Below are 115,343 nucleotides of genomic sequence, written 5' to 3' on the forward strand. Positions count from 1 at the left end.
TTAGTACGAGAGGACCGGGTTGGACGAACCTCTGGTGTTCCGGTTGTCACGCCAGTGGCACTGCCGGGTAGCTACGTTCGGAAGAGATAACCGCTGAAAGCATCTAAGCGGGAAACTTGCCTCAAGATGAGATCTCACTGGAGCCTTGAGCTCCCTAAAGGGTCGTCGAAGACTACGACGTTGATAGGCAGGGTGTGTAAGCGTTGTGAGGCGTTGAGCTAACCTGTACTAATGGCCCGTGAGGCTTGACCATATAACACCCAAGCAATCTAAATACGATTGGCCGAAAATGTGTGAACGTACCGCCTTAAAGCTTCTATCACAAATCTGAATTGGGCTAGCTTACCCTAGCCGTACCGAATTGCTTGACGACCATAGAGCTTTGGAACCACCTGATCCCATCCCGAACTCAGTAGTGAAACAAAGCATCGCCGATGGTAGTGTGGGGTTTCCCCATGTGAGAGTAGGTCATCGTCAAGCGCTTAACATCGAAAAGCCCCTCAATGAGGGGCTTTTTGTTTTATGCACGAAAAATTTGCGTAGCTTGCATGCCGATATGGTGATGTTTGGGGGTAGAATGATCCCTAAACTTTTTTGATGACTGAACCATGACCGATCCGCAAAACGAGCATGATGCAGAGCGCACAACCCACTTTGGTTATCAAAGTGTCCCAGAAAGCCTCAAAGCCCAAAAGGTGGCGGAGGTGTTCCATTCTGTAGCCGCTAAGTATGACTTGATGAATGACTTGATGTCGGGAGGCATTCATCGTCTATGGAAGCGTTTTACCATAGAGCTTTCAGGTGCACGCCCTGGGAATCGGATTTTGGATATTGCAGGGGGTACTGGTGACTTATCCCGACAGTTTTCCAAAATCGTGGGGGATGCTGGAGAGGTTGTTCTAGCGGACATTAATGCTTCCATGCTGAAGGTTGGCCGTGATCGTTTGTTGGATCAGGGAATCGCGCGCAATATCCGTTTTGTACAAGCTGATGCAGAAAAGCTTCCGTTTCCGGATAACCATTTTGATGTAGTCACTATCGCTTTTGGCTTGCGTAATGTGACTCATAAAGAAGCGGCATTAGAGTCCATGTTTCGGGTTTTGAAGCCCGGCGGCCGCGTTTTGGTTTTAGAGTTCTCAAAGCCAACCACTGCTTTATTGTCTAAAGTATACGACAGTTACTCGTTCAAAATTTTGCCTTTGATGGGAAAACTGATTACCCAAGATGCCGATAGCTACCGCTATTTGGCAGAGTCTATCCGCATGCATCCAGATCAGGAAACCTTAAAAGGGATGATTACTAATGCGGGTTTTGAGCGTGTGACCTATCACAATATGACCGGTGGGATTGTGGCATTGCACCGGGGTGTCAAACCCTGATCGTCTTGGGCCAATTAAAGTGCGTCGGGTGCCTACCCGCTTTACTGGTTTGGATACTACGCTCACCTCATTGCACTGATCCGTGAATCTGACTCATGATGAAGCTGTTTGCTGCTGCCCACCGCTTGTTGCGTATTTTTTTCATCCTTATTCGCTATCGTCTGGATGATTTAATTTTCGATTTGCCGATGCCCTTTTGGTTACGCTCTATGGGCTATTTATTACCTTGGCGTTGGCTGCCACGTCATAAATCTACCCACTCCCGTGGTGCCCGTTTGCGTTTGGCTTTGGAAGGGTTAGGGCCAATTTTCATCAAGTTTGGCCAGATTTTATCAACACGGCGTGATTTATTACCTACTGACATAGCCGATGAGTTGGCCTTATTACAGGATAAGGTTCCTCCTTTTGAGTCTGAGCGCGCCGTTGCCTTGGTAGAACAGCAACTTGATGCAAAAGTTGGGGATATTTTTGCTTGGTTCGACACTAAACCATTAGCTTCAGCTTCGGTTGCTCAGGTTCATGCCGCCCGTCTGCACACAGGGGAAGAGGTTGTTGTTAAGGTGATCCGGCCTGGCCTCAAATCCATTATCGATCAAGACTTGGCTTGGCTGTATTTGTTGGCACGAATAGCAGAAGCGGCCTCCAGTGAAGCGCGTCGTCTACATCTAGTAGAAGTAGTGGATGATTATGCTAAGACCATCCATGATGAGCTGGATTTGCTACGAGAAGCTGCAAACTCCAGCCAACTTCGACGTAATTTTGAGCACTCAGAGTTGCTGTACGTTCCGCAGGTATACTGGGATTATTGTCGGCCGCAAGTCTTGGTTATGGAGCGTATTTACGGCATTCCCGTTACCGACTTATCAGCCTTAGCCGCTCAAAATACCGACATGCGCCTTTTAGCTGAGCGCGGCGTTGAGATTTTCTTCACTCAGGTATTTCGGGATAGCTTTTTCCATGCAGACATGCACCCCGGTAATATTTTTGTTAGCACCCAAACGCCCCATGCACCGCAGTACATTGCTATTGATTGCGGCATTGTAGGTAGTTTGACTCCTGAGGATCAGGATTATTTAGCCCGCAATCTGATTGCATTTTTTAAGCGGGACTATCGCAAAGTGGCTCAGTTGCATATTGATTCGGGCTGGATTCCAGCAGAAACCAAGGTGAATGAGTTTGAGGCGGCTATTCGTACCGTTTGTGAGCCTATTTTTGAAAAGCCGTTAAAAGATATTTCCTTTGGCCAGCTTCTGTTGCGCTTATTCCAAGTAGCGCGCCGATTTAATATGGAAGTTCAGCCACAGTTGGTGTTATTGCAAAAAACGCTACTTAATATTGAGGGCTTAGGCCGTCAGCTTTATCCAGAGTTGGATTTATGGCGTACAGGACGGCCTTATTTGGAGCGCTGGATGTGTGAGCGTATGGGCCCTAAACACTTAGTCAATACGCTGCAAGTACAGTTGGAGCAAGTGCCTAGAGTCGCTGGTATGGCGCGTTCTCTACTGGAGCACTTGGCCCGCAATGCGGCTGAGCAGGGTCGCCCGGCACATCGAGTTCAACCAAGGTCTTCAGCTTTACTGTCTTGGGTTGGTATTTTGTTGTTAATTGGTGGCAGTATGCAGGCTAGCCTGTACTTAGAAGCTGCCCAATTGTTTTCGCTAACGGCTTGGTCTAGTTGGTTAATGCTGGGTGCTGGCTTGTGTATTCTCGTCGGTCGTCGTTGATAAAGGGCATGCCATGACTTGGTTAGATGAAGTTAAGTGGACGGCTGAGGGCTTAGTGCCTGCAATTGCTCAGGATCATGCAACCGGCCAAGTGCTGATGATGGCTTGGATGAGTCGCGAGTCTTTAGCCCTAAGCCTTGAAGAAGGCCGAGCTATTTACTGGTCGCGTTCTCGTAAAGCACTGTGGCGCAAAGGGGAAGAATCAGGCCACGTGCAAAAGCTAGTCGAGGTGCGCCTTGATTGCGATGCAGATGTATTACTGCTGCGGGTAGAACAACTAGGTGGCATTGCCTGTCATACAGGGCGTCAAAGTTGTTTTTATCGCGTATATGCGGATGGGCAGTGGAAAACCGTCGATCCGGTCATCAAAGATTCGCAGGATATTTACAATGGGCAGCGCTCATGAATGATACCTTAGACCGTCTGGCTGCTGTGTTAGAGGCGCGTAAGCAAGCGGCTCCCGATAGCTCCTATGTGGCTAGTTTGTACCATAAGGGTTTGAACAAAATTCTGGAAAAAGTGGGTGAAGAATCCATTGAGACAATTCTGGCTGCTAAAGATGCAGCCCAGAGCGGGGATTGCAAGGATGTAATCTACGAAACCGCAGACCTGTGGTTTCACTCTCTCGTGATGCTGTCTGCGTTGGGGCAACATCCTCAAGCAGTGTTGGATGAGTTGGATCGGCGGTTTGGTTTGTCGGGGCACGCAGAAAAGGCTGCGCGTTCTCAGTCCTGAATCTTATGTGTGGAGGTGACTATTATGGGTGTAGGTGGCATCAGTATTTGGCAACTCCTGATTATTTTATTAATTGTGGTGATGCTTTTTGGCACTAAACGTCTGAAAAGTTTGGGTAGTGATCTTGGGGATGCCATCAAAGGCTTTCGTAAATCCCTAAATACTGAGGAAGAGCAATCGCCTGCCGCGGTCGATAAGCGTCCTCAGACCTTGGAAGCTGAGGTCTCTAAAACCACTACGCATGACTCAGTTAAGAAAGGCTGAGTTCTATGTTTGAGATCGGCTTTGGTGAGTTGCTGCTGGTGGCCTTGGTGGCTTTATTGGTGCTAGGCCCTGAGCGATTACCCGTGGCTGCGCGTATGGCTGGGCTGTGGATCGGTCGTTTGCGCCGCAGTTTTCAAAGCATCAAGGCTGAGGTAGAGCGAGAAATCGGTGCGGACGAAATTCGCCGACAGTTACACAATGAGCGTATTTTAGAGCTCGAACAGGAGATGAATAAGACCCTTAGGGAGCCCGTCTCTATAAGTCCGCCGAGTCCTCCTGTACAGCCTTTCCAACAAGGCGATCTGTCTAAACCCGATTCTCATAAGCCAGAGTCATGAGTATTTCATCCAAGTCCGAGCATGATCAGGAAATGCCCTTGGTAGCGCATTTAGTGGAACTGCGCTCCCGTATTTTAAGGGCTTTGTTAGTTATTTTATTGATCTTTATTGCGCTGATGCCCTTCGCGCAGGATCTCTATACGTGGGTGTCTGCTCCGCTTCGGGCTTATTTGCCAGAGGGGGCTACGATGATCGCAACGGGGGTAGCTTCGCCTTTTTTAGCGCCCTTTAAGCTCACCCTGATGCTGTCTTTATTTTTAGCGGTTCCCGTGATTTTGCATCAAGTCTGGGGCTTTATTGCGCCGGGTTTGTATCAGTCCGAGAAGCGCATTGCTATCCCGTTGCTGATTTCTAGCATTCTGTTGTTTTACATTGGAATGGCCTTTGCGTTTTATGTCGTATTTCCCATCATGTTTGGTTTTTTTGCCAGTGTGACTCCAGATGGCGTGGCCATGATGACGGACATTGGCCAGTACCTAGACTTTATTCTGACACTGTTTTTTGCGTTTGGAGTCGCCTTTGAGGTACCAGTAGCTACCTTTTTGATGGTCTGGATCGGAATTTTAGATCTACAGACTCTGCGTGATAGTCGCCCCTATGTGATTGTGGGATGTTTTGTAGTCGGTATGTTACTGACTCCACCGGATGTTTTTTCTCAGACCCTATTAGCTATCCCTATGTGGATGTTGTTTGAGGTTGGCATCTTTGCTGCTGCTTTGGTGTGCCGTTCTGCGAAACACCCTCAGAATCTACCCTCTGAACACCTATGAATCTGCTGTTATTGATGCCCTCTGATTTGTTGGGGGCTGATCGTGCTTTAGTGCGTGATCCTCGGCAACTGAAACACCTGCATGAGGTACATCGAGCTGCCCAAGGCGATTGGCTGCGGATCGGAGTATCGAATGGTTTGATGGGGCGTGGACAGCTTGTGCGTTTGGAGGCAGAGGAAGCTGAATTGGTTGTGACGTTGGATCAACCGCCCCCTCCTAAGTTGCCTGTCACACTACTATTGGCTTTGCCTCGTCCTAAAATGCTACGTCGTGTGTTGCAGACGGTAGCCAGTATGGGAGTATCCCGCCTAGTATTGCTCAATAGCCAGCGTGTGGAGAAAAGCTTTTGGCAAACACCTTTTTTGGCTCCCGAGGCAGTACAGGAGCAATTGCTGCTGGGATTAGAGCAGGCTTGTGATACCCGGTTGCCCGAAGTTCAAATTGAGCCGCGTTTTAAGCCCTTTGTAGAGGATCGCGTGCCAGCCTTAGTGCAAGATACCTTAGGTCTAGTGGCTCATCCGGGAAATTATCCAAGCTGTCCTTGGGGCTTAGATTTAAACCAAAAGATAACTCTAGCCATAGGGCCAGAAGGCGGCTGGATTCCCTACGAGGTCACCAAATTGCAGGAGGTTGGTTTACAGCCGGTGCAATTGGGCGCTCGTATTTTGCGGGTAGAAACCGCAGTTGCTGCGCTATTAGCCCGCCTTTTTAGTGGCTAGGACTTAGAGTCTGATGCTCTAAGGGGCGTTGGCTGAGTGGCGTAGCGGTTTCTTGTAAGGCTTTTAGTTGCCGTGCAATTAAAGCCAATTGCCCGTACAGCAGCCGTGACAGATCCTCTTTGGCACTGTCGGCAGCTAACTCTAAACGTATGGCTAAAGCCTCTTCATTCAAAGCCAGCTCACTGGGATTTTGATGCTGGCGTAAGGCTTGGGCTAATACCTCTAAACCTTGGGTTAGGTGTTGTTTGGCTTCGTTGAGCAACTCATCATCCGTCTGTTCCGGTAGGCTTTGCCGATGGGCCCCAAGTCCAGATAGGTAATTCAGTAAAGTGTGGGAGTTACTGAGAAAGCGTAAGCCCGCCTCAGCATCACGGCAGAAGGGTTCAGGTTCCAGCAACATATTGGACAGCGTACTAGACAGCGCTGACTCGGCATTATGGGCGTTGCGGCGTGCTAACCGATAGGCCAGATCGTCGCGTTGACCACTGCGGTACTGATCCATAATTTGCTGTAGGTAGGCGCTGTTATTGCTCAGCACATTAGCGGCCATTTGGTTTAAACGACGGCCCTGCCAATCGGGCAGAATTAAAAATACCGCCCCTACTGCAATCAGACAGCCTAACAGCGTATCAAACAGACGCGGGAGAATGAGAGCATATCCATTTCCTACCTGATTGAAGCACAGCAACACCAGCAAGGTGATGGCTGCCGTCGCTAGGGTGTAATGGCTACCTCGGGTACTGAAGAAAATCACCCCCGCCCCCACAGCAAATAACACTTGAGTCTGTTGTGCTGGAAAGAGGGTGAACAAAATCCAACCGGCGATCAATCCAATCAAAGTCCCCAAAATCCGTTGTACGAGTTTAGTTCGTGTGGCTCCATAGTTGGGTTGGCACACAAAAACCGTAGTCAGCAAAATCCAATACCCCTGTTCGGGGTGAATGGCATGCAGCATCACGTAGCCGCACACCAAAGCCACCGTCATGCGCAACGCGTGGCGAAACAGTAGGGAGGTCGGTGTCACCTGAGCCACTAATCGCTCCCAAGCTTGGCTGAGTGATTGAGGCTGATGGTTGAGTAAGGTGTAGTCAGAGGGTAAATCTTGGGTTTCTGGGTTGTTGGCGTGGGCCAGCTTATCTTGCACACGCTCCAGATTGTTTGCTAGAGCCTGCAAGGAACGTAATAGACCGCGCCATTCCGGGTGTTCCTGCTGACGTAAAAAAGCTAAAGAAGTGCGTAACTCATCCATCGCTTGTGGGTTTTCGCTGCTGTAGCGAAAAGGTTCACGCATCAAGATGGCACTGGCCAGTCCAAAACAGGCTTTGGATTGCAGCTTGATCAACCGATGACAACGAAAGAGCACATCACTGTGGAAAAATGCCTTAGTCAGTGCCTGATAAGGATAGTGCGATGAGCTGACGCGCTCATGTAGATCTTGAGCGAGAAAATACAGGCGCAGGTAATGGTTAATCACGCGGTCGGAGCGTGCTTGGTGTAAGCGGTGCAATAAAATTTCCCGCGCTGCATTCATGGCGGCCACTACTTGAGCACTTTGGCGTGCTAGGTCTAGGCTACGGGCCTCCATATTCATGGGATAGCGTGGTTCAAACAAAGAGGCTTTAAGGCGGAAGTAACGCCCCAATTCCCGATAGACGCGGGCTAAGGCTTGTTCTACCGGTTGATGGACGAATAAAGCACTCCAAATAACCGAAAGGGCTCCATACCAAGCCGCTCCCAGCACTAAAAGGATGGGCTCATGCCAGAAGTCGGGTGATTCACCGCCGCGCTGATCCACGGTAATCATGCTGTAGATCGACAAAATCAGGGTGGCTGAGGCAATGGTTGCATAACGCTCCCCCAAGGCTCCGAGCATGACCAACGCAAAAGCCGATCCTGCCAAACCCAGCGCAAATAATAAGGGATAGGGGAAGAGTATCTCGACGGCAATGGCGGCAATGCCAAAGCAGATTAGAGTAACCAACAGAGCCTGTAGGCGACCTCGCCAACTGTCATCGGTTTCGGATAGAGCGCTGGCAGTAATGCCTAAAAATAGAGGGATGACTAGATCAAACTGGTTAAAAAACCAGCAAATCCCCATTGTGGTCGATAAAGCGACGAATACTCTTAGGCTGTAGCTAAACTTCTCCAAAGCCCAGAGGCGGCGCAGGGATTGGGTAAAGGTGAGTGTGGATAGGTCAGACATTCGGTAGCTCAACAGTGATCGTTAGAATGATGGAGCAAGTGTTCGATACGCTGATCTTTGTGATGCCAAAGTTGGTTGACCCAGTCTTGAACCTGTTGGCGAAACTTCGGGTCATTAGGATAGTCACCCTCATACAGCCAAGGTTCTAAGGGACGATACTCTATATCTACAATAACCTTAGATACCTGACCACTGAGTAGTTGCCAAAACCTTGGAGCTGATCCTTGTGGGTAAACGATCGTCATATCCAATACCCCTGCTAGCCTTGGCCCCAAGCTTGCCAGTACTAGAGCAATTCCTCCGGCTTTAGGTTTGAGTAAGTGCTGATAGGGTGACTGTTGTTGTTGCCATTTACTGAGGGTAAAGCGCGTGCCTTCTAAGTAGTTGACGATACTTACCGACTGGTTTTTAAAGCGTTCGCACGCTTTTTGGGTCAGTTCTAAGTCTCGGCCTTGTAGATGTGGATGGCGAGCTAAGGTTTGCTTGGAATAGCGCTTCATAAAGGGGTAATCCAGCGCCCAAAAAGCTAAACCTAAAAAAGGAATCCAAATCAACTCTTGTTTTAGGAAGAATTTGAAAAAAGGCACCTTGCCGGTAGTGGCATGCAACAGCGCGGGAATATCCACCCAAGACTGATGGTTGCACAGGATCAAATAAGAGCGATCTCGCCGTAAGCCTGTGGGGATGCGTACATCCCATTGGGTGGGAGTCATGAGCGAAAATAAAAACCGCGTCACCTTGGCCCAGGATTCAGCCAAGACATTAATGCCTTGAGTACAGAGGCGGTGGCTCACAGGCCAAGGAATGAGTTTGAATACGGCCAATATTAATAAAGGAAGGATTAATAAGACCGTATTAATTACCAGCAAACTCAGTAGGGATAGCCCAGTCAGTAAAGGACGTACTGGCATGATGGATGAAGCCTTTATTCAATTTATTTTTATTCTAGCGGTTTATGGTGCTGGATTTTTAAAAGGCATTGCTTGATTTCACAAAACCTTGTTTTTTATAAGCCAAGGCACAGATATTTCAGCTCCAGATAGTCCTCAATGCCGTATTTGGAGCCCTCTCGGCCTAAGCCTGAGGATTTGATCCCGCCAAAAGGCGCTACTTCGGTGGAGATCAGGCCTGTGTTAATACCTACCATGCCATATTCCAGCGCTTCCGAGACTCTAAACACGCGGCCTAGGTCGCGGGCGTAGAAGTAAGAGGCCAATCCAAACTCGGTGGCGTTGGCTTTCTCGATCACTTCTTCCTCGGTGTGGAAGCGGAACAGCGGTGCTAAGGGGCCAAAGGTTTCTTCGCGGGCCACTCGGGCACTATCAGGAACATCGACCAGCAGGGTAGGCTCAAAATAGCGGCTTCCTTTGGCGTGGGGATGGCCACCACATACTAAGCGCGCGCCCTGAGCCAGCGCATCGGCGATGTGCTCCTGTACTTTGGCTACGGCGCGCTCATCAATCAGTGGCCCGATTTCAGTATTAGGATCTAATCCATCACCTACTCGAAGTTTGGCTACCGCTGCCTGAAATTTTTCCGCAAAAGCTTCGTACACAGCGTCCTGTACATAGATTCGATTCACACAGACGCAGGTTTGCCCGGCGTTGCGGTACTTGGAGCTGAGGGCTCCTTTTACCGCTTCGTCTAAATTGGCATCGTCAAATACGATGAAGGGAGCGTTGCCACCCAGCTCTAGGGACACTTTTTTAATCTGAGGGGCGCTTTGCTCCAACAGCTTGGCCCCAATTTCGGTGGAGCCGGTAAAGGACAGTTTGCGTACTTTGGGATTAGTGCTGAGTTCGGCACCAATTTCACTGGCTGAGCCGGTAATCACATTGAGCACACCGGCCGGAATGCCCGCTTCTTCAGCCAGTACCATCAGCGCCAAAGCCGAAAAGGGGGTTTGGCTGGCGGGTTTGATGATCATGGTGCAACCGGCAGCCAATGCAGGCCCGGCTTTGCGGGTGATCATGGCGGAGGGGAAGTTCCACGGAGTGATAGCAGCGGTCACGCCGATGGGTTGCTTGATGACCAGAATGCGCTTGTCGGCTTGATGGGCCGGTATGGTATCTCCGTAAATACGCTTGGCTTCTTCGGCAAACCACTCAATAAAAGAGGCGGCATAGGCGATTTCACCCCGCGACTCAACTAAGGGTTTGCCTTGCTCCAAGGTCATTAACTGGGCGAGGTGCTCTTGGTGTTGCAAGATCAGCTCAAACCAGCGCCGCAGTTTGGCTGAGCGCTCTTTGGCGGTCAGGGCCCGCCAAGCCGGTAGCGCGCGCTGAGCCGCTTCTACGGCACGGCGGGTTTCGGCGGTGCCCATTTTAGGCACCTGACCTAAGATAGCGCCGGTGGCCGGATTATCCACATTGATGCTTTGACCGCTGTCCGCTGCTATCCACTGACCATCAAGGTAAGCCTGCTGACGAAACAATGGGTTTTGAGCAATAGACATAGGTTTCTCCTTGAGGCCGTTGGGCGAGGGGATCAATCAAGAGGTTCAGTCCATAGCTGGAGCGTCAGGCGACTCCGGCCATCGGGTGCTAACTTTAGGCTGTCTTCCAAAACATTAGCCGTTTCGATGCACAGCATACGTTGCCAAGCATCATCCGCAAATTGGGATAAGCGTTTGGCCTTGTCGACCCAAGGGTTCCAGACGATGGCCGACTCTGAACCTTCGGCCTTGAGGCAAATTTGGCGACCCCATAAAGGATCTTGGATGCGTAGTAGGGGGGGGGTATGCAGATAAATGCGGTCGGTTTCGCCCTGAATCGACAGATCACCCTGTTGTTGGCGCTCTTCCCAACCCTCTAAGGTTTCGAGGTAACGGCATCCGCTTAAGCCCTGAATACTGATTTGGCGAATATCGCTCACGGCTAAATAGGTATGTAAAGCTTGGCTTAAGCAGGCAGGACGATCGCTGAGGTTATGGTTTTCCAAGGTAATGCTCAGGCGATCACTCAGGCTGATGCTGAGTTTGGGCTGAACTGCGTGGGGCCAGTGCGGGAGCTCCTTGGTGCTAAGACTAAAATTTAGACAAATCTGGTTAGCCTCACTGATTAAGTCATCCAGTTGCCAAGGCAGGCTGCGCGCTAACCCATGCGCGGGGGCTTGGGTGGGTTGCAGGTACATGGCCTGTATGGGCGTTGGATTGCGGGCTAAATCGCCAAACCAAGGCCAACATAAAGGAATTCCCCCTCGAACAGATTGGCCGATCTGGAAGCTGGCCTGTTCACTGAGCCAAATAATGGGCGGTTCATCGGTTCGCTGGTAGCTGAGAATTTGAGCGCCTTGTTCGGCTACCAATAGTTCAGCATCCGCACTGCGGATACGCCAGCAAGCCAGTGCTCCTAGGTGGCAGCGTTCTAGGTGCCAAGCGGTTTGGGGGACAGACTCAGACACAGGAATTCTCCTAAATAACACACCCTAAAATGCAAGGGTATTTGCTTGCTGTTTGCGCCGCCAACTGGCCAATCGCTGTTCTAGTTGAGCTAAGTTTTCAATGCCTCGTGATTGAGCCTGTTTAAACAAAATTAAGGCAATTTCGGCGGTGACTAGGGCATCAGCGCTAGCATGGTGGCGTTGATGGACGTTGAGACCAAAATATTTAACCCAATCATCCAACCCCGCTTTATCCAGCTTGGCATCGGGGTTGAGCATCGGGGCTATTTCAGCCACGTCAAAAAAGGGATGCGTCAAGCGATAACCTAGGGTTTTACGCAAAGCACGTTCTAACATCTGCTGATCAAAACGGGCGTGATAAGCCAAGAATGGGCTATTGCCCACAAACTCCATTAAAGACAGCAAAGCTTTAATGGGATCCTCACCCGCAGCAAGGGCACTGGGGGCGATACCGTGGATGAGTACGCTTTCAGTGACCTTGGTGATATTGCGGTATAGGGTGCGTTCAAACAGTTGATTGAAAGGGATAGCCCCTTGGTCAATGACCACCGCCCCAATAGAAATCACCAGATCACGTCTGAGGTCAAAGCCTGTGGTTTCTAAATCCAACACCACCAGCCGTTGTTGTGCCAAGGAATGAATATCTAAAGCCTCTGGGGAGAGCAATTTCCCCAAACGGTATAGATACTCAGGTTCTAACTCGGGTTTACGAAAGAACCAGCTCATACTACAGGTGATAGCGTAAAGCGAGGCTGGCTTGTAAACGCTGAGCCTGGCGGAAGGATTCACGCAAAATCCGACGATCCAAGTGGTTTAGGGTATCGGGATCGAGGCGGTTGGAATAGGGTTTGCCCTCTCGAGCTTGCTGTTGATGATGTTGCATACGAGTCTGCTGAATAAATTGATAGGCTTCTTTATAGGCCGAACCGTCTTTAGCTTCAATCACACCGGCATCAATCAATTGTCGTAGACGCTCTAAAGTGTTGGTAGTGGCAATGCCATTGGCCAGTGATAGTAAGCGTGCGCCATCCACAAAGGGGGTCAACCCCTGCTCTTTGATGTCTAGGGTTGGGATCTTATCGTTGCCTTTGCGGGATACGACAAAATCCCGGAACCGTCCGATGGGTGGGCGATGGCGCAGAGCATTTTCAGCCATCAAGCGCTGGAATAAGCTAGCCTGTTCGATGAGATCCAATAATTCGTTGCGCAGTTGCTCATAGCCGCTGATTGGCCCCCATACTGGGCGCAGATCAAAGAAAATCGAGCTGCCCAATAGGTGCTCTGGGGTTGACTCAAAAACAAAGGATTGGAAGCGTTTTAGCCATTCGATGCGCGATAGGCACAGGTCTGGATTTCCGGCCATGATGTTGCCTTTGCACAGCGCAAAACCACATTGAGCTAGGTATTGGTTGATGCGTTGGGCAACGGGCAGTAGTAAGGTACGGACGCGCTGCGCCTCGGCGGGGTTGTCGGCCTCAAATAAAATGCCGTTATCTTGGTCGGTGTACAGCGTTTGCTCGCAACGCCCTTCGCTACCAAAGCACAGCCAAGTGAAGGGAATCCCCGGATCGCCCACTTCCTCTAAAGTCAGCTCAATCACCCGGGAGACAGTATGGTCGTTGAGCAAGGTGATGATGTGGGAAATTTGGGTAGAGGAAGCTCCGTGGGCCAGCATGTTGTCCACCAACTGGCAGATGCGGCGGCGCAGTCCCACTAGGGATTCGATGCGCTCGGCATGACGGATGGTCTGCGCTAAATGCACCAGATCCACCCGTTGCAAGGAGAACAGATCCCGCTCCGACACCACGCCTTTTAATTGGCCATTTTCCACTACGCACACATGGGTAATGTGGTGTTCGGTCATGGCGATGGCGGCATCAAAGGCACTGGCTTCTGGGGAGAGCGAAAACGCCTGTTGGGTGGAGGCTTGTCCAATGGGCTTGATCAGATTATCTACCCCTGAGGCAATCACTTGGCGTAAATCCCGCAGGGTAAAAATGCCCAAGGGATGCTGGTCGTTGTCCACCACTACAATGCTGCCGATATTGTGCTCATTCATCAGGCCCACAGCTTCATTCAGCGGCAAAGCAGGCAGGCAAGAAACGGGCTGGTGCAGCGCTAATTCGCCAAGCCGTGCCTCTAACGAATACTGTTCGCCCAGACTTTCGGCAGCGCGCCGTTGTACCTGTAGGTTGACCTGTTCCAGTAGGCTGCTGACTCCGCGAATGGCGAAATCCCGAAACGGGGACGAGAGCGACAGCAGTTTGACAAAGGAGGCCTTATCTAAGACCAAGCAGAAGGTGTCTTCAGCCGCCACATGGGTGGTACGGGTGGCGCGCTCCCCCACCAATGCTGCCATCGGAAAGCATTCACCCACCGTCAAATCGAAAGCCGGTTCTGCCTGCTCACGGGTGGCCTGTAAGCGTTCTCCGTAAACACGTCCTTGTTTGATAATAAAGAAGTGTTCGACCACTCCGTCTTGAGGGCTGAGCAGGGTTTCGCCGCTGCTGTAAAAACGCAACTGGCAGTTTTCCACCAGAAAAACCAGATGCGCTGCTTCCATCTGGTTAAAGGGGGGAAATTTTTGTAAAAACTCCATTAGCCCCTGAATATTTTGCAAAACGGCGGTCTTGCCCGCCTTGGCGAACGCATCAGCTTTGCCCATGGCCATGACTTCCAAGTGGTTGTTTTTTAATAGTCTCTGGCGTGCCTTGTGAGCGCCCATTGGACGTAAGTCTAGACCGATCTGTCCATTTACGGACTTGGCTTAGGGCAGTAAAGCATAGCCTTTGATGTCGCACTATAGCGGCTGGTTGCTTCCACAATAGAGGCAAGAGTTGATTCCAGAGCAGGGCAGCAGCTTAGGAAGCTTTTCTCTACAATCGTTCTTTTCTATCGTACTCTGAACCTGCGGTACTGCCATGATTGCCATTGAACATCTGAGTAAAACCTATGCTTCCGGGCATCCGGCGCTTAAATCCATCAACCTCAATATTCGGCGTGGGGAGATTTTTGCTCTTTTGGGGCCGAATGGAGCGGGTAAAACTACCCTCATCAGTATTATTTGTGGCCTTGTAAACCCAGGGGCTGGGCGTGTTCTGGTCGATGGCTACGATATAGTGCAAGACTATCGGGCGGCGCGTACCTGTATTGGGCTGGTGCCGCAAGAGCTATACAGTGAAAGCTTTGAAACCGTCTGGGCCACCATTCGTTTTAGTCGAGGATTATTCGGTAAAGCCCCTGACGATGCCTATTTAGAAAAGCTGTTGCGGGATCTTTCGCTATGGGACAAAAAGGATGCGCGCATTCTGGACTTATCCGGCGGCATGAAGCGGCGGGTGATGATTGCCAAAGCCTTGTCCCACGAGCCCAGTGTACTTTTTTTGGATGAACCTACCGCCGGTGTGGATGTGGAGCTACGGCGTGATATGTGGGACATGGTGCGGGCGCTGCGTGATCGGGGTGTGACCGTTATTTTGACCACCCACTACATCGAAGAGGCCGAGGAAATGGCCGATCGCATTGGCGTGATTCGTCAGGGTGAAATCATTCTGGTGGAAGAAAAAGATCGACTGATGCGCCAATTGGGTAAAAAGCAATTGATGGTGCAATTGCAACACCCCTTGCTTGAGCCACCGCCTGAGCTACAGGTGTACGCGCTGGAATATTCAACCGATGGGCAGACCCTGACCTATACCTTTGACGGCCACCAAGAGCACAACGGTATGGCGGAATTACTGCGACAACTGGTCGAGTTGGGTATTGATTTTAAGGATGTGCAAACCCGTCAGAGCTCTTTAGAAGAAATTTTCGTCAATCTGGTAAAGGCGCACCCTTAATGAATTTTTATGCCGTTCGAGCCATTTATCTGTTCGAGTTACAGCGCGCTTGGCGCACTCTACTGCAAACCATTGCCACTCCGGTGATCTCCACCTCACTGTATTTTGTGGTCTTCGGCTCCGCCATAGGCTCTAGCATGGCTGAGGTGCAGGGGGTTAGCTATGCCGCCTTTATCGTACCGGGTCTGATCATGATGATGCTGTTGACCGAGAGCACGGCTAACGCTTCCTTTGGCATCTATATGCCGCGCTATTCCGGCGCGATTTATGAGGTGTTATCCGCTCCAGTATCGGCCCTTGAGATTTTACTGGGCTATGTGGGGGCTGCCGCTTCTAAATCCATCGTTTTGGGCTTGTTGATTCTGCTTACGGCGCGTTTATTCGTGGACTATCAGATTGCTCACCCGATTTGGATGGGCGTGTTTTTAGTATTAACCGCCGTCACCTTCAGCCTGATGGGTTTTATTATCGGTTTATGGGCCGATGGTTGGGAAAAACTGCAAATCGTCCCCGCGCTGATTATCACGCCTTTGGCATTTTTGGGCGGCAGTTTTTATTCCATCGAAATGCTGCCTCCAATCTGGCAAAAGATCGCCTTGCTTAATCCGGTGGTGTACCTGATCAGCGGATTCCGTTGGAGTTTTTACGGGATTTCTGATGTGAATCCGCTGATCAGCTTGGGCATGACCCTCGTCTTTTTAGCGATCTGCTCCTTGATTGTGCGTTGGATTTTCAAGACCGGCTATCGGCTGAAAAACTAAAGGTTTAGCGTTTGATCCCTTGGCTGGTGCGAGGTTTGCGCGCAGGGGAGTTGGGGCTGGTTTGAGGTTTGCTCTCTTCGATTAACCAATCCAGCCGCCAACCGCCTTGGCTTTGTGCCAATTGAGTGGCCAGCCAAGGTAATAGCTCTGCCAGTTCCTCCTCCAAGCCCCAAGGCGGATTGCTGATGATTAAACCGGAGCCGTTTAAGCGTTCAGCGTTGTCGGTGGGATGGATCCAGAGTTCAGCCCGCAGCAGTTTAGGCGCTGTGCTTTGGCCGAGGTCTTGATAAAAACGCTTGAGCTGCGCTTCGGCTTTGATGGGGTACCAAATCACCACTAGGCTTTGGCGCACCCGTGCAATGGCTTCGTTCAGGGCTTGTACGCAGCGCGTCAGCTCGTCAGCTTGCTCAAAGGGTGGGTCAATCAGCAGCAGCACGCGCTTTTCGGCCACGGGCAATAGGGCGCGTGGCAGATGCCAGCCCTCTCCGCGATGCACCGCGACGCGCTCATCCTGACGCATATTTTCTTTCAGTAACGCACCGTCTTCAGGGTGCTTTTCGTTCAGATACAGGCGATCTTGCGGGCGGGATAAGTAGCGCGCCAATTCCGGGGAGCCGGGATAGTAGCGTAGTTGCTCCGGGGTATTTAGGGCTTGGATGCAGTCTAAATACTCATTGAGTAATGCGGGACGTTCAGGCGCATCCCAAATACGGCCAATCCCTTGTTGCCATTCTCCCGTGCGGGTGGCTTGGCTGGCCGTGAGGTCATAAAGCCCCACACCGGCATGGCTATCTAAGTAGGCATAGGGCGCTTCTTTACGGGTGAGTAGGGTTAATATTCGGGCTAATACCAGATGTTTGAACACATCTGCATGGTTGCCTGCGTGAAAGGCATGACGATAATTCAAAAGCTTACTCCGTATCGGTGTGGAGGAAGGGGGAGCCGTCAGTATTTAGGACTTGCTGACGCAATAGGCTCAGTAAAGGCTCTAGGGCGGGATTGGGGGGCAGATCCTTACGATGCACTAATAAGGTGGGGGTTTGGGCCAGATCCCTATCAATAGGTAGCCAATCCACCAAAGCGGATCGTGGATGACGTTCTTTAAGGCTGGCCGGAAGCAAGCCGACACCCATGCCAGCGGCGACGCTGGCGAAAATGGTTTCTACGGAGCCATAGCTTTGGCGAACCGCTACCGGAGCGGCCTGACGCTCGGCCCAGCGCTCTAAACGCTCTCGGTAGTGACAGCCTGCTGGAAAACCCAGCAGCGTCAGCGGGGTAGCTAATACCTGTTCGAGGCGGTATCCCTTGGGGATGACCAACTCTAGGCGCTCACGCCAGATGACTTCGACACATAACTGGGGATGTTCATAAGGCCCGCCGATTAAGGCTGCATCCAGTCGCTCCTCCAGTACCTCGCCTAATAACCAGCGGCTGGTACCGGTAATCAGGTTCAGGCTAATCTGAGGGGCATGGCGATGAAAGTCAGCCAGTAATTCTGGCAAACGTACCGCTGCACAAGTTTCCATTGAGCCTAAGCGCAAAGTTCCTGCCCAAACATCCTGACGCACACTGTGCCAGGCCCGTTGGCAGAGTTGCTCTAACTGTTGAGCATGGGGCAATAGGCGCTCACCAGCTAAGGTTAAACCCAATTGACGGGCTTGGCGCTGAAACAAAGGCGTGCCCAATTGTTGCTCTAACTGACGCAAGCGGGCGGAAACGTTGGAAGGCACACAATGCAGCTGCCGTGCCGCTGCACTGAGAGAGCCTGTACGGCTAACTGCTAAAAAATAGTGCAAGAGCTGTGGATTCAAGCGTTGCCAGACGGACATAGTTCATCACTTTTAGTGAAAGACTGCTGCATTATTTTTCACTATGAGTAGTAGTGATACAAGGGTTAAGGTGGTGCGAACAACAACATCCACCGCCTGTGTAGGTGCATACCCATGCCAAGGATTTCACCCGTACAAACCGCATTGGCTTTGCTTGCAGGAAGCTTGGCCTTGATTGTGGTGCATTCTTTAGGGCGTTTTGCCTTCACGCCTTTGCTGCCCCACTTTTTAAACGATGGTCTGCTGACTCTTGAGCAAGGAGCTCGGCTGGCGACTTGGAACTATGTGGGGTATCTATTTGGAGCGCTGTCGGCTTTGATCTTGCACGCCCCAGAGCGTCAGCGAGTCGCCTTGCCGGTTGCGCTGTGCCTGAATGCTTTAATCACACTGGCTCAAGGATTTACGGATTCTTACGTTCTGTTGTGGGCTTTGCGTCTGCTCAACGGCTTAACTAACGGTTTAGTATTTGTCTTGGCCCCCGCTTTGGTGCTGGAGTGGCTAAATCGTCATCAGCAGGCGCGTTTAAGTGGCTTAGTTTATTTAGGATTTGCCTTTGGTTTGCTCGTCTCTAATGTGTTGGCCAATGCGTTGGACGAGCAGGTGCAAGGAGCCCAACGTTGGTGGCCGATGGCCGCTTTGGCCCTGCCCTTAGCGGTAATTAGTGCGCTGTTATTGGCACGTTTGGAGACAGCGCCGCAAAAAGCCCAGCATTCAACCTCAGCAGTGCGTAGCCCATTATTTGATCGAGCCAGTACGCCCTTATTTATTGCCTATGCTGGAGCGGGTTTAGGCTACATCTTACCCATGACGTTTCTACCTACTTTGGCTCAGCAACAGCTCCCAGCCGGTGATCCTTTGGTAGGCTCCATTTGGTATTGGACGGCTTTGGCGTGCATGGGCGGTATTTTGCTTTGGAATTACCTTAGCAGCCGTTGGGGGGATCGTTCTACTTTATGCGCAACCTATGCTGTACAAGCGGTGGGAGCTGTAGCCCCTTTGGTATGGCCGGGTAGTTTGGGCATTAGCCTGTGCGCGCTGTTGGTGGGTAGCAGTTTTGTGGGCAGTGTATTTCTCACTCAACGTTTGGCCCGCAACCTTCAACCCCATCAAGGGCCACGTTTATCCGCCGCTTTAATTGCTTTATACGGCGTAGCCCAACTGTTGGGGCCTTGGTTAGCTGAGTTATGGCTGTCCTTGGGGGGGACTTTGACGCAGAGCTTTGCTTTAGGTGCTGGTGCTTTGTTGTGGGCTTGGTTTTTCTCTTGGCTGACACCCAGCCAACCTTCTCAGGAGCTTATAAAATGCCCTACGTAAATATCCGTATTACACGCGAAGGTGTAACGCCTGAGCAAAAGCGACAGCTCATTGAAGGGGCGACCCAGCTTTTGGCGGATGTATTGGGTAAAAATCCTGCAACGACCTTTGTGATTATTGATGAAGTAGATACCGATAATTGGGGCATTGCCGGGATTCCCGTTACTGAGCGCAGGCTTAAAGAGCGAGCATCACAACAGGATAAATAAATCTTGACAGCTTAAGGCTGGGTAAGAATAATGCGCGCCTGCGATGGCTACGTAGCTCAGTTGGTTAGAGCACGGCATTCATAATGCTGGGGTCCGGGGTTCAAGTCCCTGCGTAGCCACCATGTTCATGCTTCGGAATGCTTCCACATGACTCCGAAGCCACAAAGCAGGCCGCTTATTGCGGCATTTGTTGTCTCTGCATGTTTTTACATGCTTCCATATATTCCCGCCTTATTAGTATGCTTTCGAGTATGTGATCCAAACATACCCAAGTGAGGCATACCATTCGTGAAGCGCTCCGAGATTAAGAGCCGCCCCCTACGCGACACTGTTTTAAACAGCCTAGAACCTGAATCCATTGTTTACCGCGTCCTTGACGGCAAAAAACTTTACCTTAAGGTGAACCCTAGAGGCACTAAATCGTGGGAGTTTCGCTATACCAAGCCAGATGGCAAAACCTCATGGCTAGGGCTAGGAGGGTATCCAGCCGTTAGCGCATCCCAAGCCCGAAAGAAAGCCGCTGTTATTCGGAATGACATAGCCGAGGGTATAGACCCCTTGGCCGCCAAGCGTGCCCGTAAACAATCCCGAATCGAGACAACGAACAATACCTTTGAGGTATTAGCCCGCGAATGGCATGCAGCCAAGGCTAAAAGCTGGTCTGAAGGCACAGCCACTAGGATCATGGGAGCCTTAGCGCTGCATGTGTTTCCCGTCTTTGGCAAACGCCCCTATATCGAAATAACCTCTATGGAGTGGATGGAGTTCCTTCATGCCTTGGAGAAAAAAGGCATCATCGAGCAAACCAAGCGCATAAGGGCCATGTGTCGTGATATTTACGACCTAGCGCGGGTTACAGGGCGCATCCAGTACAACCCTGTAGAAGGGCTGCATAAGTACCTCACCACCAAGCCTGCTGAAAGCTTTGCTCATGTGCCAGCCAGTGAGCTGCCCGCGTTATTAAGAGCTATCCGAAGCTATGCAACCCATGACGTATCCATAGGCTTGCAACTGCTCTCCATGCTGGCGTGTCGCCCTTCTGAACTCAGAGAGGCGCGTTGGTCTGAGTTTGACTTAGAGTCCGCCCTTTGGACTGTCCCCGCTGAACGCATGAAACGGCGTAGGGAGCACCTAATACCACTACCCCGCCAAGCGGTTGATCTATTGCGCCAGCTACAGTTCTTCACAGGCTATGGCCCACTCTTATTCCCCAGCAAAAGCAGCATGGCTAAACCCCGCTCCGATACCGTGTTCTTAATGGCTTTGCGTCGCCTTGGTTATGAAGGCCGCCAGACAGGACACGGCTTTAGGCATATCGCCTCAACCCTTCTTAATGAACATGGGTTTGATGAAAACCACATTGAGGCCCAGCTATCCCACGTTAAAGAAGGCGTGGCGGGTGTGTACAACAAAGCCCAATACCTGAGCCAACGCCGCGAAATGATGCAGTGGTACGCGGACTATTTAGACAAGCTGGCTACTGGCAATGTAGTGGAGATGAAGCGGGCATGACTCTAAGTGATGAAGACAAAAATAAGATTCATCGACTTTTTTGCGCCGCCATCAGCAAGGAGTATCGCACCAGAGGACGACATATTAGGTTTTATGACTGGATATTTACCCACAATACCCATTGGGGAGAAGCCATTTCAGAGATTTTAGAAGAAGGAGCTCGGCCCTGTTCGCCAGAGGTCAAAGAAGCGCTTGATAACCTTAAATCAGCGCTTCATAAAGCGAAGACTCAACTAAAAGCAGTAGCTCATAGCTACCCACATATTTATGCAGGCATTACACAGACCAGCACCAGCACCATTCACAGACAAATGCCAATTACTGAACCTTCAACCGCATTAGAGCCCATAGAGGAGATTGGTTTAGTCATTCAGGGCGTTTGTTTTGAGCAGCACATACTAAACCGAAGAACACAAGGGAAACACGCTATCTATGAAGCGCTTATAGAGCTTTGGGAGTTAGTAACTCATGAGAGTATTAAAACCAGCCCTAATAGCCGCCTTGTTCAGATGCTACAAATAGCTACAGGTGATGGCCGAGAATCTATTTCAAAACATCTAAAGCGGAAAAAGGAAAAGGGGGGACAAAAAGCGCCAAAAACTTAAAAAAGTGTCCCTCACTACCCATTGCTATTGTGTAGAGAATAGGGAGCCTCACTAATACGGAGGCACTCAAATGCACCCAGCTCCTACCCCAAGCAAAGCTTTAATCCGCCAGCCTGCCTTGTGCAATTGGCTAGACCTCAGCCGCTCAGGATTGGACAAGCTACGCAAGAAAGACCCGACTTTTCCCAAACCGTTAAAGGATGGGGATAGCCGCCAAGCCGCTGCTTTTTATGTGGTGGCTGAAGTGGAGGCATGGCTACAAGCCAAGATTGCTAAACGTGATGAGGCTGCCTAATGCAGCCCCCAAAGAAAAAGGCCGTTCCTGTGGCGGGAACAGCCTTCAAAGACGGCCCTGTTAGAGCAGGGCTAAACGCTAAGCACTGTAAAGGAGTGCCTATGAATCTTACTTACAGCACTATATCGGAGTGCCAAATGAATCTTACCTGCTCTACCCCCACTAAGCCCAGCCCCCTAGGGCTAAAAACCCACATTCAAAGGGGCTAAATCATGGATCTTCAAAATCACCACTTAACTGTGGCGGGCGAAGCCTTGCCGAATATCGAGCCAGTAGCCCGCTGTTTGCTGGGCGAATCTAACGCCAATCTGAGCAAAAGGGACGAACTGCGCTATGGCACGAATGGTTCCCTATCGGTTGATCTGGAAAAAAATACCTACTTTGACCATGAGGCTGGAACAGGCGGCGGCGTGCTGGATTTGATTAAGCGCGAGACCGGATTGGCTACCCGTGCCGAGCAATTTGAGTGGCTGGAAAAAAATAACTTGCTGACATCAAGTCCTGCAAGTCCTAAAGTCCTGCAAATTGATCAAAAAACAGTCAATAAAGGGGGGCAAACCCTACAAATAGTAACCGTCTACCCGTACACCGATGAAAACGGAACCACTTTGTATGAAGTAGTACGCCTTGAGCCTAAAGGCTTTAGGCAGCGCAAACCCGACGGCAAGGGCGGTTATGAGTGGTCGGTAAAAGGAGTTCGGCAAGTTCCCTTCCACTTACCTCAATTGCTGGCGGCTTGTTCTGATGACTACCTCTATATAGTAGAGGGCGAAAAGGACGTGCTTCGTCTTGAGTCCCTTGGCTTGGTGGCTACCACTAATGCAGGAGGCGCGGGTAAGTGGCCTAAAGAGCTAACCCCACACTTTAGAGGACGCAAGGTCATCATCTTGCCGGATAACGACGAGTCAGGCCGTAACCATGCGGACAGGGTTCGGGGAGCTTTGGCAGGCGTAGCGGCTGAGGTTAGCGTCCTTAACTTACCGAATCTACCCCTTAAAGGCGACGTTTCGGACTGGCTAGACGCGGGCGGAACCCTTGAGCAACTCAGGGAGCTGGCCGAACAAGCCCCTGTACTCTCTTTTGAGTCCGCTAGCCCGTCCGTACAGGGCGATGAGAAAGAACGTAAAGAAACCTTTGCCGAAATCATTATCAAGTTTGTTCTATCGGAATTTGAGCCATTCCACGACACAAACAAAGAGCCCTATCTAAGACACAAGGATACAGGCGTGGTATGGCGTTTAACGTCGCGTCAATTTAGAAACTATCTGGCCGCTTTACTGTATCGGGCCACTGAACGCTCATTCAGTGAACAGCCCATCACTGAGGCGCTGGGTACATTGAGCGCCATAGCTCAGTACGAGAGCGATCAGAAAGCGGTACATATTCGCACCGCAGGAGAGGGCGGAACCTATTACTTAGACCTTGGGCAGCAAGGCAACAGTCGAGCCGTCAAGGTTAGCGCTGGCCGCTGGGAAGTTACTGATGCGCCCGCTATGTTCTTCCGGCCTGAACCTATGCAGTTAATTCCTACGCCGGTTCGTGGTGGCAGCATTGAAGGCTTATGGCGGATTGCCAATGTTCCTGAAGGCTCTCGATTGCTGGTGCTGGCATGGTTGGTAGAGTGCTTGCGGCCTGATACGCCGTTCCCTATTTTGGAGCTATTGGGCGAACATGGCAGCGCTAAAAGCTCCACTCAAACCGCATTACGTCGCTTGATTGATCCTAATGCTTGCGACCTTCGAGCCGCTCCTAAAACGGTCGAAGATATTTATGTCTGTGCCGCAGTAAGCGGGATTCTTAGCTATGAAAACGTGAGCCACTTGCCCGCGCCCATGCAAGACGGTTTATGTATCGTGGCTACTGGGGGCGGCATGGCCAAGCGCAAGCTGTACACCGATGCCGACGAAAGCGTGATTAGTGTTAAGCGCCCCATTGTGTTGAACGGGATTAGTGCAGCAGTAACGGCTCAGGATTTGGTAGACCGCTGCCTCACGATAGAAATGCCCGTGATTAAGGAGCGACTGGAAGCCGATAAGCTGGTTAATCAGCTTGAAGAGCAGCGTCCCGCCTTACTGGGGGCTCTGCTGGATATTGCTGCTAAAGCCTTGGCTTTGCTACCCAGCCAATCGCTACCCCCTGAACAGCGTCCGCGCTTGCTGGAGTTTGCCTTGTTGGGCATGGCTGTGGCCCAAGCCGCTGGCCAACAGCCGGAGGACTTTTTGGCAGAGTTTAACGCCAGCCGCCAAGAAAGTTTGGCCCGCACTATTGATGCCAGTCCCGTAGCTACAGCGGTTATGGAATACCTTGAGGCCAATCCGCGCGGTATGACGGCTAGCGTTAAAGAGATTATGGCCACACTTGACCGCTACAAGCCCCTTGGGAGTGACGCATGGCCCAGAACAGCTAAGGGCATGGGCGATTCCTTGCGACGTGCTGCCCCTGCGCTTCGCCAATTGGGAATGGAATGCTCATGCTTGGGGAAAATTGGCGGGGCGGTGAAATGGTCAATCAAAAAAAAATAACTTGCCGGTGCAAAGTCCTGCAAGTCCTGAAGTCCTGCTTTTTGATCAAAAAACAACCAAACAGCAGGACATTAGGACATTCAGGACTTCATCTCCTGAAGTAATTTTTTCCAATCCGCTGAAAAACGATACTGAGGTCTTTTAAGTGACTGCCCTTACCCAACTCATCGGTAAGGGCTTCGAGGTAGGTGCTGATGGGGACAAAATCCTTATCAGCCCAGCCAAGAACCTAACCGACGATATACGCCAATGGATTCGTGACCATCGTTCTGAGCTACTGGCCGAACTCCAACGCCCCAAAATGCGCCCCCATGCCTTGCTGGTGCGTGTTTCTAATCTGCTGGGCTGCTCAGGTGACTACCTGCTGAAACATGGGTTTCTTGAGCCCTGTGACTTGGAGGAGCAAGCCGCCACTGATCCTTGGGTGCTGGCTGAGGGGATACGCCGCGATCCAAGGTGGTAATTTCTGGGTACCCTAAAAAGGCAGCACGGGCACGGTATGTTTACGGTAATGTTTTTCTGACTTTCTGGGTGCCCTAAAAAGGGAGCCCTAAACCTAAAACCTTATAGGAAAGGGGGGCAAGCTAAAACCGAGGCCAAGGCCAAAGCTGCCCAAAAGAATGGCAAACGGGGTGGACGACCTAGAAAGGTTGTTTTATAGGTAGCTCTATGAGCAAAGAGGATTGATCCATGACAGTAAGTTATGACAGTGATTTTTACGGCTGGACACAAGAACAGGCCGATTTATTGCGCTCTGGACGTTTAACCGAGCTAGACATCCAAAACTTGTTAGAGGAAATAGAAGCAATGGGGCGTAGTGCGGAAAATGAGCTTGAATCACGCCTTCAAGTTTTATTTATGCACCTACTTAAATGGGAGTATCAGCCCAGTCGTCGGGGTAAAAGTTGGCAACTAACCATTGAAGAACAGCGGCGTAAAATTGAGCGGCGTTTGAATAAAAGCCCAAGCTTAAAGCACAAGTTGCCCGATATTATTGATGATGCCTATGGTGATGCGGTTATTGCAGCCGAGCGGGAGACGGGCTTAGAGCGCAGTGTTTTCCCCACTAATTGCCCTTGGAGTCTTGAGGAGGCACTGAATAAAGCCTTGCCTTAATATCTGAGTGAGTTAAGTACGGGGGGCATATAGCCCCCTTTTCTTTTGGGCCTGTTAAATCACCAACGGCGGCAAGCCTTTAACGATTTTCAAGGTTTCAAGGCTGACGGTGATAACGCGCTGGAACAGCTCCAAGGGGTACTTGGGGTTGTTCATAGTTTCGGTGGCCCAGTCATTAGCATCGTTGACGATGCCGCTGTCCTTATCGGTTTTAACGCATTGGCGCTCGACCACCCAATCCAAGGCCGGTTTGCCGTTCACTACATACTCATACGCCTCTAGGGGAATGCCGGTTAGGGTGATATGGGCGTTATAGATGAGGGTGGTCAGGTCTTTGTCCTTACCGTTTTTGCCGTACTTCATTTTTTCTACCCGATAGTGTTCGGGTTTGGTGGGATTGCCCACGAGTGTGACGGGGTACGGCTCCACCGTTTCATAGTTCAGATGCCAGTGGGCAAGGGCGCGGCCTGCTTTGCTGAAGGCCCAAAAGTCGCTGGCGGATTTAACGCAGGGAATACGGGGCAGCTCTTTACTCAGGTTATCGGCGTAGCGTTCCCGATAGTCGGGGGAATGCAGCAGGCCATAGACGTAATAAAACAGGTCTTCCTTGGTGAGGGTTTCCCCTGCATAGGCCGCTTGGAAGTGGGCCAGCCCTTCATCGGTGATGGCATCGCGGCGGGTATAGCGCGGCTCTGTGGGGGCTTCGCTAAAAAGGTCGTCGGTATCAGGGCTGGGGGTTTCGGTGTCGTAGAGGTAGAGGGGGAAGCATTGGGAGTCCCCATTACAGTGTAAGTCAGGAATTACTTTAGAAATTAAGGCAATAAAGCCTTTACCTTGATACTTCGCATCGGTTTGGATTACTAAGTTTTCTGCTCTTGCATCGGGAAAAATGCGCGGCATCTGGTAAACGCAATTATTAAAGTGTTGATTAAAATACATCCAGCTTTTAGTAAATGGACGGTACAAAGAAAAAACAATGCCCTCCATACTAAATTTACGGAAGTTTCCTCTGGATAAGTCTTGCTTCACTTCTCGTGTCCAACTTATATTTTTTGAGTCAAAATCCAAAAATGAATCTATCTCTGGTCGTAGAGTTTTAGTTAAGCCTTCGCATGCTAATTTATAGCGATTTACTTCAGTGTTATAAAATTCGATCATTTTACTGACCGTTTTTATTAAAGACCCCTTTGAGCTGTTATATACCCAAGCATCTCGATTTGTTTTAACTCCATTTGAAAAATTCTCGAACAGTGATGCTTCCTCACCTCGTTTATTTCCAAGCACCATAAACTTGCTAAAACTATCGTCCCGCTGTTTTAGCCAATCACCATGCTGATCGGGGGTAATGGCTTGCCAGCCTTGGGCCTCGGTAATACCGGCCACGTTAATCAATTGGCTAATACGTTCTAACTTGTCCTCACGGCTTAAATAGTCGCCAATATCGTGGAAGTACACTTGCCCTTGGTGTGCGGCATCGGGATTTTTCACCAAGAGGGAAATGGCAATTGGGGCACGGCTGCCACTGCCAAAGATTTTGCCGCCTTCTTTGCGCGATTGTTCGCCACTGGTGCGCTGATTACCGCGTAAATGGAAGATATAGAGGCTGGAAAACTCCTCCACCAAGCATTGGCGCAAACCATCGGCGGTATTGGCTTCAATAAATCCGGCATTGGTAACAAAGCCAATAATGCCGCTGTCCCCGATGCGATCACTGGCCCAACGAATAGCGCGGATGTAACTGTCATAAAGTGCGTTTTTAAGTGTGGCTTTAGAGCGTGCGGCATAGGTAGAGCGGATGCGTTCATCCAAATGGGGATAGGCCACGTTCTGGTTATTGTCATTGGCGCTGTCTTGTCCGGCTGAGTACGGCGGGTTGCCAATAATCACCCGTATATCCAATTCTTTCTGGCGTTTGCGGCGGGCGCTGTTATCGGCCAGTAGTGCGTCTACCATGTCCTCATGCTCATGGAGCTGGAAGGTGTCGGTTAGGCAGATGCCTTTAAAGGGTTGGTAGGGCTGTTGGGTCAGGTCGTGGTAGACCGCTTCAATGTTAATGGCGGCAATGTAGTAAGCCAGCAACACCAGTTCATTGGCGTGGATTTCGTGTTGGTATTTGTGGGCCAACTGCTCAGGGGCAATCAAGCCGCTTTGCAGTAAGCGGGTAATAAAGGTTCCTGTCCCTGTGAAGGGGTCAATAATGTGTACGCCCTCACTGCCCAAGGTTTGGTTGAACTCGGTTTTGAGCAAGTGGGCCACGCTGTGGAGGATAAAGTCCACCACTTCCACAGGGGTGTAAACGATGCCAAGGCGCTCGGTCATTTTCGGGAAGGCGTTGCGGAAGAACTTGTCGTACAGCTCCACCACGATCTTTTGTTTACCCGCCGCGCTGTCAATGCCTTGTGCCCTGAGTTTTACGCTGTCGTAGAAGCTTTGCAGGGTGTCGGCTTCTTTTTCTAAGTGCTGCTCTTGGAGTATATCCAGCACCTTTTGCATGGCTTTGGACATGGGGTTTTGGCTGGCAAAGCTGTAGCCCTCAAACAGCGCCTCAAATACGGGTTGGGTGATGAGGTGCTGGGCCAGCATTTCCACAATATCGCGGTCGGTGATGCTGTCGTTTAGGTCGTCGCGTAGCTCTTGGGCAAAGGCGTTAAAGGCCGCCTGTTCGCGGGTTTTGCTGGGGTCGTCCAGTAGGGCTTGGATGCGGTCAATATGAGTACGGGCAATTTTGGCAATGTCATTGGCCCAGTCTTCCCAGTGGTGGCGGTTGCCGCACTTTTCCACCAGCTTGGCGTAAATGGCCCGTTCAAATTCGCCAATTTCAAATTCGATTTCGTGCTGTTCGGGTTGTTGAGGCTTGGGCTGTGCTGTACCAATGCTGTGGCCACCGCGTCCGGCTTTGCCGTTGCTGGTTTTGCCTTTGCTGCTACGGGATTTTTTCTGCACTTTGTCGGTAATGGCGACCACTTCCATTTTTTTGGGGTCGTGGCCGGTGAGGTCGATTTTATTGACCATCGCGTCAAAGCGGTCATCGTGGGAGCGTAGGGCTTGCAGCACTTGCCAGACCACGCCATAGACCTTGTTATCGTTCAGCGCCTCGTGGGGTTCCACACCGGCTGGAATGACCACTGGCAAAATCACATAGCCGCGCTTTTTGTTGGGGGCGTTCCGCATCACGCGCCCGACCGATTGCACCACGTCCACTTGGGAGTTACGCGGGGTTAAAAACAGCACAGCATCCAAGGCCGGTACGTCCACCCCTTCGGATAAGCAACGCACGTTGCTCAGAATACGGCAGGTTTGCTCAGGGGTTTCGGCTTTCAGCCATGCCAGCTTTTCCTCTTTTTGGCTGGCATTCATGCTGCCGTCTACGTGCTCGGCCTCACAGGTTAAGCGGGCGCTGTCGTCTAGGGGCTCGGTTTCCTGATAAGCCTCTACCACCGCTTGGAACATTCCGGCAATGGTCTTGGAGCTGACTTTGTGGGTCTTGCTGTTGCCTTTGTTGGGCTCAATGACTTGGCAGAAGGCTACCGCCCGCTTCATGGCTTGGTGGTCGTCGGCTAGGTTTTCAGTCAGCCCCTGCTTGGCCAAGGCTTTCCAACAGCCGACGATCTTGGCGGCATCGTCTACTTTGAGTTGGTTGCTGTCGTCGGTGAGTAGCCCTTGCAAGCGCCGATTAACGTGGGCCTCTTCTACGGCCAAGACGATGACTTTGTAATCCACCAACAGGCCGCGCTTAACCGCCTCGGAGAAGGTGATGGTGAACAGCTCTTTTCCGTAGAGCTGTGGATCATCCATTGAGCACAGGGTGACTTTATCTTTATCCGCGCTGGCTTTGGCCACTTCGCCATAGATGCGTGGGGTGGCGGTCATATACAGCCGCTTGCGGGCACGGATAAAAGCGGCATCGTGGACTTTGACAAAGCTGCTTTCGGTTTCATCCTCAAAGGTTGCGCCGGTGGTGCGGTGGGCTTCGTCGCAGATAATCAGGTCAAAGTCTGCTAAGTCATACTCAAGCTGGGCGCGGCTAATCACCTCAATGGAGTGGTAGGTGCTAAAGACCACCGTCATGTGGCTGCTGTCGTGGCGTTGGTTGGCTTGCTGGGCCAGATGGCGTGGCTCAGTGGTGGCGGGGTAGCGCAATTCATGGATAAAGGTTTGCACCACCTCCTCATCCTTTTTGCGCTTTTTGCCCACGTCACTGTCGGAACACACGGCAAAGCTGTGCAACGGGATGGCGCTTTCTTGCGTCCACTCAGTCAAGGTTTGGGACAGTAAGGACAGGCTGGGCACTAAGAACAGTACCCGCCCCCCAGCACCGGCCAGCTTTTCGGCAATCTTGAGGCCAGTAAAGGTTTTACCCGTACCGCAGGCCATGATGAGCTTGCCTCGGTCAGCTCCACCAGCCAAGCCCGCAGCCACCGAGTTAATGGCATTGATCTGGTGGTCACGCGGCTGCTTTTTGGGCTTAGTGACTACCGGCTGGTTAGGTTGGTAGCGGCTCCAGTCAATCTGGCTGGCTTCGAGGTCGTGTAGGTCAATTTTGGTAACGGGTGGCTGTTGGTCGCGTAGGGCTTCGTCCGCGTGTTCACTCCACCGGCTGGTGGTGGTGACAATCACCCGATGACTAAAGGGCTTTTTGCCCGATGCGGTAAAGAAGCTATCAATGTCCTTTTTCTGTACCCGATAGTCCGGCGCGTAGCATTTGCATTGGATGGCGTGGACTTCACCTGTGTGGGTTTGGGCCACCAGATCAATGCCGGTATCCCGTTTGTCTAGCTTTTGCTCATCGGCCCACGCACCGTATAGCCAGACCTTGGCGTATAAATCCACATAGCTGGCTTCATGGCGTAGGTAGGTAGCAATCAGCTCCTCAAAGTAGGTGCCTTTTTCACGCTCGGTTTGGGCGGCTTGGCGGTAGGTATCGAGGAGACGACTGAGGGCTGACATGGGGAGGCATTCCTAGCTAGGGAGCAAAGGGGGGAATAGTAGCGACCAGCCTATGACGAGGTAAGCCCTGAGCCAGTACCTAGTACCAGCACAAGAAATTCCCAAGGCCAACAAGAAGGAACCGCTCTTTAAGGCAATCCAAGCGGATGCCATGCGTTTAAAGGCTGAAGGGCTGACTCAAAGGGAAATAGCCCAGCGGCTAGGCTGTGCTCAGTCGGTAGTGAGCAAGGCTTTAAGGTAAATTACGGCTCATGAGGCAATATGACGCATCTGAAGCAAGTTAAGAGGCTATGCTGCAATCCAATGGCTTAAATTCTGTATGCTATTTGGTATATTTGAAAATAACATATTAGACTTTTATCATTTAAATCATATAGTTAGAAGTCTTGTTCAAATGACTGCGTACCACCAAGAAATTCAAAGGGTTAGCGAAAGCTGGCCCTTTTTCGTTTCTGGTCGTTGACCACGAATTGACCAAAAGTTGACTACGTTGCCTGCATCTGGGCGATAGGTGAAAAGCGCAATGCACTCACCAAGTGGTCGGGTGATAAATGGGCATAGCGCATGGTCATTTTGATATCTCCATGCCCCAATATTCGCTGTAAGGTCAAAATATCCCCGCCTGCCATCATGAAGTGACTGGCGAAGGTATGCCGCAAAATATGGGTAAGCTGTCCCGGTGTTTTAAACTCACAACGCTCATAGGCTGATCGAAAAGCGGCCTTACAAGACATGAACAAGCGTCCGTTTCCGGGGTTGCCATACTCTTGGATTACTTGCAGTACTTCAGGGGATATCGGTACAGAACGGCTACGGCTGTTTTTGGTGTGATGAAAATGCACCTTGCCTGCAAAGACCGCAGAGCGCTGTAGACTCTCTGCTTCTGACCATCGGCAACCCGTTGAAGCACAGATTAACGCCACTGGATAGCAATGACGGTTTGTGCTGTTTTTGCATTCGTCCAGTAACTGCTTTACTTCGCCCAGTGATAGGAAGGTCAACTCTGTTTGATCGGTTTTGATCTGGCGAACACTGGCTAGAGGGTTGTTACCCTGCCAAGCCCCTAGGCGAATCAGTTCAGAAAAGACAGCAGATAGATAGCGCTGCTCATGGTTGACGGTATGCACCGAGACCGACTCTAAGCGCTTTGTACGGTAACGCGACCAAGCGAGGGTGTCGAACTGGCTGGCTAAAGGATCGCCCAACCGCTCTGCAATGGCTAAGGTACGAGATAGTCTAAACCGCTCATCTTTGAGTGTTGCACCGTGTAGCTGATGCCATAGCTTAATCAGATCAGAAAGCCGGTCATCCAGTGGACGGCCCGTGTGCCCCATCTGTGCCAGATAATCTTGCTCATAACGTACTGCGGCTGACTTAGTGAGAAAGCCATGCTTCCGAATACGCTGGCCTGAATAATAAAAATCTGCGGCCCAGCCTTTACCATGCCGTCTCACCGTCATATAGCAAACCCACGTTTTAGATAACGATCCGACAGCAAACGGCTGATATGGCGTTCTAAATCGCGCGCGCTGACCCCTTTAGCTTCGTAATGCTCCTCAATCACTGTCCAGAACGGCAGGGTTTTAGCGGCGCGGATAGCCTTTTTTGCTGAAAGGCGCTCCCGTGCGACCAAGGAAACGAACTGACCTAAAAACATTTCACAGGACTTACCCGAAAAGCCCTGAGCCGTTTTGTAGTAGCGCCGGTACTCTATATTGTCCAGCAGTGGTGCAGACTCCACTTGAACCCGGACATCCTCAGTAATCAGTGTCCAAAAGGGATCAAATACACCGGGACGAGATAACAAACGGAAAGCACCACAGGCATAGCGCCATAGGCCGTCTAAATGGGGGCAGAGGTCAGCATAGGTACGGGTATTGATAATCTCGCCAGTCTCGTAGTTTTTAGAGCCGTCTGCAAATTGCTGTACTACGGAATGATGAAAGCGAAACTCAAAGCGCCATACAGTTTCAGCGGGATTAAAGAACAGGTCTTCCTCATCAAAATTGCGAGCCCCCCAGACTGAATGCCAATAATCTCCCTTATCGGTCGCCCGTGCTTGTTTGGATTTGTTGTAGATGCAAAGTTGCAGACCGGAAGCACTGCCAAAGGTAAAAGTTTCACCGCGACCGTACACACTGACATGAGAGTCTAAACACAAGGACTCAATCCCCTGAAACTCCCGTGTTTGCCGTGCTCTACAGTGCATATGGGCCACCAGATCAGCCGAAGGCTTCCAGCCCTGAACATCCAATGCTAAATGTACGGCGGCCTGATTAACCTCAACACATTGCAATGCCTCGGCTGCAAAGGCATCCATCTGTTGCTGTAGGTCGGCAGGATCAACCCGATCTAAGGCATGAGGAGAGACTTCAATCTTCAAATGCGGGCCAATCACATCGGCGGAAACATTGAAGTTTTTTAGCAGCAGAATGAAACCTAATTGAGCATTTTGCAGCCGGTATTGATAGCCAGAATCCCGTGATACCCGACCCGGTGACCATTCAAAACCCGCAAATTCCACAGGCTCTGTGGACTCAAACAAGGCCAACACTTCAGGACGAAGCAGACCCCGATACAACTGGCGCACGGTATCCACCGCACAGCGCAATAAACGCACATCGGATAAATCAGTAAACACGGGTTTAGAGGGATCAAAGAACAATCGACCTTTAGCCGATGGTTGAAAATCACCATCCTCGGTTAAGTGCATACGTTGCTGATGAACTGCCTTTTTCATCTATTTACCCATTACTCTGCAATACTCTGGTTTTGAACCGTCTATTCTCAGAAGTGTTACAGGGACTTCTGATGAGCACCCTCACTCGCACCGGGGCCGCCGTTCATTGCGCTACGCTGATTGCCGGCGGCCCCGGTGTTCGTTACTGGATCAATAACTTTGGTCACTGCACCTCGCCCCGACCAAGGAGTCACACGCTCCCCATCCAAGTCGCAATACACATCCACTTGAATGCTGTTGATCCATTGGCACTGCTCAAAAGGGATGATCCGAGTGCGCCCGGTGTCAGAAATTAAAATGACCTGATTGGTAACGTCTGATTGATCTCGCAAGAGATAGCCCCCCACACGCCATACAGCGGACATGGTGACTTGAGGCTCAGGCTTAGGGATGACTTCCGCTATAGCTCGTTGCATGGGAGCAGCTTGTGTAGGTGGCGGAGCTTGGGGAGGGGGTTCAGGTTTGGGTTTAGCGGCTACGGGCTGTTGAACCGTTGGGGGCGAAAAGAACTGTGAAACCCCACGCACCCCGAAAAAGCCCCCAAAAACTACAATGCCAATCAACGCCCACAATCCCCATGACTTAAGAATAGAGGCGCGACCATCAGCAGTAGATTCATCACCAACAGCCCCACTTTGTGACTGTGTAGCCGATTGATAGTAGCGGTACACCTCAGCCCTAAACTTGCCTGCTGTTTGCCGAGTCAATGCCGCTTGCGAGGGACGCGGGCCAGTAACAGCGCCCCGATAAATATCGACACGGAATAGCTTCTTAGACTTCTTAACCATCCTGTAGGTTGTTTCGACCAACTGGCGAACCCAGGAAGCGATCTGAGCAAGATCCTGAGTAACAAGAACGACCCGCATGGAACGGCCCTGCTTATCAACTCGATGTCGGTGCTCAGCCAGCAAAGCCTTATCTGTCAGCAATGCTTCAGAAGCTTTCATGCCGTTAGGCCAACGCCGCCAAAGTTCATCCAGTACGAGCACACAACCTGAAGGAGCCAATTCAGCTAAGTCAGGCCGTTCAAACCAATCTTCTGGCAATTGCTCAACCGTACCGCCGAAATCCATCAAGAGTGCATCAATATCAAGGGGGATATTGGTAACAACGTGCCGGTTCTGTTTCAAAGACGGGATGATGACGTGCTCCACCACCCCGTAGCTTTTGCCATGCCCCGGTAGACCTGTGTAAGCATCAATAGCCATAGGTCACCCGATAATTGGAATACGACGAATTACGAAGCGAAGTAAATAAGCACTTAAAACCATGCTTATTCCTTCTTTTATTTGAAGCGCTTGAGCGAAAAAAACGACCCCTTCCGGAATATTAGAAAAGGCATAAGAGGCTTTATCGAAAAAATCCGGAACAGGTAATTGGTTAAAAAACCAAATTATTCCATTAGCAATCCAATCAAAAACATAAAGTGGTAAAAGCCAGAGCATCAAGTAAATCTCACCAACAGCCCTGTCAATAAAATCAAGCACTAACTTAAGTATATCTATAATTATCTGCATTTTTATATCTCCTTACGCAGACAATAAAACTCTTATTGCAAGGAAGGCCCATGCAGCAAGCATTACTAAAGACAAAATGGGTTCTATTTGTGCCCACAAGTCGCAGTGAGCATCAAAAACAATATCTGTATTAAATAGAGATATTGTCTGTATGGGACAAACTCCACCACTTGGAAAGCTAATATCACCTACAGCAGTCGCTATAGGGGATTCTAAAATCCCTAAATAAAGTTGATTAAAAACATCCCCATAAGAAACTGGGGAATCATCATCTGACACAAAGTGAGGGGTATAAACGCATTCATCACCTATACAGCCTGAAAGCTGCTCTGTGTTTTCGCCTTCACCGTTACCTGAGCCCGTACCATCACCAGTGCCGGAACCTTCACCGCTTCCTGTTCCATCACCAGAACCACCAGAGCTGCCACCCCCAGAACTGCCCCCACCGCTGGAGCCACCGCCCGAGTTATCACTAGGATCAGGGTTTTCTGAGCCGCCTGTGCTGGGAGGTGTGTAATCGGGATTAGGAGTACAGCTATAGGCACCATTAGTCACTGTGCATGTATAGGGTAAAGGCGGAGCATCTGAGGGACATGCGGGCTTTCCTTCTACGCCGCACTCAGCGCCAGAGTCTGGAGCTGGATCGCCACTTTCTTGGCTAGGAGCAGGCTCCCCCGTATAAGTGGCGTTGGCATAGCACGTAGAGGTTGTGCCGTCCGGGTTATCAATACAGTTCATAACATCATCGCCTGAACTGCCGAATGTAGCGGTACAGCCGTTTTGAGTTACGGATGAAGGAGGAGAAAGAATTTCATTTTTAGGTAGAGTGATAGTGTAATTAAAGGTAGTGCCTGAATAAGCGGAGCAAATGTTGTTGTTTTCATTTGTATCAGAAGGGTTATTTACACATTGCCCCGTCTTTAAATCACGAGTCTGATTAGAAGAACAAGGAACAGCACAGCCAAAACCCTGAGCAATAAGCTCTTGACCCTCGGGACAAGAAAGAGAACCACATTGAACATATCCAACATGGCCAGCGGAATCAGTAGAGCACGAAAAACGGACAGAAGTAGAGTTTGGAAAAATATCAAAAACTGGATAAACACCAGGCCAACTCGAACCGTACGCCGCCGAACAAGCTGCATAAGCAGAAGAAGTACCGGAATAACAAGAAACTGCAAAAGAAAACTCTGAATAAAAACACAGCACTAAAATTAAATAAATAAATCTCCGCATAATTTAAAACCTCGAAAAAGCCGCATAAGCACAAGCGGCACCGATAACGAAAAAGGCAAAGTACCAGAGCTGTTCCATACGACTTTTCCAAAACTAAAAATGGAGAAGGGCTGATATTCAGCCCTTCGATTTAGTACTTAGTGTGGTTTAACGCCGTAAGAAAGCTAAGACGATGCTAGCCCCTTTAATAGCTGCATATACCGCAGCTAACAGCGCGGCCACTGCTAACACCGCTGTAATAATCGTGTCTAATTCGACAGCAGAAGTTAATGACGAAAAGTCTGCTCCAGCGGCGAAAGCTTGGATGCCGAACAGAGATAAAAATAAAGCCACAAAAAGAACAAAGAATTTTTGCATAAATACCTCAACCACGTTTAATAAAGTCAAGAAGGGCTTTTGCACCGAGAGCAACAACGAGTACAGAGCCCACTAAAGAAAATCCGATTCCAAACATCTGGCCTAAAATTAAAGGGTCAAGTTGTGTGAAATCGAACTGCTCAGGTAACTGGAAAAGCATCCAATCACTAGAACACTGGGGAGAACCGTAATTAGAGGTTAGTTCTCCATTACAGGCTAAGAGGTACATTGCTAAAGTCCAAGATAAAGGCTATCTGCAAAGCCTGTTATATAGCCCGAAGCAAAACCTAAAGCGGCAATAAAAAAGTAGCCATACATAGTAAATTCCAAATTTAGATAAGCCGATCCCGAGGCAAGTTATTGCCGCTTTAATTAAGTTGGTTAGTTAATTAAGCAGGTTTATTGGGTAAGTCGCTGGACAGAGGTTTTCCAGTTACTGGCGTAGTTGGTTTAGGTTGAAGTAAACGTGCCGAAACAACTACAGGTTGAGTTTTCTTACCACCGGCATCATCCAAGTAGTAAGTGACTTCAAGACGAGGCTCTTCAATACCCAGCTTTTTAGATTCGGCTTCAATTAACTTCAAGTCGTCAAAAGCCTGTGGATCGACTTTAAGCATGGAGACTTTGAACCAGCAGACGTTTTTCTCATCTTCTGGAGCTGGACGGCGTTTAGCAAACAAGGTGATGTAGTCGCGGTTATCGACCGTAGCGCGAATAACACCGGCCACAGACATAGCTTGGGTTACGAGATCATCTTCAGTGTAACGAGACATAGCATTTTTCCTTCAGTTGTCGGCGCGTGCCGTTTGTTTCCCTACCGATTCAGTCAGTAGGCGGTATCTACTAAAACCAAGGGCTCTGCCCTTGTTATCCCGCTCTTGACTGAAGAGCAGAATTAAAAATTCTGCCCTTCAGCCAATCTCATTTAAGGGAACAATCTGGTCAGGGCATCCAGCGGCTAGCCATTGAGCAATCACAATGCCGCCTAAGTTCCAAGAGTCAGTACCCCGCATTGCAGCCTCTTTTTGTAGGGCAAGAACGACTGAGGTAGGGGCAAACATATAAAAACGCTTAACTTTGTCCTCAAGATCAGACTTTCTTGGGGGCAGTGTCGGTATATCAAGCATCACTATCTCCTTGCCGCTGGGCGGCTTGACCAGCCGGGGCGCTTAACTCGCAGGCTCGTAGCGCCCCGGCTGGTTGGAATAAAACGCCTCCCAGCGGCTGGGAGTCCTGTGTTCAAAACAGGTAAAGCCAAGCTGTATGCGGCAGGTAGAGGAAACCACCCGCACCACTCCATTAACTGGAGCTATAACAACCGAAAATATGGACACTTTGGCAGGACGGCAATAAAGGCAATTTGAGCGACTGAGAGGCTGGATTGGTTGGCCTTTAGCCCAACACACAGAGCAGTCACAGCCATCTGTATGAACTGGGTTATTCATCGGAGTAATCACCCGTGCAAAACACTGACTTGCCTCGGTCTAAATCACGACGAATACGGTGCAGGTTGATGACCCGACGGCGGCCAATTTTGCAGTTAGGCACGGTGTTGCTTTCAATCCAGCCGCGTACCACGTCCTGAGAAACGTCCAGCATCTGGGCAAAGACTTCAGGGGAGCAAAATGGAGAATCCCGAAAATCCGAGACTTTCTCATCCAAACCTTGCACTGAAATCCCCACTATCCCAGACTGTTGCATAAATGGCCCTTAAATCGCTTTCAAAAAATTTGTTCAAACTATTTGAAAGCAAGTATAGCCAGTCAATATTCTTGTTCAAACTATTTGAATGGCATTTGTTATACAAAATGAGCACATTAAACGACAGAGTTAGAACCATTGCTTATTTAGCCGGAATGGATCGCCTAGTCAGAGAAACATCTATCGGTACAAACCGATGGAGAACTGTGCTCTACAACAAAGATGTAAGAATCAGCACAGAAGAGTTAGAAGAGCTTGGAAAGCTATTTCCAAGATATAGATGGTGGATTGTTAGCGGGGAGGTTGCCCCAGAAATTGGCCAAACCAGCCCAGATTACGATGAAGCCAACCGAAACTTGGGCAATCAAAACGCGGGATAGACGTTACTAAGAAAGCAGCCGAACGCTGGTTTACCCAACGGAAGAAGGATGCATAGGGAAGGTGTATATGGGTGTAGATAGAAGCTATGCACGGAGGGAGCGCAAGAGCTCTTACTTCATAAGTTTCATTGTTATGGGGGTTGTGGCTATTTCTGTATGGGTAGGATTCGTCTACATCATGCCGAAGGTTATGGTGGATCAAATCCAAAAAATTTTACCTCCAGCACCTTCCCCAGCGACCAGCCAAGTGCAAAGACAGGGTTACAACCGCCCTAACGTACCACCGACTGTAGATAGCCCAATTCGTCTACCTACCCCAGAAGAGCTGGATGCTCAAGGTCGGCAAGTGGTTTTCAATAGCCAAAATTACCAACCTAATGCCAATGTAAATATTATCCCGTCACCACAGACTCAGTTTGTTGCGTCACGAACTCAGGCAGCACCGCAACCAAAGAAGAGTGGTATCACCAAAAAATCAGCTCCTTGGCACTGGATCGGCGCTGATGGGGATTTGGTACCGGGCTCAGGTGAGTTGTTCACTTGGCTAGAAATTGAAGGGCATATTGACTACAGCACGGTATGCCAGAATTACAAGCAAGGTTCCTTTGTGTACCGTGATTGCCGTAAGGGAGCCAAGCAGTCTTTTGCGCGTATGTGCAAACAGGGAACACAACCGGCTTGCCATGCTGCAAACAACTATATGCCGTAGACCAAAATAGCCATTTTTTGTGGGGTAGTCTGTTTTAGTCTGGTATCACACCTGCTAAAAGCCGCATTTTATGCGGGAGTGTGCAATAGTCTGTAGTAGGTCAGATTATTCATAATGCTGGGGTCCGGGGTTCAAGTCCCTGCGTAGCGAAAGCTAGCCCTTTTTTATTTCCGGTGCTAATCAAGATTGCTTAGCCCGCGTTGTGTTGCTGAGCAGCAATCGCTGTAAGTTGTTCACTCTTGGACAGACCCTCCACCAAACCTGTGATATAGCCTGCAGCAAAACAGAGCACGGCGATAAATAGATAGCGGTGCATACAAAGTCCCAAATTTAGGTAAGCCGATAGCAAGGCAAGCCAGTGCTGCTTTGCTTGAGTGTGGGGAAAACGAGGCAGGTTTATTTGAAGTCAGAGGCGTTCTGTGCCCTAGCTTCAATATCCCGCTTTAAAGGGGACCAGCTCGGTTATCCGTCGGAATAATCTCCTTGACAGAACACCGATTTGCCTTGATCCAAATCGCGCCGAATCCGATGTAAATTGATTACTCGCCGTCGACCGATTTTGCAGTTAGGCACGGTATCGCTTTCAATCCAGCCGCGAACCACGTCAGAAGATACGTCCAGCATCTGGGCAAAGACTTCAGGGGAACAGAAAGGAGAGTCTCGAAAATCTGAGACTTTCTCAGGCATCCCTTGCACTGAAATCCTCACTACTCCAGACTGTTCCATAAAAACCCCAAGCTAAATTTAATTGGTAATATTTAATAATCTTTATTTACCAATAATACATGCTAGGTATAAATCAACTAGCAATATATGCCAATTTTTTATATGGGTTTGGAATGATACAAGAGAGAATATTGATTATATGGGAATATAAAGGACTGACAGCTAAGAAATTGGAAGAATTTAGCGGCATTGATCGAGAAAAATGGTATGCGTTAAAGCAGAAAAAAAGACGAGTCAATGAAGACGATATAAACGCAATCGTAAAGATGTTCCCTAACTACGCATTATGGTTAGTGAGTGGAACGATAGGGCCCGAGTGTGGCCAAACCAGCCCTGATTACGATAAAGCTAATCGGGAATTGGGCAGTCAAAACGCGGGATAGCACTGACTAAAAGAGTTGCTGAACGCTGGTTTACCCAACGGAAGGGAGAGGCTTAAAAGGATGTCGTTGTATGCAAGTAGGGAAGATGCTCCACGCAGGATGCGAAAAGAGTCCCATAGTGCTTATTTAATCAGTTTTGTGGTGATGGGGTTGGTGGCCATTTTGGGATGGGCTGCATTCACCTTTCTGGTTCCAAAGCTCATGGTCAACTCGTTGCAGAATGGGTTTACAACTAAAAGCGCTCAACCCTTACCCTATGATCAGCCAGTGCTGAGAGCGAAAGAGCACAGCTCTAGTAGCTCAGTTCAACCCGCTATAGAGCAGCGTTCAACCCGCCCACCCGCTCCGCATGAGTTAGATGTTCAGGGTCGGCAGGTAGTGTTCAACGGTCAGAATTATCAGCCCAACTCCAACATTAATCTTATTCAGTCGTCACCGACTCAATATGCTGTTGCTCGCGCTCAGGCGACACAATCTCAAAGGCGTTCAATAAAGAGATCAGCAAAGTGGGTGTGGGAAAGTGCCGGTAAAAAAGTAGACGGAAGTTTTAGTTGGCTAGAAACTAATGAGCAGATTGATTACAGCACCGTTTGTCAAAACTATACCCAAGGCTCCCTGATCTATCGCGATTGCCGCAAGGGTGCTAAGCAGTCCTTTGCCCGTATGTGTAAACAGGGAAAGCGCTTAGCCTGCCATGCTGAAAATAACTATATGCCGTGAATAGGATGCCGTGAATAGGTTGAGTCCTCACCTACCCTGTTGAATTTCCTGCTGAATACCCGAAAAACTCCGAACCCAAGGCGTATCTGTGCGCAGAGCAGCGGGTAGATTGCGTATGGCGGCTTGGGCTGCTTGTTGGCTACTAAAGCTGCCATAGGTAAGCACGTAGAATTTCTGCCCTTGTTGCTGTTTAACAAAGTATCGGTATTGCTGCCCTTGTTGCAGCAGCGTTTGAATATTCTGTTCTGAGCGACTGGCTACGAGCTGTATCGTGTAATGGCTGGCAGATTGGGTTAAGTACCACTGATTGGCATTTGTTACACCCGAGGTCGCTTTACTGCTTGAAGTTGTGGAGGCGGGAGGAGCAACAGGCTTAGGCGTAGCGGGGGATTTGGTTTTTAAAGCATGTTCCGTTTCCCCACCTGCGGCTGCGGCTAAAGGATCGCGGACGATAGGTTCACCCTCTGCCACCTGAGGCAGTGGGAGCCGCTGGCCATTACCGTTGATGTCGATGGGGGCATCTGGGTTGAGTTCTGGCTGCTTTTCAGGCGTGGGCTGGGATTCTGATTGAGTTAAAGAGCCAATCCAAGGGATTTCTTTAACCCAAAACAGTGCTGCTAAGGTTATTCCTAGGATGGTCAGTGCTAACGCATGAATCCAAGGTAAAGTGCGGCGAGGTGGGTTAGAAGAGGCTTGAGGGGTATCGTATAAACCCTCGGTTAACTCTTCACGGGCGATTTGGTTGATCGCCCCCGGCCAGCCTGCCGAAGCCTGATGGATATAGTCAATTTGCTCATCAGTGAAGCAGCTTAGATCACCACCCGCCAGTGCCAGGCGCTGGCTAAGGTAGGCTCTAGTTTGGGCTAAATCATAGGGATGCAGCTCTAAAATCTGGTACAGCGACTGATCTTTGATCAGGCTTTTTAAGCGAGTAACCAGTCGCGATTCGGCAAATAAAAATACCCGTAAGGCACTCGGCTGTGAGCCTAAAGCTAATTGCTGAAGGCTTATGAGCTCTGAGTCTTTGAGTTGATGGGCATCATCTACCATTAAATAAGTAACACGCCCTTGCTGAGCATGGCGTTCTACATGGGTCAAGATCAGTTCGAGTGTGCAGGGGTAGCCGTTTAGGATTTGCCCGATTTGTTCCAGTAAGGGCCGAGTATCTTGGCTGGCGTTAATGACTAAGCTTTGGGTGCTTTGTTTGTTGCTGGTAGCCACTAGAGCTTGGCGCAGCAAAGTTTTGCCACTGCCTTTAGGCCCAACGATGATTTGTAAGCTTTGAGCACTTGGGCGCTGTAGTTGTTCCAGCACCTCCTTACGGCGGGCTAAAAAGAACCTTAACCCTGATACGCGCTCCGCAAAGGGGTCTTGTGTAAAGCCATAGTACTCAAGATAGGCATCATCAACCGGCGCACGAGCCATGCTAGTCCTTTATTCAGCCTTGGGTGTAAGGGGCGTTGAGGGTGTCATTTAAGGCCGCTGGCGCATAATCTGCAGTAACGATGGCCTCCCCAAGGGCTTGGAGTAACACCAAACGCAGTTGGCCGTCCAATACCTTTTTATCCAACGCCATATGCTGCATAAAGTCAGCAGCGGTCATTTGGACAGGTGGTACTACGGGAAGTTGTGCTGCCTGTAATAAATGAATGGCCCGTTGTTGATCGGCAGCACTAATCCAACCTAAACGCTGGGATAGGTCTAAAGCCATGACTGTTCCGGCCGCAACGGCTTCACCGTGCAGCCATTGTCCGTAGCCCATGTGGGTTTCGATGGCGTGGCCAAAGGTATGCCCTAGGTTAAGAGTGGCTCTAACACCTGACTCTTTTTCATCGGCTCCCACAATGCGTGCTTTGGCAGCGCAAGAGCGATAAATAGCCTCCGTGAGTGCTTGGTTATCTAAAGACAGCAGGGCACTCATGTTGCGCTCTAGCCAATCTAAAAACGGAGCATCGCAGATCAGGCCGTATTTAATCACCTCGGCCAATCCGGCGGAGAGTTCACGCGGGGGCAGGGTGTTGAGGGTTTTGGTATCAATCAACACGGCTTGAGGCTGATAAAAAGCCCCAATCATGTTTTTGCCCAGAGGATGATTGATGCCGGTTTTTCCACCGACAGAAGAATCCACCTGCGACAGTAAGGTGGTTGGAATCTGGATGAAATCCACTCCGCGTTGATAGCAAGCGGCCGCAAATCCGGTCATATCCCCAATCACACCACCGCCTAACGCAATCAGCGTAGTGCGCCGATCGTGGCGCTGTTCCAGCAATGCATCAAAAATAAGCTGTAGGGTTTGCCAGTTTTTGTGGGCCTCACCGTCCGGCAGGATGATGGGGGTGGTCTTGAAGTCTTTCAGGCTATTCAGCAGCGGCTGTAGATACAGAGGGGCGACGGTTTCGTTGGTGACGACGGCTACTTGTCGGCCTCGAATATAAGGGGTCAGCCAGTCTGCTTGCCCGAGGAGGTCTGCACCAATGTGAATGGGATAACTGCGTTCGCCAAGCTCAACCTGAAGAGACTTCATGGAAATGGGGTCACCGGATTATAGGGAGGTAGTTGGCTAGGATAGCGCAGGTGAATGCGCGTGTTCAGTGCTATCCAAAGCTTTAAGGCGATCTAATATTTCTGTGACCAGTAGACGCGGTGGGCGTTCGTCGGTTTCTATCACGATGTGGGCAATAGAACGGTATAGAGGGTCACGGATACGCATCAGGTCGGTCAGTACCTTACGGGGGTTTGCCTGTTGCAGTAAGGGGCGGTTACGGTCGCGGGCGGTACGTTCTAACTGCTGTTCGACCGAAGTACAGAGGTACACAATGCGCCCGCCCGCCTGTAAAGCTTGGCGGTTATCCTCACGCAGCACTGAACCGCCTCCGGTGGCAAGCACGAGGCCATCTTGCTGACAGAGTTCTACCAGCACAGCGTGCTCGCGCTCACGAAAGCCTGCCTCTCCTTCGACGTCAAAAATCCAAGGAATGTTGGCTCCTGCTTTGGCTTCAATTTCCTTATCTGAATCCCGAAAGGTCAGGTGTAATTCCTTGGCCAGCAGCCGCCCGATAGTACTCTTACCGGCTCCCATTGGGCCTACAAGAATGGTGTTACGCACGAAATCAGGGTCTCACAGCAAGGGCTTGTTGGTTAAGGATGCGTGGTGTTAAGAATATCAGCAACTCTTCTTTGGCATCCCGGATTACTTCTCGGCGGAATAAGCGGCCAATGTAGGGTAAATCGCCCAGAAAGGGTACTTTATCCACAGTTTTTTGCTGAGTATTGGAAAAAATTCCACCAATAACAATGGTTTCTCCATCATTAATCAATACCTTGGCATTCAGTTCATTGGTGTCTATAGGCGGTACGCCGTTTAGAACATTGGAGTAATCCGGTGCATCTTTATTCACCTTGACCTCCATAATGACTCGGTTATCAGGGGTGATTTGCGGCGTTACCTCTAAAGATAAGGCCGCCTCTTTGAACGAGGTGGAGGTTGCACCGCTGGAGCTGGCTTCTTGATAAGGAATTTCTGAGCCTCTTAAGATTTTGGCCGTTTCTTTATCAGCGGTCATGACTTTGGGTTGGGAGACAATCTCGCCATTACCCGTAGATTCCATAGCCGAAAGTTCCAAATCAAGCACCGTGTTGTTGGTGATAAAGCTAATGGCCAAGCTAGAAGTTGCTCCTGATGCGCCTAAATCAACGAAAGTCCCCACTTCTTCTGAGTTGCCGCCGATGTATTCGCGCCCCAGTCCGCCTTCAAAGGTATAATTTTTACTGCCGATACTCGCTCCACGCCAGTTGGCTCCGATGGATTTATCAAACCCAACGGTCGCTTCCACAATCCGCGCTTCAATCATCACTTGACGCACGGGGATATCAAGCTGGGATACAATACGTCTTAGTTCATCCAAACGCTCTTGAGTTTGGTAAGCAATGATGTTGTTGGTTCGATCATCGACCGCAATAGAGCCGCGCTCATCAGAAGAGGCATTATTAGTGCCCCCCATTTTGTTCACCGACTGTTGGAATAGCTTGGCAATATCAGCCGCTTTAGCGTAATTCACCTGTACTACTTCGCGCCGCATGGGGGCCAGTTCGGCCAATTGGCGTTGGGTTTCCAGCTCTTGGCGTTCTCGGTCGGCAATTTCAGCGGCGGGGGCCACTAACAGCACATTACCCACTTGGCGTTTATCCAAGCCTTTGGTTTTCAAAATAAGCTCTAGGGCTTGATCCCAAGGGACGTTTTGCAGCCTTAGGGTGATGTTGCCCTGTACGGTATCACTGGCCACCAAATTCAATTTAGTGAAGTCAGCGATCAGTTGCAGTACGGCCCGTACTTCAATGTCCTGGAAGTTTAGGGACAGTTTGTCGCCGCTGTACAACGAGCGCTCGACCTTTTGTTTTTCCATTTGCGCCTGAGTCAGAGGGCGCACGCTGATGGTTACCTTATCGTCGGCCTGAAACGAGAGGTACTCATAGTTGCCCGTAGCCTCAATGCTGAAGTTGACGGTAGAACCACTGGCTGTTGCATCAACGAATTTAACTGGCGTGGCAAAGTCCTGCACATCTAAGCGGGCGCGCAGTGGGTCTGGTAAGCTGGCTTTGTCAAAGGAGACTAGGATTTTACCGCCTTGCTCCTCTACCCTTGGGGTCATGTCATCGTCGGAGAGGGTGATGATAAGGTTGCCGGCTCCATCTTCAGCACGTCGGAAGTCGACATTTTTGATTTGTCTTCCAGATGTATGGGCTGAGGAAGCCGTGGGGCTGTAGGCTGAGTTGGCCACTGGACTAAAGGTTTGACTGGCGCTCGGTGTAGCGCTTTGGCGTTCACCCAATAGGATAAATAAGGCGTTTCCGGCGACTCGCGTGGTGTACGGCGTTAAGCGGTTGAGGTTAATGATCAGGCGCGTTCTACCTTCGGACTCCACCAAGGTTAGGTTACGCGCATTGCCTACCCCTATATCTTTAAGGTTGGTGCCCAATTTGTTGGAAACCCCGACCAAATCCAAGGCAATGCGCGCCGGTTGGTCAATGGAATAGCCTTTAGGTGGTTTAAGCATGGGGGCATCAAGCGTTAATTTAAGCTCAATACGATCGCCGGGTAAGGCCGTAACATCCAGTGCAGTTAGGTTGGCAGCCCAGAGACTAGGGGTGAGCAAGAGCATCAAGAGAGCAAGCAGGGCAGAGCGCAGGTGACGGTCATTCATGGTGGGCTATCTGCATGGGAGTCTGGAAGGGTTGAAGAGGTTTAGGGGCGTTGTCTGAGAAGAAGTACTTGCGGGCGCTCCGCCCAAGCTCCTTCACCGTCAGGAACAATTTCAATCACCTCTAGGCGGTCATTTTGGATATCAACGACACGTCCATAATTACGTCCAATGTAGTCACCTTTTTGCACCGGATGGACACCGCCTGCTCCTCGGAGCAGGGCGTACTGCGTCTGTTGATTGGATAGCGTGCCCACCATGACAAAATCGTCAATATTAAAACCTTCCAAAAAACTCTTAGGCCGTTTGTCGTCAGGAACGATGCTGCGGTTGACCGTTTTACGCGGGGTTACCTCTTCCTCCGCCACGGTTTGGAAGGGACTGCGTAGGGATGAGGCGGTGTAACTAAAGGACTCATAGGCGCTAAAGGTGGGTAGAGGTTCAATCTTGCCCTTGGGTTTCGCCCGAACCTCCTGCATGTATTGCTGTAGATCCGCTAAAGGATCCGATTGATCGCAGCCACACAACAGCAGAACAACCAGCACAAGGCTTGATCTGAGATGGATCACCGGCCGCTCCTTGGTGGATTGTTGGGTTTAGTGTCTGTTTGAGTGCTGCCTTGATCGTTGTAACGGTAGGTCTTAGCCAAAATACTTAAGCGCAGTTTGGAGCTTGCGGTATTTTGTGCCGCCGGTTTTAGTTCAAAATCGTGCAAGGTCACAATGCGCTGCATACTGGTGACATTGCTAACAAAGGTAGCGAGATCGTGGTAATCGCCGAGCACTTTAACTTGGATGGGGAGTTCAATATAAAACTGATCTTTGCGTTCTGGCTGGAGTTTAATCTCTTCAAACTCAAGGCCACTCTCCACTCCGAGGCGAGTCATGTCTTCCAGTAGCGCAGGCACTTCGGTTTCGCGGGGTAGCTGGTGCAGCAGCTCGTTGAAGCGCTGTTCCAACTCGGTTAATTGCTGGCGATAGGCTTCTAAATTCGCTACTTGAAAGCTTTTACTGGCAAATTGCGTTTTCAGCCCCGGCTCTTGGGACTGGGTTTGCTCCAGTTTTGTTTCTAAATCAGTGATATGCAGGTTGTAGCCTGCAAAGGCGGTGAGAATAAACAGGATAAGACAAGCCGCCACCTTAATAGGGGTAGGCCAGACCCCCAGATTGTTTATATCTAGGTCTGAAATATCCATATTACGTAGGGTATTCAGGGACTCAGCTAGGCTCATATTTTCCTTCTTTAAACCCAGAGTGTTACTGAACTGAGAGCTGGTATGAATCTTCAGAGCTACTTGAGGAGGCCTCTGGTGGAGGCTGCACCTGTTGTACAGTCAGGCGAAATTGGCTGCCTTGCCGACCATTTTTTAGGTTAATGGCCTTTACTTCGGTGAGGTTAGGAGCACTGAGCCATGCCGAGGCATCTAGGTTGCGCATCAGACTAGACACCCGCGCATTAGATTCGGCAATCCCTGTTAAAGATAGGGTATTTCCGGTCATCTTGGACTCGGTAAAGTGCACCCCATCGGGCAACGTCCGAATAAGCTGATCAAAGATGTGTCCTGCGATGGGACGGCGAACCTGTAGGTCTTGAATGATCTTGATGCGCTCCAGATATTGCTGGCGGCGTTTTTGCAGCTCGTTGAACTCTTTGATCTGTTTATCGAGTAGAGCTATTTGTGTGCGCAGTAGGTTATTGCGCGCCTCTTGCTGCTCAATGGCCCAGTTAAAATATTGGTCGGCCAAGACGATTAACCCGATACCCAAGGCTAGACTACTTCCTAGAGCGGCTAAAAATCGGCGCTTACGTTGTTCTCGTCGCTGCTCACGCCAAGGAAGAAGGTTTATTTGCACCACGTTAGTCAAAACTCCGCATAGCCAAACCACAGGCAATCAACAGCGCAGGGGCATCGCTGGCAAGCATTCCCGCATTGATTCTTTTATTGAGTGCCATATTTGCAAAGGGATTGGCGACTAGGGTTCGAGTACCAATGCGCTGCTGTATCAGATGATCTAAGTCGGGGATAGCTGCTGTACCGCCAGCGAGTAGGATGCAATCCAGATCACCAAAGGGGCTGGAGGCGAAGAAGAACTGTAAGGATCGAGAAACTTGTTGCACGAGGGCTTCCTTAAAAGGTTGCAGCACTTCCGTGTAGTAGTCTTCGGGGAGCCCCCCTTGTTTTTTGGCTAATCCCGCTTGCGCCCAACTGAGCCCATAGCGCCGTTGGATTTCCTCGGTGAGTTGCAGGCCACCGAATAGCTGCTCTCGATTGTAAACCGTTCGACCATTATGAAGTACGCTTAGGGTCGTCATGGTAGCACCGATATCCACAATGGCCACCGTCAGGTTGCCGCGCCCCGGAGTTTGAACCAGTTGCGGCTCTAACAACTGGTAGGCGCGCTCTAAAGCGTAAGCTTCGACATCAACAATTTTGGCTTTAAGTCCACCCAGAGTAAGAGCGGCTTCTCGGGCTTCGACGTTCTCGTTACGGCACGCTGCCAATAGTACTTCGATACGATTAGGGTTTTTAGGCGTAGATCCCAAAACCTCAAAATCGAGGGCGACCTCTTCTAAGGGATAGGGAATGTATTGATCTGCTTCAAAGCGAATTTGGTCTTCCAGTTCGTCCTCGTTAAACGCAGCATCCATCTCAATGGTTTTGGTAATAACGGCAGCTCCAGCCACAGCTACTGCGGCCAGGCGCGCCTTAGTACCCGATTTGGTGACCACTTTTGAAATCGCCAATCCAACCCCTTCTAACGCCATAATATTGCGTTCAACCACTGCTCCTTGGGGTAAGGGTTCAACAGCATAGGATTCGACCCGATAACGTCCCTTTGCAAGGCTGAGCTCCAGCAACTTGACCGAGCTAGAGCTGATATCAATCCCAAGTAGATTGCGGGACGTACGGGGAAAAAGATCCATTTTAAGGATTCCTGTGTACAAGCAAATTCAGTAAAGATGAGGCAGAAAAAGGTCTTAAGTACTTAGAAAACAGATTTAACACTTCTTTGACCTGCTCAATCGCTGACCTGTAGTTTAGGCATAATATTTCATAGTAGGAGTCATTTTGACACTAAAGAAAATGCTGATGGATCTCTGTTTTTATGGTTGGTTACGCGAGGGAGTAAGGCGTATAGAGTTTCACACTATATTCACTCCGCGATAGCTCATAGCGCTTTGACTTTAGTTAAAAGTCCCTCGGATTTTTGTTGGCATTAGGAGGAGTTTTTAACATTTTTCCTGTAAGCGCTAAAAATGAGCGGTGGTAAAGCCCATCCTGAGACGAATAGCCTGCTAAAAAATGGACTGCCCATAAACCCATCAGTTTTGAGGGGAGTTAAATTTGAAGTGTACTTTGTAGTCAGTCTATAAATATTTTTATATGATGTTCAATAGATACTGCAATATTTGAGATTAATGTAAGAATAACACTAATGGTTAAGTTTAAAAGATTGTGATAAGAAATCTAAATAAAGCTTAATATAAAAGCGCAGATTGGTTATTTATATCATCCTCACTCAGATTTAGAGGGTTTTTTGAGGTGTGTGTAGAGGCATCTGCTATTAAGTGTGCCATTATTACAGGATTGATTACTGTAGTGTTTATTGGTATAAGATCTGTCTTAGCAAATGAAATAATCTATCTATGTGCATATAGCATAAGGATTTTATCTAGTGCTTAGGGTGCGGGGTCATGTAGATAGTGGTAATGTTCTATTCGTAATTTATTGTTTTTAAGCGGCATACTCATGCCGCTATTTGTTTGTTTAAGTAGGTTTATGCTGTATTGGTTAATATTTATCTCCTGATTTTTATTAGACCATACATAAGCACATCGTTTTAATGTTTCTGCGCTTGTTGATCTCTTGGCCCTATTGATCCTATCCGTTCCCCAAAGGATTTTGTCGCAAATGTATCTTTTTTGTTGTGTAAAGGTTAGGTATGCCTAGATCATATGCGGGTGTTTAAATCCGCCATTGAGGGATGCCCTTTTATCCCCGATTAGGTATTTAGCCTGTTATAGAGTGTTGCATCTATGCTTGCTTTTCTAAGGTTTGTTCTCTGGACGCTGTTAGCCGTGGGGTCGGGGTTAGTACTCTGTTTGAGTGGAGCCTTTTTGTACCTAAGCCCCAGTCTGCCTTCTGTGGAGGCGTTGCGTAGTATCCAGCTTCAGGTGCCCCTGCGTATTTATAGCCAAGACGGCAAGTTGATTGCTGAGTACGGGGAAATGCGGCGTAGCCCCGTTCGTTATGCGGACATTCCGCAAGATTTCATTAATGCGCTTTTAGCCGCTGAGGATGATAATTTCGCCCATCATCGCGGGGTAGATCCCAGCAGCTTGATGCGTGCGGCCAGTCAATTACTGAAAACGGGGCATATTCAGACCGGCGGCAGTACCATCACTATGCAGGTGGCCAAGAATTACTTTTTGACCAGTGAGCGTAGTTTTTCGCGCAAAATCAGTGAAATTCTGTTGGCGTTGCAAATTGAGCGAGAGCTGACGAAAGAGGAAATCTTCGAGCTATACGTCAACAAAATTTATTTAGGCAACCGAGCTTACGGTATTGAGGCCGCCGCTCAGGTGTACTACGGCAAGTCTATTTCTGAGTTGAGTATGGCGCAAATGGCCATGATCGCCGGTTTGCCTAAAGCACCTTCTGCATTTAATCCGCTGAATAACCCAACACGCAGTAAAGAGCGCCGTGATTGGATTTTAGGGCGTATGAATCGCTTAGGTATGTTGAGCGATGAGCGCTATCAGTTGGCTTTGGCTGAGCCGGTAAATGCGCGTTATCACGTGGCTCAACCAGAATTAGATGCGCCCTATATCGCGGAAATGGCGCGGGCAGAGATGGTGGGGCGTTATGGAGCTACGGCTTATACCGATGGCTTTCGAGTATTTACCACTGTCACAGAGCAGCGCCAAAAGTGGGCGATTCAAGCACTGACGGAAGGATTGATGGACTATGACCGGCGGCATGGCTACCGAGGGCCAGAAGGACGGATTCAAAGTAAATCAACCCAAGATGCTTTGCAGCAGTTGGCTCGCAATTACAAAACCTTGTCGGGGTTAGAGCCCGCTTTAGTCACTCAGGTCGGGCGTAGTAGTGTGCAGGTCATGACCCGTGATGGTCTGTATCACAATGTGGCTTGGGAAAGTATGCAGTGGGCTCGGCCTTATATTTCTGTTAATAGCACAGGGGCGGCTCCGCGCTCACCGGCTGCGGTGGTACGGCAGGGGGATGTGGTTCGTATTTGTTGGGCAGAAGGGCAACCGCTGTTCACCCAAGTGCCGCTGGTGCAGGCGGCTTTGGTTTCCTTATCCCCCAAAGACGGTGCCATTCAAGCCTTGGTCGGAGGCTTTTCCTTCGATCAAAGCCACTATAATCGCGCCATCCAAGCCAAACGTCAGCCCGGATCGAGCTTTAAGCCTTTTATCTACAGTGCCGCTTTAGATGCAGGATATACCGCCGCCAGCTTGGTGAACGATGCTCCGGTGGTGTTTTTTGAAGAAGGTATGGATCGCGTATGGCGGCCCAAAAACGACAACAACACCTTTTTAGGCCCGATTCGTTTGCGGGAGGCGCTGTACCGTTCACGCAATATGGTGTCTATTCGTTTGTTGCAATCCATCGGCATGGATTACGCCCTTAACTATCTAACTAAATTCGGGTTTAACCGGCAGGATTTACCGCGCAATCTTTCCATTGCTTTGGGATCTGCTGCCTTAACGCCCTTGGAAATTGCAGCAGGTTGGGCTGTATTTGCGAATGGGGGTTATAAGGTCGATGCTTACTTGATAGACCGTATCGAAAATAACGAAGGCAAGTTGATTTTCCAAAACAATCCGGCACAGGCATTGCCCGCAGAGGCTCCCGTAAATCCTTTGGAGGCTACTGCTGTTGTTCCCAATACTCCACTGACGATAGGTGATCCTGCTGCGGTGCCGCGACGAGCTGAGCGAGCTATTGATGAGCGCACTGCCTACATCATGACCAGCATGTTAAAGGATGTGATTACACGCGGAACGGGCCGTCAGGCGTTAGAGTTGGGGCGGCACGATTTAGCCGGTAAAACTGGCACCACTAACGATGCCGTGGATAGCTGGTTTTCAGGCTATAACCCAGACTTTGTAACCACGGTGTGGGCGGGCTTTGATCAACCGCAAACCCTAGGAGACCGAGAGTATGGAGCCAGCGTAGCACTGCCAATTTGGATGCATTATATGGGCGCTGTATTAGAGGGACGACCCGAAGTTGAGCCGCCACAACCGACTGGATTGGTGCAGATACGCGTTGACCCCTACAGCGGGCGCATGACTTCCCCACGTTCAACGCGGGGCTATTTTGAGCTTTTTAAAGCCGAAGATACGCCCCCACCCATGGTAGAGCCTAGTCCCAGTGGCGGTGGTAGCAGCTTTGGCAACTCAGTGCCCGATACGCCCTTGCCGATTACCGAAGAAATGCCCGTACCTATGGATCTATTTTAATGCAGGATCGTCACTTTGATCAGTTAGCACGGCGTTTTGCTGAGAAAATCTACGGTGGCCCTAAGGGTGCAATTCGCTTAGCCGTATTACAAGCGGATTTGCAAAGCCTATTACCTCAGAGCCCGCTGCGGGTTTTAGATGTGGGCGCAGGATTGGGGCACATGGGGTTATGGCTGGCTCAACAGGGGCATCAAGTCACTTTGGCCGAGCCTGCATCTTCCATGCTAGAAGGAGCCCAAGCCTTATTTGCGAAGGCGGGGTGTTCGGCGCGCTTTGTACATACGGATTGGCAGCATCTGGAGTCGCACCTGAGCGAGCCTTTTGACTTGGTGTTGTGCCATGCGGTACTGGAGTGGTTAGCCCAGCCCGAGGCCATTTTGCCCTGTCTGCGCCGCATGACTTCTGATCAGGGTTGGTTGTCCTTAGCCTTTTATAATCGGGATGCCTTGGTGTACCGCAATCTGCTTAAGGGACACTTTAAGAAGCTGCGGACTAATCAACTGGCTGGTGAGAAGCAAAGCCTGACTCCTCAACAACCCCTTGATCCGCGCCAGCTTCAGGCATGGATAGAACCGCATTGGAACATCCTAAGCCGTAGCGGTATTCGGGTTTTCCACGACTTTATGCCGCCTGAGTTTCAAAATAAAACCCAGGCCGCTGATTTGTTGGAGATGGAGCTGGCTTATCGGCAACATCCGGTATTTTCAGGGCTGGGGCGCTATCTGCACTGGATTTGCCAACCCCAGCCGTAAGCGGTTAGAGCGCCTTTTCAAACACCTTGGAGTTGCGTTGATAGTTATACATTTGGGCGCGGGCTTCGGGTAAACGCTCGACCCCGCTGGGCTCAAAACCACGCTCTCGAAACCAATGGGCAGTGCGGGTGGTGAGCACAAACAGGGTTTTTAAGCCCAACAGACGGGCACGGTATTCAATGCGCTCTAACAGCACATCGCCTCGGCCGCCGTGGCGGTAGTCGGGATTTACCGCCAAACAGGCTAACTCCCCAGCTTGTGAGCCGCTGATAGGGTACAGAGCAGCACAGGCGATGATCATGCCGTCGCGCTCTACCACGCTGAATTGGCTGATTTCTCGCTCCAACACATCGCGGGAGCGGCGCACTAAAATGCCCTGTTCTTCCAGAGGTCTGATCAGCTCAATCAGCCCGCCCACGTCCTCAATGCTGGCTTCGCGGGTTTGCTCGAACTGCTCTTGAGTGACCAAGGTTCCGCTGCCGTCGCGGGTAAACAGCTCGGTCAATAGAGCGCCGTCTTCCACATAGCTGACCAGATGAGTACGCCGCACTCCGCCACGACAGGCTTGGGCTGCTGCGTCTAAAAGCTCGGCTTGGTAGTCGCTGCCTAAACGGGCCAAATGAGGGGGAATTTGCTGTGGCCGAAGTTCTCGTACCAGATGCCCGGCTTGGTCGATAAGTCCAAGGTGACTGCCGTAGAGCACTAGTTTATCGGCTTGCAGGTCAATGGCAGCGCGGGTGGCTACGTCTTCGCAGGCCAGATTGAATACTTCGCCGGTGGGCGAGTAGCCCAAAGGAGACAGCAGTACGATGCTGCGCTCATCCAGCAAACGATTGATGCCCTTGCGGTCAATGCGCCGCACTTCGCCGGTGTGCTGGTAATCCACACCATCCAAGACACCGATGGGACGGGCGGTGACAAAGTTGCCGCTGGTAACACGCAGCCGAGCACCCTGCATGGGAGATAGGGCTACATCCATAGATAGATGAGCTTCTAAAGCAATGCGCACATGGCCTACCGCATCCATCACGCAGGACAGCGTTTGAGCATCGGTGATGCGCAGGTCATGGTGGTAGCGCGCGTTTAAACCGAGGCTGGCCAGCCGACGGTCAATCTGTGGACGAGTGCCAAATACCAACACTAAACGTACGCCTAGGCTGTGCAGCAATACCAAATCATGCACGATGTTGGGGAAGCTGGCGTGCTCAAGACAATCCCCCGACAGCATGATGACAAAGGTGCAGTCGCGGTGGGCGTTGATGTAGGGCGATGAATGACGAAGCCAATTAACGTAGTCGTGCATGGGCAGAGTCTTCAAATCCATGGTGATGGTTGAGTTAATGACCTGAGGTAGGCTGAGGTTGAGCCGGCTCTAAGCAGTAATGTCGGATTAAACCACGCAGCAGTTCAAGGGTTGGTTGAATGCGCGACAGTTCTAAATATTCGTCCGGTTGGTGGGCACAGGCAATATCGCCCGGCCCTAAGATCAGGGTTTCACACCCCAGTTGTTGCAGGTAGGGAGCCTCGGTGCCAAAAGCGACGGCTTCAGCTTGATGCCCGGTCAGTTGTTCACCGAGGCGTACCAATTCTGTGTGGGCGGGCTGTTCAAAGGGCGGTACTGCTGGAAACAGGGGCTGATACTCTAAACGCACCTGATGTTGCTCAACGATGGGCGTTAGACGCTGCTGGATGATGCTGCGCAGGTACTCAGGTTCCATGCCCGGCAGCGGACGTAAATCAAACTCCAGAGCGCAGTGACCGCAAATTCGATTTGGGTTATCGCCGCCGTGGATGCAACCCAAGTTGAGGGTTGGGTGTGGTACGTTAAATTGTGGGTTTTGGTAGCGTTGCTGCCATTCTTGGCGCAGCTCCAGTAGAGCCCCCATCACATGGTGCATGGCTTCTAGGGCGCTGTGTCCGTAAGCGGGATTAGAGGAGTGACCGCTTTGGCCAAACAGTTCAATGCGATCCATCATCACCCCTTTGTGTAGGCGGATGGGGCGCAATCCCGTGGGTTCTCCAATCACGGCGGCACGTCCTAAAGGCTGACCTGCCGCTGCTAAAGCACGGGCTCCACTCATGGAGCTTTCTTCGTCGCAGGTGGCCAGAATCAGTAGCGGTTGGCGAAAAGGCTGCTCTAACAGGGGTTTAACCGCTGCAATAATCAGCGGGAAGAAGCCCTTCATATCGCAGCTGCCTAAACCGTACCAGCGATCATCGGCTTCGCGCAGGGTTAGAGGATCAGTCGTCCATAAGGAGGGGTCGTGGGGCACGGTATCACTGTGTCCAGCTAAAACTAATCCGCCGGGCCCTTGCCCGTAACTGGCCAGCAAATTGAATTTTCCCGGGCGAACCTGTTGCAGATCACAGTGGAAACCCAAGTCGCTTAGCCAAGCGGCTAATAACTCAACCACCTGCTGATTACTCTGATCCAGTGCCGCTTGGGTACAGCTCACCGAGGGTGCAGCAATCAGAGCTTGGAATTGGGCTTTTAAGTCCGGTAAGGGCACGGCTATCTCCTTAGACACATACCCTAATCGGTGCTATTTACAGCGGATAGGGTCATGGACTAACCCTAGCACAGTGCCCTTGGGGAAGGGTTAGTTAAATATCCATTGCAAGATGCTGAAAAACACAATGGACAACACCGCACCCACCGGCAATGTCACCACCCAAGAAACAAAAATAGAGCCAATCACATCCAGTTTTAGGGCACCAATGCCACGTGCCAGTCCAATGCCTAAAATGGCTCCCACAAGGGTATGGGTGGTGGAAACGGGCAATCCAATGGCAGAAGCGCCTACCACCGTAGAGGCAGTGGCTAATTCAGCGGCAAAGCCTCGGCTAGGGGTCAGTTCGGTGATTTCGCGGCCAATAGTGGCAATAACGCGATAACCGTAGGTGGCTAGCCCAACTACGATGCCTATAGCACCCAGTAGCAAAACCCAGCCGGGTACGGCCGATTGGGCCGCGATATCCGTTACACCCTTAGATTCAATAACACCGACAATAGCCGCCAGTGGCCCTACGGCATTGGCGACATCATTGGCACCGTGGGCAAAAGCCATGGCACAGGCGGTAAATATCATCAAAATGGCAAAGATTTTTTCAACGCTGGAAAAATGGAAGGTTTTGTCGGCTTCAGGGTCGATTTGGATGCGCTGTAACAGCTTGATGCCAAATAGCATCACTATCCCCCCAACCACCAAGGCTAATAGAAAGCCTTGGAAGTTGGTTAACTCCAAGCCTACATGCTTTAAGCCTTTAGTCAGCACCATCAGCGCCACCATAAAGCCGGTAGCAAACATATACAGCGGAACAAAGCGTTTAGCGTTTTGAAACGGCTGATCGGTATTAATGATCAGCGCCTGCACGCTCATAAAAAGCCCAAAGGCGAGCATCCCAGACAGAAAGGGCGTAACTACCCAACTGGCCACAATGGGAATAATGGCGCTCCAGTGTACGGCATCCAGTGACACGCCAACGACAGCAAAGCCAATTACCGCACCTACGATGGAGTGGGTCGTGGAAACAGGCCAGCCGAATAGGGACGCAATCAGCAACCAAACTCCGGCGGCCAGCAAAGAAGACATCATGCCTAAGAGCATCAAATGGGCGGGCACTAACTCAGCGTCTACAATGCCATTTTTGATGGTTTCTGTGACTTCGCCACCGGCCAGATAAGCGCCACAAAACTCAAATACAATCGCAATCATGATGGCTTGGCGAATGGTTAGGGCTTTAGAGCCCACCGAGGTTCCCATGGCATTGGCGACATCATTAGCACCAACGCCCCAAGCCATAAAAAAACCAAAGATACAGGCCAGTACCAACAGCACTGAGCCATAATCTGCAATAAAAGACATAAGAGAATGATCCGTAAAGCCTAGCTAGAAAGAGGCGAAAATCAGCGGGCGAGCAGCAACTCCAAGCGGTTACCTACTCGTTCAGCGCGGTCAGCGACATCACCAATCCATTCGATGATTTGGTAGAGAAACATCACATCAACGGGGGGCATATCAGCTTCTAGGCTGTACAGGGTGCGACGAACTTCGACCTGTAAACGATCAGTATCGCGCTCAATGGCTTCAATCTGCTGTACCATGTTGGCCACAAGGTCAGCCTCTCGGCCACTAAAGCCGGCCTCTAACAGCTCATCCAGCTTTTGCAAAGCCTCAAGAGCTTGAGCGCTGGCCTCTACGCAGCGTTGCACGTACGCCAGTAAGCTTGGGTGTATGGCTGGTGGCAAGTGCATTCTGCGACCTACCATCAATCCCGCAATATCTTTGGCTCGGTTAGCGATTTTGTCCTGTACACTCAAAAGCTCTAACAGATCTGAGCGCGGTACGGGTAAAAATAGGCTTTTAGGCAGATGTTGGCGTATGTTCTTCTTGAGTTTGTCGGCCTCATCTTCCAATTGAGCCATTTCAGTTTGAATCAACTCAACCTGTTGCCATTCTTCAGTGATGGCGGCTTGGAATAATGGGATTAAGTGAGCGGCACACTCGTGAGCCTTAGCCATATGCTGTTGCATTGGCTCAATGGGAGAACGCCCAAACAGGCTGACAAAGGGATTGATTGGCATGAAATTTATCCAGCAGCCGCAGAGGGCATGCCTGTAAACAGAATGGATCTGTCAATTAAATGTCATTTTATTGTAACGAATAACGGGCTCTCTTGGCACATGCAAAAAGAAACAGAAATTAAATTGCGCGTTAGCCGCGACACCCTAGAGGCTTTGCGTCAGCATCCGATTTTAACGCAACGCCTGCAACAGGATTGGTTGACTCATCCTCTTTATAATCAATATTACGATACTCCTAACCTCGATTTGGCCAAAGCTCAGGTTGCGTTGCGTTTGCGCCGAGATGGGGAACAGTTTATCCAAACCCTCAAAAGTCGCGGCCAAAGTGTGGCGGGGCTGTCTGAGCGCAATGAGTGGGACTGGTATCTGCAACAACCCACGCTAGACCCTAAGCTGCTTACGGATGATTGTTGGCCCGCCAGTCTGGCTGAGTTGGATCGCCAGAGCCTACAACCGATTTTCACCACCGATTTTGTGCGCACCAAAGCCGATTTAAGCTGGTCTGTGGCCGAGACTGAGATCAGGGTAGAGGCTGCTTTGGATTTGGGGCAGGTTATTTCCGGCGAGCGCCACGAAGAAATTTGTGAGTTAGAACTGGAGCTGCGTCAGGGGGAGTCTCTGGCATTATTGGATTTAGCCTTAGAATTAGCCCAGCAGCTTCCAGTGATGCCCTGTGATATTAGCAAGGCAGAACGGGGTTATCGTTTACAAGAGGCACGTACTAGCCGCTTGTTAGTGCCTCCTGTACTAGAAGCCAGCGCCTCAGTCGATGACAGCATTGCTTTATTGGGCAGCCATTTACTGGGTAACAGCCAGCGTTTGGCTGAAGAATATGATAACAGTCGTCGCTGGAGTGCTTTGGTAAGCTGGGTTGAGTGTTTAGTCGATCTACGCGCTTTATTAGGCAGCCTGGGCTTGGTCGCACCACGCACCAGTACCCACAACCTGCGCGCCCAACTGGATGCCCTGTTAGCCGATTGGCAGCCAAGGCGTGTGCAAGGCCAACAGCATGAGCACGAGCGCCAAGCCGCTGAAGCGGCCTTTAACGCAGAGTTAACCCAGACCCGTTGGGGGGTATTCTCTTTGCAGATGGCGCGCTGGCTTATCAGTCGTCAGTGGACGCAACCACGTACTGAGCGGGGCCAGCGTCAAGGAAACACCGAGCTGGGCCGTTGGTTGGCGCGTGAGTTGGCAGAAGAAAGCGCAGCCCTACGTTTACCCCAGTATGAGCGCCAGCCCTTAAGCTTAGCGGAGCAATTACCGCGCATGGAGCGTCTGCTGGTTTGGTTGCGTTTTGGGCGTTCAGTGCTGGAGTTACCTGAGATTGATCGCCTGTATGGTGAGCTAGCCAAACTGCACGATATGTTGTTGTACTCCTTAGGTGATAAGGATTTGATGAGCGCTCAAATCCATACCCTTTGGACGCTCAAGCCTTGGAAAGTCTTGGCGCGTTAGTGCCATCGCTGCGGCTGGCTCAGTGCTCTGTTTCCTTAGGCGATAGAGGCAGATCACTGGGCAGTGTGGCCAACTCTAGCCAGCGGCTCATCACCTCATAAGCCTCCTCAATTCCCTGACGCTTAGGGGCAGAAAATAACTGAACGCTGATATCCGCTTCTAAACTGGCGATTTGCTGCTGTACCTTCAGCAAGGTGGTCTTAGCGGCTCCAAAAGCCAGCTTATCGGCTTTAGTAAGCAGGATATGTATGGGCATTTGGGTCGATTGCGCCCACTCCAACATCATCTGGTCAAAGGGTGTCAGCGGATGGCGCACGTCCATCATCAAAAAAATCCCCTTCAGACTGTGGCGTTGTACCAGATAAGCCTCTAAGTGCTGTTGCCAGTGCTGTTTGAGCGGAATAGGGACTTTAGCGTAGCCGTAACCGGGTAAATCCACTAAGCGGCGCTCATCATCCAAGCGAAAAAAATTAAGTAACTGAGTGCGTCCCGGCGTTTTAGAAGTGCGGGCTAGTTGAGCATGGGTCAGAGTATTGAGGGCGCTGGATTTCCCTGCGTTAGAGCGTCCGGCAAAAGCGATTTCCCAGCCCCTATCTTCGGGGCATTGGTTGACTTTAGCGGCGCTGAGCGTAAAGCGTGCTTGCTGGCACAGGGCGCGCAATGGGTTTTTGGAGGACATGAGGTAATTCCGTGAGGGCAGCGGGGGGAGGCTGGATGCGGCAACACTTCGTTTGGGTTTCTAGGGGGGCAGTATATAATGTTCATGTTCAAATACGCCTTGTTTTGTCAATGCCTTGTTGAGGATAGAAGGGATCACTAAGGCGTTGAGAGATTCATGAGGGGTGGTGTATTTGAGCCGTGACGGCGATTGCTCGCGCACAGACACAATAATTTTCTTATAAACCTGATAGCCGTTGGATGAACCGATGAATAAAGTATTCGTGAGTCTGTTGTTGACTCTGGGTGTAGTGACCATCACCCATGCTGAAGGCAATCCTCAAGCAGGCAAGGATAAGGTTGTCCTGTGTAGCGCCTGTCATGGCATGGACGGCAATAGCCCAGCTCCGAATTTCCCTAAACTGGCCGGTCAAGGTGAAGGGTATTTACTCAAGCAATTACAAGATATTCAGGCCGGTACTGCACCTAATGCGGCGGCGGGTACGGGCCGTAAAATCCTAGAAATGACGGGAATGTTGGCTAATTTTAATGCTCAAGATTTAGCCGATATTGCGGCCTTCTATGCCCAGCAAAAGCCCACTACAGGATTTGCCGATCCTAACTTAGTGGTCTCGGGGGAGCAGTTATTTCGTGGTGGTAAGTTAGAACAGGGAATGCCTGCTTGTACGGGGTGTCATGGCCCCAACGGATCTGGGAATGCTCCGGCGTTATTTCCTCGTTTAGCCGGACAGCATGCCACCTATCTGACTAAACAGTTGACCGATTTCCGAGAGGGGCTGCGTACCAATGATGGCGATGCTCAAATCATGCGCTCTATTGCTGCAAAGCTCAGCAATAAAGACATTGAGGCATTGGCCAGTTACATTCAGGGCTTACATTAAATCAGAGATTGAGCTTTAGGCTGGAGCTGAACGTGCAACACGGGTAGCTCCAAAAATAGCGTTCATTTCTGATTAAGATGGGGCGCTTACTCTAAAAAGATTTAATTGTGTGAGCGCTCCTATGTCCTCTTCCAGTACCCGTGGCCTAGGTTGGGTTGGTATAACCAGCTTGATTGTGTGTGTGGTTTTAATTGCTTTATTGGTGGCTGCAACGCTTATCTTTCGCTGGGATAAGCAAGTTTTGCTCGCTTGGCAGGAACAGCAAACCGATGCCAAGACTCGGGCCCAAAGTGTGTGGTTGCCGGACTATCGTTTGGTATACGAAACCGATATTTCTTTACCAGCTAAAGACGAACTCTCAGGGCTGAGCTGGAGCCCGCAAACCAATAGCTTGTTTGCCGTAACTGGCCCCACGGCCGCATTGGTCGAGTTGAGTTTGCAAGGTGCTGTATTGCGCCGGACAAACTTACAAAATCTATCCGATCCAGAGGGTATAGAGGTGTTACCCAGTGGGCTGATCGGGATTGTGGATGAGCGTCGCCGTCGGCTTTTTTTGGTTGCACAAGATGCTTTAAAAGCAGAAAGCTTAGACATGAATCATGTGCCTAGCTTTGATTTGGGATTTGCCGATGCGGCCAATAAAGGGTTTGAGGGGTTAGGCTGGGACTCGGTACAAAGTCGCTTAGTGTTTGCCAAAGAGCGCGATCCTATAGCTTTGCTGCATGCGGTATTACCAACCCAAGATGCTCCTTTGGTGTTGACCGAGCAGATATCAGCTCATTCGTTGATCGTACGAGATTTATCTTCAGTAACCTTTGATGCGCGTACCGGACATCTGTTGTTACTGTCTGATGAGTCTCATGCCATCCTAGAGCTAGATCAGCAAGGCAAGCCGCGCAGTTTTATGCGCTTGTTGGCCGGGTTTAGTGGGTTGGAGCGGGGAATACGTCAAGCAGAAGGCTTAGCCATAGATAATACAGGTCGTATTTATGTGGTGGGTGAGCCCAATCATCTGTATGTTTTCGAGCGTACACAGCACGATAGTCGGTCAGCTAAGCCGTAATGGCTAATGGCTGTAGCCGCTAAGGAGTGGGCTCGGGTCTGTTGATGATAGTTTACAAAACTTAAATAATGCCATTCTGATTGCTCAAGCATTAACAACAGGGGCATCAGATGGATGCTGTGAGTCCGTAGATAAGGCACCGAATAATGGCCCAGCTTCAGACGTACAGATAACACAGACAGATTTATAGTGCGCCTAAAAATAAAAGCCGACCCCTAAGAGTCGGCTTTTTATTACGCAAATAAAGAATTATTTGCGGCTGGCACGTTCCAGCATACGCAGAGCGCGCTCATTGGCTTCGTCAGCAGTTTGCTGAGCTTTTTGAGCAGCAGCCATAGCTTCATCAGCGCGGCTGTAAGCATCATCAGCGCGGGATTGAGCACGAGCAGCAGCGTCATCAGCAGCGCTCAGACGTGGATCGATTTCTTCTTTAGTCAGGCCGCTGCTGCAACCTGTTGCCAGAACAGCGGCCAGACCCAGAGCGGAAAGTTTCAAAACAGTGTTCATTGCATTCCCCTTATGTGGAGTATTTAAAGCAACTTCTGTCGAGCGAAGTCGGCGGGCTTATAGTACCTATAACTTACAACAAGTAAACCAAAGCTAAAGGGTTATTTAGTGTATTTTTACTTGTTGCTAAAGTTTCCAAATTCTTTATTAGCATAGCCGATTGATTAGCCATTTCCAGTCATAGACCGGGTAACTTGCGTATAAGTTCCATTTTTGGGGTGGAGTGCTTTTTATTCCGGCATATTGAGTGGTTCAGGCGATACAATAATGCCGTTATTATCCGCGTATAGGTATTCGCCGGGGTGGAAGCTAACACCACAAAAAGTAACGGGAACGTCAATGTCACCGATTCCGCGTTTGTCGGTTTTGAGTGGGTGACTGGCTAAGGCTTGGATGCCTAAATTCGTTTGGGCCAGTACGTCTACATCACGCACACAACCATAAACCACAATACCTTCCCAGCCATTTTTGGCGGCTTTTTCCGCCAGCATGTCTCCTAATAATGCGCGGCGTAGGGAGCCGCCACCATCTACTACCATAACTTTTCCGGCGCCAGGTTGGTCAACCAGCTCCTTAACCTTGGAGTTATCTTCAAAGCACTTAACGGTGACGATCTGGCCGCCGAAAGAGTCTTTGCCTCCAAAATTGCTGAACATAGGATCAACGACTTGGATCAGTTCAGGGTAGGCATCACACAAATCGGGCGTAACGTAGTGCATGGTCGTGCTCCTCGTTTGGGATTACAAAATGCGAATAGCTCCTAGGTAGGGACTAACTTAGGGCTAATTTTTTTCATATATTAATGCGTATTGTATGTATTTGTGCCGTTGTGGCGGCGAATCTAAACCCTAAAACGTTTTAATAGCTGACTTAAGGCATCGGCCAAAGCACCTAAGTGCTTACTGGCTTCATTGGATTGTTCAGCCGTGTTGGTTCCTTGCTGGGCTAAGTCGGCGGTTAGGGTTATGTTTTGATTGATGTCCTCAGCAACATGGGTTTGTTGTAGCGTAGCGCTGGCTATGGATGCATTGACTAGAGCCAGTTTTTTGGTAGTTTCTGTAATTCCAGCCAAACTTTCCCCTGCTTGGCTGGCTTGTTCTACGGTCAACTGCATGGCTTGATGGCTTTCTTGTATTACTTGAACAGCAACACTGGCATTTTGTTGTAACTGTTCGATCATGGCCTGTATTTCAGCGGTTGATTTTTGTGTTCTTTGGGCGAGCAGGCGCACTTCATCGGCTACTACTGCAAATCCACGTCCTTGGTCACCCGCGCGCGCCGCCTCAATAGCAGCGTTTAAGGCTAGTAGGTTGGTTTGTTCGGCAATGGAGCCAATAACTTCGACCACACTGCCAATTTGCGTACTTTGGTCGGCCAGAGAGCGCATCGCCTCAACGGACTGGGTGATGCGTTGAGACAGATGCTCAATTTGTTTTAGGCTGTTATCAATGTTTCGTTGGCCTTGCAAGGCCTGTTGTTCTGCTGATTTCACCTCAGTTGAGGCTTGCTCTGCGTTTTTGGCCACCTCTTGTACTGAGTAGGTCACTTCGTTGATGGCAGTGGCTACTAAGTCGATTTGCTGGGCTTGCTTCTGGCTTTGTTGGTAGGTTTGTTCGGCCAGCGCTGAGAGTGATCGTGACGAAACGCCCAGCGTGTTTGCTGAGTCCGATAGCTGTTGGATCATGCTGCGTAGATTGCGGGTAAATTGATTGAAATGGCGGCTAAGAATCGCTAATTCGTCGCCTCCACCCTCATCCAACTGATGCGTAAGGTCGGCATCTCCGCTGGCAATATTAGCCATAGCCACCGTAGTATTATGTAAGGGCTGAGTGATGCTGCGGCTGATGAGGGTCATAAGGCTGGCAGTGATTAGGAATAACAGCAGACTGATTAAAAAATATTGCAGTAGATAGTTTTTAAATTCCTGCTCAACATCGTCAACGTAAATACCGGTACCTAAAATCCAGCCCCAAGGTTTAAACAGTTGCACATAGGAGATTTTAGGTTCTGGGTATTCATGTCCAGGTTTAGCCCAAAGATAGGGAAGGCTCCCGGCATTATGTTGGCGTACCAAGCTGACCATGTCGTTGAATAAGGCTTTACCCGAAGGGTCTTTCACCGCACTTAAGTCTTTACCTTCTAGCTCAGGGCGTATCGGATGCATGATCATGGTGGGCCCTTGATCGTTAATCCAAAAGTAATCATCAGCTCCATAACGTAAGGTGCGTACTTGTTCTAAGGCGGCTTTTTGGGCGGCTGTCTGGGTCAGTGCTCCTGATGTTTCTAGGCGATGAAAGTGCTCTAAAATCCCTATGGCGGTTTCAACAACGTGGCGGTTTTTTTCTTCTTTGGCCGCATACATGGCGTTTTTTTCTTGGATACTGACCTGCAATCCTAGGGCCAGTAACATAAGGAATACGAGTATCTGAGCCAGCCATAGGCGACTATTAATAGGAAATTTGCGTAGTTGATTCATAGGGTTCGCCTATTCCGGGTCGATGGTGTGGTTGTATTACCGGATTGCATCCTGCACGAGCGATCTTAATGGCAGATGCAGAGCCATTAGATTCAATACATTGCGCGCCTCACTACACAGAGACTTTAAAGTAACCAGTTATAGAATACTGCACTTGGACTCGGTTGCATGTTTGATCTCTTAAAGCGAAAGTGTTGATGCAAAGGGTGTTAGCAGCACTAACCACCCAAACAGCCTATTAGAAGACGGGAGTGTATTGATGGATTTCTGGGTTGCTATGCAGGCCCTTATTTTGGGGATTGTTGAGGGCTTGACTGAGTTTTTGCCCGTATCCAGTACAGGACATCAAATTATTGTGGCTGACCTGTTGGATTTTGCTGGGGATAGAGCCTATGCCTTCAATATCATTATTCAGTTGGGGGCCATTTTGGCGCTGATGTGGGAATATCGAGGCAAGATTTTCAGCATTACCCAAGGTTTGCCCAAAGACCCACAGGCAAGGCATTTTGCCCTGAACATATTGATTGCATTTTGCCCAGCGGTGGTATTGGGATTGTTGTTTGCTGACTTGATCCATCAGTATCTGTTTAATCCCATAACAGTGGCGACGGCCTTAGTAGTTGGTGGCCTGATTATGCTGTGGGCAGAGCGTCGTCCGCATTCCATTCGAGCCGAGTCAGTGGATGAGGTGCATTGGTCATTGGCCCTTAAAATCGGCTTGGCCCAGTGTTTGGCGTTAATTCCGGGCACTTCCCGCTCTGGTTCTACCATCATCGGCGGGTTGGTGTTTGGTTTGTCGCGTAAGGCTGCCACAGAGTTTTCCTTTTTTCTGGCTATGCCCACGATGTTGGGAGCTGCCGTTTATTCAGGCTATAAATACCGAAGTCTTTTCCAATTGAGTGATATTCCGGTATTCGCCCTTGGGCTGATTGCGTCTTTTGTATTTGCCATGATTGCAGTACGGGCTTTGCTGCACTTTATCAGCAGGCACAGTTATGCCCTATTTGCCTGGTATCGCATCGCCTTTGGCATACTGATTTTGGTGACTTGGCAATTAGGGATGATTGACTGGAGTACGGCTACTGATTAATGGCGGATGGAACGCAAAAACCCGCGCTTTTGGCACGGGTTTTTTGGATGCAGCCCGGTAAGGCTAGGGCATCAGACGCTGTAGTACAGATCGTATTCCAGCGGGTGAACAAAGGTACGGACTTTGATTTCTTCTTCGGATTTCAGCTCGATGTAGGCATTGATGAAATCGTCAGAGAACACGCCGCCTTTGGTCAGGAAGGCACGGCCTTTATCCAGTTCTTCCAGAGCCTCTTTCAGGCTGCCGCAGACTTGAGGAATGTTGGCCGCTTCTTCTGGAGGCAGGTCGTACAGGTTTTTGTCCGCTGCATCGCCGGGGTGAATCTTGTTCTGGATACCGTCCAGACCGGCCATCAGCAGAGCAGCGAAAGCCAGGTAGGGGTTGGCAGCCGGATCGGGGAAGCGCGCTTCGATACGACGGGCTTTAGGGCTGTTGACGTATGGAATACGGATGGAAGCGGAACGGTTACGGGCCGAGTAGGCCAGCATTACCGGAGCTTCAAAGCCGGGAACCAGACGCTTGTAGGAGTTGGTCGAAGGGTTGGTGAAACCGTTCAGAGCCTTACCGTGCTTGATGATACCGCCGATGAAGTACAGAGCGGTGTCGGACAGACCGGCATAGCCTTCGCCAGCAAAGGTGTTCTTGCCATCTTTGGAGATGGACATGTGCACGTGCATGCCAGAGCCGTTATCGCCGTACAGAGGCTTAGGCATGAAGGTTACGGTTTTGCCGTAGGCATCAGCGACGTTGTGGACGCAGTATTTCAGCGTTTGTACTTCGTCAGCCTTGGCTACCAGAGTGTTGAAGCTCACGCCGATTTCGTTTTGGCCGGCAGTGGCTACTTCGTGGTGGTGAACCTCGACCTTCAGACCCATCTCTTCCAGTGCGTTACACATGGCAGTACGGATTTCGTGGTCGTGGTCAACCGGCGGAACGGGGAAGTAACCGCCTTTCACACCGGGACGGTGGCCTTTGTTGCCGCTTTCGATGTCAGCATCCGTGTTCCAAGCGGCTTGTTCAGAGAAGATTTTGAACATGGAGCCGGAGATGTCGGACTTGAACTTCACTTCGTCGAAGATGAAAAATTCAGGCTCTGGGCCGAAGAACGCAGTGTCACCGATACCGGTGGACTTCAGGTACTCTTCAGCGCGACGAGCGATGGCGCGCGGATCGCGGTCGTAGCCTTGCATGGTGCTCGGCTCGATGATGTCGCAAACGATGATCAGAGTAGGCTCTTCGGTGAAGGGATCAATCACCGCAGTGCTGTCGTCCGGCATCAGGATCATGTCGGAAGCTTCGATGCCTTTCCAGCCATGGATGGAAGAGCCGTCGAACATTTTGCCGAATTCGAAGAAGTCATCATCGACATCACGGGCCGGCATGGTCACGTGCTGTTGTTTGCCTTTGGTATCGGTAAAGCGCAGATCAACCCACTTCACGTCGTGTTGTTGGATCAGTTGAAGCGACTTCGACATTATGTTCTCCAGGTCGTAGCTGTTGCTGGCCATGCTTCTGAAAGGCGGATAAAACCGGGCTCTAATGATCCGCTTTTGCAACGTGCCTCACAAGAGAGCAATTGTTATGCCAGCGGCCCAGAATGGGGCTTTTTGTAAAAAATCGTGCACAGCATCCTAAGAGGGATACTGTGTGTGCCAAGAGTATCAAATCTTAGATAAAGCCCACATGCTTCCTAGGTTTTTTATCTGCGCACCAAAAACGAGCAGACCTAAAGATTGTAGCCTTTGGAGACTAAATGCTTTGGTAGGTATCTGGTCTGAATAGGGCTCGGCAGCGCGGTTTAGAATTCGTACACTGTGGTCTGATTTACTCGGTTCAAACACCCATCTTCTACCTTGGAGTAAGGAATTCCCTATGCGTACACTGGTATCCAGCATCTTGTTGGCAGCAACGGCTTGGTTTGGAGGGATGAGTGCTTATGCTCAAGATGCATTTAAAGCGGGTGAGCACTATGCTGAGCTCAAACCAGAGGTTCCTGTGAGTGTTGAGCCTGGGAAAATTGAGGTGGTTGAGCTGTTTTGGTACGGCTGCCCCCACTGTTATGAGTTTGAGCCAAGCCTGAATCCTTGGGTACAGAAGCTGCCTTCTGACGTAGTGTTTCGCCGGCTTCCAGCCTTATTTGGCCGCCTCTGGGATGTGCATGGTCAACTGTTTTTAACCCTGGAAGCTATGGGTGTAGAACCTAAGGTGCATGAAGCGATTTTTGCGGCGATGCATCAAAAAGGCCTCAAACTGGCAACCCCTGAAGAAATGGCCAGCTTTTTGGCAGGCCAAGGCATTGATTCCGCCTTATTTTTAAAGACCTTTGACTCCTTTGCGGTGAAAAGCCGTATGGAGCAAACCCGTAAGCAGGTATTTAGCTACAAAGCCACGGGTGTTCCAGCCTTGATCGTCAATGGGAAATATCGCTTAGATTTAGGTTTAGCCGGTGGGCCAGAGAAGATTTTGCAATTGGCTGATCAGTTAATTGAGCAAGAGCGGCAGGCCCGTTGAGACCCCCTTCATGTTTGGTCGCTGGAACTTTGGACAGTCGGTTCGTCAGGTACAGACTCGGGTTAACCCAGACTGTGGCCTAAATGCGCAGGGTAGTCGTGCCGTCGACTGCCTGCGCTTACTCAGTTTTAACATTCAGGTGGGGATTAATACGCGGCATTACGGGCACTATCTCACCCGCAGTTGGCAGCATTTACTGCCCCACAGTGGACGGATACAGAATTTGCAACGCATTGGTGAGTTACTACACCAATATGATTTAGTGGCTTTGCAGGAAGTAGACGGCGGTAGCTTGCGCTCAGGCCATATCAACCAAGTGGAGCATTTGGCCCGCTTGGGCCACTTTCCCTATTGGTATCAGCAGCTTAATCGCAACTTAGCTCCCTTAGCTCAGCACAGTAACGGAGTCTTGAGCCGTTTTCAGCCAGAGTGTTTGGAAGACCACAGTCTGCCTGGTGTGCCGGGACGCGGGGCTATTTTATTACGCTTTGGTCATCCCACTCAGGCTTTGGTAGTGGTCATGATGCATCTGGCATTGGGAGCGCGTGAGCGTAATCGGCAGTTGGCTTATATCCGGGACTTAATCGCTCCCTATCCACAAAGAATTTTAATGGGGGATATGAACACTCATGCCAAAGATTTATTGGAGCACTCGCCGTTAAAAGAGCTCAATTGGCAGCCCCCAAGCATTTTGGCCACCTTCCCTAGTTGGCGGCCTAAGCGTAACTTAGATCATATTTTGCTTAGCCCCGGTTTGGTGCTGAAACAGGCTGAAGTTTTGCCTCATCCTATTTCCGATCATCTACCTGTGGCCGTGGAAATTGGTTTACCAGAATCTTTAACCGCTTATTCTCCCTGTTAATTAAAGGTCTGTTCAGATGACGGGTGATGCGAATTATTGGAAAGAAAAATATCTGGATAGCCTCCAGCAACAGGAAGAGTCAGAAGCCCAGTGGAATAGCCGTATGGATGTATTACGGCGCAGCTTGACCCGTACCAGCATGGCCGCCGAGGGACAAAGTCAGGGTTTGGATGAGTGCCTGCAAGACTTGCGTAAGGCACTGCACAAGGATCATTTCGAGCGCTTTTTGGAGGAGATCACTCCACGTTTAGAAAAAGCCTTGCTGGAGTTTGACCAACAACGGCAGGATCGAATCCAGCACATCAGCCAATCCTTGCACCAATTGGCGGCACAATTACAGCAGACTAATCCAGCTCCTCGTGAGCTGCGTAAAGCGCTTAAGCACTTTCCTAAGCGTTTGGATGAGCGGGTAGGGCAGTGGTCTGAGCTACAAAGCCTGTTGCAAGAGTTAGAGTCATTGCAACGCCAAGCGCTATTACCAACCCCAGAGCCTGCTAAAAAAGCACCACAGGCGCAGCAGTCGGCAGCGGCTAAAGAGCAAAGGGGCTTTTGGCAGCGATTGTTTGGTTTCCCGTGGTGGCGTAGCTCATCTCAGCCTAAAAAGGTGGTTGATACGACCTCGGTTGCGGTTGCCCCCAGCACAGCCGTTTCTGAGCCAGAGCTTGCCTCGGTTAAGCCGGATGTCACTGAGCCAGAAACCCCACAGCCTGAGCAGCAACTAACCCCAGCTCCCCTAGAGCCTAAGCCTATAGAGCCATTTGTGCAGCCCCCGGCAGATGTAGCCCCTCCAGCAGTTGCTTTAGAGCCCTTACTGGAGAAAGAGGTTAATTCTGAGCCTGAGCTAGCGGCTGTTTCTATTCCATCTTTGAGGTTGCCTGCGCAGCAACGGGAAATAGAGGCAGAAAGCACACCTACTGGGCCACTAATCCCTAGAGATGATTCTGCCCCAGAGCCTTTAGCTGAAACAGCTCAACCCTTGCCCGCTTCAATGCCTGAAACAGCGGTCAGTACCGATACTCCGGCTGGCGACCTCTCACCCACTGATACTCTGGCTGAGTCCCCACCCTATAGCTTATTAGCGGATCAAATTGAGCACATTTTATTAGGGTTACTGGACAATCTGTGCTTAGTCGATCACTGGCAAGCACAGGCAGACGTGCTAAGACGGCGGATAAAAAACGGGCTGAATTGGTATGAACTGGTAACGGTGCTTGAGGATTTAGCCTGCCTCCTGCATGCCTTGCCCCTATTTGATCGCCAATTTGAAGACTACCTCAAGCAACTCAATGATCGGCTGGCAATCATGCAAGACAGCCTAAATCAGGTACAGTTGGGGCGCTCGCAAACCAGTCAAGCCACAGTAGCATTTGACTCCTGTTTGCGGCAGCAGGTTGAGGGTCTGCAAACCAGTGTGGAGCAAGCCACGGATTTACCCAGCCTGAAGTTACTGGTCGAGGAGCGTTTAGAAAGCATTGTTTCGGCCATTGATAGCTATCAGCGCCAGTGCCAAGAAAACGAACAGCAGCTAGAGGCTTCCCTCACTCAGCTTAGTGAACGCCTCATCAGCATGGAGTCTCTGTCCTCAGAGTTACAGGGCCATCTGGAAGAACAACAACGCAAAGCTCAGTTTGATGTGTTGACCGGCTTACCCAACCGGGCTGCCCTTAACGACCGGCTGGAGCATGAGATCCAACGCTGGAAGCACAACGCTAGTTCCCTGTTGTTAGCCGTCTTGGATGTGGATCATTTCAAAAACATCAACGACAGCTTTGGGCACTTGGCTGGAGATCGCGTATTGAAAATATTAGCGGGGCGCTGGCAAGAGCAGATACGCTCCAGTGATTTTCTGGCCCGTTACGGTGGAGAGGAGTTCGTATTGTTATTACCTAATACGGACTTAGAGGCTGGTTTAACCCTGTTGGAGCGCCTACGCCAAAGTACCGAGGAATGCCCCTTCCACTTTAAAGGAGAGCGACTGCAAATCACGGTTTCCATTGGGGTTACGGGCTTTACAGCGGATCATTCCACTGAAGAAATTTTTGAGCAGGCCGATCAGGCACTGTATCGAGCCAAAAACTCTGGACGCAACCGCATTGAACATCAGTAAAGCTTTAGCTCTTCTCACCTGTATAGGGCTCCTTGGACTCACAGGCTGTGGTCAAGATAGATTGCAGATTGATACCCAGTATCAAGCTATGGGGCAAGACAGCCGAGTGCAATTTATAGTTCTGCACTACACCTCAGGGGATTTTCCTACCTCCTTGGCCACCCTGACTAAAGGGCAGGTCAGTAGTCACTACTTGATTTCAGATCACCCGGCCAAGGTCTATCAACTGGTCGATGAACAGCGGCGGGCTTGGCACGCGGGGGACAGTTTTTGGCAGGGCCGTACTTGGCTAAACTCCAGTAGCATTGGTATTGAGTTGGTGAATTTGGGCTATCAGATGGATGGGGCAGGACAGCGCCTTTGGTATCCTTTCCCTGAGGAACAGATTGAGCATCTGATTGTACTGTTAAAAGACATCATGGCGCGCCACCGACTGAAACCGGGGGCTATTGTGGCGCACAGCGATATTGCACCCGCACGTAAGGTGGACCCGGGGCCATTATTTCCGTGGAAGCGTTTGGCTGAGGCAGGCTTGATCCCTTGGCCCGCTCCAGCTCAGGTCAGTGAGTGGCAACAGCGTTTTAGCCACCAACTGCCGAGTGTGCGCTGGTATCAAGAGTCCTTAAGCCGCTTCGGTTACAAAGTGCCCCAACACGGTATTTTGGATAAGGAAACGCGCGCCGTATTGGCTGCCTTTCAGATGCGTTACCGACCCGCCCGCTTTGATGGGGAACCTGATGCAGAAACAGGGGCTTTATTGACGGTGCTAAATACTATGGTTGCTGCCCCCTAAATCCTATGAAACGTCAACTAAGCCGTCGCCAAAACTGGCGCATTAATAAGATTCAAGAAGAACGTGCTGCCCGTGCCGCTCGTCGGGAACATAAAACCTTGGAAGCTTTAGAGGGCGGTGATCTTGGCCCGGAGCAAAAAGGTTTAGTGATCGCCCACTTCGGGGTGCAAATTGAGGTAGAAGCCTGTGAGGGCGAGTTGAAGGGGCAGAGGATTCGCTGTCACCTTAGGGCCAACTTGCCCGCTTTAGTGACAGGTGACTATGTGGTGTGGCGGCCCGGTCATCAGGGCGATGGCGTAGTGGTAGCCCAACTTCCGCGCCATTCAGAATTATGCCGTCCTGATCCTCGTGGCCAATTAAAGCCTGTGGCTGCTAATGTGGATCAAATTCTGATCGTGGTTGCGCCCTTGCCAGAACCCCACGCCAACCTAATTGATCGCTATTTAGTGGCGGCAGAGCATGCAGGCATACGACCTTTATTGGTGTTCAATAAAGCCGATTTGGTAACGGAAGATAATCAAGCCTCCTTAGAGGCGCTGCTTTCGGTTTATCAAAGCTTAGGTTATGCCGTGTTGTCGGTCTCGGCTCAGTCTAGGACGGGCTTAGATCAACTACAGCAGAGCTTAAAAGGTTGTATCAGTGTATTTGTGGGGCAGTCGGGAGTGGGTAAGTCTTCACTGGTCAATCAGTTATTGCCTGAGGTACAGACTCCGGTGGGCGCTTTGTCGGAGTTCAGCGGCAAAGGAACCCATACCACCACTACGGCGCGCTTGTTTCATTTCCCAGAAGGCGGTGACTTGATTGACTCACCGGGTATCCGCGAGTTTGCCCTAAGCCACATTGACCGCCAGATTGTGACCGAGGGCTTTGTGGAGTTTCGGCCTTGGTTGGGGCGTTGTCGGTTTCGTGACTGCCAGCATCAGCATGAGCCTGGTTGTGCTCTGCTGGGGGCATTGGCGGAAGGTCACATTGACCCGAAACGGATGGAAAGCTACAGGGCGATCATTCACAGCCTGCCCGTCAATACCTCCTATTGAGGGGCAGGCTAGCTCAGCCGTTATCTGGAATTACCTAGCTCTGGGGATTGCAAAACCCCGCTTTCAAAAAGGTTGGTGCGCTTACGCAGCTCCTCAGTCGAAAGCGGGTCGGCTGGGTTGGTTTTGCGCTCGGTTTGGCCTGGATTAGCAGACTGGCTGTCCTCGATGGAGCGTTGAGCTTTTTTGGTCAGTACTAAGATCTCAATGCGCCGATTAACAGGGTTTAACGGGGCTTTACGGTCAAACAGGGCCGTAGAACCATAACCCACAACTCGGGCTACTTGCTCTTCAGGATAGCCACCGATGACTAAGGCCCGCCGTGCGGCGTTAGCCCGGTTACTGGACAGTTCCCAGTTCCCAAAGCTGGCATTTTTGGCATAGGGCTTAGCATCCGTATGACCACTGAGGCTGACCTTATTCGGCACAGAGCGCAGCGTGCCCGTCATGGCTAACAGAATATCTTCGAAATAAGGCTGTAACTGAGCGCTGCCTAGGGCAAACATAGGCCGGTTTTCCGCATCCCGGATCTGAATGCGCAAACCATCAGGTGTGATATCCATCTGGATTTGATCCTTGAATTTATTCAGTTCAGGATCCTCTTCCACCTTATTTTGCAGTTCTTGCAGCAGCAGTTCTAAGCGCTCTTGCTCCAGTTTTTCGGCAATGGCTTCGGCTTGTTGTGCTTGTATTTCCTGTGGGGTGGGTGGGGTGATATCCGGCGTGTCGATTTTAGGATTTAAGGTTTTATCAGGCGCAACCGTGGGTGTTCCCCCCAGATCAACCGCATAGGGGCTGCCGCCTTCGCTAAACCCCACAGGGTCTTGGAAATAACCTGAGATGGCTTTAAGTTGCTCCGGTGTAGCAGAGGCCAACAACCAGAGCACCAAAAAGAACGCCATCATAGCGGTAGCAAAGTCAGCAAAAGCGATCTTCCATGCGCCACCGTGGTGGCCCGCCGCATAGCGCTTAACGCGCTTGATGATAATCGGTTGATTGTTATCCATAGCTGCTAGCCACCGCGCATCGCTTGTTCAAGTTCACTGAAAGAGGGGCGATGGGCTGGGAATAAAACCTTGCGTCCAAATTCGACCGCTAAGGTGGGAGGCATACCGGATGCGGAAGCCACTAAACTAGCCTTGATGGCTTCATAGACGTTGAGCTCTTCTTTAGCGTCATGTTCCAAGCTGGTGCCCAAAGGCCCGAAAAAGCCATAAGCCGCCAAAATCCCTAAAAAGGTGCCCACGAGGGCCGCTGCTACGTGAACGCCCAGCTCGCGTTGCTCAACCTGACCTAAGAGCGCCATCGTAATCACAATGCCGAGCACCGCAGCCACAATACCAAAGCCGGGTAAGCCATCGGCAACACGGGTAACGGCGTGGGCTGGGTGCTCCAACTCTTCTTTAAGGCTGGCCAGCTCCATATCAAACAAGCCTTCTAGCTCGTGGGGAGCCATGTTGCCGGAGGACATAATACGCAAGTAGTCGCATATGTAGGCGGTCATGCGCTCGTCTTGTAGCAGGCCGGGGTATTTACTGAAAATTGGGCTGGATTTGGGATCTTCAATGTCCGCTTCAATAGCCATCATGCCTTCGCGGCGGCTTTTATTTAGAATTTCATAGAGCAGCTTTAAGACTTCTAAATAAAAGGTATGGGTAAAGCGATGTCCAAACATCTTCAGTGATTTTTTGAACACCTGCATAAAGGTACTACCGGGGTTGGCTTGTAAAAAAGCGCCCAAGGCAGCACCACCGATGATTAAGACTTCAAAGGGTTGAATCAGGGCCGCTATTTGGCCGTGAGACAACACATAACCACCCAGAACTGAAGCGAATACCACAATAATGCCGATAATTTTGGCCATTTACTGAATTCCATATCGGAGATCAAGACAGGTTCATCAGGGCCGGAACCATAAAATCTGTGTGAGGGCTCAAACAATACTTCATGCTAGAGGATATTTTGAGCCAGACTAAAGGGCATCCCGCTGAAAAGCTAGCATGGTGTTGCAGTATGTCTCCTTTGCCCCCACTTCCCAATAATCTTCAGGATTGGATTAATACATTGGATGCCGTACAGCTACCTGCATTGGCTTCTGATGTCCAAAAAGCGCGTCAGGCACTGGGCAATAATACCCAGTATTCATTGCGAGAGATTGCCCAGCAACTGCAAGCAATTCCCGCTTTGACGCTCAGTATTATGCGGGAGGCAAACACTAAGGGGTACAGTCAAGAAGATCGAGCCGAAACCCTTGAGGCAGCCCTGACTCGATTAGGCATGCAACGAGCCCATGAGCTGCTCAACAAAATCCCGGTAGTGGAGTTGAATGAAGATAACTGGCCTTTTTTTCAGGTGCTGTTGATCAGTCAACATGCCTGCCAACAAGCCAATGGGCTGTTTTCAGCCCGCCTAGCGCGAATCTGGCAAGAGGTTTATTGGAATACCCTGCTGTTTATGGCTCCTTTATGGGTGATTATTTGTGCTTATCCCAAACTATTTCGTATTTGGGAGCGCTCTACCTTGGAGCGAGCAGTATCTTCTCGCGCTGATGAAACCCAGCTTTTAGGGTTGCCCGTATTAACCCTGTGCCAAGGACTGGCCGAGCATTGGCGACTACCCCATTGGACTGTGCGTTGCTATCGCATCGTGAATCAGGATCAGCGTTTTTTGGTAAAGGCCTTACGCATTGCGCAAAATGACGAAAATCCTCTGGATCAGCAACAAAACTTGGATGCTGATCCAGAACTGCGGCGTTGGTTGACTCAGCCTGAAAATACGCCACTGTTGGCTAACACCTTAGCAACGATGGCCCATCATGGATGGGGTTCGGTTCAAATGTTGCGCTGGCAACGTTTAGCGGCGCTCTATGTGGAAATGCCTTTACCTACCTTGCAGCAACGGATACACCAGCAGGCGGTACTCAGTGCTCAACAACAGGCTTTGTCCGGACTTTGGCACCCGGCCCAAGCGCTGATATGGCCTTGGACTGACCGTTTTAGTGGGGTGGAATACCCAAGTTCTACAGCAAAAACCGTTCAATCTGTGCCTGAGGAGCTTACCTCGATTCAGCGTTGGAAAGCAGCCTGTGCTGAGCTACTTAGCAACCCCAGTCCCTTTGCCAATATTTTGCAGTTGTCGGCTAAGGTGCAGGAGGCTTTGTTGAGTGCAGGGGTTCAGCGGCTGGTTATTTTACAATTGGATGCCAAGCGCAATCTTTTAGTGACACGACAAAGTGCCGGTTTGGCCAGTGAAGCCAAGTTTTTACAGCTAGACCCGGCCCACAGTCCTTTAGTGCAAAACCTGTTGCAGCACCCTCGCCAGTTATATCTGACAGCCGAACACAGCGCCCGAGTGCTTGAGCTGTTACCGGGTGCTATTAAATCCTTATTCGATAGCCAGCATTTGTTGATACAGGTGGTAAGCCTTAATAAAACGGTCATGTTATTGGTAGCTGATCGCACAGGAGCTGCTTTGGATGAGCGCCTGATACAGGTATTTGCGAAAACCATGCAATGTTTTGAAAAAGCCTTGGGCTATTACACGAAGTACGAACCCTAAGGAGTTTTTCGCTACACTCTCAATACCCTGACTGAATAGAGGTTCCTCCATGTCCACCCTGTCCGATCTACCTTTGGTTATCGAGCCCGTTGAGCTGATCAAGGTATTGGATGCTCCAGACTTAATCTTGGTAGATCTGACCAGCGTGGCTCGTTATCACGAAGGGCATATCCCGGGAGCAAGTTTTGTCGATCCTAAACAGACCCAGCGTGGACAGCCGCCTGCTCCCGGTGCGCTGCCAGAGCTTGCCGCTTTAGAGGCACTGTTTTCCGCCTTGGGCCATCACGATCAAGCCGAATATGTGGTGTACGACGATGAAGGAGGTGGTTGGGCGGGGCGTTTTATTTGGTTATTGGATGTAATTGGCCATACTAAATACCACTATCTGAACGGCGGATTACTGGCGTGGCAGGCCGAGGGTTATCCTCTGAGCCAAGAGGTTCCATCTAGCCGATTAGCTCCTGTAGCCTTGAAGATTCATCCAGAGCCTACCGCTAGTTGTGACTACCTCAAAAGCCGTCTTGGGGCTTCGGATCTGGCGATTTGGGATGCACGTTCTCCCCAGGAGTACTCGGGCGAAAAAGTACTGGCAGCGCGGGGTGGGCACATCCCCGGAGCGGTTAATTTTGAGTGGACGGCGGGCATGGATAAGCAACGGGCCTTACGTATTCGCTCTGATATTGCTCAGCAACTGGAGCAATTGGGCATCACGCCTGATAAAGAAGTCATTACTCACTGCCAAACCCATCATCGTTCAGGCTTTACTTACTTGGTCGCTAAAGCCTTGGGGTATCCGCGTGTGAAAGCCTACGCAGGTTCTTGGGGGGAATGGGGTAATATGAGCGACACCCCTATCGCATCATGAATAAAACCTACCCCATGAAAAAACGCTTTTTTGTGTTTAGCCAATATCTATTGCCCCATCATTTAGTGTCGCGTGCTGTAGGATGTTTGGCTGAAACTCGAATACCTTGGCTCAAAAACTTGCTGATTCGGGCCTTTATGCGTCGTTTTCAGATTGATCTGAGTGAGGCGCGGATTGAGGCTCCCGAAGGTTATGCAGATTTCAATGCCTTTTTCACCCGTGCGTTAAAAGATCAAGCGCGCCCTCTGAGCACAGAGGAACATGGGTTACTGAGCCCTTGTGATGGTCAGGTCAGTCAGCTAGGCAGCATTACTCAAGGCCGTATTTTTCAGGCTAAAGGACATCACTTTAGTTTGATTGATTTGTTGGGTGGTGATTTACAGCGAGCTGAACCCTTTATGGGCGGCAGCTTTGCTACGCTGTACCTCTCGCCAAAAGATTATCATCGGGTGCATATGCCGTTGGCTGGCCGTTTGCGCGAGATGATTTACATTCCTGGCCGCTTATTTTCCGTCAATCAGACGACAGTTGAATCTGTACCTGGCTTGTTTGCGCGCAATGAGCGAGTCGTGTGCATCTTCGATACAGACCAAGGCCCAATGGCCGTTGTGTTGGTAGGAGCCATGATTGTGGCGAGTATCGAAACGGTTTGGGCTGGACTGGTTACACCTCCTAAACGTATCCTGAAGCGCTTTTGTTATGATCAACCTGCCCCCTATCCCATTCAGTTGGACAAGGGTGCTGAGTTAGGGCATTTCCGCCTAGGATCAACCGTAATCCTGCTGTTTGGGCCAGAGGTTGTGACTTGGTGTGAAGGATTAAAACCACAAAGCCCGGTGCGCATGGGCGAAGCCTTGGGGCATGCAAGGACAGCGTGATGATCGGCTATTTAATCTCGTTGCATCCCTTTGAGCTTGGCTGAGACAACCCATGAATTATAGGTTCGGAGCTCAGGCTGTGGATACGCAACCGCTTTTATCATCCCTAATGCAGGTTCTTACCCCAACACAAAAGAGCCTGACATTTTGTGACGCTACACCCAATTCCGTGCAAAAGTGGCTAGACACTTTACCCAAAGCGAACTTGGGTGAAACTGCGCGGCTGCTGTACCAAGGACTGGTCGAATTAAATCAGTTACAGACAACAGCGGCCAATCGTTTGGCCCTGTTGGAGCTGTTTCGGGTTGAAGTACAAAGTGCCAGTCGGTTTTTGGAGCGTTACTTCCTAGATCAGCCCGTAGTCTTGGAAGCGAAAGCACACAAAGTGGCTACTTTATGCTTGACGATGCAAAGTTACTTGGCTGTTGGTTATAAGCAAGTTCTAGCCGATGCCAAACCTAAAGAACGCGGCCAGATTTTTGCAACCGCGTTACAGCGTGCATTGCATACTTTGTATACGGCATTGATTCGTTCTATGCAGCTCTATGGGCCTCCACCCAAAGGCCTGTGGTTAGATGTGCACCAGCTTTACGTGCTGGCCCTACAAGAGGGTGTTCAGCATCAGAAGATTAAAGATCAACTGATGCGTTATACGGAAAGCCAGAGTATTGAGCAGGCCTATACCGCCTCTCTACTGCTAGGGATTGCCAACGGTAACCACTTACGTCGTCGTACCTTGGGCGTTTTAGGGGAAACCTTAGAGTCTTGGAGTGCCCTGACTAGACTGCAAAAAGCTTCTGCATTAGGGAGTTTATTCATTATTGACACTCAGGTGGATGCTCCACCCCGCCACCGAGTGCTCGTCCAGCATGCTGAGCTATCTAGCCTATTAGGCTTGGATACGCTCCCTCTGACCGAGGCTTTGCAAAGTCACTTAGAACCTAAGGGACAGAAAAAATCTCTTGCCGTAGCTTTAGCCGGTATCGAAACCGTTAGCTTAGATGTACTTCAGGGGCTGTATCTGGCTTGGAGCCAAGTGGCTGAGCGCAAAGCACAACGCATTGCCGCTCAGGGACGTTTAAGCCTGTGTTTAGGTATGACAGCCGTACACTATTATCTGGCTGGGAAGCGCCCTTTTAATGAGCTGCTCAACCCCTCAGAACAAATCTTAGAGGCGAGTAGCCACTTTGGTGAGGCTGGAGGGCTGCATTTGGATCCTTGGGGAGCCGTGCCCTCTGGAGGTCAATCCTCTGAACATAGCGATCCTTGGCAGACGGCTAGCAGTAAACCCTCTGATCAGTCCAAGGTATTGGATTTAGGGAAAAAAAGCGTCGCTGCTTACCCTGAGTTTGACGTTGAGATAGTCAACCAAAGTATGGGGGGATACTGCTTATCTTGGTCGGCAACGCCCCCTGAACAGCTACAAGTAGGTGAGTTATTAGGTCTACATTCGTCTGCTGACGTGGGATGGATGTTGGCAGTGGTACGTTGGATCTACTTGGCTCCAGAAGGACAAACCCAAATGGGGGTTCAACTGCTGTCCGCTCAAGCACAGCCCTGTGCGGTGCAGTTAATCCAACAAGGTCGAGAAAATAGCCAGCATCTGCGCGCTTTATTGTTGTCGGAAAATACAGCAACTCAGCAGCCGCCTTTATTGTTGGCTCCTTTGCTGCCCTTTCAGGAGGGGCAGAAGGTGGCGGTTTTGCAGGATAGGCAAGAACGGCAGGCTTTGTTGACCCGTCGTCATTCGGGGACTTTTAGCTATAACCTGTTCGAGTACCGGTTGCTAGAAGCGCCACGCATGGAGCAACCCAGTACTCTGATACCAGAGCCTAAGGCTGCTCCTAAGGCGGAAGATTTTGATTCTTTATGGAAGATTCTGTAAGGCTGTTTGACTACTCGCTATCTTCAGGGTCACGGTAGCCTAACAAGTACAGAATGCCATCTAGGCCCAAGGTTGAAATGGCCTGTTTGGCGGACTGCTTGACTAGGGGTTTAGCCCGGAAGGCAACCCCTAAGCCTGCTAGCCCTAACATGGGTAAATCGTTTGCACCGTCACCGACGGCAATAGTTTGCTCAAGGCTCAGGCCTTCGCGCTTGGCCAATTCGCGCAGCAAATCGGCTTTGCGTTGAGCATCTACAATAGGCTCTACGGCAACGCCGGTAAGTCGTCCCTGGTCAATTTGTAATTCGTTGGCAAAGACATAATCAATGCCCAGTTTTTGTTGCAATTGGTGGGCAAAATAACTGAATCCACCGGATAAAATGGCCGTTTTATAGCCTAGGCGTTTGAGTTCAGTAAACAGCAGTTCCGCCCCTTCCGTAAGCGGAAGCCGGAGTGCGACTTCTTGAAGTACGGATTCGGGCAACCCCTTAAGTAAAGCTAAACGCTCACGGAAACTGGCGCGAAAATCCAGCTCACCCCGCATGGCGCGCTCGGTAATGGCGGAAACTTGCTCCCCTACGCCTGCTACCTTGGCCAGCTCATCAATCACTTCGGCTTCGATCAGGGTCGAGTCCATATCGAACACGGCCAGCCGACGGTTACGCCGGAATAGGGTGTCGCGTTGGAAGGCAATGTCGATGTCCAGTTCTTGGCCTATACGTAAAAACTCTGCTCGCAAAGCTGTAGGGTCTTCGGGTTCACCGCGCACCGACAGTTCGATACAGCCTTTAGCTCGATCCACTGGAGCATCCAGCGAAATGCGTCCTGACAAGCGATCAATACGGTCGATGTTCAAGCCGTATTGGGCCGTAATAGCACTGACCCGATGTAAATGTTCAGCGGTTACGCGCCGCGCTAACAGAGTGACGATGTGTCGAGCTTTACCCTGTCCTTCAACCCAATGTTGATAATCGGCTTCGGACACTGGGGTAAAGCGTACTTGTTGGTCGAGTTTATAGGCCGTGAACAGCACCTCTTTGAGTGCTGATGAGGCTTCCAGGGTTTCGGGGATTTCCACCAGAATGCCAAAAGACAGGGTATCGTGGATCACCGCTTGACCAATATCGAGGATATTGGCTTTACCTTGGGCTAATACGCCCGTAATAGCAGCCGTCAGTCCGGGGCGGTCTTCTCCGGTGATGTTAATCAGCACGATTTCGCGCAAGACGGTTTCTCCTACACTGAGCACAAGGGAATTCCAGCCATGATAAGAGAACTGGAAGAGATAGCGCTGTATTTTGCCCGCTTGGGGCCGCAAGTTATATACTGGACAACAATTCCACTTTAAAGAGCCGCCCTCCGTGTCTCGGCCAGCCCCCGTGAAATCCGATAATTTTTTCCTCGTTTTGTACCAAGTTTTAACCCTAAGACGCACGCCCATCGTGTTGCGCGTTGTTGTGCATACTCTGTTGTTGGTGGGAGCTGCGCTAGCTTTGTGTGTAGTGGCTGCCAGCTTTCAGCTACGCCAAGCCATGCAAGAACATACGGATGCTGTGGGCCAAAGCTTAGTGGTACAAACCGCCTACTCAGCCACGACCCTATTGGCGGTTAATGACAGCCTGAGTTTGCACGTTTTGCTGAATAATTTGGTGCAAAATCCCCTAGTAGCCTACGCCGGAATTCAGAGCGTTGATGGTCGGGTGTTGGCAGAGGCGGGGCATAAGCCGCGAGCCAATCGTTCAGGGGAGGTGGTAGGACAATACGCCATGCCCCTGATGATCCAAAATGCGTCCGCCGGTCGTTTGTTTGTGGCACTGGATATGAACCAGTTTCAGCAACCATCTCTGCAAAATCAGCGCAATTTAGCGATGTTTGCCTTAGCATTATTGGTCGTGATCTTAATCCTGAGTATCCGTTTGGGACGGCAGGTCTCGGTACCTATTAAGCAGATGCGCCAGTGGTTGGATGACCCCAGTCGGCCTTTCCCTCGCGTGCATCAGGATGAACTGGGCGGGCTGTTTCAGCAGATTAAAGACCATTTCCCTCAAGAAGAAGAGGAGTCCAAGTCGTCGATACTGACAGAGCCTGATAGCTGGAGTCCTCCCGTTGTTCCCGGCTCTGAGCCGGTGGTGACTACGCTACCTCCGGGGCTGGTTTTAAGTGAGCAAGCTATAGCCCAACCTCAAACAAAGCCGAGCTGTAGTTTGGTGCTGGCCATCCAACTGGGTAGCGCGGAACAGCTTGAGGGTATTCCACTAAATCGCCTGCAAGGATTCCAACAGCATTACCGGAATCAGTTGGCACAGGTGGCGCGCCTGTATCGAGCGGAATTACACCATTTGGTGGATGGCTCCAGCCTGTTGCTGTTTCATGGTTATGAGCACGATCTGACTCAAGGATACCTAACCCATGCGCTGTGCTGTAGCGAGCTATTGCGCAGTTTGACCGATCATCTGCTGTCGGTGTTGGGAGAGCCGAAACGGACGCTGACCCTTCACTTGGCCCTAGGACGTGTATCCAGCGGTGAGTTGATGGGGAAAACTCAGAGCGATTTAGTCTTAAATCGGGTGGTACAAACGACTTTAGACTTGATGCGGCACAGCCATAATTTGCTGTTGTTAGCTCCAGATGTAGCTCAGGAGTCTTTGATTCGCCAACGGGCACGTTTATATCCCGCTGCTAATCCCAAGGGGGCTTACTGCGTAGAGCGCTTACAAGATCCTTATTTGGAGTTGCTAGGCCGTCAGCGGAGTGCTTTGCTCGGAGCTATGGGTTAAAGCGCGGGTTAAAAACGAAATACCTCCATATCGGTGCGCACCGGAACGGGGGCATTGTTGGCCGGCTTATTAGCGTTAGCCTCTTTGTCCTCAGTATCGCGCTTTTTGACGATGGTGGTTTTAGGTTTAGCGCTAGTCTCTCGGGTTTTAGTCGAGGCTTCGGCCTCTAAAACCGTCCACTGAATATCGCGTGCCAGTTGCTCAGCCAACTTTTGTAAGAGCTGGCTTTGGGCTTGCACTTGGTCGGCAAGGGTGGGGCCGTGTTTTTCTTGGAGCCGTACAATGCGGTTGGCTTTTTGGGCTCCTTGGGCATCCACTAAATGCCACTGAGCCTCTAAAACAGCCGCTTGTTGTGGGCCTGAGTCAAAGCGATCAATGCGTACTTGGGCTTGTATATCGTGTTTAAAACCTTGGCGATCGGTATAAAATACTAAGCGGCTGCTGTTGAGATAGCCCGCCAGTTGATGTAGCAGCACGCGATCCACATTATCTTGCAAACTACCGGCCCAGCGTGCGGTCGAATCTAAGCTGAGACTGCCATCGTTTTGGCGTTGTATCAGAGTGGGATGTTTCAGGTAGTCGGGAAGCATTACTGGCCCCAATAAGACAGCGGTTCCTGTCATAGAGCGCAGCGCAGGAGCAGGGGCAGCCCACTGTAACTGGTAGGTGGTGGGCGCTGTTGCAGAGACGCAACCCGTTAAACCAAAGGAAGCACCCAACGCGAGCAGCAAAGGCAAGAGAAGCGGGCGTTTCAACAAGAGTCACCAAATAACATGAAAACTGCTCACAGCAGAGGCTTTGGTTCCAAGATCTTGCACCGATACTAAGAACCAGCGAGATAAGAGTACCGAGCAGCTGGGGTATCTTATCCCGCTTATTGGGGATCAGCTTGGGGCGTATTCTACGGTAATTTGTTCGATACGCTGAAAGCCGCGAGGGAGTTTGTTCCCTCTGCGTCCACGCTCTCCTTGGTAATGCAGTAATTCTTCCATCGGTAGGCTAAGACGGCGTTGCCCCGATAGCAATATCAAGTGAGCCCTTGGAGGTAACACAGCCAGCCCTAGTAGATATTCTTCCCGCTTTTGTAACTGTTCTGTGGCAATACTGATGATCTTATTGCCTTTGCCCTTGGCCAGTTGCGGTAAGTCTTTGAGCGGGAATACCAGCAATCGCCCTTCGTTGGTGACAGCCGCCAATTGAGCACTTTCTACTTCGGTGACTATCTGGGGTTGTAGCACTCGGCTGCCTTCCGGTAGGGTCAGCAAGGCTTTGCCAGATTTGTTTTTAGCCTGTAAATCCTCCCCCTTGGCCAAGAAGCCATACCCTGCGTCTGAAGCTAAGAGGTACAACCCATCTTCTTCCGGCAGCAGCACCCACTCAAAGCGGGCTCCCGGCGGTGGAGCCAATTTGCCCGTCAAAGGCTCACCCTGACCACGGGCCGAGGGCAGCGTATGGGCGGCCAAGGAATAACTGCGTCCCGTGTTATCTAAAAACACCGCATATTGGTTGGAGCGGCCCTGTCCCATACTCTTAAAGCTGTCTCCGGCTTTATAGGACAGGTTAGGGCCGTCTACCTCATGGCCTTTGGCACAACGTACCCAACCTTGCTCGGACAGCACCACGGTGACCGGCTCCGAAGGCAGCAGTTCGTGCTCTGTCAAAGCTCGGGCTTCGCTGCGGGCTACTAGCGGCGAGCGGCGTTTATCGCCGAAGGTTTCGGCATCTGCCAAGAGTTCACTACGCACCAAAGCCCGTAACTTGCTGTCGTCGCCCAACAAGGCGCGCAGCTGTTCGCGCTCTTTGGCCAGCTCGTCTTGTTCGGCGCGGATTTTTAGCTCTTCCAAGCGGGCTAATTGGCGTAAGCGGGTATCGAGGATGTAGTCGGCTTGCAGTTCACTTAGGCCAAAATGTTGCATCAGTTTGGCTTTGGGCTGGTCTTCAGTGCGAATGATTTCGATCACTTCGTCCAGATTAAGGAAGGCAATCAGCAAACCGTCCAGCAGGTGCAGACGTTTTTCCACCTTATCCAAGCGGAATTGCAAACGGCGGCGCACGGTGCCCAAGCGATACAAAAGCCATTCGCCCAGCAGGGTTCGCAGGTCTTTTACCTGTGGTTTGCCGTCTAAACCGATGACGTTAAGGTTCACGCGGTAGCTGGATTCCAGCTCCGTAGTGGCAAACAGATGTTGCATCAGTCCTTCCACGTCCACCCGATTGGAGCGCGGTACTATGACGATGCGGGTCGGGTTTTCGTAGTCGGACTCATCGCGCAGATCGGCCACCATGGGCAGCTTTTTGGCCTGCATCTGGGCGGCGATTTGCTCCAGCACCTTAGCGCCGGAAACCTGATGGGGTAAAGCGGTGATGACGATATCACCGTCCTCTAACCGATATACCGCGCGCATCCGCACCGAGCCGCGCCCCGTTTCGTAGATTTTCAGCAGTTCGGCTTTGGGGGTGATGATCTCCGCCTCGGTGGGGAAATCCGGGCCGGGCAGATGTTCGCAGAGCTGGGCCAGTGTGGTCTGGGGCTCGTCCAGCAAGCGAATGCAAGCAGTGGCAACTTCACGCAGGTTGTGCGGCGGCACATCGGTGGCCATACCCACAGCAATGCCCGTGGTGCCGTTGAGCAGCAAATTCGGCAGGCGTGCCGGTAAGGTTGAGGGCTCTTCCAGCGTGCCGTCAAAGTTAGGCACCCAATCTACCGTGCCTTGACCCAGCTCACCGAGCAGCAATTCGGCGTAACGGGACAGACGCGCCTCGGTGTAACGCATGGCGGCGAAGGATTTGGGATCATCCGGCGCGCCCCAGTTGCCTTGACCATCCACCAGCGGGTAGCGGTAGGAGAAAGGCTGAGCCATCAGCACCATGGCTTCGTAGCAAGCGGAGTCGCCGTGGGGATGGTATTTGCCCAACACATCACCCACGGTACGCGCTGATTTTTTGTGTTTGGAGGCGGCATCCAAGCCCAACTCGCTCATGGCATAAACGATGCGCCGCTGTACCGGCTTCAAACCGTCGCCAATATGGGGCAAGGCGCGATCCATGATCACGTACATGGAGTAGTTGAGATAAGCCTGCTCGGTAAAGTCGGCCAGCGCGCGGCGCTCCACCCCTTCCAGATTCAGGTCGTAGGATTCAGTCATGCTGTTCACTGATAGGTTGGCGCAGCACCAAGGTACCGTCGCGCTGGGTAAATTCGAGTTGTTTCAAGGCACTCATGCCGAGCAAGATATTTTGGTCTTTAAAGTCTGGAATCAAGATAGCGCGCACATCCCGTAGCACAATATCGCCTAAGCTGAGGCGATCAATGTGGGTGCGTCGTCCTGTCACTAGGCCGTTGGCGGTGCGGATGGACTGTGCTTCCCTGGGTTCTAAGCCCAAGGTTTTACTCAGGCTGAGGGGAATGGCGACATCGGTAGCACCCGTATCAAGCAAAAAGACGACGGGTTGATTGTTGATACGTCCTGCGCTGAAAAAATGCCCCTGTGCATTGGCCCGCAGCACCACTTCAATCCAAGAACCTTGATGACGGGAGATGGGTTGCGTATTGGGGTTATAGGCTTTTTGTTCCCAGTCGGCAAAGAAACGACTGGCTAGGATTAACCCCGCTAGCCAAGCCAAGCTCAGCATCCAAAGACCTGCTTTGCGGCCTGCGGGTGCGCTCACGGTGTTCCCATCCATCCTTCTGCGGGGGCTGCAAAACGCCAAACGATGGGGCGAGCCTCACCGTCTGCGCGCAGGTGGTCGTTATTATCCAGACCGATCAGCACTGTATCTTCCTCCAGCCATAGGGCTTCGGCGATGCCATAGGGCGTAGGATAGCGGTAGTTTTCTTTTTGGGCTGTAGTGGCAAACGACCAGCAGCGCTCCACAGTTCCTTCTTCCAGATTACGGCGACACAGTTGCCGCGCTTGGCGTTCCAGAGTGAACAGCTTGTTTTGGTACAGTTGCAGGTCGCTAAAATCAGGCGCAGGAGAAGCTTCAGCCGTGCCAGAGGGCATGGCTTGGGCCTCGAATAGCAGGACACAATGGCCTTCAGGGCATTCCCAGTGCTCCTGTTTGAGCTCGATATGCAGCAGCCCGCGTTGCTCTCGCTCGGCGGCTAACCAGATACGCTGGCCTTGGGGATCGACAGCGATGCCTTCGTAGAGTGCGTTGTGCTTGCGCAGTAGACCCCGAGAGCGGGCTTGAGGCATGAGGGCTTCGGGTAACTCCAGCCAGTGACTCTGCCCATCTGGTGTGATTTTGAGCACGCTGGCGTAGGCTTCACTGACCAGATAACGGTTGCCCAGTGCATCGCAGGCAATGCCTTCAAAGTCCATCTGCCCACCCCGTACTGGGCCACTTAACATGGATTGAGCGCGCATTCCCCACGGCAGTTGATGATTCTCGGGAATCTCGGGTGTTTGGAAGGGTTCGACCTGCGCCCGCCAAATGGGGTTTTGCGTGTCGAGCCGATGTAGGTTGCCATCTTCACGGTCTGAAAGGGTCAACAAGTGCCCATCACAACGCGCTAAGCCGGATAAGTTGCCGGCGGGCATCTGCTCCACCGGGTGCTCACTGAGAAACACCAATTCAGGAATAGGCTCAGCGGAAACACGGACAGAGGCCAGCAGCAACAGCAGTCCTAAGCCTTGCCACAACATCAGGCTAAGACCTCGGCCAAATTGCCCTTGCGCTCCAGCCAGTGTTTGCGGTCGGAGGCGCGTTTTTTAGCCAGCAGCATGTCCATCACTTCATGGGTATGCGCTAAGTCATCCAAACTCAGCTGCACTAAGCGCCGAGTGTTGGGATCCATGGTGGTTTCCCGCAGTTGCAGCGGGTTCATTTCGCCCAAGCCTTTAAAGCGTGTGACCTGAGGTTTGCCGCGTTTTTTCTCGGCCAGCAAGCGCTCTAGGATGCCATCACGCTCCGCTTCATCGAGGGCGTAATACACCTCTTTGGCCAGATCAATGCGGTACAGTGGTGGCATGGCTACATACACATGGCCCGCTTCCACCAGAGGGCGGAAGTGGCGGACAAAGAGCGCACACAGCAAGGTGGCAATGTGCAGACCGTCCGAATCGGCATCGGCCAAAATGCATACCTTGCCGTAACGCAGTTGAGATAAATCCTCAGAGCCGGGATCAAGGCCGATGGCCACCGCAATGTCGTGGACTTCTTGGCTGGCCAATACCTCGCTGCCGTCCACTTCCCAAGTATTCAGGATTTTGCCGCGCAAAGGCATGATGGCCTGAAATTCCTTGCTGCGCGCCTGCTTAGCACTGCCCCCGGCTGAGTCACCCTCCACCAAAAACAGCTCAGAGCGCATAGGGTCTTGGCCCGCACAGTCGGCCAGTTTGCCGGGTAGGGCCGGGCCTTGGGTGACTTTTTTACGCTCGACTTTGCGTCCGGCTTTCAGGCGGCGACCGGCGTTACTGATGGCTAATTCGGCCAGCTGTAAACCCTGTTCGTGGTTGGCATTCAGCCACAGGCTAAAGCTGTCTTTAACCACCCCGGAGACAAAGGCCGCTGCTTCGCGTGACGACAGGCGCTCCTTGGTTTGCCCAGAGAACTGTGGCTCCTGCATCTTCATCGACAGCACAAAGGCGATGCGCTCCCAGACATCCTCTGGGGCCAGCTTAACCCCGCGCGGCAGCAGGTTACGGAATTCGCAGAACTCGCGCAGAGCGTCCAGCAAGCCTTGGCGCAAACCGTTCACATGGGTGCCGCCTTGGGCGGTGGGGATCAGGTTGACGTAGCTTTCCTGTAAGGATTCGCCGCCTTCGGGCAGCCAGAGCAAGGCCCAATCCACCGCCTCATGGTTACCCGCCATAGCCCCTACAAAGGGCTGCTCTGGCAAACGTAGGCGATCAGTCACCGCATCCATCAGGTAAGAACGCAGGCCATCTTCGTAGTGCCACTCGATGACCTCGCCGGTGCTTAGATCGCTGAAACTAACCAGCAAACCGGGGCAAAGTACGGCCTTGGCTTTGAGTACGTGCTTTAGGCGGGTGACGGAGAAACGTGGTGAGTCGAAATACTTTGGATCGGGCCAAAAACGTACCGTGGTGCCGGTGACGCGCTTGGCCACACTGCCGATCACCTCCAGCTCGCTGGCTTTGTGGCCATCGGCGAAGGTCATGCGGTAGACCTTGCCTTCACGCCGCACCTGAATTTCCACCTGCGTAGACAGGGCATTCACCACCGAAATCCCTACGCCGTGCAGACCACCGGAGAACTGGTAGTTCTTGTTGGAGAACTTACCGCCCGCGTGCAGCTTGGTCAGGATCAACTCCACCCCACAGACGCCTTCTTCCGGGTGAATGTCCACCGGCATGCCGCGCCCGTCGTCGATCACTTCCAGTGAGTTATCCGGATGCAACACCACCTGCACCGATTTAGCGTGACCGGCCAGCGCCTCGTCCACGCTGTTGTCGATGACTTCCTGCGCCAAATGGTTAGGGCGGCTGGTATCGGTGTACATACCGGGCCGCTTGCGTACAGGGTCTAGCCCGGAGAGGACTTCAATGGCTTCTGCGGTATAGGACATAGGCTCGGTGTTCATCCTTACAAGTCGGAGAAATCGGCATCGCGCCACAGGTGGTCAGAAAATCCTGCTAAGGCCAGCACCGCCGGTAGGCGTTGAGCAAAGCCTTGGAATTGGTGATCACCTCCCTCTTCAATCATCAGCCTACAGGCACGGTAGAAGGCTTCTGCTTGGCGGTAGTTTAAAACCTCATCGCCGGTTTGCAGCCAAATATGGTAACGGCTTACATCCTGTAGTTTGGTGATTTCTAGCTCGGCCAAGGCACGGATATGGTCTTTGGTGAAGTCCCACTTAGCGCCGGTGTGGTGGTTCACCTGTGGCCCTAGGTAAGAGGTTAAATCCCAGTGATGTGGGTTGACCGCTGGGTTGATCAGCAAGGCCTCAAGGCCGTAACGCTCGGCCAAATGGGTAGCGTAGTAACCGCCTAAGGAGCTGCCCACCAACAGCGGGCGACCCAATTCAGCGATGCAGGTTTCCAATTGGCTGATGGCCTGTCGTGGATGATGGTGGAGTGTGGGGGCACGCCAACGCTCCGTGCAACCCATGAGCGTTAAGGCATTGGCCAGCAAGCGAGCCTTAAACGAATAGGGTGAGCTATTAAAGCCATGAATATAGAGAATGGCAGCTTCTGAACGAGACATCGGGCGTGTAGCTGTCTTGAGGAAAATCGCGAGACTACAGGCCACAAGGTATATCCGGCAAGTCGGCCTCAAATTAAGGACTTAGTTAGTAGCCCTCGGGATTTTGGTCGATTGAGAATTCAATCCCCGTAACCCGTAGTACGCCAGTGTCCAATTGACCATCAGCATGTAGCTGCAACCAACGGTATCCGGGGGCTTTCATGGCTAGCTGAAAATTCTCTTGCCCCGGTTCAAATTGCACACAGGTTGAGGGTGAGGCTAATAAGCGCGCCCCCTTACGCTTTTGGTCGAACTCCTGATGTACATGGCCCCAAACCAGAGCCCGTACCTGTGGGTGGCGATCTAAGACTTCAAACAGGGCTTCAGCATTGCGCAGGCCAATATCATCCATCCAACGACTGCCCACGGCCACCGGATGGTGATGCATACAGATTAGGGCATAACGGTCGGGGGCTTCAGCCAAGGCTTGCTCTAGAAGTTGCAATTGGGTGGGTGCTAAATAGCCGGAGACTTCCCCCGGCGCTTGGGAGTCCAACACAATAATGCGCCAGTTACCTAAATCCGTTACTGGGGCCAAGAGTTGCGTATCAGCGGCCACCTGTTGCATAGCTTCGCGCTCATCGTGGTTGCCGGGACACCAGCGCATCGGAGCGGCTAGAGGGCCAAGCTGACGGCGTAAATGCTCATAAGAAGCTACGGAGCCATCTTGGGACAGGTCGCCTGTGGCCAGCACCAAATCCAAATGAGGGCGCGTTTGGCGGATCAGCTCGACAACGTAGTGCAGGCTATCGCGGGTTTCTAAGCCCAATAGGGCACCCTGTGCTTCAGCCAGTAGATGGGTGTCCGAGACTTGTACCAGTTCCAACGTGGGCACTGGAGTGGGCGTAGCGATACCGGGAGGCACGGAGCGTACTCCTAGGGAATGGTTGTGGTGAAATTATGATCTGCACCGGATTCTTAGGTAAATCGACTCCGTAAGGCTTTTGTAAGGCTTGAGCGCTAGATCACAGGAACAGGCTCATAGCCACAGCTAAAGCAGTGACTCAACCACTCGCCCAAAAATAAGTTAAGTTGAAATTTTTCATCCGGTTGGTGCATCTGTGGGTTGGGATAGGGGTACAGGCTACGAAAACGGCGTAGATTCTGGGCGGCAGTGACCTCGGCCATACGGGCATCGTGATACGCCCGCACCTCTAAGTGGGGCGTAGGCAACCAAGATAATCCGGACTCTTGGATCATGTGCAGCAGTGAAGTATAGGGGCTATGCTCCACTACTCGAATAATCAAGGTTGCTGTGGCTTCTGTGCCTAAGGTTAAATTCAAGCGGCGCGCTTCGGATTGAGTGCGCATCTCTGGCATCAAACGCATTAAGCGCCAGTAGTTGGCCTCGCAGGTGGCTTGCAGGCCGGGTAAATCCACGCGATAGCGCTCGCGGTGAGGACTCATGTCCAGACCCTCCGCACCTCATCACGATGAGTGGACAGCCATTGCAAGGCAATGATGCTGGCCGCGTTGTTAATCCGACCTGTCCACACCGCATCTAAGGCTTGATCCAGTGTCCAGACATGCACGCGGATATCTTCGTCTTCATCCTCTAGCCCGTAGACTCCACCGGCTCCTTCGCTGTCACAGTGGCCGACAAACAGGTGTACCCGCTCGCTGCTGCCGCCAGGAGAAGGAAAATACTGGGTAATGGGCCATAGGGCTTTAAGCTGAAGTCCGGCTTCTTCGGCGGCTTCGCGGTGGGCGACCTCTTCCGGTTGCTCGTCTTTGTCGATCAGACCGGCCACCATTTCAATCATCCAAGGGTTGTCGGACTTATCCACCACCCCGACGCGAAATTGCTCGTTGAGTACCACTACGTCCTTAACCGGATCGTAGGGCAACACGCAGACGGCATCGTGACGCACAAAAAGCTCGCGCTTCATAGCAGCGCTCATCTGGCCATTAAATAGGCGATGGCGTAGCGTCAGGCGTTCCATACGGTAAAAACCTTGAAAGCACAGCTCACGGTCAAGGATTTCCACATCACCAGCAACCGGGTTAAAAGTTGATTCGCTCATACACCAAAATCCTTACTAGGGCGAGTTTGAGTCATAGTGGAGACTGACAAAGTGTGAGGGAGGAACGGCTTTGCTTAATCCTAATGGGTTAAGCTGTTTCCTACGCAGCCTACCATTGTCTTGGTATGCATCATGGCACAGCCTAAGAGATCACACGCGTTAAGGTTTATTCCATGCCCCGCTTTTTTTCGAGTCGAGCGTTTTTGTTGCCCCTGTTGCTTGGGTTAGGTCTGACGGCCTGTCAAAGTTTATCTCCGCCGGATAAGCCACCTGTAGCCTTTCGCCATGATTTAACTGAGGTGCGTGCCAAGGGCTGTCAGGGTGAGCATTGCCCAATGGTGAATCTGGATACGCTGTTTTTCCCTGATCGTCCGGTACTGAATCGCTTAATCGACGCGCATTTACGGGCCATGACCCTGTATAACTTGGACGATCCGCTCCCCGCCTCATTACTCAGCTACCAAGAGGATTTTCTGGCTAAGGCACAACCGGGTTGGAGCACTTGGCTACAGGCGCAAATCCGCGATTGGCACGGCCAAGTGTTGGTGATTGAGCTATCCAGCTACCTGTTTCAAGGCGGCGCGCATGGTATTCCGGGACGGGCTTTTATCAACTACCAGTTGGAGGAAAACCGTGCCCTGAGCCTTCAAGATATGCTCAAGCCGGGTAAAGAGGGCGCTTTCTGGCGTTTGGTCGAAGTGCAGCATAAAGAGTGGGTGCGCAAAAACCATGCAGAGGATTTGATCGGGTTTATGCAGCAGTGGCCATTCCGAGCTACCCCTAATATTGCCTTGCTGCGAGATCGCATTTTACTCAAATACGATGTGGGCGAAATTGCGCCTTATTCCAGCGGTCATCCTGAATTAAGCTTAACCTACGCCCAACTTCAGGATGTATTGCGGGATAAATACCTGAATAAGCCTAAGTCTGCTTTGCCTTGGTTTTGAGGGCGAGGTTGAAGACAGTAAACGGGATGAACTAGACCGCTGGTGACGGCGGTTGCGCTGTTTTGGGTAGAGGTAGAGTGGCTTTATGGTGGTGGCGTTGTAAAAGAGCCCATTACTGCAAACAGAGCACATATCCGCCCAATAGCAGCAAAATATCTCTGTAAAAACCGGCTTATATCCTTTAAGCATACTCCTAAAAGATTATGAACTAAGTTGGGAAAGTCCCGGTAGTAAAAGCCTCTTATTCCCGCGCCCCGACCGGCCTAGCATGAACTCCAACGAAACGAGAAAACCCTTCAGATCACCGAGACGCCTAGAACGACGCCATCGTTAAGGTCTGAAACTGGAGGTCATGATGAACAAGGTTAAAGTTGCTGCGGTTGTGTTGGTTGCCTGTTTGCCCTTAATGAGCTGGGCTGCTGAGTCGGTTTCTGAGCCTGTCGCTGAAGTCGAGCATTACAGTTACGGTCAAGCCCTCGACGTAAAAGAGGTGATTTCGATCAAAAGCCTGCAACCAGAAGCCCTCTGTGGCGTGGTAGAGAAAGAGATGCTGTACAAAGACGCTCAGGGTCAACAGCATGAGTTGGTGTATAAAGCGGTTTCCAACGGCATCGGTTGCAGTAACGGCTAAATTCCGCCGACTTAAGTGCTGACACAAGCCCCAGTCATAAAGCTGGGGCTTTTTTGTGGGCTAAGGTTTTCGCATCAACCAGTAAGCGGCGGGCACCACCAGCAGTGACAGCAGCGGTGCACTCAGCATCCCGCCCAGCATCGGGGCGGCGATGCGGGTCATGATTTCGCTGCCCGTCCCTTGGCCCCAGAAAATGGGCAAAAGTCCGGCCAGAATCACTGCCACGGTCATGGCTTTGGGACGCACCCGCTGTACCGCGCCGATTTCGATGGCGCGGTGCAGTGCGATGCTGTCGGAATGTCCGGCGGCCTGCTGTTCTTCCCAGGCGTGCTTGAGGTAGAGCAGCATAATCACCCCAAACTCGGCTGCGACGCCCGCCAGCGCAATAAAACCAATCCCCACCGCTACGGATAAGTGATAGTCCAACAGGTAGAGCAACCAAATTCCGCCGGTTAAGGCAAAGGGCAGTGTGCAGAGAATCAGCAACGCCTCGTCCACCTGTTTAAAGCACAGGTACAGCAGCACAAAGATAATCAGCAGGGTGGCGGGAACCACCAAGGTTAGGCGTTGGGTAGCGCGCTCCAGATATTCAAATTGGCCGGAATAGCTCAGGCTCATTCCCGCTTCGAGAGTGACCTGCACGGTGATGGCTTGGCGCAAATCCTTCACCACCGCCACTAAATCGCGTCCGCCTACGTCGATATACACCCAACCGGACAGACGGGCGTTTTCGCTTTTCAGCATCGGCGGGCCATCCGTGACACGGATATCAGCCACCGTCCCCAAGGTGATTTGGCTGCCGGCAGGGGTATAAATCGGCAGTTGTTGCAGGCGGGTCAGAGAATCGCGCCACTCGCGGGGATAGCGCAGGCTGATGGGATAACGCGCCAAGCCCTCCACGGTTTCGCCGATATTTTCGCCACCAATGGCGCCGGTGACGATGGCTTGCACATCGGCGATGTTCAAGCCGTAACGCGCCGCCTCAGCGCGCTTAATGTCCACATCCACATAACGCCCGCCACTGAGACGCTCCGCCAAGGCAGAACGCACACCGGGAACAGTTTTGGCCACACGCTCCACGGCTTGGGTCACGGCATCAATTTGTGCCAGATGGGTTCCCGCTACCTTGATGCCAATGGGACTTTTGATGCCGGTAGCCAGCATATCAATGCGGTTGCGGATCGGTGGAATCCATAGGTTAGCCAAGCCCGGCACTTGCACCGCGTGATCCAGTTCTTGCACCAGTTGCTCCGGTGTCATTCCCGGCCGCCATTGGTCGCGGGGTTTGAATTGAATGGTGGTTTCGAACATCTCCAAAGGCGCGGGGTCGGTGGCACTTTCGGCACGTCCGGCTTTGCCGAATACTCGCGCCACTTCGGGAACCGTTTTAATCAGGCGGTTGGTTTGTTGCAGCAGCTCCGCCGCTTTTTGCGCCGACAAACCGGGCAGGGCGCTGGGCATATACAGCAAATCGCCCTCATCCAAGGCCGGCAAAAATTCACCGCCGAGTTTGGACAGTGGCCAAATACTGGTTAGGGTCAGCAGCAGTGCCAACAGCAGGGTGGTTTTTGGGAAAGCCAACACGCGGCGCAAGACTGGCTGATACAGGCGAATCAGCACGCGGTTGAGGGGGTTGCTCTGTTCCTCCGGAATACGTCCGCGAATCCAATAGCCCATCAGCACCGGCACCAGCGTGACGGACAAACCCGCCGCCGCCGCCATGGCGTAGGTTTTGGTAAAGGCCAGCGGCCCAAACAGCCGACCCTCTTGGGCTTCCAAGGTAAACACCGGAATAAAGGACAGGGTGATGATCAGCAGGCAGAAAAACAGCGCCGGCCCCACCTCGACGGCGGCTTCGCTGATTAACTGCCAATGCTCCGCGCCCTTCAGCTCTTGATTGGGATGTTCTTTTTGCCAATGCTCCAGATGCTTGTGGGCGTTTTCGATCATCACCACTGCCGCATCCAACATCGCACCAATGGCAATGGCAATGCCGCCCAAGGACATAATGTTGGCGTTCACGCCTTGTTGTTGCATGCACAAAAAGGCCACCAAAATCCCCAACGGCAGGGACAAAATCGCCACCAAAGACGAGCGCAGGTGCCAGAGGAATAGCCCGCACACCAGCGCCACCACCACAAACTCCTCCAGCAACTTATGGCTGAGGTTGTCGATGGCGCGGTCGATCAGCGGGCCACGGTCGTAGGTGGTGACGATCTCCACACCGGCGGGGAGGTTTTGGCGCAGTTCCTCCAGCTTGCTGTGTATTGCAGCGAGGGTTTCACGGGCGTTTTTACCGCTGCGCAGGATGACTACGCCACCAGCCACTTCGCCTTCGCCATCCAGCTCGGCCAGCCCACGGCGCATTTCCGGGCCGCGCTGAATCTGCGCCACATCGCCCAACACCACCGGCGCGCCGTTGCTGTCCAGCCTCAGGGGGACGGCACGAAAATCGGCCAAGGTTTGTAAATAGCCGGTGGCGCGCACCATGTATTCGCCCTCGGCTAGGGTCAGCAGGCTGCCGCCGCTTTCCTGATTGGCGCGCTGAATGGCTTCGCTGACCTGCTGTTGGGTTAGGCCACGGCTGGCCAATTTGATCGGATCGAGCACCACCTGATACTGACGCACCATGCCGCCAATGCTCGCCACTTCGGCGACGTTGGGCAGGGTTTTCAGCTCAAAACGCAGAAACCAATCCTGTAGCGAGCGCAGTTGGGCCAAGTCGTGCTGGCCGCTGCGATCCACCAGCGCGTATTGGTAAATCCAACCCACGCCGGTGGCATCCGGCCCTAAGGCGGGACGCGCCGAAGCCGGTAAGCGGCTTTGCACCTGATTCAAATATTCCAACACCCGCGAGCGCGCCCAATACAGGTCAGTGCCCTCCTCAAACAGCACATACACAAAGCTGTCGCCGAAGAAGGAATAGCCGCGCACGGTCTTAGCGCCGGGCACCGAGAGCAGGGTAGTGGTCAGGGGATAGGTCACCTGATTTTCCACAATCTGCGGCGCTTGACCGGGGTAAGAGGTACGGATGATGACTTGGGTATCGGAGAGATCGGGCAGGGCATCAATGGGCATCTGCCGCACCGACCCAATCCCCGCCGCCAGCAAAAACAAGGTCGCCAGCAGCACCAAAAAGCGGTTGCCAATCGACCAGCGAATCAAGGCCGCAATCATGGTTGGCCTCCTAATTTGTGCAGACGCTCTATCACATAGGCGTCCTCGGTTTCCCGCACCCAGATATGCACCCGATCCCCGGCTTTTAGGCCTTGGCCGACTTCAGGTTTAGCCAGCGGAAAGCGCATGGTCATGCCCGGCATACCGAGGGTTTTAAAGGGGCCGTGGGATAACTTGACCCGCTGATCGTCGATTTCCACCACGGTGCCTTCGGACTCATGCAGCACCGGGCCGCTTTGGGCTTTGGGTTCGGCTAGAGGTTGAATAGCGACCCCACGCAAACTGGCTTCCGAATCCAGCAGGAATTGACCGGACACCACTACCTGCTGGCCTTCCTCCAGTCCTTGCAGGACTTCGGCGGTTTCGCCGTTGTCTTGGCCAATACGGACTTCGACTGGCTGATAACGGCCCTCGGATTCGGCGCGCATCACCAGCGTGCGTTGGCCGGTGCGGATTAAGGCCTCAGAAGGAACCACCAAGCTGGGTGTGGCCGGTGCTTGGTGCAGACGCACCTGAGCGGTCATCCCCGGACGCAGGCGCAGTTGGGGATTGGGCAGGATGATGCGTACCCGCACACTACGGCTGTCCAAGCGTGCCTCTGGCAATAAGGCAGAAACGCGGGCGTTCAGCACTTCGCCGGGCAGAGCCGGTAGACGAATTTCCACCGCCTGTCCCGGTTGCCAGCCCGCGCTTTCAGCTTCGGGGACGGCGGCCTCCAACCAGACATTGTCCAAACCATTGATGCGGGCAAGGGGTGCGCCCATGCTCAGGGTCATGCCTTGGCGCACCTCAAGGCTTTGCAGCACGCCGCTGCTGGGGCTGGGAATGCTCCACACCGCCTGCACGCGGCCGGTTTTTTCCACGCTGCGGATCAAGGCTTCCGGCATGCCGGTCAGACGCATCCGCTGGCGCGCGGCGCTCAATAACTCACGGTTGCCGGTGTTGCGGAGGGCTAAAAATTCCTCCTGAGCGGCGGCCCAATCCGGCACCAAAACCTCGGCCAGAGAATCGCCCTGACGAACCAAATCCTGCGGCGCACGCGGCGTGACTCGTTCGACAAAGCCGTTGCTGCGACTCTGAACGATAGTCACGGCGCGCTCATCAAAGGTCAGCACGCCGGAAACGTCTAAGACCCGATTCAGGCTAGCGCGTTGCACCGAGGCCAAACGCATGCCTAGGTTTTGGCTGATCTGCGGATCAATCTTTAAGCCGCTGCTTTGCCCAGCGCTCTCGCCTTCGTCGGCATAGCGCGGCACTAACTCCATATCCATAAAGGGCGAGGGGCCGGGTTGGTTGAAGCGCTGTTGCGGGTACATGGGGTCGTACCAGTACAGCACCTTGCGTTCAGCCGCGTGGCTGCTGTGTTCCAGCGATGGGGACATAGCCGGATGTAAACCCAGCAGTTCGGGTTTGAGGACGGCCAGAGTAACCGCCGCGCCTAACAGCGGGCCGCAAGCGATCAGTGTCCAAGTTAGGCGGGAATTCATGGGGCCGCTCCATAAGCAAAGTGCAGACGAGCGCGGGCGCTGGCCTGCTGCTCCAACAGATCAATCTGGCGCAAACGGGTTTCGATCAGGGCGCGACGGGCTTCAACCACGGCTGTCAGCTCACCGCGTCCGCCTCGGTAATCGGCAAGGGCCAGTTGCACCCGCTCCTCCGCCAGCGGCAGCAGGGTATCGGCAAGGCGGCTGTGGGTGCGCTCAAGGCGTTGCAACTCGGCCAAATCCTCCTCCAGCTCGTGGGCGTGCTGACGGGTTTGGGCCTCACGCTCAGCCTCCAGCTCGGCCACCTTGGCTTGGCGGGCGGCAATGCGTGGGTTTTGGCGCGTTTCCCCAAACAGCGGCAGGCTCATGCTGACCTTAACGCTGACCATATCGCTGTAGTCATCGCCGCGCTTTTGGTAGTCCACGCCCCAACCCCAATCCGGCTTTTTATCGGCGACGGCTTCCCGAACCTCGGCTTGGGCCTGACGGGTTTGCGGCTCAAAGGCTTGCAGTTCCGGGTGGTTGAGCAGGTTGTGCTGATAGTGCTGGGCATCCTTTGGCCAGCTAGGCCAGTTACCACTGACGCGCTGATCCGCCGCCGCCCCAATCCACTGACGCAAGGCCGCGCGGCGGGCGCGTTGTTGTTGGTGCAGTTCGTCTTCCTGATCGCCCAACAACGCTGCCTCCTGCTTGGGCTGCACACTGTCAGCAATGGCGCCGCGTCCACCGACAATTCGCGCTTTGATGGCTTGGCTCAGGAGGCGGTTTTCCTCGTACAGCTTGGGAAACAGCGCCAGCTTTTGCTCGATGGCTAAGAGGCTAATCCAAGCCAAAGCGGTTTCGCGTTGTACCCGCAGGCGCTCGACTTGCTGGCGGGCATCGGCCACTTCAATCGCGGCTTGCGCTGTTTCTACGCGGGCGCGGCGCTTGTCGGCGTTGGGCATTTCTTGCTCAAAGCCGACCATCTTCATGGTCATGGAGTCGCGGGTGGTGCTCCAGCGGTCGCGCTCCTCAATGGGCAGGTTTTGAATGCCAAAGCTGAGTTTGGGGTCGGGCAGTTCTCCCGCTGGAATCGCCGCTTGGCGCGCGGCAGTTTGATTCGCCGCTTGTGCTGCTAGAGAAGGCGCTTGTTGTTCGGCCAATTGCAGAGCTTGGTCGAGGGTTAAGGCTTGTGCTACTAAGGGTAAGCACAAGCCAAGGCGCGCCAGCCAAGGCAGTGCACGGCCTGTTGCCGTATAAAAAAAGCTCATGGAGTACATTCCTGTCACCGCGTGCGTCGGGCGCACGGCTTCCCGCCAAAGCTCAGGCTCTAGCGGCGTTTAGGATCGACAGAAATTAAGCGCGGGGCGGTCGCCAGAAGGAGAGCGCCGCCAAGGGTAGGGGCTGGAGGTTGGAATACATCGGCGGCGCAGCCCCCATGCCAACAGCAATGGCCGGTGTCATGTTGGGCAGCACAGCCACCACCGTGCAACACAGGTGGCTAGAAGCGCAGGGCGAAGCCTTTGGGCTGCTGGAGGAGTCGTCCTCATCACAGCAACTCATGGCGTGGTGTTCTTCAGCGTACGCGTGGTGGTGAGCCTGTTGCTCTACCTGGGCGCTGTGCCCTACGTCCATCCAAACCATACGCACAGCCGCTTGCACCTGCGCCATTCCGTTAAGGGAAAGCAGGAGGCAGAGCAGCAGTAGGAAGGGTTTGGGGATTTTAAGCATGACTCTCGAGGCTAGAATTAACTAACCTTTAGTCTCGCATACCTAATCAAATTAATAAAAGCTAGCCAGATATGCCTAAAATTTTTACTTGGCATGATATTTGCGCTATTGCATTTTTCGCAAAACAAGCTAATTTCAGTAGCAAGAGCGCCCGCAATGGGTTTATGTTGTTGTATCATATAAACAACGTAAAAATATTGCGGGTTTTTTAATGAGCGAAAGAAAAGTTTATGACAAGCCATTCCTTTCACCACTAGCTCTTGTAACTGAGTATTTGCCGAGGAAAGGCCTGCTTGTAAATGTAACGTCAGAAGAAAAAGAGTTCGCAACATCTGTTTTATCACAAATAAACTGGTATAAATTAAAAATATATTTCTACCCATTTCTTGATAGAGAAAAAAACAACCAAGACCAAGACCAAGACCAAGAGATGTATATAAAAGAAGTAAATTTTGAGTTTGGCCTTAACTTATATAGACTAGACGAAGAGATAAGAAATCTACTAATAAAATATCTACTTCCGATAGAAATAATATCAAATACTATAATTGACCAGTCTATAACAGAGTGGACAAAAGATTCATTTTGGTATCTAGATGATGCCTACTTTTCACAGAATACGCCCATTCATGAACGAGCAAAAATAAATGACAGCTTATTAAAAGAAAGTAAAGCAGAGTCAAATCATAACTTTTCTCGCCATTACTTAAACAAGTATAGCAGCCCATGTAAATCCTACCGAAATCTACCGCCATTTTGGATAGCTAATGAGCTGATTTCATTCGATGTCTTTCTTAACTTACTCGACAAGCTTAATTACCAAGCTTTTGATAAAGACGGTGAAAACTGCTTAGATCTAGCTGCTAGGAAAATTGGTGTTAATTCTTTTAAGGACCTTAAAAACTGGCTTGCAGCATTTAAAGATGCGAGAAATAAAGCTTGTCATAGCAATAGAGTATGGAATACTTGGCTAAAAACTCCAAGGGGGATAGTTAACTATGATGGATTGGGTGATAAAAACAATCTGAAAGAAAACACAATTTACTTGATTTTTACAGCAATAAAAATCGTTTACAACAAAAACAGGTGGCATGCAAGCAATATGTCCTTGAAGGATGATTTATCCGAAATAATAAACAGATATAAAAACAAAGTTGGATCCGTAGATTTAGAGCGCGAAATGTACTTTCCAAATAACTGGGGAGATCTTGAAGTTTGGTCTTAGGTGAAGCCTCTCCTCATCAGCTTAACGGCTAGGGAGTGAGCGTTTGTGTTTACACACAAACTCTAACTTTCCATGCCGAAAACGCCGATAAGCCCGTACGTCGACTACTTTTGCCTTCATACTGCCTCCCTTGTCTTCGTTATACGCCAGTTTTGGGAACTGACACCCAAGCTAGCCAAAGCATGCTAAACATTGGGAAAGAAGAATGGAGAGGCTCCATCTTTAGGGTAACAAAATAAATAAGAAGCTCAAGCGTTTTCCAACACTGCTGCACGGTTAGCGAGCTAACCCATAAACATTTCACCCCGCCGCTCCAACAACACCCCCGACTCCATATGATGGGTATAGGGAAACTGGTCAAACAGCGCACAGCGGCTAATCCGATGCGTATCCTGAAGCTGGGCGATATTTTGCGCCAAGGTTTCCGGGTTGCAGGAAATGTAGAGGATGCGCGGAAAGCGTCGCGCCAATTCACAGGTATCCACATCCATACCGGCGCGCGGCGGGTCGACAAAAATAGTGCCGAATTGGTAAGCGGCTAAGTCGATGCCTTCCAAACGCCGGAAGGGACGCACGCCATTCAAGGCTTGGGTCAGCTCCTCGGCGGAGAGGCGCACCAAGCGAATATTGTCGATGCCGTTATCATCCAGATTAGCCAAGGCGGCATTGACCGAAGTTTTGCTGATTTCCGTCGCCAATACCTGCCGCACCCGCCGCGATAAAGGCAGGGTGAAATTGCCATTGCCGCAGTACAGCTCCAGCAGGTCGTCTTCGCGCTGACCCAAGGCGTCATAGGCCCAGTGCAGCATCTTCAGGTTCACTGTGCCGTTCGGCTGGGTAAAAGCGCCCTCCGGCTGACGGTAGCTATAGCTTTGGCCCGCAATGCTCAGCTCTTCGGTGACAAAATCCTGTCCGATGACTAAGCGCTGGCCTTTAGAACGCCCGACCAAAGAAACGCCCAGATCATCAGCCAGCCGTTTTGCAGCAGCCTGCCAGTCGTCTTTGAGGGGGCGGTGGTAGCACAGAGTAATCAGGGCTTCACCGCTTAGGGTGGTGAGAAACTCCACTTGAAAGAGTTTGAACCCCAGCACCGAATCAGCCCAAGCCGCTTTCAGGCGCGGCATCAAATCGTTAATGCGCTGGCTGGCGATGGGAAAATCTTCCAGCAAAATTGGCGTGTGTTTGTCGCCCGGTGCAAACATGGCGTAGTGCCGATCTTCCCCTTCCCGCCACAAGCGAAACTCAGCCCGCAGCCGGTAATTCAGGCGCGGCGATTCGAACACCTCCGGCTCTGGCGCGTTAAAGGGCGCGAGCAGCTCACGCAGGCGCTGCTGCTTTTCGGCCAGTTGGGTACTGTAGGTGCTGGGGTCGAAGGCGGAGTAACTCATGGTGCGGCCTAATGACAAAATTTAGGCGCGCATTATGCGGTAAAGCGGGTGGTTTGTGTGCTTACTGGCTATGGGGGAGTGTTTTGCCTTACCGATAAAAGCCCCACTGAATCACTCCAGCGGGGCTTTTTGATTTATGGCTCAGGTTTAAGAATTAAACCTTGCTGCGCTCGTAACGCTTACGGTCGTTTTCGTTCAGGTATTTCTTACGCAGACGGATGGACTTTGGCGTTACTTCCACCAGCTCGTCGTCGTCGATGAACTCTAGCGCTTGCTCCAGAGTGAACTTCAGCGCCGGAGTCAGTTGGATGGTTTCGTCCTTACCGGAAGCGCGCATGTTGTCGAGCTTCTTGGCCTTAGTGGGGTTGATCACCAGATCGCTGTCGCGGCTGTGGATACCGGCCAATTGACCTTCGTATACCTCGTCACCGGGAGACAGGAACAGCTTGCCGCGGTCTTGCAGGGTTTCCAGCGAGTAGGTCAGAGCGGTACCGGTCGCCATAGATACCAGCACGCCGTTTTGACGGTGGCCGACTTCGCCGGTTTTGATCGGGCCATAGTGACTGAAGGTGCTGGTCAGAATGCCGGTACCGGAGGTCATGGTCAGGAAGGTGTTACGGAAACCGATCAGACCACGGGCTGGAATGGTGTATTCCAGACGCAGACGGCCTTTGCCATCAGGGATCATGTTGGTCATGTCACCCTTACGCAGACCCATTTGCTCCATGATCGGGCCTTGGTGCTGCTCTTCGATGTCGATGGTGACGTTTTCGTAGGGCTCTTGTTTCTCGCCGTCGACTTCGATGATCACCACTTCCGGGCGACCTACGGCCAGCTCGAAGCCTTCGCGGCGCATGTTTTCGATCAGTACCGAGAGGTGCAGCTCACCACGGCCAGAGACTTTGAATTTCTCAGGGCTGTCGCCTTGCTCAACGCGCAGGGCTACGTTGTGCAGCAGTTCTTTTTCCAGACGGTCTTTGATGTTACGGCTGGTGACGAACTTGCCTTCCTTACCGGCAAAGGGTGAGTCGTTGACTTGGAAGGTCATGGACACGGTGGGCTGATCCACGGTCAGAGGTGGCAGGGCCTCGACGTTTTGTTGATCGCACAGAGTGTCGGAGATGAACAGCTCTTCCATACCGCTGACGCATACGATGTCACCCGCCGTCGCTTCCGGCACCTCAACGCGCTGCAAGCCGTGGTGACCCATGATCTTCAGGATACGGCCATTGCGTTTTTTGCCATCCGCACCGATCGCCGTTACCGGAGTGTTGGACTTGATAGTACCGCGTGCAATACGACCGATACCGATCACACCGAGGAAGCTGTTGTAGTCCAACTGGGAGATTTGCATCTGGAACGGGCCTTCGGTATCAACCTTGGGCGCAGGCACATAGTCGATGATGGCTTGGAACAGCGCATCCATGTTGTCGCCCATAGCTTCGTGGTCCAGACCGGAAATACCGTTCAGGGCACTGGCGTAAACGATGGGGAAGTCCAGTTGCTCATCGGTAGCACCCAGGTTATCGAACAGGTCGAAAATCTGGTCAATCACCCAATCCGGACGCGCGCCGGGACGGTCGATCTTGTTCACCACCACGATGGGGCGCAGACCGGCTTTAAATGCCTTCTGGGTTACGAAACGGGTTTGGGGCATGGGGCCGTCTTGGGCATCCACCACCAGCAGTACGGAGTCCACCATGGACATCACGCGCTCTACTTCGCCGCCGAAGTCAGCGTGTCCGGGGGTGTCCACGATATTGATGTTGTAGCCGTTCCATTTGATGGCGGTGTTTTTGGCCAAAATGGTAATGCCGCGCTCTTTCTCCTGATCGTTGGAGTCCATCACGCGCTCGCTTTCCGCTTCTTTACGGTCGAGGGTGCCGGAGAGCTTGAGCAGTTTGTCTACCAGAGTGGTTTTGCCATGGTCAACGTGGGCGATGATGGCAATGTTACGCAGTTGTTCGATCACAATAACTATCCTGAAAAGGGTAAAACGGAAAACAAGGCAAAAGGGCTAAACGCCAAAGTCCACCGACAAGTCGGGGGGGTGTTTGCGACGGCGGGCACTGCGCCGGATGGAGTTGATACTCATAGCCTGCTCCAGTCAGCGAGCCACGCTGGGTCGGTAGACCCGCACGTTCACATGGCCCTCACTCAACAGGTGATGAGCATGCAGGCGGCTCATGACACCCTGATCGCAATACAGTAGGTATTGGCGGCTGGCATCCAGCTCTTTAAAACGATTGTTCACGGCGTAGAAGGGCAGGCACTGGACTTCTACCCCGGCGATGCTCAGCGGCTCGTCTTCGGCTTGATCAGGATGGCGAATGTCCAACACCACCTGACCGGACAGGGCCTCGGCCACTTCTTCCACCTGAATGTCTTTGCCCAGCTCTTCGATCACATGGTCGATGCTGACTTGGCGCGCACGCTCTAAAGCACGCTCCAGCACCTGCATGTCGAAGCGGCTTTCCTCGTGCTCCACCCGGCCGCGTTTGGCTTGGGTGGTGGGATTGACCGAAATAACGCCGCAGTATTCCGGCATATGCTTGGCAAAGTCGGCACTGCCAATCTGTTCGGCGGTGTCGATGATGTCTTGCTTGTGGGTGGCAATCAGCGGCCGCAGTACCAACATCTCCGTAGCCGAATCGATCACCGACAGATTAGGCAGGGTTTGGCTGGATACTTGGGAGATGGCCTCACCCGTCACCAATGCGTTGATGTGCAGACGCTCGGCAATTTGGGTGGCAGCGCGTAGCATCATGCGTTTCAGCACCACACCCATGTAGCTGTCGTCCACGTTTTTCAGGATTTCCCCCACCACTTCTTCAAAGGGCACGCTGATAAACAGCACGCGGTGGGAGCTGCCGTACTTTTTCCACAGGTAATGGGCGACTTCCATCACTCCCAACTCGTGGGCACGGCCACCGAGGTTGAAGAAGCAAAAATGGGTCATCAAACCACGGCGCATGATTTGCCAGGCCGCTACGGTGGAGTCATAACCGCCGGACATCAGTACCAGCGTTTGTTCCAACGCGCCGAGCGGATAACCGCCCAAGCCTTGGTGCTGACGATGGATCACAAACAGGCGCTGATCGCGGATTTCCATCCGTACCCGCACTTGAGGATTTTTCAGGTCAATGCCCGCCGCACCGCACTGTTGGCGCAGTTGGCTGCCGATGTAGCGCTCTACATCCATCGAGCTAAAAGGGTGTTTGCCCGCACGTTTACAGTGTACGGCAAAAATTTTGCCCGGCAGTTGGTCAGCATAGTGGTGCAGGCACTTATCCAGAATGTCGTCGAAATCGCCCAGCGGGTACTCGTGCACCTCCAAAAAGTGGGCAATTCCCGGCGTATGGGTCAGGCGCTCGATCATCTCAGCCAGAATCGAGGGCTCGGTGACGGCGGTATTCAGCTCCACATTGTCCCACTCGCCTTCAATACGCACCTCAGGATCAAGGTCGCGCAGAATGGAGCGAACATTCTTCGCTAATTGGCGGATAAAACGCTTGCGTACCGGACGACTCTTGATGGTGATTTCCGGGAAAACTTTGAGGATCAGCTTCATGAATGCGGCGGTAGGAGCGGGGGGCTGTGAAAAAAGGCCCAAAGTATAGCCGAAATGCCTTGCTCTGAATGAACTTTTGCAGACCGTAGAGCGAAAAGCTCGGGTCTGCATCGGTTCTTATACGATAGGTAGGTTAAGTGCCGTAAGCACTTTGAGGCGCAATCGCCCTAAGTTTGGGGCTTGATAGGTCAGTCAGTAGGTGAGCCAAGCGCTCTTTGGCCACGGGCTTTAACAGGTAGCCTTTGGCGCCTTGGCGGCGCGCCCATATTTCGTCGGTTTCTTGGTCACGATTACTGGTGATGATCACCGGAATATGGGTGGTTTCCGCATCCATACTGAGTTGGCGGGTCGCCTGAAAACCATTTAGACCCGGCAATAAAATATCCATTACGACCGCATCGGGTTGCTCTTCACGAGCCAGTACCACGCCGTCGGCTCCATTTTCAGCGCTTAACACCTGATGTCCTAACTGCTCTAACAGGCTTTTGAGCTTGGAAAGCTCTGTTGAAGAGTGATCGACAATCAAAACACGGGCCATGATGTCTCTCGAACAGTGATGATGAACATAAAACCCACAGCAAAGGCTCTGGAATCGGGAGCGCCGCTTATACGGGAAACGGCTTTCATGGGCAAGCATTAGCGCTTTCCATAGTGCGTTTATTCAGAATAGCTAAATTTTTTAGGCTACTGGATTGATGTTTTCTTGCCATTTCCAAGACAGCATACGCCTTTCTAAAACGCCGCCAAGAGATTAATTAAAGTGCAGTGCTTTTAGGCTATTTTCCAGACGAGGGGTTATGGAGAGGATTTTTAGCTGCTGCTAAGTGAGGTTCATGGGTCAGTGGCTCAGTCCTTTGGGCCACTGTACGTTGATGGATCAGCGCGGTGTTTTCAGACGCAAATGCACGCCCGAGCGAATGCCTTGAATGCTGATATGTACCAGTACCGCTAAGCCAAGGTAGAGCGCCAAGGTGCTCAGATATTGGGGGTAGTAAGTCATAATTCGCTCAGCCAACAGGCTTAGGCTGGGGTCTGGATAGCGGCCAGAGAAGTACAAAAAACCACCGCCTGAGAACAGGTAGCACACAAAGCTGCTGGCCACTGCGAATAAGCCCAATCTCAACAGGCTGCTGAGTTGTTCGGAGTGCCAGCGGGCGTACAACCGGCCCCCCAGCCACAGGGCACCGTAGGCGGGAACGAGCATCCAGTAGGCGGGAGATACGCACCAATCACTCACGCCTTGCCACTGGATGGCGATAAAGTCCAGCACTGAGGCTTCAATAAACAAGGCCGGAAATACCCAGCGCGGGGTCAGTAAGGCTCCGGCTAGAAAAAATACCGCCCAAGAGGCACTGGGAAGGTTAATCGCATCAAAGTGATGTCCGCGAGTGACCGCCATTAAGGCAGCTAGTATCAGACCCGCAATGACCTGCTGGGTTCGGGTGAGGTTCATCATAAAAAGCTCCTAAAAGAAAGGCTTACAGCGCTTGATAACGCAGGGTCACATAAACCGCTTGGCCCGGTTGGTTATAGCCGGATACGGTCTCGTAGCTTTTGTGGAACAGGTTAGCGATTCGAGTCTGTACGCGCCATTCGGGAGCCATCTGGTATTCCGCCCTTAAATCCACCAGAGTGAATCCGCCTAAACGGGTTTGGTTTTCCAAATCATCGTAGCTATAACCTTGACCATGCACACTAGCGCCTAGGGTTAGGGCTCCAAAGCGGCGATCCATGTCCAGATTAAAGGTTTGTGAAGGCCGCCGGTTAAGGTCTTTGCCGTAGTATTTAACCCCAGTACGGCTGGTGCGGCGCGAGCGGTTTTCCGCGTCCATCAGGCTGTAATTGGCCGTCCAATCCCAGCCCCATAGCGTGCTGCCGATGCTGGCTTCTAAGCCGTGGATGCGGGCTTTATCCACCCCTTCGGCACGGCTGCGGCCATTGATGGTAATGGTGCTGATCAAATCATCAATGGTAGTGCGGTACAGGTTCAGCGACCATTGTCCCCAGCCGTGTTGACCGTTAAAGCCCAGCTCCAGAGAGCGCGATTTTTCCGGGTCTAAATCCGGGTTGCCAAAGTTGGGGTAGTACAGTTGGTTGAAGGTGGGCGCTTTAAAGGCGGTGCCCCAACTGGCAAAGGTGCGAATGCTGTCGGTAAGGGCATATCCGACGGCAGCGCTGCCGGTATTGTGGCGGCCAAATTCCTCGTCATCATCGTGGCGGCCAGAGACTTGCAGATCAAAACGCCCGAAACGCCCAGTGTATTGGCTGAAAAAGCCATCATCGGTGCGGCTGTCTTCTTGATACACCGTAGTACCTGAAGCCTCATCCCGTTGATGGTCTAGGCCAAGCGTTAGGGTATGGTGTTCCGCCAGTTGGAAGTCGTTTTGCCAACTGATGTGGTCGCGTCGGGTGTCAAAGCGCGAGTAGAAGGTGCCATCCTGATAGGAGTCGGATTTATCTTCACTGCGGCCAAATTGCAGGGTGGTTTGCCAGTAGTGGGTCGGCGAGAAGCGCATCAGCCCGCTGGCCAGACTTTGTTTGTTATCCGCATTGGCTTTGCGGCCGCTTCTACCGTACAAAGAATCATAGTCGTTGTGGGCACTGGTACGCATCAGACTGCCTTCCAGCTCCAGACCGTTGTCAAAGCGATAACCGGCGCGCAGGGTTCCGCCCAGATTGCGGTAGCCATCGGCATCTTGCTCATAGCCGCTGGTGCCGCGATCTTTGGTGTCGATACCGTCGCTGTCTTGACTGGTGACGCTGAAGTTAAACCAGCCGGCTCCGTTATTTCCACTCACTCCAGCCGTAGCTTCTTGAGCGTCATGCGTACCCGTACCTAGGCTGAAGTAGGGTTTCAGGCTGTGGCTGTCCTGCTGCCCTTTGCGGGTGAAGATTTGAATCACCCCGCCAATCGCCTCTGAGCCGTACAGGGCTGAACGCGGGCCGCGCACGATTTCAATCCGCTCAATCAGCTCTACGGGTAAGTCTTGGTACGCCGTTTGTCCCGTAGTGATGGAGCCCACCTTAACCCCGTCAATCAGCACTAAAACGTGGTTTGAGTTAGTGCCGCGCATAAACAGCGAGGTGGTTTTGCCCGGCCCGCCGTTATTGGTGAGCGAGATTCCAGGGACTTTACGGAATACATCCAGCAGGGATTTGGCTTGAGTGCGCTCTAACTCGGCACGATCAATCAGCGTCACGGCGGCCAAACTTTGGCCAGCTTGCTCGGTCATGCGCGAGGCAGTGACTACTTGCTCATCCAGATTAAGGGATGCACCAAGGGCTAGGCTGGAGTATAAAAAAGGCGGTGCAGCCAGCAAGGCAAAGGCTGACGGCCTGCGGGTACGAACAGGGGTCATGGGAAGTGTGCTCCATCGCGCGCCCCGCGCGATCTGTTGGCGTGTGGCCGAGGGTGGCCGATGAATGCGACAGGCCGGTCTCCGGGCTTACGAGTGAACCTTGGGATTCCCAACCGCGCCTTCCCATACTCTGTACAGTGGCTGATAGCGGTTTTTAGCTCGTTTACCGTTGCGGGGGCAGCGCCGGCTTTGCTGCAATAAAGCGCACCGGCTTCCCTGTTTCACCCCCAGCATTGTGGGGGCACCTGAAGCAGGGCGGAGCCTAGTGCTTGCAGCCAAGCAGGTCAAGCAAAGCGGAGTGACTGCGTTTTATTGAGGCTTCTCAGGCTGAAGGCTTTCCAAGGTTTTTTGCCACCACGCAGTATAAGCGGCCTTAATTTGATTTAAGTCGGTGAGTTGCTCAGATACGTCCTCCTGATATTGGCGGGCTAAATCCAAATTAGCCTCCAGATAGGCCACCAATGCTTGTTGGGGTGATGAAACACCCTGCAAGGCATTAATCATTTGTTTGCTGTTTGTTAGTGCAGTTGTCCAATAACGAAAATAAGCCTCTTGTTCTTTTTCTAAGGCTGCTTGTTGAATATCAATTAATTCTCGATAGGCGTTAGATAATGCGCTGGAGTCTACACTGGGCTGTTCAGGTAGTGTCCAAGGCTTATCGTGCCACTGTTTTAAAACTTGTTGTGTTATTTGCAAACTGTCGTGAACGGGCGTAAAGGCGGAGCAGAATAACTGTAGATTTTCCGCATTCTGGTGTGAGAAACAACGCCACTGTTTTAAAATGTTAATTAACTTAGGCTCAATAAGCGGGGCGGCTGTAGTCACAATATTTACTCCGGCACAGTGTTAGTTTGGGCGGGGGTGGCAAGACGTTGCAGCATTTTATAGACTGCTGATAATTGGGGTGCTGAGCGCGTGTAATAATCAGGGTCTATGTTTCCGGGTGAGGAATAACCCCAAAAATCCCAGCAGCCTTGAGGGTTAAAGGGTATGGTATTTGAGGGGGTTATTTGCGGGTAAAGAACAATTAAATCGTTGGCTTCTGCCAGCTCGTTATAGCCGGTTTTGGCGTAGTATTGATCGCCTATCACTTCAGCACCCTGTTGGCATCCGTGAAAAACAATATGTACGGAGCAACTTTTCTGCCCAGCTTGGCAGTTTTTAGGAATATAGGCGTAGCCGGTTTTACTCATACTGGTGTAGTTCGAAGTTAAAAACTCGGATTGATCAAAAGCAATTAATGACTCAGGGTTTTGAGTCGTTGCTGGTTTTAGCTCAGGATATATGTGACTTAAAATTCGATTAGACTGTTCAAAATCACAGTCATTAATAAAGGGCGGTTGGGTGAGCGGGCAAGCCGTGGTCGTATCCGTTACTACAATAGCGTGACCCGCATTAACGCTTTTATCGTAGCGAATGGAGGAGTCCGGAATACCTACCGATTTAAAAAAGGCATAGGTTTGATCCACTACTGTAGTGGTTACGGTTTTATCTTCCGTACCGCTAAAGATATACACTCGGTCATTAGCTAAATTGCTTAAGGGAGCAATAGCCCCAGACTCCGAGAGTTTTTGCGCCTGTTTAACCAATTCGGGTGTGTTAGGGCCAACAGATGCGGTCAGAGGGTTCATGCAGGTGGTGGTCGCATTAGTTAACAGCGTATTCCCCGCCCAGGATTTAGCACAGAGGTAAGGCCCGCCCGCAATAACACCTGCCCCCACCATCAGCTCAGAAAAGGCTACATACAGTTGAGAGGTCATAAAGGCTCCCGAAGAGAGTCCCGAGACCGAGCTCTGGTTTAGATCTGCGCCATAAGCGGGCAAGGGGTTGGGTTGGGCGTAGAGGTAAGGGCTGATCAGAACCAGACTGAGGGTCAGCAGCCGAGCCGTTATGGAATGAGTTGCTTGGGATGTCCCTTGTGTGTCGTAGTTCATCGTCTTACGCGAGATTAAGCCATCCCTGCTAGCGATGGTGGAATACCCAAACAGCATGAGTCTTCCCGGTACTCGCGGCCTCCTTGGGGTAGTCTAAAGAATTCAGAGTCTGTGGTTGAGTTTTGGTCGAGCCGTTTAAAGTATAGAAAGCTGTGGAGCATTCGTTGAGATAAAGCTGCGGCACAAGGATGCTAGCGAGGATTTGATCTAGGCAAGCGTCCGTGTTTGACTACCTAAATGGTGTGATCAGGTTTGATGAGGCCATATTTACTTCAATGGCCTTAACAATTAAGCATTAATCCTTAGTTAAATACGATGAAACTATGAGTGAATTCCCCACCGATATTTATACCGAACCTCGGGATATTGATGTTCATACCCTAAACAACCTTGGCCCGCTACGACCTATGGCAGGTATTTGGACAGGTCAACGAGGTTTAGATTTAAAGCCCAAGGCGGAAGGCCCGAAAGAGCAAGCCTTTATTGAGCGCATTGAGTTGCAACCTATTGATCCGGTGACTAATGGCCCGCAATTGTTGTATGGGCTACGTTATTACACCCATATTACTAAACCCAACCAAGTAAAAACCTACCATGAACAAGTGGGGTATTGGTTGTGGGAGCCCGCCACTCAGACGGTTATCCATACTTTAGCCGTTCCGAGAGGAGTGATTGCGATGGCGGCGGGGCAAGTTAAGCCCGATGCCACCGAGTTTGAGTTACAAGCTACTGAGGGTTTAGAAACTTGGGGTATTTGTTCCGCGCCCTTTTTAACCCATGCTTTTAAAACCCTAGCCTTTAGTATTAAGGTCAGTATTAACGCTGATGGCACTTGGAGTTACGCCGAGGATACGGTGCTACAAATTAAGGGTCAGTCTGAGTTATTTCATCATACGGATAAAAATATTCTCAGTTTAATGGCAGAGCCTACGCCTAATCCTTTAGCTCGTTAATGATGGGCTTGGAACTTAATTAATAAAATACTCTTAAGTTCCAAGCTGTTTTTAAAGATTAGGAAGGCTCTGATTTAAATGCTGATATAGCTTAGTGTCTTGCGGCCAATTCCGCAGAAAGCGCGCTCTATCCTGTCGGTATGCCTTAGTGAAGGTATGAGCACTGCTGTGTTGCTGCATGGCATCCAGATCAATCAGTGACCATTGGCCAAGGGATTCATCCCAGAGTAGGTTGTGGCCTTTTAGATCACCGTGGCTGATGCGCTCGCGAATCAGGGCGGTAAATAGGCGCTGTAAGGCCAGTACCCAATGCGTTGGCGGGGGAGTGTCCAAATAAGGGGCAAAGCAACTGATGGCGTCCGGCCCGGATAAATACTCGGTAATTAACCAAGCAGGCCCGCGCAATCCACACCAACGGCGCTCCATAACGGCTAAGGGCTTGGGGGTCGCAATGCCCAGCAGTATTAAACGGTGAGCGGCTAACCAACTGTGCCAAGCGCGGCTGGGTCGCCAAAAGCGCTTGAGCCAGTGCAGGGTGTTTTTGATGTTGTAGCGTTTAATTACTAGTGGTTGCCCTTGGTACTGAATACGTACCACGGTAGCCGCCCCGCCTGTTTTATACAGATGCCCCTGATTGATATAAGCATCGGGGTTATGTACCAGAGGCTCTAATGCGGGCAAAGCTTCGCGCCATACGGCCTGCAATCCCATCGCTCCACGTTGTACTTGGAACAGAGTGCAGTCGCGACCGGCTTTTTTCAGGTAATTGGCCAGTCGCCAGCGCCGCGTTTTAGCAATGGCCTGACCCAAAGCCGGTATGGAGAGATCCACAGGGTTAGTCTGTCGATACAAGGCCACTAGGGTTTCTAAGTGCGGTTCTAACTCGGGGGAGAGCTGAGCGAAGAAGATTCCTAGGTTTTCGGTGATTTTTGCTACCGATAAAGCTTGGCCTAGGTGTTCAGCTTGAACGCCGCCCCCGTCGATCAGGTAGAGCTGTTGCCGATGCTGTAAAAGGTTGTCCAAATGCAGATCGGATTGCCATAAACCGACGCGGTGTAGTCTGGCAATAACGTGTAGGGCTTGGCTAAGAATGGCCCGTTGTTCGGTCGTTAAAGGCCATTGATGGGCCACAGCTTGCCACGTACTCTCAAGACTGACGGCGGAGTCTAAGTATTCAAATAGCAGCCAGCCGCCTTCTGGAGTCAGCGCTTGGGTGAGGAGTTTTGGCGTTACGAGCTGCTGTTCCATCAGCCATTGAGCACCTTGATATTCACGCTGAAACTGCTTGGCTGCTTTGGGGCCAACCAGCAACTTGGCTAGTACCCGTTGCTCCTTCCACTGAGCGCAGCCCACATAGCGTTGCCCCGGAAGGATACGCAGCCAACGCTCCATCAGCAGGCTTTCTTCTGCCAACTCCAAGGAGGTCGGTAGCGGAGGCTGCCGCCCCGCCTGAGCCAATTCAGATAGCCTCACTGGCCGTATCCTTTATGCTTTTGGCGGTTGAGCAGCTTATTTTTCCACAGGTTTATGGAGTCTGGGTTTTCTAAATAGGCGCTGAGCAGACCATCCACCTCGGCCTCGCTCCAGACGCGCGCGCGGCGTATCAAGGGTTCTAAGTCCCGTATGGCACAGTTATCGCGCCAAAACAGCGGACGACGGGTTTTTTCCAGATCAATCAGGCAGGCTTCAAAATGTTGTGCGCAGTCGCGTAGAAAAATATGCTTGGGGTAAAAGCATCCATGTACCAGATGCTGTTGGTGGAGTTGGCGCGCTAATCGCCCAACGGCTTGCAGAATATGCTGCCGCTGTATGGGTTCAAGTTTAGGCCAGTGTTTAAGCCAGTGTCCTAGGTCGCACCAACCTTCTAGGGCGGGGGTGAGCAAAATAGCACGTTGCTCATGTCCCACACGGCGTTGCCCAAAAAAAGCCGCCTGCAACGCGGGAATTTTGAGTTGCTGATACAGGCGAATATTGCGAAATTCGCGCGCTAAGGTAGGTTCGCCTAAGGGATGTCGCCAGCTATAGGCGAGATGACTGGTTTGGCGTTTTAGGTAGTAAGGATGCCCATCCACAGACAGGTGTGCCACCATACTGTAACCTCCCCGTCCTAGATTAGGGTCATCTACACAATCTAGTTGCAAAGCCCATAGAGATTCAAAGTCGGCTAATTGGTGATGCTGTAAGCGTTCAGCATGTTCCTTAGCCAGAAAATCCTTCATTCACGGCCCTCAAAGTAACGCACGATCTGGCGGATCAATGGCTTATCCGTAGGCTTGAGCCTATCTTGTTGCCGATAGTTTAGGTAAAAACGCAGGCGTTGAGTTCGCGA

At 51.5% G+C, this 115,343-nt stretch carries 107 protein-coding genes, 1 tRNA gene, 2 rRNA genes and 1 riboswitch (1 of these 111 running past the window's edge); of the genes, 45 read left to right on the top strand and 65 right to left on the bottom strand.

Translation table 11 applies throughout. From position 1 onward, the window contains the following. From LX59_RS07660 to LX59_RS07705, 10 genes are all read left to right on the top strand, one after another. A 23S ribosomal RNA gene (locus LX59_RS07660) occupies positions 1-253 on the top strand; the annotation flags it as partial. Between the two features lie 111 nt (positions 254-364). Then, positions 365-480, top strand: a 5S ribosomal RNA gene (gene rrf / locus LX59_RS07665). Between the two features lie 128 nt (positions 481-608). Then, positions 609-1,379 (top strand): bifunctional demethylmenaquinone methyltransferase/2-methoxy-6-polyprenyl-1,4-benzoquinol methylase UbiE, encoded by a 771-nt coding sequence (gene ubiE / locus LX59_RS07670; RefSeq protein ID WP_144571271.1) that lies wholly within the window; start codon positions 609-611, stop codon positions 1,377-1,379. A 98-nt stretch (positions 1,380-1,477) separates the two neighbouring features. After that, positions 1,478-3,103: a ubiquinone biosynthesis regulatory protein kinase UbiB gene (gene ubiB / locus LX59_RS07675; RefSeq protein WP_144571485.1), complete on the top strand. Its 1,626-nt coding sequence runs from the start codon at positions 1,478-1,480 to the stop codon at positions 3,101-3,103. Positions 3,104-3,116: 13 nt separating this feature from the next. After that, positions 3,117-3,509 carry a phosphoribosyl-AMP cyclohydrolase gene (hisI, locus tag LX59_RS07680; RefSeq protein ID WP_144571272.1) on the top strand — a complete coding sequence of 131 codons (393 nt, stop codon included), beginning with the start codon at positions 3,117-3,119 and terminating at the stop codon, positions 3,507-3,509. Further along, entirely contained in the window at positions 3,506-3,838 is a 333-nt protein-coding gene (locus tag LX59_RS07685) for a phosphoribosyl-ATP diphosphatase (RefSeq protein ID WP_144571273.1), read from the top strand. Before hisI ends, LX59_RS07685 begins: the two co-directional genes overlap by 4 nt. Before the next feature lie 24 nt (positions 3,839-3,862). Continuing rightward, entirely contained in the window at positions 3,863-4,102 is a 240-nt protein-coding gene (gene tatA, locus LX59_RS07690; protein WP_144571274.1) for a twin-arginine translocase TatA/TatE family subunit, read from the top strand. Between the two features lie 5 nt (positions 4,103-4,107). Then, entirely contained in the window at positions 4,108-4,440 is a 333-nt protein-coding gene (tatB, locus tag LX59_RS07695; RefSeq protein ID WP_144571275.1) for a Sec-independent protein translocase protein TatB, read from the top strand. Between the two features lie 2 nt (positions 4,441-4,442). Then, positions 4,443-5,210, top strand: coding sequence for a twin-arginine translocase subunit TatC (tatC, locus tag LX59_RS07700; RefSeq protein ID WP_144571486.1), 768 nt, complete (start codon positions 4,443-4,445; stop codon positions 5,208-5,210). After that, positions 5,207-5,929 (top strand): 16S rRNA (uracil(1498)-N(3))-methyltransferase, encoded by a 723-nt coding sequence (locus LX59_RS07705; RefSeq protein WP_144571276.1) that lies wholly within the window; start codon positions 5,207-5,209, stop codon positions 5,927-5,929. The genes tatC and LX59_RS07705 overlap by 4 nt, the downstream gene beginning before the upstream one ends. Here the strand turns inward: LX59_RS07705 and yccS are convergent. The 6 genes from yccS to LX59_RS07735 all read right to left on the bottom strand — a co-directional run bounded on the left by yccS (position 5,919) and on the right by LX59_RS07735 (position 14,199). Further along, positions 5,919-8,132 carry a YccS family putative transporter gene (gene yccS, locus LX59_RS07710; protein ID WP_144571277.1) on the bottom strand — a complete coding sequence of 738 codons (2,214 nt, stop codon included), beginning with the start codon at positions 8,130-8,132 and terminating at the stop codon, positions 5,919-5,921. The genes LX59_RS07705 and yccS overlap by 11 nt on opposite strands. An 8-nt stretch (positions 8,133-8,140) precedes the next feature. After that, the gene (locus LX59_RS07715; RefSeq protein ID WP_144571278.1) at positions 8,141-9,043 is read right to left on the bottom strand and encodes an acyltransferase; all 903 of its coding nucleotides are present in this window, start codon (positions 9,041-9,043) and stop codon (positions 8,141-8,143) included. Between the two features lie 95 nt (positions 9,044-9,138). Further along, the gene (gabD, locus tag LX59_RS07720) at positions 9,139-10,587 is read right to left on the bottom strand and encodes an NADP-dependent succinate-semialdehyde dehydrogenase (protein WP_144571279.1); all 1,449 of its coding nucleotides are present in this window, start codon (positions 10,585-10,587) and stop codon (positions 9,139-9,141) included. A 32-nt stretch (positions 10,588-10,619) separates the two neighbouring features. Further along, complete coding sequence (locus tag LX59_RS07725; RefSeq protein ID WP_144571280.1) at positions 10,620-11,534, bottom strand: D-hexose-6-phosphate mutarotase; 915 nt, start codon at positions 11,532-11,534, stop codon at positions 10,620-10,622. A 24-nt stretch (positions 11,535-11,558) separates the two neighbouring features. Then, the gene (locus LX59_RS07730) at positions 11,559-12,260 is read right to left on the bottom strand and encodes a 3'-5' exonuclease (RefSeq protein WP_144571281.1); all 702 of its coding nucleotides are present in this window, start codon (positions 12,258-12,260) and stop codon (positions 11,559-11,561) included. 1 nt (position 12,261) lies between these two features. Beyond that, positions 12,262-14,199, bottom strand: a complete 1,938-nt coding sequence (locus LX59_RS07735) for a putative nucleotidyltransferase substrate binding domain-containing protein (protein WP_144571282.1) — start codon at positions 14,197-14,199, stop codon at positions 12,262-12,264. Between the two features lie 256 nt (positions 14,200-14,455). Between LX59_RS07735 and LX59_RS07740 the strand changes: the two genes are divergently transcribed. Next, a complete protein-coding gene (locus tag LX59_RS07740) occupies positions 14,456-15,373 on the top strand; it encodes an ABC transporter ATP-binding protein (RefSeq protein WP_144571283.1) in 918 nt (305 codons plus the stop codon). Then, on the top strand, positions 15,373-16,134 hold the full coding sequence (locus tag LX59_RS07745; RefSeq protein WP_144571284.1) for an ABC transporter permease: 762 nt from the start codon (positions 15,373-15,375) through the stop codon (positions 16,132-16,134). The genes LX59_RS07740 and LX59_RS07745 overlap by 1 nt, the downstream gene beginning before the upstream one ends. A gap of 4 nt (positions 16,135-16,138) precedes the next feature. Here the strand turns inward: LX59_RS07745 and LX59_RS07750 are convergent, their stop codons facing one another. Next, on the bottom strand, positions 16,139-17,041 hold the full coding sequence (locus LX59_RS07750; RefSeq protein ID WP_144571285.1) for a 23S rRNA (adenine(2030)-N(6))-methyltransferase RlmJ: 903 nt from the start codon (positions 17,039-17,041) through the stop codon (positions 16,139-16,141). Between the two features lie 4 nt (positions 17,042-17,045). After that, positions 17,046-17,963: a LysR family transcriptional regulator gene (locus LX59_RS07755; RefSeq protein WP_144571286.1), complete on the bottom strand. Its 918-nt coding sequence runs from the start codon at positions 17,961-17,963 to the stop codon at positions 17,046-17,048. Between the two features lie 114 nt (positions 17,964-18,077). On the opposite strand from LX59_RS07755, the gene LX59_RS07760 reads away from it, so the two are divergent. From LX59_RS07760 to LX59_RS07805, 9 genes are all read left to right on the top strand, one after another. Then, positions 18,078-19,277 carry a YbfB/YjiJ family MFS transporter gene (locus tag LX59_RS07760; protein WP_144571287.1) on the top strand — a complete coding sequence of 400 codons (1,200 nt, stop codon included), beginning with the start codon at positions 18,078-18,080 and terminating at the stop codon, positions 19,275-19,277. After that, positions 19,265-19,486 carry a 2-hydroxymuconate tautomerase family protein gene (locus tag LX59_RS07765; protein WP_144571288.1) on the top strand — a complete coding sequence of 74 codons (222 nt, stop codon included), beginning with the start codon at positions 19,265-19,267 and terminating at the stop codon, positions 19,484-19,486. The genes LX59_RS07760 and LX59_RS07765 overlap by 13 nt, the downstream gene beginning before the upstream one ends. Before the next feature lie 45 nt (positions 19,487-19,531). After that, positions 19,532-19,608: transfer RNA gene (locus LX59_RS07770), tRNA-Met, on the top strand. A gap of 166 nt (positions 19,609-19,774) precedes the next feature. Then, positions 19,775-20,998 (top strand): tyrosine-type recombinase/integrase, encoded by a 1,224-nt coding sequence (locus LX59_RS07775; RefSeq protein ID WP_144571289.1) that lies wholly within the window; start codon positions 19,775-19,777, stop codon positions 20,996-20,998. Next, a complete protein-coding gene (locus LX59_RS07780) occupies positions 20,995-21,603 on the top strand; it encodes a hypothetical protein (RefSeq protein WP_144571290.1) in 609 nt (202 codons plus the stop codon). Before LX59_RS07775 ends, LX59_RS07780 begins: the two co-directional genes overlap by 4 nt. Positions 21,604-21,673: 70 nt before the next feature. Beyond that, positions 21,674-21,898, top strand: coding sequence for a helix-turn-helix transcriptional regulator (locus tag LX59_RS07785; RefSeq protein ID WP_144571291.1), 225 nt, complete (start codon positions 21,674-21,676; stop codon positions 21,896-21,898). 212 nt (positions 21,899-22,110) lie between these two features. After that, positions 22,111-24,420, top strand: coding sequence for a hypothetical protein (locus LX59_RS07790; protein WP_144571292.1), 2,310 nt, complete (start codon positions 22,111-22,113; stop codon positions 24,418-24,420). Between the two features lie 145 nt (positions 24,421-24,565). Beyond that, the gene (locus LX59_RS07795; RefSeq protein ID WP_144571293.1) at positions 24,566-24,883 is read left to right on the top strand and encodes a hypothetical protein; all 318 of its coding nucleotides are present in this window, start codon (positions 24,566-24,568) and stop codon (positions 24,881-24,883) included. A 227-nt stretch (positions 24,884-25,110) separates the two neighbouring features. Continuing rightward, entirely contained in the window at positions 25,111-25,536 is a 426-nt protein-coding gene (locus LX59_RS07805; RefSeq protein ID WP_144571294.1) for a DUF29 domain-containing protein, read from the top strand. Between the two features lie 54 nt (positions 25,537-25,590). Here LX59_RS07805 and LX59_RS07810 read toward each other — a convergent pair whose 3' ends face one another. Further along, positions 25,591-30,483 (bottom strand): DEAD/DEAH box helicase, encoded by a 4,893-nt coding sequence (locus tag LX59_RS07810; protein WP_144571295.1) that lies wholly within the window; start codon positions 30,481-30,483, stop codon positions 25,591-25,593. Positions 30,484-30,619: 136 nt separating this feature from the next. On the opposite strand from LX59_RS07810, the gene LX59_RS16150 reads away from it, so the two are divergent. Further along, a complete protein-coding gene (locus LX59_RS16150; protein ID WP_425457485.1) occupies positions 30,620-30,724 on the top strand; it encodes a helix-turn-helix domain-containing protein in 105 nt (34 codons plus the stop codon). Positions 30,725-30,968: 244 nt separating this feature from the next. Here the strand turns inward: LX59_RS16150 and LX59_RS07820 are convergent, their stop codons facing one another. From LX59_RS07820 to LX59_RS07865, 10 genes are all read right to left on the bottom strand, one after another. Continuing rightward, a complete protein-coding gene (locus LX59_RS07820; RefSeq protein ID WP_144571297.1) occupies positions 30,969-31,943 on the bottom strand; it encodes a phage integrase in 975 nt (324 codons plus the stop codon). Then, entirely contained in the window at positions 31,940-33,223 is a 1,284-nt protein-coding gene (locus tag LX59_RS07825) for a replication initiation factor domain-containing protein (protein ID WP_144571298.1), read from the bottom strand. Before LX59_RS07825 ends, LX59_RS07820 begins: the two co-directional genes overlap by 4 nt. 56 nt (positions 33,224-33,279) lie before the next feature. Next, positions 33,280-34,431: a zonular occludens toxin domain-containing protein gene (locus tag LX59_RS07830; protein WP_144571299.1), complete on the bottom strand. Its 1,152-nt coding sequence runs from the start codon at positions 34,429-34,431 to the stop codon at positions 33,280-33,282. 3 nt (positions 34,432-34,434) lie between these two features. Next, positions 34,435-34,740 (bottom strand): DUF2523 family protein, encoded by a 306-nt coding sequence (locus LX59_RS07835; RefSeq protein WP_144571300.1) that lies wholly within the window; start codon positions 34,738-34,740, stop codon positions 34,435-34,437. 12 nt (positions 34,741-34,752) lie between these two features. Further along, a complete protein-coding gene (locus LX59_RS15600; protein ID WP_170234349.1) occupies positions 34,753-35,976 on the bottom strand; it encodes a hypothetical protein in 1,224 nt (407 codons plus the stop codon). 147 nt (positions 35,977-36,123) lie between these two features. After that, positions 36,124-36,333 (bottom strand): hypothetical protein, encoded by a 210-nt coding sequence (locus tag LX59_RS07845; RefSeq protein ID WP_144571302.1) that lies wholly within the window; start codon positions 36,331-36,333, stop codon positions 36,124-36,126. A 389-nt stretch (positions 36,334-36,722) separates the two neighbouring features. Next, complete coding sequence (locus LX59_RS07855) at positions 36,723-37,106, bottom strand: hypothetical protein (protein WP_144571304.1); 384 nt, start codon at positions 37,104-37,106, stop codon at positions 36,723-36,725. Between the two features lie 138 nt (positions 37,107-37,244). After that, positions 37,245-37,460, bottom strand: coding sequence for a hypothetical protein (locus tag LX59_RS07860; protein WP_144571305.1), 216 nt, complete (start codon positions 37,458-37,460; stop codon positions 37,245-37,247). Positions 37,461-37,502: 42 nt separating this feature from the next. Further along, positions 37,503-37,778, bottom strand: a complete 276-nt coding sequence (gene pflM, locus LX59_RS16155) for a lysogeny maintenance protein PflM (protein ID WP_170234350.1) — start codon at positions 37,776-37,778, stop codon at positions 37,503-37,505. Continuing rightward, entirely contained in the window at positions 37,771-38,034 is a 264-nt protein-coding gene (locus LX59_RS07865) for a helix-turn-helix domain-containing protein (protein WP_144571306.1), read from the bottom strand. Before LX59_RS07865 ends, pflM begins: the two co-directional genes overlap by 8 nt. 2 nt (positions 38,035-38,036) lie before the next feature. On the opposite strand from LX59_RS07865, the gene LX59_RS07870 reads away from it, so the two are divergent. Both LX59_RS07870 and LX59_RS07875 read left to right on the top strand, forming a co-directional pair. Next, positions 38,037-38,414: a hypothetical protein gene (locus tag LX59_RS07870; protein ID WP_342779678.1), complete on the top strand. Its 378-nt coding sequence runs from the start codon at positions 38,037-38,039 to the stop codon at positions 38,412-38,414. Between the two features lie 178 nt (positions 38,415-38,592). Then, positions 38,593-39,123 (top strand): hypothetical protein, encoded by a 531-nt coding sequence (locus tag LX59_RS07875; protein ID WP_144571307.1) that lies wholly within the window; start codon positions 38,593-38,595, stop codon positions 39,121-39,123. Between the two features lie 190 nt (positions 39,124-39,313). On the opposite strand, the gene LX59_RS16070 is transcribed toward LX59_RS07875, so the two are convergent. Both LX59_RS16070 and LX59_RS07880 read right to left on the bottom strand, forming a co-directional pair. After that, complete coding sequence (locus LX59_RS16070; RefSeq protein ID WP_281284839.1) at positions 39,314-39,439, bottom strand: hypothetical protein; 126 nt, start codon at positions 39,437-39,439, stop codon at positions 39,314-39,316. Positions 39,440-39,585: 146 nt separating this feature from the next. Then, positions 39,586-39,849: a MerR family transcriptional regulator gene (locus tag LX59_RS07880; RefSeq protein ID WP_144571308.1), complete on the bottom strand. Its 264-nt coding sequence runs from the start codon at positions 39,847-39,849 to the stop codon at positions 39,586-39,588. A gap of 443 nt (positions 39,850-40,292) precedes the next feature. Here LX59_RS07880 and LX59_RS07890 point away from each other — a divergent pair, with 443 nt between their 5' ends. Further along, positions 40,293-40,952, top strand: a complete 660-nt coding sequence (locus tag LX59_RS07890) for a hypothetical protein (protein ID WP_144571309.1) — start codon at positions 40,293-40,295, stop codon at positions 40,950-40,952. A gap of 27 nt (positions 40,953-40,979) precedes the next feature. Here LX59_RS07890 and LX59_RS07895 read toward each other — a convergent pair whose 3' ends face one another. Genes LX59_RS07895 through LX59_RS07930 form a run of 8 tightly spaced genes read right to left on the bottom strand, consistent with a single transcriptional unit; the run spans position 40,980 to position 49,075 of the window. Then, the gene (locus LX59_RS07895) at positions 40,980-42,377 is read right to left on the bottom strand and encodes an SPOR domain-containing protein (protein ID WP_144571310.1); all 1,398 of its coding nucleotides are present in this window, start codon (positions 42,375-42,377) and stop codon (positions 40,980-40,982) included. A gap of 13 nt (positions 42,378-42,390) precedes the next feature. Beyond that, positions 42,391-43,476, bottom strand: coding sequence for a 3-dehydroquinate synthase (gene aroB, locus LX59_RS07900; RefSeq protein ID WP_144571311.1), 1,086 nt, complete (start codon positions 43,474-43,476; stop codon positions 42,391-42,393). 36 nt (positions 43,477-43,512) lie between these two features. Then, a complete protein-coding gene (gene aroK / locus LX59_RS15925) occupies positions 43,513-44,058 on the bottom strand; it encodes a shikimate kinase AroK (protein WP_144571312.1) in 546 nt (181 codons plus the stop codon). A 4-nt stretch (positions 44,059-44,062) separates the two neighbouring features. After that, complete coding sequence (locus tag LX59_RS07910; RefSeq protein WP_144571313.1) at positions 44,063-46,153, bottom strand: type IV pilus secretin PilQ; 2,091 nt, start codon at positions 46,151-46,153, stop codon at positions 44,063-44,065. A gap of 41 nt (positions 46,154-46,194) precedes the next feature. Continuing rightward, a complete protein-coding gene (locus tag LX59_RS07915) occupies positions 46,195-46,719 on the bottom strand; it encodes a pilus assembly protein PilP (protein ID WP_425457482.1) in 525 nt (174 codons plus the stop codon). After that, a complete protein-coding gene (locus LX59_RS07920; RefSeq protein ID WP_144571314.1) occupies positions 46,716-47,381 on the bottom strand; it encodes a type IV pilus inner membrane component PilO in 666 nt (221 codons plus the stop codon). The genes LX59_RS07915 and LX59_RS07920 overlap by 4 nt, the downstream gene beginning before the upstream one ends. 25 nt (positions 47,382-47,406) lie before the next feature. Next, positions 47,407-48,006 carry a PilN domain-containing protein gene (locus LX59_RS07925; protein WP_144571315.1) on the bottom strand — a complete coding sequence of 200 codons (600 nt, stop codon included), beginning with the start codon at positions 48,004-48,006 and terminating at the stop codon, positions 47,407-47,409. Position 48,007: 1 nt separating this feature from the next. Then, a complete protein-coding gene (locus LX59_RS07930; protein WP_144571316.1) occupies positions 48,008-49,075 on the bottom strand; it encodes a pilus assembly protein PilM in 1,068 nt (355 codons plus the stop codon). A 1,113-nt stretch (positions 49,076-50,188) separates the two neighbouring features. Between LX59_RS07930 and LX59_RS07935 the strand changes: the two genes are divergently transcribed. Beyond that, positions 50,189-52,642 carry a penicillin-binding protein 1A gene (locus LX59_RS07935; RefSeq protein ID WP_144571317.1) on the top strand — a complete coding sequence of 818 codons (2,454 nt, stop codon included), beginning with the start codon at positions 50,189-50,191 and terminating at the stop codon, positions 52,640-52,642. Further along, a complete protein-coding gene (locus LX59_RS07940) occupies positions 52,642-53,394 on the top strand; it encodes a methyltransferase domain-containing protein (protein ID WP_144571318.1) in 753 nt (250 codons plus the stop codon). The genes LX59_RS07935 and LX59_RS07940 overlap by 1 nt, the downstream gene beginning before the upstream one ends. 4 nt (positions 53,395-53,398) lie before the next feature. Here the strand turns inward: LX59_RS07940 and argA are convergent, their stop codons facing one another. From argA to LX59_RS07960, 4 genes are all read right to left on the bottom strand, one after another. After that, on the bottom strand, positions 53,399-54,697 hold the full coding sequence (gene argA / locus LX59_RS07945) for an amino-acid N-acetyltransferase (RefSeq protein WP_144571319.1): 1,299 nt from the start codon (positions 54,695-54,697) through the stop codon (positions 53,399-53,401). Between the two features lie 34 nt (positions 54,698-54,731). Further along, positions 54,732-55,904 (bottom strand): acetylornithine deacetylase, encoded by a 1,173-nt coding sequence (gene argE, locus LX59_RS07950; protein WP_144571320.1) that lies wholly within the window; start codon positions 55,902-55,904, stop codon positions 54,732-54,734. 90 nt (positions 55,905-55,994) lie between these two features. Further along, positions 55,995-57,260 (bottom strand): inorganic phosphate transporter, encoded by a 1,266-nt coding sequence (locus LX59_RS07955; protein ID WP_144571321.1) that lies wholly within the window; start codon positions 57,258-57,260, stop codon positions 55,995-55,997. Positions 57,261-57,301: 41 nt separating this feature from the next. Next, positions 57,302-57,979 (bottom strand): TIGR00153 family protein, encoded by a 678-nt coding sequence (locus tag LX59_RS07960; protein ID WP_144571322.1) that lies wholly within the window; start codon positions 57,977-57,979, stop codon positions 57,302-57,304. 99 nt (positions 57,980-58,078) lie between these two features. Between LX59_RS07960 and LX59_RS07965 the strand changes: the two genes are divergently transcribed. Next, positions 58,079-59,434, top strand: a complete 1,356-nt coding sequence (locus LX59_RS07965; RefSeq protein WP_144571323.1) for a CYTH domain-containing protein — start codon at positions 58,079-58,081, stop codon at positions 59,432-59,434. 19 nt (positions 59,435-59,453) lie between these two features. Here the strand turns inward: LX59_RS07965 and yihA are convergent, their stop codons facing one another. Beyond that, positions 59,454-60,113 (bottom strand): ribosome biogenesis GTP-binding protein YihA/YsxC, encoded by a 660-nt coding sequence (gene yihA / locus LX59_RS07970; RefSeq protein ID WP_144571324.1) that lies wholly within the window; start codon positions 60,111-60,113, stop codon positions 59,454-59,456. 247 nt (positions 60,114-60,360) lie between these two features. On the opposite strand from yihA, the gene LX59_RS07975 reads away from it, so the two are divergent. Then, positions 60,361-60,993, top strand: a complete 633-nt coding sequence (locus LX59_RS07975; protein ID WP_144571325.1) for a c-type cytochrome — start codon at positions 60,361-60,363, stop codon at positions 60,991-60,993. Between the two features lie 121 nt (positions 60,994-61,114). Beyond that, positions 61,115-62,056 carry an SdiA-regulated domain-containing protein gene (locus tag LX59_RS07980; RefSeq protein ID WP_144571326.1) on the top strand — a complete coding sequence of 314 codons (942 nt, stop codon included), beginning with the start codon at positions 61,115-61,117 and terminating at the stop codon, positions 62,054-62,056. A gap of 249 nt (positions 62,057-62,305) precedes the next feature. Here LX59_RS07980 and LX59_RS07985 read toward each other — a convergent pair whose 3' ends face one another. The 3 genes from LX59_RS07985 to LX59_RS07995 form a co-directional block, all read right to left on the bottom strand. Continuing rightward, positions 62,306-62,563, bottom strand: a complete 258-nt coding sequence (locus LX59_RS07985) for an Lpp/OprI family alanine-zipper lipoprotein (protein ID WP_144571327.1) — start codon at positions 62,561-62,563, stop codon at positions 62,306-62,308. A gap of 230 nt (positions 62,564-62,793) precedes the next feature. Then, on the bottom strand, positions 62,794-63,282 hold the full coding sequence (gene rraA, locus LX59_RS07990) for a ribonuclease E activity regulator RraA (RefSeq protein WP_144571328.1): 489 nt from the start codon (positions 63,280-63,282) through the stop codon (positions 62,794-62,796). A gap of 122 nt (positions 63,283-63,404) precedes the next feature. Further along, on the bottom strand, positions 63,405-65,039 hold the full coding sequence (locus LX59_RS07995; protein ID WP_144571329.1) for a methyl-accepting chemotaxis protein: 1,635 nt from the start codon (positions 65,037-65,039) through the stop codon (positions 63,405-63,407). Between the two features lie 259 nt (positions 65,040-65,298). Here LX59_RS07995 and LX59_RS08000 point away from each other — a divergent pair, with 259 nt between their 5' ends. Next, the gene (locus tag LX59_RS08000; RefSeq protein WP_144571330.1) at positions 65,299-66,129 is read left to right on the top strand and encodes an undecaprenyl-diphosphate phosphatase; all 831 of its coding nucleotides are present in this window, start codon (positions 65,299-65,301) and stop codon (positions 66,127-66,129) included. A gap of 71 nt (positions 66,130-66,200) precedes the next feature. Here the strand turns inward: LX59_RS08000 and glnA are convergent, their stop codons facing one another. Further along, positions 66,201-67,604 (bottom strand): glutamate--ammonia ligase, encoded by a 1,404-nt coding sequence (gene glnA / locus LX59_RS08005; protein WP_144571331.1) that lies wholly within the window; start codon positions 67,602-67,604, stop codon positions 66,201-66,203. 397 nt (positions 67,605-68,001) lie between these two features. Here glnA and LX59_RS08010 point away from each other — a divergent pair, with 397 nt between their 5' ends. The 5 genes from LX59_RS08010 to rsgA all read left to right on the top strand — a co-directional run bounded on the left by LX59_RS08010 (position 68,002) and on the right by rsgA (position 73,439). Beyond that, on the top strand, positions 68,002-68,640 hold the full coding sequence (locus tag LX59_RS08010) for a thiol:disulfide interchange protein DsbA/DsbL (protein ID WP_144571332.1): 639 nt from the start codon (positions 68,002-68,004) through the stop codon (positions 68,638-68,640). 10 nt (positions 68,641-68,650) lie between these two features. Then, complete coding sequence (locus LX59_RS08015; RefSeq protein ID WP_144571333.1) at positions 68,651-69,502, top strand: endonuclease/exonuclease/phosphatase family protein; 852 nt, start codon at positions 68,651-68,653, stop codon at positions 69,500-69,502. Between the two features lie 16 nt (positions 69,503-69,518). Further along, positions 69,519-71,609, top strand: a complete 2,091-nt coding sequence (locus LX59_RS08020) for a GGDEF domain-containing protein (RefSeq protein ID WP_144571334.1) — start codon at positions 69,519-69,521, stop codon at positions 71,607-71,609. Positions 71,610-71,697: 88 nt separating this feature from the next. Beyond that, positions 71,698-72,402, top strand: a complete 705-nt coding sequence (locus LX59_RS08025) for an N-acetylmuramoyl-L-alanine amidase (protein WP_144571490.1) — start codon at positions 71,698-71,700, stop codon at positions 72,400-72,402. Positions 72,403-72,407: 5 nt separating this feature from the next. Further along, positions 72,408-73,439, top strand: a complete 1,032-nt coding sequence (rsgA, locus tag LX59_RS08030; RefSeq protein WP_144571335.1) for a small ribosomal subunit biogenesis GTPase RsgA — start codon at positions 72,408-72,410, stop codon at positions 73,437-73,439. Positions 73,440-73,459: 20 nt separating this feature from the next. Here rsgA and motB read toward each other — a convergent pair whose 3' ends face one another. Further along, a complete protein-coding gene (gene motB, locus LX59_RS08035) occupies positions 73,460-74,443 on the bottom strand; it encodes a flagellar motor protein MotB (RefSeq protein ID WP_144571336.1) in 984 nt (327 codons plus the stop codon). A gap of 5 nt (positions 74,444-74,448) precedes the next feature. Then, positions 74,449-75,300, bottom strand: coding sequence for a flagellar motor stator protein MotA (gene motA, locus LX59_RS08040; protein ID WP_144571337.1), 852 nt, complete (start codon positions 75,298-75,300; stop codon positions 74,449-74,451). Between the two features lie 149 nt (positions 75,301-75,449). On the opposite strand from motA, the gene LX59_RS08045 reads away from it, so the two are divergent. From LX59_RS08045 to LX59_RS08060, 4 genes are all read left to right on the top strand, one after another. Continuing rightward, positions 75,450-76,994 (top strand): HDOD domain-containing protein, encoded by a 1,545-nt coding sequence (locus LX59_RS08045; RefSeq protein ID WP_170234351.1) that lies wholly within the window; start codon positions 75,450-75,452, stop codon positions 76,992-76,994. 49 nt (positions 76,995-77,043) lie between these two features. Further along, a complete protein-coding gene (locus LX59_RS08050) occupies positions 77,044-77,859 on the top strand; it encodes a rhodanese-like domain-containing protein (RefSeq protein WP_144571339.1) in 816 nt (271 codons plus the stop codon). Between the two features lie 14 nt (positions 77,860-77,873). Further along, positions 77,874-78,737 carry an archaetidylserine decarboxylase gene (gene asd / locus LX59_RS08055; protein ID WP_144571491.1) on the top strand — a complete coding sequence of 288 codons (864 nt, stop codon included), beginning with the start codon at positions 77,874-77,876 and terminating at the stop codon, positions 78,735-78,737. Positions 78,738-78,906: 169 nt separating this feature from the next. Next, complete coding sequence (locus LX59_RS08060; protein ID WP_144571340.1) at positions 78,907-80,622, top strand: molecular chaperone; 1,716 nt, start codon at positions 78,907-78,909, stop codon at positions 80,620-80,622. A gap of 10 nt (positions 80,623-80,632) precedes the next feature. On the opposite strand, the gene serB is transcribed toward LX59_RS08060, so the two are convergent. Next, the gene (gene serB / locus LX59_RS08065; protein WP_144571492.1) at positions 80,633-81,847 is read right to left on the bottom strand and encodes a phosphoserine phosphatase SerB; all 1,215 of its coding nucleotides are present in this window, start codon (positions 81,845-81,847) and stop codon (positions 80,633-80,635) included. Positions 81,848-81,983: 136 nt separating this feature from the next. Here serB and LX59_RS08070 point away from each other — a divergent pair, with 136 nt between their 5' ends. After that, positions 81,984-83,399, top strand: a complete 1,416-nt coding sequence (locus LX59_RS08070) for a histidine kinase (RefSeq protein ID WP_144571341.1) — start codon at positions 81,984-81,986, stop codon at positions 83,397-83,399. Between the two features lie 8 nt (positions 83,400-83,407). Here the strand turns inward: LX59_RS08070 and LX59_RS08075 are convergent, their stop codons facing one another. The 9 genes from LX59_RS08075 to LX59_RS08115 form a co-directional block, all read right to left on the bottom strand. Further along, the gene (locus tag LX59_RS08075; RefSeq protein WP_144571342.1) at positions 83,408-84,154 is read right to left on the bottom strand and encodes a PqiC family protein; all 747 of its coding nucleotides are present in this window, start codon (positions 84,152-84,154) and stop codon (positions 83,408-83,410) included. 129 nt (positions 84,155-84,283) lie between these two features. Beyond that, positions 84,284-86,545, bottom strand: a complete 2,262-nt coding sequence (gene parC, locus LX59_RS08080; RefSeq protein ID WP_144571343.1) for a DNA topoisomerase IV subunit A — start codon at positions 86,543-86,545, stop codon at positions 84,284-84,286. Next, on the bottom strand, positions 86,538-87,068 hold the full coding sequence (locus tag LX59_RS08085) for a retropepsin-like aspartic protease family protein (RefSeq protein WP_144571344.1): 531 nt from the start codon (positions 87,066-87,068) through the stop codon (positions 86,538-86,540). Before LX59_RS08085 ends, parC begins: the two co-directional genes overlap by 8 nt. Beyond that, the gene (locus LX59_RS08090; RefSeq protein WP_144571345.1) at positions 87,065-88,048 is read right to left on the bottom strand and encodes an esterase-like activity of phytase family protein; all 984 of its coding nucleotides are present in this window, start codon (positions 88,046-88,048) and stop codon (positions 87,065-87,067) included. Before LX59_RS08090 ends, LX59_RS08085 begins: the two co-directional genes overlap by 4 nt. Further along, positions 88,048-89,934 carry a DNA topoisomerase IV subunit B gene (gene parE / locus LX59_RS08095; RefSeq protein ID WP_144571346.1) on the bottom strand — a complete coding sequence of 629 codons (1,887 nt, stop codon included), beginning with the start codon at positions 89,932-89,934 and terminating at the stop codon, positions 88,048-88,050. Before parE ends, LX59_RS08090 begins: the two co-directional genes overlap by 1 nt. A 17-nt stretch (positions 89,935-89,951) precedes the next feature. Beyond that, positions 89,952-90,572: a YqiA/YcfP family alpha/beta fold hydrolase gene (locus LX59_RS08100; RefSeq protein WP_144571347.1), complete on the bottom strand. Its 621-nt coding sequence runs from the start codon at positions 90,570-90,572 to the stop codon at positions 89,952-89,954. Positions 90,573-90,657: 85 nt separating this feature from the next. Then, positions 90,658-91,476 carry a 3',5'-cyclic-AMP phosphodiesterase gene (gene cpdA, locus LX59_RS08105; protein ID WP_246118711.1) on the bottom strand — a complete coding sequence of 273 codons (819 nt, stop codon included), beginning with the start codon at positions 91,474-91,476 and terminating at the stop codon, positions 90,658-90,660. 95 nt (positions 91,477-91,571) lie between these two features. Beyond that, entirely contained in the window at positions 91,572-92,018 is a 447-nt protein-coding gene (locus LX59_RS08110; protein ID WP_144571348.1) for a DUF1249 domain-containing protein, read from the bottom strand. Then, positions 92,015-92,635: an NUDIX domain-containing protein gene (locus LX59_RS08115; protein WP_144571349.1), complete on the bottom strand. Its 621-nt coding sequence runs from the start codon at positions 92,633-92,635 to the stop codon at positions 92,015-92,017. Before LX59_RS08115 ends, LX59_RS08110 begins: the two co-directional genes overlap by 4 nt. Positions 92,636-92,808: 173 nt before the next feature. Between LX59_RS08115 and LX59_RS08120 the strand changes: the two genes are divergently transcribed. Continuing rightward, complete coding sequence (locus tag LX59_RS08120) at positions 92,809-93,582, top strand: RsiV family protein (protein ID WP_144571350.1); 774 nt, start codon at positions 92,809-92,811, stop codon at positions 93,580-93,582. A gap of 355 nt (positions 93,583-93,937) precedes the next feature. Then, complete coding sequence (locus tag LX59_RS08125; protein ID WP_170234352.1) at positions 93,938-94,213, top strand: DUF2790 domain-containing protein; 276 nt, start codon at positions 93,938-93,940, stop codon at positions 94,211-94,213. 60 nt (positions 94,214-94,273) lie between these two features. Here the strand turns inward: LX59_RS08125 and LX59_RS08130 are convergent, their stop codons facing one another. From LX59_RS08130 to LX59_RS08145, 4 genes are all read right to left on the bottom strand, one after another. Beyond that, positions 94,274-97,390 (bottom strand): efflux RND transporter permease subunit, encoded by a 3,117-nt coding sequence (locus LX59_RS08130; RefSeq protein ID WP_144571352.1) that lies wholly within the window; start codon positions 97,388-97,390, stop codon positions 94,274-94,276. Next, a complete protein-coding gene (locus LX59_RS08135; RefSeq protein WP_144571353.1) occupies positions 97,387-98,877 on the bottom strand; it encodes an efflux RND transporter periplasmic adaptor subunit in 1,491 nt (496 codons plus the stop codon). The genes LX59_RS08130 and LX59_RS08135 overlap by 4 nt, the downstream gene beginning before the upstream one ends. Next, on the bottom strand, positions 98,874-100,124 hold the full coding sequence (locus tag LX59_RS08140; protein ID WP_144571354.1) for a TolC family protein: 1,251 nt from the start codon (positions 100,122-100,124) through the stop codon (positions 98,874-98,876). The genes LX59_RS08135 and LX59_RS08140 overlap by 4 nt, the downstream gene beginning before the upstream one ends. An 85-nt stretch (positions 100,125-100,209) precedes the next feature. Then, on the bottom strand, positions 100,210-100,584 hold the full coding sequence (locus LX59_RS08145; RefSeq protein ID WP_144571355.1) for a hypothetical protein: 375 nt from the start codon (positions 100,582-100,584) through the stop codon (positions 100,210-100,212). A gap of 211 nt (positions 100,585-100,795) precedes the next feature. Here LX59_RS08145 and LX59_RS08150 point away from each other — a divergent pair, with 211 nt between their 5' ends. Next, complete coding sequence (locus LX59_RS08150; protein ID WP_144571356.1) at positions 100,796-101,809, top strand: Abi family protein; 1,014 nt, start codon at positions 100,796-100,798, stop codon at positions 101,807-101,809. 284 nt (positions 101,810-102,093) lie between these two features. Here LX59_RS08150 and trmA read toward each other — a convergent pair whose 3' ends face one another. The 8 genes from trmA to LX59_RS08190 all read right to left on the bottom strand — a co-directional run bounded on the left by trmA (position 102,094) and on the right by LX59_RS08190 (position 112,118). Further along, positions 102,094-103,197: a tRNA (uridine(54)-C5)-methyltransferase TrmA gene (gene trmA, locus LX59_RS08155; protein ID WP_144571357.1), complete on the bottom strand. Its 1,104-nt coding sequence runs from the start codon at positions 103,195-103,197 to the stop codon at positions 102,094-102,096. 154 nt (positions 103,198-103,351) lie between these two features. Further along, complete coding sequence (typA, locus tag LX59_RS08160; protein WP_144571358.1) at positions 103,352-105,169, bottom strand: translational GTPase TypA; 1,818 nt, start codon at positions 105,167-105,169, stop codon at positions 103,352-103,354. 135 nt (positions 105,170-105,304) lie between these two features. Further along, positions 105,305-106,768 carry a tRNA uracil 4-sulfurtransferase ThiI gene (gene thiI, locus LX59_RS08165; protein WP_144571359.1) on the bottom strand — a complete coding sequence of 488 codons (1,464 nt, stop codon included), beginning with the start codon at positions 106,766-106,768 and terminating at the stop codon, positions 105,305-105,307. A gap of 133 nt (positions 106,769-106,901) precedes the next feature. Beyond that, positions 106,902-107,306 (bottom strand): response regulator, encoded by a 405-nt coding sequence (locus tag LX59_RS08170; protein WP_144571360.1) that lies wholly within the window; start codon positions 107,304-107,306, stop codon positions 106,902-106,904. 339 nt (positions 107,307-107,645) lie between these two features. Continuing rightward, the gene (locus LX59_RS08175; RefSeq protein WP_144571361.1) at positions 107,646-108,224 is read right to left on the bottom strand and encodes a hypothetical protein; all 579 of its coding nucleotides are present in this window, start codon (positions 108,222-108,224) and stop codon (positions 107,646-107,648) included. Between the two features lie 22 nt (positions 108,225-108,246). Further along, positions 108,247-110,127, bottom strand: a complete 1,881-nt coding sequence (gene btuB, locus LX59_RS08180; protein WP_144571362.1) for a TonB-dependent vitamin B12 receptor — start codon at positions 110,125-110,127, stop codon at positions 108,247-108,249. Positions 110,128-110,182: 55 nt separating this feature from the next. Further along, positions 110,183-110,391, bottom strand: a riboswitch (cobalamin riboswitch). 45 nt (positions 110,392-110,436) lie between these two features. Continuing rightward, a complete protein-coding gene (locus tag LX59_RS08185) occupies positions 110,437-110,952 on the bottom strand; it encodes a hypothetical protein (RefSeq protein WP_144571363.1) in 516 nt (171 codons plus the stop codon). Positions 110,953-110,957: 5 nt separating this feature from the next. Continuing rightward, complete coding sequence (locus tag LX59_RS08190) at positions 110,958-112,118, bottom strand: extracellular catalytic domain type 2 short-chain-length polyhydroxyalkanoate depolymerase (protein WP_246118712.1); 1,161 nt, start codon at positions 112,116-112,118, stop codon at positions 110,958-110,960. Between the two features lie 266 nt (positions 112,119-112,384). Here LX59_RS08190 and LX59_RS08195 point away from each other — a divergent pair, with 266 nt between their 5' ends. After that, complete coding sequence (locus LX59_RS08195; protein WP_144571364.1) at positions 112,385-113,014, top strand: FABP family protein; 630 nt, start codon at positions 112,385-112,387, stop codon at positions 113,012-113,014. 51 nt (positions 113,015-113,065) lie between these two features. On the opposite strand, the gene LX59_RS08200 is transcribed toward LX59_RS08195, so the two are convergent. The 3 genes in view from LX59_RS08200 to LX59_RS08210 are tightly spaced (each overlapping or abutting the next) and all read right to left on the bottom strand, a layout consistent with a single transcriptional unit that may run on beyond the window. Next, positions 113,066-114,487 (bottom strand): lipopolysaccharide kinase InaA family protein, encoded by a 1,422-nt coding sequence (locus LX59_RS08200; protein ID WP_144571365.1) that lies wholly within the window; start codon positions 114,485-114,487, stop codon positions 113,066-113,068. Further along, complete coding sequence (locus LX59_RS08205; RefSeq protein WP_144571366.1) at positions 114,484-115,233, bottom strand: lipopolysaccharide kinase InaA family protein; 750 nt, start codon at positions 115,231-115,233, stop codon at positions 114,484-114,486. The genes LX59_RS08200 and LX59_RS08205 overlap by 4 nt, the downstream gene beginning before the upstream one ends. Further along, positions 115,230-115,343 carry the 3' end of a lipopolysaccharide kinase InaA family protein gene (locus tag LX59_RS08210; RefSeq protein WP_144571367.1) on the bottom strand. It continues 621 nt past the right edge of the window, so only the last 114 of its 735 coding nucleotides appear in the window; its start codon lies off the right edge, out of view — the gene reads right to left on this strand; the stop codon is at positions 115,230-115,232. The genes LX59_RS08205 and LX59_RS08210 overlap by 4 nt, the downstream gene beginning before the upstream one ends.

The organism is Azomonas agilis, assembly GCF_007830255.1.
In the GTDB taxonomy this organism is placed as follows: domain Bacteria; phylum Pseudomonadota; class Gammaproteobacteria; order Pseudomonadales; family Pseudomonadaceae; genus Azomonas; species Azomonas agilis.

Coding starts and splice junctions, on each gene's coding strand:
- ubiE (WP_144571271.1), top strand. CDS start 609: ATGACCGATCCGCAAAACGAGCATGATGCAGAGCGCACAACCCACTTT.
- ubiB (WP_144571485.1), top strand. CDS start 1,478: ATGAAGCTGTTTGCTGCTGCCCACCGCTTGTTGCGTATTTTTTTCATC.
- hisI (WP_144571272.1), top strand. CDS start 3,117: ATGACTTGGTTAGATGAAGTTAAGTGGACGGCTGAGGGCTTAGTGCCT.
- LX59_RS07685 (WP_144571273.1), top strand. CDS start 3,506: ATGAATGATACCTTAGACCGTCTGGCTGCTGTGTTAGAGGCGCGTAAG.
- tatA (WP_144571274.1), top strand. CDS start 3,863: ATGGGTGTAGGTGGCATCAGTATTTGGCAACTCCTGATTATTTTATTA.
- tatB (WP_144571275.1), top strand. CDS start 4,108: ATGTTTGAGATCGGCTTTGGTGAGTTGCTGCTGGTGGCCTTGGTGGCT.
- LX59_RS07705 (WP_144571276.1), top strand. CDS start 5,207: ATGAATCTGCTGTTATTGATGCCCTCTGATTTGTTGGGGGCTGATCGT.
- yccS (WP_144571277.1), bottom strand. CDS start 8,132: ATGTCTGACCTATCCACACTCACCTTTACCCAATCCCTGCGCCGCCTC.
- LX59_RS07715 (WP_144571278.1), bottom strand. CDS start 9,043: ATGCCAGTACGTCCTTTACTGACTGGGCTATCCCTACTGAGTTTGCTG.
- gabD (WP_144571279.1), bottom strand. CDS start 10,587: ATGTCTATTGCTCAAAACCCATTGTTTCGTCAGCAGGCTTACCTTGAT.
- LX59_RS07730 (WP_144571281.1), bottom strand. CDS start 12,260: ATGAGCTGGTTCTTTCGTAAACCCGAGTTAGAACCTGAGTATCTATAC.
- LX59_RS07735 (WP_144571282.1), bottom strand. CDS start 14,199: ATGGGCAAAGCTGATGCGTTCGCCAAGGCGGGCAAGACCGCCGTTTTG.
- LX59_RS07740 (WP_144571283.1), top strand. CDS start 14,456: ATGATTGCCATTGAACATCTGAGTAAAACCTATGCTTCCGGGCATCCG.
- LX59_RS07745 (WP_144571284.1), top strand. CDS start 15,373: ATGAATTTTTATGCCGTTCGAGCCATTTATCTGTTCGAGTTACAGCGC.
- LX59_RS07755 (WP_144571286.1), bottom strand. CDS start 17,963: ATGTCCGTCTGGCAACGCTTGAATCCACAGCTCTTGCACTATTTTTTA.
- LX59_RS07760 (WP_144571287.1), top strand. CDS start 18,078: ATGCCAAGGATTTCACCCGTACAAACCGCATTGGCTTTGCTTGCAGGA.
- LX59_RS07765 (WP_144571288.1), top strand. CDS start 19,265: ATGCCCTACGTAAATATCCGTATTACACGCGAAGGTGTAACGCCTGAG.
- LX59_RS07780 (WP_144571290.1), top strand. CDS start 20,995: ATGACTCTAAGTGATGAAGACAAAAATAAGATTCATCGACTTTTTTGC.
- LX59_RS07785 (WP_144571291.1), top strand. CDS start 21,674: ATGCACCCAGCTCCTACCCCAAGCAAAGCTTTAATCCGCCAGCCTGCC.
- LX59_RS07790 (WP_144571292.1), top strand. CDS start 22,111: ATGGATCTTCAAAATCACCACTTAACTGTGGCGGGCGAAGCCTTGCCG.
- LX59_RS07805 (WP_144571294.1), top strand. CDS start 25,111: ATGACAGTAAGTTATGACAGTGATTTTTACGGCTGGACACAAGAACAG.
- LX59_RS07810 (WP_144571295.1), bottom strand. CDS start 30,483: ATGTCAGCCCTCAGTCGTCTCCTCGATACCTACCGCCAAGCCGCCCAA.
- LX59_RS07820 (WP_144571297.1), bottom strand. CDS start 31,943: ATGACGGTGAGACGGCATGGTAAAGGCTGGGCCGCAGATTTTTATTAT.
- LX59_RS07825 (WP_144571298.1), bottom strand. CDS start 33,223: ATGAAAAAGGCAGTTCATCAGCAACGTATGCACTTAACCGAGGATGGT.
- LX59_RS07830 (WP_144571299.1), bottom strand. CDS start 34,431: ATGGCTATTGATGCTTACACAGGTCTACCGGGGCATGGCAAAAGCTAC.
- LX59_RS07835 (WP_144571300.1), bottom strand. CDS start 34,740: ATGCAGATAATTATAGATATACTTAAGTTAGTGCTTGATTTTATTGAC.
- LX59_RS15600 (WP_170234349.1), bottom strand. CDS start 35,976: ATGCGGAGATTTATTTATTTAATTTTAGTGCTGTGTTTTTATTCAGAG.
- LX59_RS07845 (WP_144571302.1), bottom strand. CDS start 36,333: ATGCAAAAATTCTTTGTTCTTTTTGTGGCTTTATTTTTATCTCTGTTC.
- LX59_RS07855 (WP_144571304.1), bottom strand. CDS start 37,106: ATGTCTCGTTACACTGAAGATGATCTCGTAACCCAAGCTATGTCTGTG.
- LX59_RS07860 (WP_144571305.1), bottom strand. CDS start 37,460: ATGCTTGATATACCGACACTGCCCCCAAGAAAGTCTGATCTTGAGGAC.
- pflM (WP_170234350.1), bottom strand. CDS start 37,778: ATGAATAACCCAGTTCATACAGATGGCTGTGACTGCTCTGTGTGTTGG.
- LX59_RS07865 (WP_144571306.1), bottom strand. CDS start 38,034: ATGCAACAGTCTGGGATAGTGGGGATTTCAGTGCAAGGTTTGGATGAG.
- LX59_RS07870 (WP_342779678.1), top strand. CDS start 38,037: ATGGCCCTTAAATCGCTTTCAAAAAATTTGTTCAAACTATTTGAAAGC.
- LX59_RS07875 (WP_144571307.1), top strand. CDS start 38,593: ATGCCGAAGGTTATGGTGGATCAAATCCAAAAAATTTTACCTCCAGCA.
- LX59_RS16070 (WP_281284839.1), bottom strand. CDS start 39,439: ATGCACCGCTATCTATTTATCGCCGTGCTCTGTTTTGCTGCAGGCTAT.
- LX59_RS07880 (WP_144571308.1), bottom strand. CDS start 39,849: ATGGAACAGTCTGGAGTAGTGAGGATTTCAGTGCAAGGGATGCCTGAG.
- LX59_RS07890 (WP_144571309.1), top strand. CDS start 40,293: ATGTCGTTGTATGCAAGTAGGGAAGATGCTCCACGCAGGATGCGAAAA.
- LX59_RS07895 (WP_144571310.1), bottom strand. CDS start 42,377: ATGGCTCGTGCGCCGGTTGATGATGCCTATCTTGAGTACTATGGCTTT.
- aroB (WP_144571311.1), bottom strand. CDS start 43,476: ATGAAGTCTCTTCAGGTTGAGCTTGGCGAACGCAGTTATCCCATTCAC.
- LX59_RS07910 (WP_144571313.1), bottom strand. CDS start 46,153: ATGAATGACCGTCACCTGCGCTCTGCCCTGCTTGCTCTCTTGATGCTC.
- LX59_RS07920 (WP_144571314.1), bottom strand. CDS start 47,381: ATGAGCCTAGCTGAGTCCCTGAATACCCTACGTAATATGGATATTTCA.
- LX59_RS07930 (WP_144571316.1), bottom strand. CDS start 49,075: ATGGATCTTTTTCCCCGTACGTCCCGCAATCTACTTGGGATTGATATC.
- LX59_RS07935 (WP_144571317.1), top strand. CDS start 50,189: ATGCTTGCTTTTCTAAGGTTTGTTCTCTGGACGCTGTTAGCCGTGGGG.
- LX59_RS07940 (WP_144571318.1), top strand. CDS start 52,642: ATGCAGGATCGTCACTTTGATCAGTTAGCACGGCGTTTTGCTGAGAAA.
- argA (WP_144571319.1), bottom strand. CDS start 54,697: ATGCACGACTACGTTAATTGGCTTCGTCATTCATCGCCCTACATCAAC.
- LX59_RS07955 (WP_144571321.1), bottom strand. CDS start 57,260: ATGTCTTTTATTGCAGATTATGGCTCAGTGCTGTTGGTACTGGCCTGT.
- LX59_RS07960 (WP_144571322.1), bottom strand. CDS start 57,979: ATGCCAATCAATCCCTTTGTCAGCCTGTTTGGGCGTTCTCCCATTGAG.
- LX59_RS07965 (WP_144571323.1), top strand. CDS start 58,079: ATGCAAAAAGAAACAGAAATTAAATTGCGCGTTAGCCGCGACACCCTA.
- yihA (WP_144571324.1), bottom strand. CDS start 60,113: ATGTCCTCCAAAAACCCATTGCGCGCCCTGTGCCAGCAAGCACGCTTT.
- LX59_RS07975 (WP_144571325.1), top strand. CDS start 60,361: ATGAATAAAGTATTCGTGAGTCTGTTGTTGACTCTGGGTGTAGTGACC.
- LX59_RS07980 (WP_144571326.1), top strand. CDS start 61,115: ATGTCCTCTTCCAGTACCCGTGGCCTAGGTTGGGTTGGTATAACCAGC.
- LX59_RS07985 (WP_144571327.1), bottom strand. CDS start 62,563: ATGAACACTGTTTTGAAACTTTCCGCTCTGGGTCTGGCCGCTGTTCTG.
- rraA (WP_144571328.1), bottom strand. CDS start 63,282: ATGCACTACGTTACGCCCGATTTGTGTGATGCCTACCCTGAACTGATC.
- LX59_RS07995 (WP_144571329.1), bottom strand. CDS start 65,039: ATGAATCAACTACGCAAATTTCCTATTAATAGTCGCCTATGGCTGGCT.
- LX59_RS08000 (WP_144571330.1), top strand. CDS start 65,299: ATGGATTTCTGGGTTGCTATGCAGGCCCTTATTTTGGGGATTGTTGAG.
- glnA (WP_144571331.1), bottom strand. CDS start 67,604: ATGTCGAAGTCGCTTCAACTGATCCAACAACACGACGTGAAGTGGGTT.
- LX59_RS08010 (WP_144571332.1), top strand. CDS start 68,002: ATGCGTACACTGGTATCCAGCATCTTGTTGGCAGCAACGGCTTGGTTT.
- LX59_RS08015 (WP_144571333.1), top strand. CDS start 68,651: ATGTTTGGTCGCTGGAACTTTGGACAGTCGGTTCGTCAGGTACAGACT.
- LX59_RS08020 (WP_144571334.1), top strand. CDS start 69,519: ATGACGGGTGATGCGAATTATTGGAAAGAAAAATATCTGGATAGCCTC.
- LX59_RS08025 (WP_144571490.1), top strand. CDS start 71,698: ATGGGGCAAGACAGCCGAGTGCAATTTATAGTTCTGCACTACACCTCA.
- rsgA (WP_144571335.1), top strand. CDS start 72,408: ATGAAACGTCAACTAAGCCGTCGCCAAAACTGGCGCATTAATAAGATT.
- motB (WP_144571336.1), bottom strand. CDS start 74,443: ATGGATAACAATCAACCGATTATCATCAAGCGCGTTAAGCGCTATGCG.
- motA (WP_144571337.1), bottom strand. CDS start 75,300: ATGGCCAAAATTATCGGCATTATTGTGGTATTCGCTTCAGTTCTGGGT.
- LX59_RS08045 (WP_170234351.1), top strand. CDS start 75,450: ATGTCTCCTTTGCCCCCACTTCCCAATAATCTTCAGGATTGGATTAAT.
- LX59_RS08050 (WP_144571339.1), top strand. CDS start 77,044: ATGTCCACCCTGTCCGATCTACCTTTGGTTATCGAGCCCGTTGAGCTG.
- asd (WP_144571491.1), top strand. CDS start 77,874: ATGAAAAAACGCTTTTTTGTGTTTAGCCAATATCTATTGCCCCATCAT.
- parC (WP_144571343.1), bottom strand. CDS start 86,545: ATGACTGAATCCTACGACCTGAATCTGGAAGGGGTGGAGCGCCGCGCG.
- LX59_RS08090 (WP_144571345.1), bottom strand. CDS start 88,048: ATGTTGTGGCAAGGCTTAGGACTGCTGTTGCTGCTGGCCTCTGTCCGT.
- parE (WP_144571346.1), bottom strand. CDS start 89,934: ATGTCCTATACCGCAGAAGCCATTGAAGTCCTCTCCGGGCTAGACCCT.
- LX59_RS08100 (WP_144571347.1), bottom strand. CDS start 90,572: ATGTCTCGTTCAGAAGCTGCCATTCTCTATATTCATGGCTTTAATAGC.
- LX59_RS08110 (WP_144571348.1), bottom strand. CDS start 92,018: ATGAGTCCTCACCGCGAGCGCTATCGCGTGGATTTACCCGGCCTGCAA.
- LX59_RS08115 (WP_144571349.1), bottom strand. CDS start 92,635: ATGAGCGAATCAACTTTTAACCCGGTTGCTGGTGATGTGGAAATCCTT.
- LX59_RS08120 (WP_144571350.1), top strand. CDS start 92,809: ATGCCCCGCTTTTTTTCGAGTCGAGCGTTTTTGTTGCCCCTGTTGCTT.
- LX59_RS08125 (WP_170234352.1), top strand. CDS start 93,938: ATGAACAAGGTTAAAGTTGCTGCGGTTGTGTTGGTTGCCTGTTTGCCC.
- LX59_RS08130 (WP_144571352.1), bottom strand. CDS start 97,390: ATGATTGCGGCCTTGATTCGCTGGTCGATTGGCAACCGCTTTTTGGTG.
- LX59_RS08135 (WP_144571353.1), bottom strand. CDS start 98,877: ATGAATTCCCGCCTAACTTGGACACTGATCGCTTGCGGCCCGCTGTTA.
- LX59_RS08140 (WP_144571354.1), bottom strand. CDS start 100,124: ATGAGCTTTTTTTATACGGCAACAGGCCGTGCACTGCCTTGGCTGGCG.
- LX59_RS08145 (WP_144571355.1), bottom strand. CDS start 100,584: ATGCTTAAAATCCCCAAACCCTTCCTACTGCTGCTCTGCCTCCTGCTT.
- LX59_RS08150 (WP_144571356.1), top strand. CDS start 100,796: ATGAGCGAAAGAAAAGTTTATGACAAGCCATTCCTTTCACCACTAGCT.
- trmA (WP_144571357.1), bottom strand. CDS start 103,197: ATGAGTTACTCCGCCTTCGACCCCAGCACCTACAGTACCCAACTGGCC.
- thiI (WP_144571359.1), bottom strand. CDS start 106,768: ATGAAGCTGATCCTCAAAGTTTTCCCGGAAATCACCATCAAGAGTCGT.
- LX59_RS08170 (WP_144571360.1), bottom strand. CDS start 107,306: ATGGCCCGTGTTTTGATTGTCGATCACTCTTCAACAGAGCTTTCCAAG.
- LX59_RS08175 (WP_144571361.1), bottom strand. CDS start 108,224: ATGATGAACCTCACCCGAACCCAGCAGGTCATTGCGGGTCTGATACTA.
- btuB (WP_144571362.1), bottom strand. CDS start 110,127: ATGACCCCTGTTCGTACCCGCAGGCCGTCAGCCTTTGCCTTGCTGGCT.
- LX59_RS08190 (WP_246118712.1), bottom strand. CDS start 112,118: ATGCTGTTTGGGTATTCCACCATCGCTAGCAGGGATGGCTTAATCTCG.
- LX59_RS08195 (WP_144571364.1), top strand. CDS start 112,385: ATGAGTGAATTCCCCACCGATATTTATACCGAACCTCGGGATATTGAT.
- LX59_RS08205 (WP_144571366.1), bottom strand. CDS start 115,233: ATGAAGGATTTTCTGGCTAAGGAACATGCTGAACGCTTACAGCATCAC.